Annotated in this window: 87 protein-coding genes (1 of these 87 only partly in view); 25 read left to right on the top strand and 62 right to left on the bottom strand. The window is 41.9% G+C overall.

The window, feature by feature from the left end:
* Nucleotides 1–393: 393 nt before the first annotated feature.
* The gene (locus tag QWZ08_RS01925) at nucleotides 394–1797 is read right to left on the bottom strand and encodes an MBL fold metallo-hydrolase RNA specificity domain-containing protein (RefSeq protein WP_290335493.1); all 1404 of its coding nucleotides are present in this window, start codon (nucleotides 1795–1797) and stop codon (nucleotides 394–396) included.
* Between the two features lie 223 nt (nucleotides 1798–2020).
* Between QWZ08_RS01925 and QWZ08_RS01920 the strand changes: the two genes are divergently transcribed.
* Nucleotides 2021–2653, top strand: a complete 633-nt coding sequence (locus tag QWZ08_RS01920; RefSeq protein ID WP_290335492.1) for a flavin reductase family protein — start codon at nucleotides 2021–2023, stop codon at nucleotides 2651–2653.
* A gap of 240 nt (nucleotides 2654–2893) precedes the next feature.
* Nucleotides 2894–3754 carry a hypothetical protein gene (locus QWZ08_RS01915; RefSeq protein WP_290335491.1) on the top strand — a complete coding sequence of 287 codons (861 nt, stop codon included), beginning with the start codon at nucleotides 2894–2896 and terminating at the stop codon, nucleotides 3752–3754.
* A 38-nt stretch (nucleotides 3755–3792) separates the two neighbouring features.
* On the opposite strand, the gene QWZ08_RS01910 is transcribed toward QWZ08_RS01915, so the two are convergent.
* The 13 genes from QWZ08_RS01910 to atpG form a co-directional block, all read right to left on the bottom strand.
* Nucleotides 3793–4278, bottom strand: a complete 486-nt coding sequence (locus tag QWZ08_RS01910; RefSeq protein WP_290335490.1) for a DUF4442 domain-containing protein — start codon at nucleotides 4276–4278, stop codon at nucleotides 3793–3795.
* Between the two features lie 93 nt (nucleotides 4279–4371).
* Nucleotides 4372–4860, bottom strand: coding sequence for a thioredoxin family protein (locus QWZ08_RS01905; protein WP_290335489.1), 489 nt, complete (start codon nucleotides 4858–4860; stop codon nucleotides 4372–4374).
* A gap of 66 nt (nucleotides 4861–4926) precedes the next feature.
* The gene (locus QWZ08_RS01900; protein WP_290335488.1) at nucleotides 4927–5850 is read right to left on the bottom strand and encodes an NAD-dependent epimerase/dehydratase family protein; all 924 of its coding nucleotides are present in this window, start codon (nucleotides 5848–5850) and stop codon (nucleotides 4927–4929) included.
* A 147-nt stretch (nucleotides 5851–5997) separates the two neighbouring features.
* Complete coding sequence (locus tag QWZ08_RS01895; RefSeq protein WP_290335487.1) at nucleotides 5998–7626, bottom strand: C1 family peptidase; 1629 nt, start codon at nucleotides 7624–7626, stop codon at nucleotides 5998–6000.
* Nucleotides 7627–7733: 107 nt separating this feature from the next.
* Nucleotides 7734–10148 carry a penicillin-binding protein 1C gene (pbpC, locus tag QWZ08_RS01890; RefSeq protein ID WP_290335486.1) on the bottom strand — a complete coding sequence of 805 codons (2415 nt, stop codon included), beginning with the start codon at nucleotides 10146–10148 and terminating at the stop codon, nucleotides 7734–7736.
* A gap of 212 nt (nucleotides 10149–10360) precedes the next feature.
* The gene (locus QWZ08_RS01885) at nucleotides 10361–11365 is read right to left on the bottom strand and encodes a PDDEXK nuclease domain-containing protein (protein WP_290335485.1); all 1005 of its coding nucleotides are present in this window, start codon (nucleotides 11363–11365) and stop codon (nucleotides 10361–10363) included.
* Between the two features lie 287 nt (nucleotides 11366–11652).
* The gene (locus QWZ08_RS01880) at nucleotides 11653–17265 is read right to left on the bottom strand and encodes an Ig-like domain-containing alpha-2-macroglobulin family protein (RefSeq protein ID WP_290335484.1); all 5613 of its coding nucleotides are present in this window, start codon (nucleotides 17263–17265) and stop codon (nucleotides 11653–11655) included.
* A gap of 544 nt (nucleotides 17266–17809) precedes the next feature.
* Nucleotides 17810–18262: a DoxX family protein gene (locus QWZ08_RS01875; protein WP_290335483.1), complete on the bottom strand. Its 453-nt coding sequence runs from the start codon at nucleotides 18260–18262 to the stop codon at nucleotides 17810–17812.
* A gap of 311 nt (nucleotides 18263–18573) precedes the next feature.
* The gene (locus tag QWZ08_RS01870) at nucleotides 18574–19773 is read right to left on the bottom strand and encodes an MFS transporter (protein ID WP_290335481.1); all 1200 of its coding nucleotides are present in this window, start codon (nucleotides 19771–19773) and stop codon (nucleotides 18574–18576) included.
* A gap of 191 nt (nucleotides 19774–19964) precedes the next feature.
* Nucleotides 19965–20372: a DoxX-related protein gene (locus tag QWZ08_RS01865; RefSeq protein ID WP_290335480.1), complete on the bottom strand. Its 408-nt coding sequence runs from the start codon at nucleotides 20370–20372 to the stop codon at nucleotides 19965–19967.
* A gap of 202 nt (nucleotides 20373–20574) precedes the next feature.
* Nucleotides 20575–21861 (bottom strand): diaminopimelate decarboxylase, encoded by a 1287-nt coding sequence (lysA, locus tag QWZ08_RS01860; RefSeq protein ID WP_290335479.1) that lies wholly within the window; start codon nucleotides 21859–21861, stop codon nucleotides 20575–20577.
* A gap of 27 nt (nucleotides 21862–21888) precedes the next feature.
* On the bottom strand, nucleotides 21889–22725 hold the full coding sequence (gene scpB / locus QWZ08_RS01855) for an SMC-Scp complex subunit ScpB (RefSeq protein ID WP_290335478.1): 837 nt from the start codon (nucleotides 22723–22725) through the stop codon (nucleotides 21889–21891).
* A gap of 114 nt (nucleotides 22726–22839) precedes the next feature.
* On the bottom strand, nucleotides 22840–23721 hold the full coding sequence (atpG, locus tag QWZ08_RS01850; RefSeq protein ID WP_290335477.1) for an ATP synthase F1 subunit gamma: 882 nt from the start codon (nucleotides 23719–23721) through the stop codon (nucleotides 22840–22842).
* A 365-nt stretch (nucleotides 23722–24086) separates the two neighbouring features.
* On the opposite strand from atpG, the gene QWZ08_RS01845 reads away from it, so the two are divergent.
* Both QWZ08_RS01845 and secA read left to right on the top strand, forming a co-directional pair.
* Nucleotides 24087–24434 carry a hypothetical protein gene (locus QWZ08_RS01845; RefSeq protein WP_290335476.1) on the top strand — a complete coding sequence of 116 codons (348 nt, stop codon included), beginning with the start codon at nucleotides 24087–24089 and terminating at the stop codon, nucleotides 24432–24434.
* A gap of 293 nt (nucleotides 24435–24727) precedes the next feature.
* Nucleotides 24728–28069: a preprotein translocase subunit SecA gene (secA, locus tag QWZ08_RS01840; protein ID WP_290335475.1), complete on the top strand. Its 3342-nt coding sequence runs from the start codon at nucleotides 24728–24730 to the stop codon at nucleotides 28067–28069.
* 474 nt (nucleotides 28070–28543) lie between these two features.
* Here the strand turns inward: secA and QWZ08_RS01835 are convergent, their stop codons facing one another.
* Complete coding sequence (locus tag QWZ08_RS01835; RefSeq protein ID WP_290335474.1) at nucleotides 28544–29410, bottom strand: hypothetical protein; 867 nt, start codon at nucleotides 29408–29410, stop codon at nucleotides 28544–28546.
* A gap of 305 nt (nucleotides 29411–29715) precedes the next feature.
* Between QWZ08_RS01835 and QWZ08_RS01830 the strand changes: the two genes are divergently transcribed.
* The 4 genes from QWZ08_RS01830 to QWZ08_RS01815 all read left to right on the top strand — a co-directional run bounded on the left by QWZ08_RS01830 (nucleotide 29716) and on the right by QWZ08_RS01815 (nucleotide 34108).
* Entirely contained in the window at nucleotides 29716–30636 is a 921-nt protein-coding gene (locus QWZ08_RS01830) for a hypothetical protein (protein ID WP_290335473.1), read from the top strand.
* The gene (locus QWZ08_RS01825; RefSeq protein WP_290335472.1) at nucleotides 30633–31313 is read left to right on the top strand and encodes an ABC transporter ATP-binding protein; all 681 of its coding nucleotides are present in this window, start codon (nucleotides 30633–30635) and stop codon (nucleotides 31311–31313) included. The genes QWZ08_RS01830 and QWZ08_RS01825 overlap by 4 nt, the downstream gene beginning before the upstream one ends.
* Before the next feature lie 335 nt (nucleotides 31314–31648).
* Complete coding sequence (locus tag QWZ08_RS01820) at nucleotides 31649–32542, top strand: T9SS type A sorting domain-containing protein (protein WP_290335471.1); 894 nt, start codon at nucleotides 31649–31651, stop codon at nucleotides 32540–32542.
* Nucleotides 32543–33079: 537 nt separating this feature from the next.
* Nucleotides 33080–34108: a PAS domain-containing sensor histidine kinase gene (locus tag QWZ08_RS01815; protein ID WP_290335470.1), complete on the top strand. Its 1029-nt coding sequence runs from the start codon at nucleotides 33080–33082 to the stop codon at nucleotides 34106–34108.
* Between the two features lie 23 nt (nucleotides 34109–34131).
* Here the strand turns inward: QWZ08_RS01815 and cysM are convergent, their stop codons facing one another.
* The 10 genes from cysM to QWZ08_RS01765 all read right to left on the bottom strand — a co-directional run bounded on the left by cysM (nucleotide 34132) and on the right by QWZ08_RS01765 (nucleotide 49008).
* Nucleotides 34132–35013 carry a cysteine synthase CysM gene (cysM, locus tag QWZ08_RS01810; protein ID WP_290335469.1) on the bottom strand — a complete coding sequence of 294 codons (882 nt, stop codon included), beginning with the start codon at nucleotides 35011–35013 and terminating at the stop codon, nucleotides 34132–34134.
* Between the two features lie 120 nt (nucleotides 35014–35133).
* Nucleotides 35134–35886, bottom strand: a complete 753-nt coding sequence (locus QWZ08_RS01805) for a DUF2490 domain-containing protein (protein WP_290335468.1) — start codon at nucleotides 35884–35886, stop codon at nucleotides 35134–35136.
* A gap of 71 nt (nucleotides 35887–35957) precedes the next feature.
* Nucleotides 35958–37025: an efflux RND transporter periplasmic adaptor subunit gene (locus QWZ08_RS01800; RefSeq protein WP_290335467.1), complete on the bottom strand. Its 1068-nt coding sequence runs from the start codon at nucleotides 37023–37025 to the stop codon at nucleotides 35958–35960.
* Nucleotides 37026–37035: 10 nt separating this feature from the next.
* The gene (locus tag QWZ08_RS01795; protein ID WP_290335466.1) at nucleotides 37036–40248 is read right to left on the bottom strand and encodes an efflux RND transporter permease subunit; all 3213 of its coding nucleotides are present in this window, start codon (nucleotides 40246–40248) and stop codon (nucleotides 37036–37038) included.
* Between the two features lie 6 nt (nucleotides 40249–40254).
* Entirely contained in the window at nucleotides 40255–41649 is a 1395-nt protein-coding gene (locus QWZ08_RS01790; RefSeq protein ID WP_290335465.1) for a TolC family protein, read from the bottom strand.
* Nucleotides 41650–42255: 606 nt separating this feature from the next.
* Nucleotides 42256–43005 carry a DUF2490 domain-containing protein gene (locus QWZ08_RS01785; RefSeq protein WP_290335464.1) on the bottom strand — a complete coding sequence of 250 codons (750 nt, stop codon included), beginning with the start codon at nucleotides 43003–43005 and terminating at the stop codon, nucleotides 42256–42258.
* A 103-nt stretch (nucleotides 43006–43108) separates the two neighbouring features.
* Nucleotides 43109–46054 (bottom strand): carboxypeptidase-like regulatory domain-containing protein, encoded by a 2946-nt coding sequence (locus QWZ08_RS01780; RefSeq protein ID WP_290335463.1) that lies wholly within the window; start codon nucleotides 46052–46054, stop codon nucleotides 43109–43111.
* Nucleotides 46055–46471: 417 nt separating this feature from the next.
* Nucleotides 46472–47437, bottom strand: a complete 966-nt coding sequence (locus QWZ08_RS01775) for a sulfite exporter TauE/SafE family protein (protein ID WP_290335462.1) — start codon at nucleotides 47435–47437, stop codon at nucleotides 46472–46474.
* 1 nt (nucleotide 47438) lies between these two features.
* Nucleotides 47439–48038 (bottom strand): precorrin-2 dehydrogenase/sirohydrochlorin ferrochelatase family protein, encoded by a 600-nt coding sequence (locus tag QWZ08_RS01770; RefSeq protein WP_290335461.1) that lies wholly within the window; start codon nucleotides 48036–48038, stop codon nucleotides 47439–47441.
* A gap of 130 nt (nucleotides 48039–48168) precedes the next feature.
* The gene (locus QWZ08_RS01765) at nucleotides 48169–49008 is read right to left on the bottom strand and encodes an MOSC domain-containing protein (RefSeq protein WP_290335460.1); all 840 of its coding nucleotides are present in this window, start codon (nucleotides 49006–49008) and stop codon (nucleotides 48169–48171) included.
* 366 nt (nucleotides 49009–49374) lie between these two features.
* Between QWZ08_RS01765 and QWZ08_RS01760 the strand changes: the two genes are divergently transcribed.
* The 3 genes from QWZ08_RS01760 (at nucleotide 49375) to QWZ08_RS01750 (ending at nucleotide 51901) form a co-directional block, all read left to right on the top strand.
* Nucleotides 49375–50805, top strand: a complete 1431-nt coding sequence (locus QWZ08_RS01760; protein WP_290335459.1) for an AAA family ATPase — start codon at nucleotides 49375–49377, stop codon at nucleotides 50803–50805.
* A 219-nt stretch (nucleotides 50806–51024) separates the two neighbouring features.
* Entirely contained in the window at nucleotides 51025–51303 is a 279-nt protein-coding gene (locus tag QWZ08_RS01755) for an Rdx family protein (protein WP_290335458.1), read from the top strand.
* Between the two features lie 10 nt (nucleotides 51304–51313).
* Nucleotides 51314–51901, top strand: coding sequence for a molybdenum cofactor guanylyltransferase (locus QWZ08_RS01750; protein WP_290335457.1), 588 nt, complete (start codon nucleotides 51314–51316; stop codon nucleotides 51899–51901).
* Here the strand turns inward: QWZ08_RS01750 and QWZ08_RS01745 are convergent, their stop codons facing one another.
* From QWZ08_RS01745 to nirB, 7 genes are all read right to left on the bottom strand, one after another.
* Nucleotides 51902–53395 carry a rubredoxin gene (locus QWZ08_RS01745; protein WP_290335456.1) on the bottom strand — a complete coding sequence of 498 codons (1494 nt, stop codon included), beginning with the start codon at nucleotides 53393–53395 and terminating at the stop codon, nucleotides 51902–51904.
* 105 nt (nucleotides 53396–53500) lie between these two features.
* Nucleotides 53501–54043, bottom strand: coding sequence for a nitrate reductase associated protein (locus QWZ08_RS01740; protein ID WP_290335455.1), 543 nt, complete (start codon nucleotides 54041–54043; stop codon nucleotides 53501–53503).
* A 117-nt stretch (nucleotides 54044–54160) separates the two neighbouring features.
* Nucleotides 54161–57769, bottom strand: a complete 3609-nt coding sequence (locus tag QWZ08_RS01735; protein WP_290335454.1) for a nitrate reductase — start codon at nucleotides 57767–57769, stop codon at nucleotides 54161–54163.
* Between the two features lie 222 nt (nucleotides 57770–57991).
* Nucleotides 57992–59296, bottom strand: a complete 1305-nt coding sequence (locus QWZ08_RS01730; protein ID WP_290335453.1) for an MFS transporter — start codon at nucleotides 59294–59296, stop codon at nucleotides 57992–57994.
* A 46-nt stretch (nucleotides 59297–59342) separates the two neighbouring features.
* Nucleotides 59343–60869, bottom strand: a complete 1527-nt coding sequence (locus QWZ08_RS01725) for an alginate export family protein (RefSeq protein ID WP_290335452.1) — start codon at nucleotides 60867–60869, stop codon at nucleotides 59343–59345.
* Nucleotides 60870–61074: 205 nt separating this feature from the next.
* Entirely contained in the window at nucleotides 61075–61431 is a 357-nt protein-coding gene (gene nirD, locus QWZ08_RS01720) for a nitrite reductase small subunit NirD (RefSeq protein WP_290335451.1), read from the bottom strand.
* A gap of 38 nt (nucleotides 61432–61469) precedes the next feature.
* Complete coding sequence (nirB, locus tag QWZ08_RS01715) at nucleotides 61470–63971, bottom strand: nitrite reductase large subunit NirB (RefSeq protein ID WP_290335450.1); 2502 nt, start codon at nucleotides 63969–63971, stop codon at nucleotides 61470–61472.
* Nucleotides 63972–64297: 326 nt separating this feature from the next.
* Here nirB and QWZ08_RS01710 point away from each other — a divergent pair, with 326 nt between their 5' ends.
* Nucleotides 64298–64984 carry a Crp/Fnr family transcriptional regulator gene (locus QWZ08_RS01710; protein WP_290335449.1) on the top strand — a complete coding sequence of 229 codons (687 nt, stop codon included), beginning with the start codon at nucleotides 64298–64300 and terminating at the stop codon, nucleotides 64982–64984.
* Between the two features lie 151 nt (nucleotides 64985–65135).
* On the opposite strand, the gene cysI is transcribed toward QWZ08_RS01710, so the two are convergent.
* The 10 genes from cysI to hemH form a co-directional block, all read right to left on the bottom strand.
* The gene (gene cysI, locus QWZ08_RS01705; protein ID WP_290335448.1) at nucleotides 65136–66809 is read right to left on the bottom strand and encodes an assimilatory sulfite reductase (NADPH) hemoprotein subunit; all 1674 of its coding nucleotides are present in this window, start codon (nucleotides 66807–66809) and stop codon (nucleotides 65136–65138) included.
* Between the two features lie 132 nt (nucleotides 66810–66941).
* The gene (locus tag QWZ08_RS01700) at nucleotides 66942–68642 is read right to left on the bottom strand and encodes a diflavin oxidoreductase (protein ID WP_290335447.1); all 1701 of its coding nucleotides are present in this window, start codon (nucleotides 68640–68642) and stop codon (nucleotides 66942–66944) included.
* Nucleotides 68626–69480 (bottom strand): uroporphyrinogen-III C-methyltransferase, encoded by an 855-nt coding sequence (gene cobA / locus QWZ08_RS01695; RefSeq protein ID WP_290335446.1) that lies wholly within the window; start codon nucleotides 69478–69480, stop codon nucleotides 68626–68628. The genes QWZ08_RS01700 and cobA overlap by 17 nt, the downstream gene beginning before the upstream one ends.
* Before the next feature lie 83 nt (nucleotides 69481–69563).
* Nucleotides 69564–70475, bottom strand: coding sequence for a cysteine synthase A (gene cysK, locus QWZ08_RS01690; protein WP_290335445.1), 912 nt, complete (start codon nucleotides 70473–70475; stop codon nucleotides 69564–69566).
* Between the two features lie 153 nt (nucleotides 70476–70628).
* Nucleotides 70629–71462 carry a serine O-acetyltransferase gene (locus QWZ08_RS01685; protein WP_290335444.1) on the bottom strand — a complete coding sequence of 278 codons (834 nt, stop codon included), beginning with the start codon at nucleotides 71460–71462 and terminating at the stop codon, nucleotides 70629–70631.
* 108 nt (nucleotides 71463–71570) lie between these two features.
* Nucleotides 71571–72812: a sulfate adenylyltransferase subunit 1 gene (locus QWZ08_RS01680; protein WP_290335443.1), complete on the bottom strand. Its 1242-nt coding sequence runs from the start codon at nucleotides 72810–72812 to the stop codon at nucleotides 71571–71573.
* A 155-nt stretch (nucleotides 72813–72967) separates the two neighbouring features.
* Nucleotides 72968–73876 carry a sulfate adenylyltransferase subunit CysD gene (gene cysD, locus QWZ08_RS01675; protein WP_290335442.1) on the bottom strand — a complete coding sequence of 303 codons (909 nt, stop codon included), beginning with the start codon at nucleotides 73874–73876 and terminating at the stop codon, nucleotides 72968–72970.
* Nucleotides 73877–73936: 60 nt separating this feature from the next.
* Complete coding sequence (locus QWZ08_RS01670; protein ID WP_290335441.1) at nucleotides 73937–74668, bottom strand: phosphoadenylyl-sulfate reductase; 732 nt, start codon at nucleotides 74666–74668, stop codon at nucleotides 73937–73939.
* A 213-nt stretch (nucleotides 74669–74881) separates the two neighbouring features.
* The gene (locus QWZ08_RS01665) at nucleotides 74882–75457 is read right to left on the bottom strand and encodes a CopD family protein (protein WP_290335440.1); all 576 of its coding nucleotides are present in this window, start codon (nucleotides 75455–75457) and stop codon (nucleotides 74882–74884) included.
* Between the two features lie 182 nt (nucleotides 75458–75639).
* The gene (gene hemH, locus QWZ08_RS01660; RefSeq protein ID WP_290335439.1) at nucleotides 75640–76665 is read right to left on the bottom strand and encodes a ferrochelatase; all 1026 of its coding nucleotides are present in this window, start codon (nucleotides 76663–76665) and stop codon (nucleotides 75640–75642) included.
* A 405-nt stretch (nucleotides 76666–77070) separates the two neighbouring features.
* Between hemH and hemA the strand changes: the two genes are divergently transcribed.
* The 9 genes from hemA to QWZ08_RS01615 all read left to right on the top strand — a co-directional run bounded on the left by hemA (nucleotide 77071) and on the right by QWZ08_RS01615 (nucleotide 87423).
* A complete protein-coding gene (gene hemA / locus QWZ08_RS01655) occupies nucleotides 77071–78303 on the top strand; it encodes a glutamyl-tRNA reductase (RefSeq protein WP_290335438.1) in 1233 nt (410 codons plus the stop codon).
* Nucleotides 78304–78319: 16 nt separating this feature from the next.
* Nucleotides 78320–79294, top strand: a complete 975-nt coding sequence (gene hemC, locus QWZ08_RS01650) for a hydroxymethylbilane synthase (RefSeq protein ID WP_290335437.1) — start codon at nucleotides 78320–78322, stop codon at nucleotides 79292–79294.
* Nucleotide 79295: 1 nt separating this feature from the next.
* Nucleotides 79296–79988 (top strand): uroporphyrinogen-III synthase, encoded by a 693-nt coding sequence (locus tag QWZ08_RS01645; protein ID WP_290335436.1) that lies wholly within the window; start codon nucleotides 79296–79298, stop codon nucleotides 79986–79988.
* Between the two features lie 153 nt (nucleotides 79989–80141).
* Nucleotides 80142–81176 carry a uroporphyrinogen decarboxylase gene (gene hemE / locus QWZ08_RS01640; protein WP_290335435.1) on the top strand — a complete coding sequence of 345 codons (1035 nt, stop codon included), beginning with the start codon at nucleotides 80142–80144 and terminating at the stop codon, nucleotides 81174–81176.
* 216 nt (nucleotides 81177–81392) lie between these two features.
* On the top strand, nucleotides 81393–82358 hold the full coding sequence (gene hemF, locus QWZ08_RS01635) for an oxygen-dependent coproporphyrinogen oxidase (RefSeq protein WP_290335434.1): 966 nt from the start codon (nucleotides 81393–81395) through the stop codon (nucleotides 82356–82358).
* 46 nt (nucleotides 82359–82404) lie between these two features.
* Nucleotides 82405–83379 (top strand): porphobilinogen synthase, encoded by a 975-nt coding sequence (hemB, locus tag QWZ08_RS01630; protein WP_290335433.1) that lies wholly within the window; start codon nucleotides 82405–82407, stop codon nucleotides 83377–83379.
* A 40-nt stretch (nucleotides 83380–83419) separates the two neighbouring features.
* Entirely contained in the window at nucleotides 83420–83701 is a 282-nt protein-coding gene (locus tag QWZ08_RS01625; RefSeq protein WP_290335432.1) for a type II toxin-antitoxin system RelE/ParE family toxin, read from the top strand.
* 13 nt (nucleotides 83702–83714) lie between these two features.
* Entirely contained in the window at nucleotides 83715–84014 is a 300-nt protein-coding gene (locus tag QWZ08_RS01620) for a HigA family addiction module antitoxin (RefSeq protein ID WP_290335431.1), read from the top strand.
* 244 nt (nucleotides 84015–84258) lie between these two features.
* Nucleotides 84259–87423: a VPS10 domain-containing protein gene (locus QWZ08_RS01615; RefSeq protein WP_290335430.1), complete on the top strand. Its 3165-nt coding sequence runs from the start codon at nucleotides 84259–84261 to the stop codon at nucleotides 87421–87423.
* Nucleotides 87424–87554: 131 nt separating this feature from the next.
* Here QWZ08_RS01615 and QWZ08_RS28170 read toward each other — a convergent pair whose 3' ends face one another.
* Together QWZ08_RS28170 and QWZ08_RS01610 are read right to left on the bottom strand one after the other, a co-directional pair.
* Nucleotides 87555–87722, bottom strand: a complete 168-nt coding sequence (locus QWZ08_RS28170; protein ID WP_353960470.1) for a Fic family protein — start codon at nucleotides 87720–87722, stop codon at nucleotides 87555–87557.
* A gap of 131 nt (nucleotides 87723–87853) precedes the next feature.
* Complete coding sequence (locus QWZ08_RS01610; protein WP_290335429.1) at nucleotides 87854–88042, bottom strand: hypothetical protein; 189 nt, start codon at nucleotides 88040–88042, stop codon at nucleotides 87854–87856.
* 218 nt (nucleotides 88043–88260) lie between these two features.
* On the opposite strand from QWZ08_RS01610, the gene QWZ08_RS01605 reads away from it, so the two are divergent.
* The gene (locus QWZ08_RS01605; protein ID WP_290335428.1) at nucleotides 88261–88974 is read left to right on the top strand and encodes an SDR family oxidoreductase; all 714 of its coding nucleotides are present in this window, start codon (nucleotides 88261–88263) and stop codon (nucleotides 88972–88974) included.
* Between the two features lie 89 nt (nucleotides 88975–89063).
* On the opposite strand, the gene phhA is transcribed toward QWZ08_RS01605, so the two are convergent.
* The 17 genes from phhA to QWZ08_RS01520 form a co-directional block, all read right to left on the bottom strand.
* On the bottom strand, nucleotides 89064–89795 hold the full coding sequence (gene phhA / locus QWZ08_RS01600) for a phenylalanine 4-monooxygenase (RefSeq protein ID WP_290335427.1): 732 nt from the start codon (nucleotides 89793–89795) through the stop codon (nucleotides 89064–89066).
* Nucleotides 89796–90137: 342 nt separating this feature from the next.
* Nucleotides 90138–91982 carry an alpha-1,3-galactosidase-related protein gene (locus QWZ08_RS01595; RefSeq protein ID WP_290335426.1) on the bottom strand — a complete coding sequence of 615 codons (1845 nt, stop codon included), beginning with the start codon at nucleotides 91980–91982 and terminating at the stop codon, nucleotides 90138–90140.
* A gap of 197 nt (nucleotides 91983–92179) precedes the next feature.
* Nucleotides 92180–93445 carry an RNA polymerase sigma factor gene (locus QWZ08_RS01590; RefSeq protein ID WP_290335425.1) on the bottom strand — a complete coding sequence of 422 codons (1266 nt, stop codon included), beginning with the start codon at nucleotides 93443–93445 and terminating at the stop codon, nucleotides 92180–92182.
* An 11-nt stretch (nucleotides 93446–93456) separates the two neighbouring features.
* Nucleotides 93457–93801 carry a YciI family protein gene (locus tag QWZ08_RS01585; protein WP_290335424.1) on the bottom strand — a complete coding sequence of 115 codons (345 nt, stop codon included), beginning with the start codon at nucleotides 93799–93801 and terminating at the stop codon, nucleotides 93457–93459.
* Nucleotides 93802–93970: 169 nt separating this feature from the next.
* On the bottom strand, nucleotides 93971–98047 hold the full coding sequence (locus tag QWZ08_RS01580; protein WP_290335423.1) for a T9SS type A sorting domain-containing protein: 4077 nt from the start codon (nucleotides 98045–98047) through the stop codon (nucleotides 93971–93973).
* A gap of 462 nt (nucleotides 98048–98509) precedes the next feature.
* Nucleotides 98510–99823 carry an HYR domain-containing protein gene (locus QWZ08_RS01575; RefSeq protein WP_290335422.1) on the bottom strand — a complete coding sequence of 438 codons (1314 nt, stop codon included), beginning with the start codon at nucleotides 99821–99823 and terminating at the stop codon, nucleotides 98510–98512.
* A 40-nt stretch (nucleotides 99824–99863) separates the two neighbouring features.
* Nucleotides 99864–100814 (bottom strand): phage tail-like protein, encoded by a 951-nt coding sequence (locus tag QWZ08_RS01570; protein ID WP_290335421.1) that lies wholly within the window; start codon nucleotides 100812–100814, stop codon nucleotides 99864–99866.
* A 32-nt stretch (nucleotides 100815–100846) separates the two neighbouring features.
* The gene (locus tag QWZ08_RS01565; protein ID WP_290335420.1) at nucleotides 100847–102385 is read right to left on the bottom strand and encodes a fibrobacter succinogenes major paralogous domain-containing protein; all 1539 of its coding nucleotides are present in this window, start codon (nucleotides 102383–102385) and stop codon (nucleotides 100847–100849) included.
* A gap of 67 nt (nucleotides 102386–102452) precedes the next feature.
* Nucleotides 102453–103397 (bottom strand): fibrobacter succinogenes major paralogous domain-containing protein, encoded by a 945-nt coding sequence (locus QWZ08_RS01560; protein ID WP_290335419.1) that lies wholly within the window; start codon nucleotides 103395–103397, stop codon nucleotides 102453–102455.
* A 54-nt stretch (nucleotides 103398–103451) separates the two neighbouring features.
* Nucleotides 103452–104105 carry a phage tail-like protein gene (locus QWZ08_RS01555; protein WP_290335418.1) on the bottom strand — a complete coding sequence of 218 codons (654 nt, stop codon included), beginning with the start codon at nucleotides 104103–104105 and terminating at the stop codon, nucleotides 103452–103454.
* A 364-nt stretch (nucleotides 104106–104469) separates the two neighbouring features.
* Complete coding sequence (locus QWZ08_RS01550; protein WP_290335417.1) at nucleotides 104470–105528, bottom strand: hypothetical protein; 1059 nt, start codon at nucleotides 105526–105528, stop codon at nucleotides 104470–104472.
* The gene (locus QWZ08_RS01545; protein WP_290335416.1) at nucleotides 105509–106018 is read right to left on the bottom strand and encodes a P-loop nucleotide/nucleoside kinase family protein; all 510 of its coding nucleotides are present in this window, start codon (nucleotides 106016–106018) and stop codon (nucleotides 105509–105511) included. Before QWZ08_RS01545 ends, QWZ08_RS01550 begins: the two co-directional genes overlap by 20 nt.
* 183 nt (nucleotides 106019–106201) lie before the next feature.
* On the bottom strand, nucleotides 106202–107851 hold the full coding sequence (gene glgP / locus QWZ08_RS01540) for an alpha-glucan family phosphorylase (protein WP_290335415.1): 1650 nt from the start codon (nucleotides 107849–107851) through the stop codon (nucleotides 106202–106204).
* Nucleotides 107852–107864: 13 nt separating this feature from the next.
* Nucleotides 107865–108305 (bottom strand): Hsp20/alpha crystallin family protein, encoded by a 441-nt coding sequence (locus QWZ08_RS01535; RefSeq protein WP_290335414.1) that lies wholly within the window; start codon nucleotides 108303–108305, stop codon nucleotides 107865–107867.
* Between the two features lie 30 nt (nucleotides 108306–108335).
* A complete protein-coding gene (ftsH, locus tag QWZ08_RS01530; RefSeq protein ID WP_290335413.1) occupies nucleotides 108336–110315 on the bottom strand; it encodes an ATP-dependent zinc metalloprotease FtsH in 1980 nt (659 codons plus the stop codon).
* A 426-nt stretch (nucleotides 110316–110741) separates the two neighbouring features.
* The gene (locus QWZ08_RS01525) at nucleotides 110742–111191 is read right to left on the bottom strand and encodes a pyridoxamine 5'-phosphate oxidase family protein (RefSeq protein ID WP_290335412.1); all 450 of its coding nucleotides are present in this window, start codon (nucleotides 111189–111191) and stop codon (nucleotides 110742–110744) included.
* Nucleotides 111192–111238: 47 nt separating this feature from the next.
* Entirely contained in the window at nucleotides 111239–111454 is a 216-nt protein-coding gene (locus tag QWZ08_RS01520) for a hypothetical protein (protein WP_290335411.1), read from the bottom strand.
* 485 nt (nucleotides 111455–111939) lie between these two features.
* Here QWZ08_RS01520 and QWZ08_RS01515 point away from each other — a divergent pair, with 485 nt between their 5' ends.
* The 3 genes from QWZ08_RS01515 to QWZ08_RS01505 are packed head-to-tail and all read left to right on the top strand — an operon-like array spanning nucleotide 111940 to nucleotide 113799.
* Nucleotides 111940–112680: a hypothetical protein gene (locus tag QWZ08_RS01515; RefSeq protein ID WP_290335410.1), complete on the top strand. Its 741-nt coding sequence runs from the start codon at nucleotides 111940–111942 to the stop codon at nucleotides 112678–112680.
* 10 nt (nucleotides 112681–112690) lie between these two features.
* Nucleotides 112691–113578 (top strand): hypothetical protein, encoded by an 888-nt coding sequence (locus QWZ08_RS01510; RefSeq protein WP_290335409.1) that lies wholly within the window; start codon nucleotides 112691–112693, stop codon nucleotides 113576–113578.
* A complete protein-coding gene (locus QWZ08_RS01505; RefSeq protein ID WP_290335408.1) occupies nucleotides 113578–113799 on the top strand; it encodes a hypothetical protein in 222 nt (73 codons plus the stop codon). Before QWZ08_RS01510 ends, QWZ08_RS01505 begins: the two co-directional genes overlap by 1 nt.
* 368 nt (nucleotides 113800–114167) lie before the next feature.
* Here the strand turns inward: QWZ08_RS01505 and QWZ08_RS01500 are convergent, their stop codons facing one another.
* Nucleotides 114168–115343, bottom strand: the 3' portion of a protein-coding gene (locus QWZ08_RS01500) for a Gfo/Idh/MocA family protein (RefSeq protein WP_290335407.1). The gene runs 192 nt beyond the window's last position; the window shows 1176 of its 1368 coding nt (coding positions 193–1368); the start codon falls outside the window, past its right edge; the stop codon is at nucleotides 114168–114170.

Genomic DNA, 115343 nt, shown 5'->3' with positions numbered 1-115343 from the left:
TACCATCGAATTTGATCTGATTTTTACAAAAAGCAGCAATTTTACCAACGCTAATAAAAATAGAATTATTGCCAGTATCAACTCTGCTGCCATTGAAGGGTTACTCAGTATATTTTTTATCATATTAGAGTATTGTATAAGTATGTAAATTAAGGCTCAAGCACGCCTGCGTAAAATAGAAACATGCCAGCCGTAAAGATAATATTTAGAAGGCAGTTACAATAAAAATTAAGTCCATAAAGGATGTAGAAAAATTACTACAAACTGTAAGTTGGCATCTTGTTTTGATAACATACAATGCTATTTGACTAAGGTTTCCGTAAAAGACTTAAATGGAACGCCATTAAGATAGCGGCTCTACTGAAACTGATAAAGGAACTATAAGAATATTGACTACAGCAATTTTACTGCTGAATGTAGTTCTGGTATAGTAACATTGGCAAAGCCTTTTCTTAACAGCCTTTGCCTGAAATCCGTCTGTACATCATATTCACCATGCACTAAAAATAGTTGTTTCACCTGTGCAGGATCCTGACATGCCAAAAACTGGCATAGGTCTTCATAATCACCATGGGCGCTCATGCTGCGCATTTCGCCAATTTCCGCATTTACTTCATGTGGCTGCCCGAAAATACTTACCTCCTTGGGATGTTTCATTAGTCTGCCGCCAAGTGAATTGGGCTCGCAATAACCGGTTAACAAAATGGTATTGCGACTATTCTCAATATTGTTGCTGATGTGGTGTTTTATTCTTCCCGCATCTGCCATACCACTTGCAGAAATAATAACGCAGGCCCCTTTATAATAATTAAGATTCTTTGACTCTTCAACGGAGTTAATAAATTTTAACCCTTTAAAGCCAAATGGATCATCATCATTCTCTATTACTTTCCGGATGCGGTCGTTAAAATATTGCGGATAACTTTTGATGATGGCGGTGGCTGTTTTGCTCAGCGGACTGTCTACAAAATATTCCAATGGGGGAAGACGGTTTTCAAGTTCAAGCTGGTTAAGCGCATATAAAATTTCCTGTGTGCGTCCCACACTGAAGGCTGGCATAATCAACTTACCTTTTTTTGAAATACAGGTATGGTTGATCCATTCCAGTAATGCATCCGGTGTGGGGTTGTGTTCATCATGCAGGCTGTTGCCATAAGTGCTTTCTATCAAAATATAATCTGCCTGTTCAAATCTTTCAGGCGCTTTTAAAATTACATCACGGTAACGGCCTACGTCACCGCTGAAAGTAAGGCGGGTTAGTTTTCCATTTTCGGTAATTCTTAAATGTACAGCGGCACTGCCGATAATATGACCGGCATCTGTATAACAAAATTCAATGCCGGCCTCAATAGTAAACCAGGTATCGTATTCAATTGTTTCAAAAAAGTCAACCGCTCGCAGCGCATCTGCGGTAGAGTATAACGGCTGCAGGTAAGGTTGTCCTTCTGCTGCCCGGCGTTTATTTATAAATTTTAAATCACTTTCCTGTATGCCGGCAGAATCTTCCATCAGCACAGCGGAAAGATCTTTGGTAGCTGGTGTAGCAAATATTTTACCATTGAACCCATCCTTCACCAGCTTTGGTATTAAGCCGCTGTGATCAATGTGGGCGTGTGATAGAATAAGGTAATCTATTTCAGCAGGTATAAAACCGAAACTTGCATTGAGTTCATCTGTCTCCTGGCCCATGCCCTGGAACATACCACAATCCAGTAATATTTTTTTGCCGTTGTTTAAAGTAAGTAAGTGTTTGGAACCTGTTACAGTTCTTGCAGCTCCGTGAAAAGCTATTTTCATCGTCAGAATATATTTAGTGTTTGAAGATAGCGAAAAGCGATTGTGTAAATAATAAATACTAAAAAATAAATTGGATTTTTGAGCAAGAAATATAAAGAAATTAAATTCAGTTTATCACCTCACTGTCAAAGAAATACAATGGGCTACCCGTTACTTTGGAACGGCCACTCAACAAATTTAAACAAGGAATGTTCTATTTGCTCAACTAGTTAAATAAACCAACATGCAGCATTATTCCATCGCTGAAATAAAAACATGGGACCGATTTTACAGGGCCAATTTTATCAATTGCTTAAGTGGTTTTAAAAGCGCCACTTTAATAGGGACCATCGGCACAAATAAAGTAGCCAACCTGGGTGTCTTCAGTAACCTGGTACATCTTGGTTCAGACCCGGCATTGATTGGCTTTATCAACCGGCCCAGGGAAGCTGCGCCTCACACCCTTGCTAATATCGAGGCCACGGGTGTATACACTATGAATCATATTCACCCATCATTTATACAACAGGCGCACCAGGCAAGTGCAAAATATGCCGCAGATGAAAGTGAGTTTGAAGCAACTGGGCTTGGTATAGAATGGAGGGAAAACTGTACCGCACCTTTTGTTGCCGAAAGTAAAATCAAATATGCAATGGAACTGGTAGAAATCATTCCTATCCGGCACAACGGAACTTTCTTTATAATTGGTAAAGTACTGGACGTATATATTGATAAAACTATTCTTGCCCGCGACGGCTACCTTCACCTTGAAAAAGCGGACAGCGTTTGCAGTCTTGGCATAGATGGATACTATGCTACAGACTTATTAGGAAGATTTGCACATGCCAGACCCGGCAAGCCGATCGAGCAAATATAACTTGGCTAAACGTAAAGAATTTTACTTCCCATCCAATATTTTGTATCCGCCGAAGTATTAAAATATTGTATGCGAAAACCGCATTTTAACTGCCATACCATTTTAAATAAATAAATACTTGTCCAGATCATTTTTTGTATTAATTAATTGTTATTTTTAAAAACAATTCGGTTAAGTATATTCAAGTACTCTTTGTCCCTTTTTCTAAGAAAGCATATTATTAATATTAAATTGATTAGTATGTTATCAACGGATAATAAAAAACTGCACAAACAATTTGCCCCTTCACCTGAACAGAATTATGTACATGGTAAGACGAATGCTTATTTAGGTGAAATCAGCTCACTAAGTAGTTACATTATTTCAGTACCCATTGTATTAATAACCTGCTATTTATTTTACGATATTGCTGATGGTGATACGATTATTGCCTGGGGTAAAGAAGACAGCTTTTTTGAATGGCTTACAGCCTTAGGTTATTTTGTTTCAGCGGTATTGCTGATGTGCACTTTTAAAAATAACAGAAATATATTTTTATTTCTGTTGGCCATCGTACTTTTTTTTGGCACCGGCGAAGAGATCAGCTGGGGCCAGCGGATATTTGGATTTGCAACGCCGGAAGAAATCAATAAAATAAACGTGCAGCATGAATTTAATATTCATAACATGATTGTGTTTGATGGCAAAACGATGGATGGAGGTGTGAAAAGAGGGCTTTCACGATTTTTTGAAATGGATTTGCTGTTTAAAATATTTACCATTTTTTTTGGAATTGTATTGCCATTGTGCGTATACCATTTTAAGGCGATTTTCAAGCTTTCACAAAAATTCAAAATACCAGTACCTCCTATTTCAATTGGCATATTTTTTCTTATATCATGGATTATGTTAAAATTGTCATTAGCAGCTTTTCCCCCTGCACCTGTCACCGCGTCTGCTGATGCCATTCGTCATTATTGGAGGATATATATGGCAGGTCCGGAGATTGCAGAATTTATAGGCTCATACACGTTGGCAATCATTTGTCTCTATTTTTACAATTACCGTAATAAAAATATTATGGGTAAAGATTTTAAGCAACTAGGTTCCATTAATGCTTAACAAAGCTAAAAAGTAGTATCTGTAAATGTAAACAAATACTACTTTTTAGCTTTGAAAGACCATGTTATAAAAAACTCCGCCACGAGTTCTCCGTTATTATTAATTCCGGTAGATTTTACTTTGATTGTTTTACCCTCGCCCGATGCTATGGCGGCTTCAATTGTTTGATTAATATCAAGGCCCTGTGCACATGTAAAAGTTGTGATGCCTGTCGCCTTTTTAAAATAGGCAGCTTCCAAACCAGTTACCAGCATGGATATGGCAGGATTGCTTTTGAAGGTATGCGTCATAGCCAGCACGCCGGTGCTGAGTTCTGCTGCCATGGCGAGGCAGGCGAAATAGGTTGATTTGAAAGGGTTTTGAGAAAACCATTTGTAAGGTACAGTTACAGTAGCACCTGCTTCATCAATTTGTTGAACCTTTACTCCTGAAAAAAAAGCAGCCGGTAATTTGGTTAGCAAAAAGAGCGGAAACTTAAACCGGTTTCGCACAAGCTGGATAAATTCATCTTTATTGGAATTCATTATACATGTTTTTCACACAATGATTACAAGAGATACAAAGTAGACAAAGAAGCATATCAACTGAAATTTTATTTGCGGAAAAATGACCAGTTATTATTTATAGTTTTCAGCTGCCAGTGATTTTGGTGTCCATTGCTGTAAAAATTCAAACACCTTCTTTTGATCGTAGCTTTTCTTTCCATCTTCCAGGTATTCGCTGTTTTGGGTGTGGATGCGGTGGCCTTTGGCATCTAAAATAATAAATACCGGAAAGCCGAAACGTTGCGGGTAACCATATTTTGAAAATACATCTTCATTCTTGTTTTCTTTACTGAAGTTCAACTCATACCAAACAAAGCTGCTGTTGATCAATGAATCAATCTGCGGATTTGCTTTGCTGATTTTTGCGAACTCCAGGCACCAGCTGCACCAGTTACCACCTGCCTGCAGCACTACAAATTTATTTTCAGCGGCGGCTTTTTTTACAGCCACTTCAATATCTGCTTTGGCATCTGCCGCCGCGTCGTATAACTTCTTTTCCTGCGCAAAAATGGAAAATGATATAAGCATCAGGCTGATAAAAAAGAACAAGTTTTTCTTCATAGGTTTAAAGATAAATGATAATTGTTTGCAGATGGATACCGCTAAAATAAAATGCCTGTTTTAACTTCACTTTGTTTGGGCGATGGTTTCTTTTACACCCTGCTGATAAGTAGTTGGTGTAAAGTTAAACCGGGTATTAAATTTAGAGGAATCAAATACATAGTCGCGGTCGTACTGGTACATCATTTCTGGCATTTCCCTCATAAGTGGCATGAACAGGCCCAACAATTTTAGTAACCACATGGGCAATGTAAAAATCTTGTCGGGTACATTCATTTCTTTTGTAAAGAGGCTGATCATTTCTTTTCCGGTCAGTGCGTTTTTATCAGTTGGTAAATGCCATACCTGTCCGTATGCATCAGGCGTATTTCCCAGTATGGCCGTGGCTTTTGCCGCATCAGGTGTATAGGTGAAAGAGTGTTTTTTATCCGCCTTTATAAACCAGTTGGGCTTTTTGCCCTTTTTAATATTTTTATAAACGACTTCTATCAAAAAACTTTTGTCATTATCCGGTCCGTAGAAATCGGCCGAGCGTGCGATTAAACCGGTTAGCTTGCCTTGCTTTACAGCCGCCATCAGCATGTCTGCTATTTGCCGGCGTACCATTCCTTTTTTGCTGGGCGGATTGATGGGCGAATCTTCCGTCATGTGCGGTATGGCATTGATATCATAAAGATATACGTTGTCGAAGAAAACCAGTTTGGCATTGTGTTTAATGCAGGCATCAATGGTGGCCTGCATCAGCTTTGGCCACTTCTCCTGCCACACTTTTAAGGTATATTCAAAACCAACAAGGAGATAAACAACATCTGAGCCGGCGATGGCTTGTTCTACCTGCGCAGGATCTGACAAGTCTGCCGGCAAGAGTTCATCCGTTGCATTTACTTTTTTGGGATTGCGGCTTACCAGGCGGATGCTGCTGGTATAGGTTGTTAACTCTTTGGCCAGTACCGAACCGATTGTTCCGTTTGCTCCTAAAATTGTCTGCATAATTTATTTGCTTTAGACCGTCCGTTTTAAAATAAACTTAAAATGCGTACACGCCCGCTCCGCTTCGATAAAAGTTCCTTTTTGCACAACCGTACAAGAGGGCGACGCAACGATGATCCACATTGCTTCTTAGCCCGGACCATTAATTTATTGCTTATCTATTTCAACCACGCAACCAACCACTTTATTTTTATCCGTGGCATCTGCTTTAAAATAAATGCCTCCATTATTGGTGCTATTGAAATTTACATTTTTTATGGCCACACTGCTGATGACTTCATTTAATTTACCTGCGTAGGTTGACTGGCTGCTTTTGTTAATGGATGTATTGATGGCGTTGTAATCCAACGGCTCTTTACTTACCACAATACCCATAAAATCTTTGGTGCCCAAACTATCCGCACGGATGGATTGCGCTTTTGGAAACAGCCTGTAACCCGTGATACCGCAATACGGCGAGTGGATAGGTTTGTAGGGAAACAACACAAAGCTATTACCCCCAGGGTTTGGCGTAAACAAATAAATGTAGCACTCAATGGCGTTTTTAATTTCTATTTTAAACTTAGTGCCTTTCCGTACAGGCGTAGTAGTTATGAAGGTGTTGGCGGTGCTCACTTTTAACGGAATGTATTGTTTGGTATCGTTGTTTACGAGGCCAATATTACATTCAAAATCTACGTTCAATGCAGCTCCTCTTTTTGGCATGGGATCAATGCCATAGGCTTCTCTTACAAACTCTTTAAAATCACCATAACGTACCCAGCCAATGCCGTTTTGTCCCCACTCAGGTCCCCAGCTGTTCATGATCTGGAAAGCGCCACCTTCAAGGCGGTCATCATACCCTATAACGCATAAGGCATGCCCGCCAAAGCCTGTCTGGCTGTAATCTTCCTGCGTTGGGTGCCATACTTTCTGCCCCATCATACCTTCCATAAAACTACCGCCTACCATCATGCCAATTACTACCGGTGCATCTTTGGCAAGATGTTCTTTTACAGCACGAAGGCTTAAATTGGTAACGCCATCGCCTTCGGTTAAACGGTTAAAACCATGCATGCGGTTTCGTGCCGCCTCACCCATCATTTGATTGGTGGGCTGACGGCTGCAATTATTTTCATCGTATGGAAATTCATTGTATGGAACAGCGCCTTTGTTGGTCATAAATTCCATGGCCTTCAGAATGAAAGAGCCCTGGCAGCCATCCATACCGATTTGGTTATATAAAAATGCCGGACTAAATGCTACATTGTTTGGATTTTGGGCAGTGCTGGCGCTTTCAATAATACTACGGGCGGCATAGCCACTACTCCAGGCTACGCAACTGCCTTGCTTGCCCTGGTTCTGCCGGTCGGGTGCAAAGCGCAGCAGGGAAACGCTTTCTGGCAAAGGGTTTTTTGTATTATCATCTTCCAGGCCTTCGTACACACTGGCTTTTTTAAATTCGTTGGGATCCAGTGTGCCGCCTTTTGTAAAATTAGACACAACATTGGCAACAGTGGAAAGCCCGGTACAGGATTGGTTCCGCAATAGAAAATAGCCGCCTGCCGCTAATACAAGTATCAAAATCATACCGCCGCCACAGCCACCTTTTCCGCCGCCGGTACCTCCACCGCCTCTTCCGCCAAACAGGCTGAATACAAGGGGCAAAAAATTCAGGAGTGTTCCCAAACCTCCGCCGCCACGTCCGCCACCTGAGCTAAATCCGCCGCCACCGCCACTTCCGCCATTGTAATCTTCATTGCTGTCCTGCGGATCGTCTACCATTTCCAATGCCATAAAATATTGTTTTGATTTAATTATTGATAAATAAAAGTAGGAGATTTTTTATAACAGGCGTAAGTAAATTTATCGGAAGCTTTTTCTTGATGCTGCAAAGCCTTGAATCAATTCTTTTCTTTTTCCAGTATTTCAAACTGTCTTGAAACACTGACGCCATTTTCATCTACCAGGGTTATGATGTGTTTTCCCGGTGAAGGATTCAAAGCGATCCGGTGAAAGTTTTGTGTAGTACCTGCAAAATTATCATCGAGGCTCCAGTAAATTTTTGCGCCGGCCCGCCGGTGGGCGGCGGTAAAAATGGTATTGCCTTTTTGGCCGCTTACTTCGAAGGGTACATATATTTTTGCGTCGGGTTGAGGATAGATAATTTCTATCAGTCGGCCTGTCTCTGCAAAATTACACCTGGGCTTAAAAGCAGGCAACACTTTATAATCGGCATTTTTTTGTTTGTAATAGTATTCCATCGCAGGGGATAAAACGAACCAGCTTTTATGTTGCATAGCAGATGGACTTTCACAATCTTCAGTAACCCTGTACTGGCCGGCTGGATCCAGGTTAATCATTTTATGGTATGGACAGAGTGGGGCTTTTTGCCCGTTGATTGGCATGAATAAAGTATCCACATCCGGACAATCTATGTTTGCCCGAAAGCCGCTTTGTTTGCACACAGCTACATTGCTATAATTAAAAATGGGTTTATTAAACCACGGTACATTCGGCAATAAACGAAAAATATCAAACAGTATGGGTGCCGCTGTTTTAATGCCAATCAGTCCTGGTCGCCCTACTCCATCTGTATTACCTACCCACACTGCCACCACATTTTTTGGCGTGATGCCAATCGCCCATCCATCCCTGAAACCAAAGCTGGTACCGGTTTTCCAGGCAATGGTTTGAGAAGAAACAAATTCCTGCCACAAGCCTTCTTCACCCGGACGCATTACTTCCTTCATGGCCTGGAAAGTGAACCATATGGAAGTCGCATCCAGCGGAATATTTTTTTTAGCTACGTTTATTTTTGGCGGCGGCAATTTATAATTGGGTGGATGAAAATCATTGGTATTGAGATTGCCTTCATTTTTTGCCTGGTGATTCAATGCCCTTGCCATGGAAGCATAAACGCCTGCAAGATCCCACATAGTAACTTCGCAACCGCCGAGAATCAAACTTAGCCCGTAAGTATCAGCTGAACGGTTCAGCGTTGTAATGCCGCACTGTTGCAGGGTTTCGTAAAATCGCTGGTATTTATATTGCTGTAATAATTTTACCGCTGGTATATTCAGACTTCTTGCCAGTGCATTGCTTGCAGGTACGGCGCCATCGTAACCCAGGTCGAAATTTTGTGGCGCATAATTGCCAATTTGCATAGGGATGTCTGCAATGATGCTGTTGGGCAAAATCAATCCATCGCTTAGCATGGACGCATAGAGAATTGGTTTTAATGCGCTGCCCGGGCTTCGGGGCGCTGCAATTACATCTACATCGCTTTCCATTTCTTTATCGTCCGGGGCATAAATATTGCCCACATATGCCAGCGTATTTCCTGTCTCTACATCCAGTACCAGTGCGCAGGCATTGTTGATACCATTGCCCTTTAAAACAGACTGGTGTTGCTGAACAATATTGGCGACTTGCTTTTGCAAGCTGCCATCTACCGTAGTATTTACTTTCGTTTGTTCGTTACCGTTATGATCGTTTTTAAAGCGTTGAAATAAATGCAGTGCGTTTTGTGGTAAGGCCAAAGGTTCTCCGGGCAACGGTTCCAGCTTAGCGAGGTTGCAACTGCTCTCGTCAATTTTATTATTGCTTTGCAGGTTATCCAACAACCGGTTCCGTTTCTTTAACAATACGTCCCTGTTTTTTCCTGGATGTACGAGGGCTGGTGCATTGGGCAATACGGCCAGTGCCGCCATTTCGCCCCAGCTTAATTTATCCGGACTGCGGCCAAAGTAGCGCCAGGCTGCTGCATCCAATCCTACTACATTGCTGCCGAATGGCGCATTGCTTGCGTACAGGGAAAGAATTTCTTTTTTTGAATACGATACCTCTACCCTTACAGCAAGGATACTTTCTTTTATTTTGTTCCAGATACTGCGGCGGTTGTCTTTTTTTGATAACCTGATTACCTGCATGGTGAGGGTGCTGCCGCCTTGTGCTGTCTCCCTGTTTTTGATATCTTTTATAAACGCCCTGCTGATAGCAATTGGATCTACCCCGGGATGATAAAAAAAGCGTTTGTCTTCAAATGTAGTAATGCAGTCAATAAATTTTTGCGGTACATTTTTGTTGGCTGGAAAACGCCATTGGCCATCTGCTGCAATGGTTGCATTGAGCAGGTTACCATCTTTATCTTCGATGACATAACTGGTTGGAACATTGAATAATTGTTTGGGTAATGCAAACCAGAACCAGGTTAGTAATATCAGAGCGAGTAGCCCCCATCCCCTAAATGGGAGTTTGAAGCGGAGTTGGCGCCAGGCATTTTTAAAGATTCTACTTTTATTTTTTTGGGTGAGCACTTTATGAATATTTCATTTTTCCTGGTTCGCTAATTAATCCCAATTAGGTTGACTTCAATTTGGCAGGCAGTGCCTGCCGAATCTTATAATCTTATTGCGGGTTATCAATACACTTCATAATTATCTATAAAGCCATTGTGCCGGGGCCCTCTAAACTTCGTTGAAGCTACTTCTTACAATTTCGTAAATGGGAAAGCTCATCCTGATCGTAATTATTTACCTTCTATTATTGCTTTAACTTTCTTTTGCAATTCCTTTTTATCGGGCAGGTAAAGCTGATATTTTGAAACAAATATTTTATTGGAAATCCCTCCCGTTGCATATTCAACCAATACTTCGTCTTTCTCTGTGGATAAAATAATTCCGATGGGCTCATTGTCGCCTACTACATTTTCTTCAGTTTTAAAATAATTAAGGTACAGATTCATTTGCCCGATGTCACCATGGTTTACCTTCCTGATTTTAAGATCGATGATTATAAAACACTTTAAAATGCGATGGCAGAAAACAAGATCAATTGAGTAGTGCTTATTACGAAGTGATATTTTATATTGCCTGGCAACAAAGGTGAAACCTTTGCCCAGCTCCAATAAAAATTGCTGTAAGTTATCTATTACCTTTTGCTCAAGTCCCCTTTCAGACACGCGGTAACTTATGGGAATTTTAAGAAAGTCCAGCACATAAGGATCTTTTACTACCGTTGTTGCGTCAGCTACAACGTGCCCTTTTTTTGAAAGTTGCAATACCCCTTTTTTATCCTTACTTAATGCAAGGCGTTCAAATAAAGAGGAATCAATTTGTCTTTCAAGTTCCCTGGAACTCCACTTCTCATGGATCGCTTGCCTTTCATAAAATCGTCTTGCGAAAGTGTCGGTAATACCTATCAGTGCTATAATATGAGTCCAGCTCAATTTGGCAGGCACTGCCTGCCATTTCTCATAACTTAGATAAAATCTACGCATATCCAGCACATTGCGTCTGCCAAATCCTTTCCCAAATTGCAAAGTTAAATCCTTTGAAAGCCTTGTCAGTAGCTCAGTTCCGTATTCTGCCCGCTCCATTCCCTGCTGCTCAAATTCAACGATGTGTCTGCCAATTTCCCAATTGGCTTTTACCAACTCAGTATTAATTGCCCTCACTGCATTTTGCCTGGCCACCTCAATTGTAAGACCAATAGCAGCTAATAGTTTTTCGTATTTAGGTTTTGCAGGCTTCATGTTTTATTTTGCTTTAATCATCAACAACAGTTACAATTTACTTATTGATTTTAAAAAAATTTTTTCCAATTCTATTTTACCCTTGTTTAAAAAAATCCGTTTATGCTTTTTGAATTAAGCACCTGCTTATATCAATACAGTAGCAAGTTTAATGCGTCGCCAAAAGCTATAAAACCATAAGAGGGCGATGCAACGATGATCCACATTGCTTCCTGGCCGGGACAAAAAATGTACTATACTTATTATTAAACCGCTGCCGGGGCTTGCAGCCGCCGGCAGGGTCTTGCTTACTGATGTTGCGGATCAACTACCTCAACCCATTTGCCATTTACACCAGCCGTAATACTGTTATCATACATGGCTTCGGTGAAGGTGCCCGGCAAAAAGTAACGGCCCAGATACGAGGCATTCAATTGCACATAATAAGTAAGCGTTTCAAACTGGTTGATGTTAAAATAAGTGTACAGGCGATCATCGCGGATATCCTGGTACGTTGAGTAGGAAGATTTAAAGGAGCCTTCGCCACCGAGCATGCGGGCATTCAATATCTCCCAGCCGCTGGGAAATATTTGCGTTAATGCCATCTGGCTGTAAGTACCACGCCGGCCTGTATTTTTAACGGTTACTTTGGCTACAAAATCTGTTCCCTGTGCTAGCTTGCTGATGTCAACCGTAGCACCATTTTGCGTAAGGTAACTGACGGACATTGTGAGCAGCGCAGGGTTGTTGTTTACTTTTAAACTATCGCCGCTTAAAGGCCGCCCTTTGGTGATGAGGCGCACATACAACGTGTTAGTGCCGTTGTTACTGACCAATACATTGGCGCTGCCGTTTTTAAACAATACAGGTAACTGGCGGATGTAGGAAGCCGAATTAATGTCGGTTGCCTTTGCGCCTGCCGAAGCCCTGGCAATGATCTTGGCACCCGATGGATTTTTACCGCAATACTTTGCGATAGCGATCAGTGAATACGCCGTAGTTTGTGTACTGTACCAATCATCCTGCGAAAGTTTGGCTGCAATGGTGGGCAACAATTGCGCGGCCTGGTTTCGTTTACCCATGATGGTTAGTGTTTCCAGCACCATGGCTTCGTCCCGCAGATCTGAGCCGAAACTAATGCCCGGATTGGGACGCGGAGCGAAGGTGGTGGACAAGCCCTGGATGAGCGCCTGAGCGGTTGCATCCTGGCCGGCAAGCTTGTAGGCTGCAGCCAGCCGCCATTTACCTTCGGGCGACAAATATTTAAATTCTTTCAGCCGGTTCATAGCACCGAGCTCGGGTGCTTTGGCAAGTGCGAGGGTATATAGGCGATAAGCCTGTGTAAGATCTGCACCATAAAAGTTGGTGCTGTTTATCACCCAACTGTTGGCCTTGCCGCGTTGATAATTTTTCCATAGCTGCAATAAATTATCGCTTACAAAAAAGCCGTTGGCTTGCGCCTCCACCAAAAAGTGCCCTGCATAGTTGCTGCCCCATTCATCGCTTTCTCCTCCGCCGGGCCAGTAACTAAAGCCTCCGTCGGGGCGCTGAAAATTTTGCATTCTTGCGATGCCCGCTTTTACATTTTTATCTACCAGCGATTTTTTATACTCATCCAAATCTGTCAGCTGATTTAATACCAGTTGTGGAAAAACGGCAGAGGTAGTTTGTTCAATACAGCCATGCGGATATTCAATTAAATAGTCTAGCCGCTTTTGTAAATTCATAGATGGCAGGCTTGAAATTTCGACAACGGCGGTACTTGTTGCAGCCACACCAATGGCGTTGGCCACTGTGTTCCATTGCTGGCCCGGTGCCAGTGTAATTTCACTCAAGCTTGTCACCGCAGGGTTCGGATTTCTTATATCAAGCTCCACTTCATAGTCTGCTTTTTCGCCACCGGAACTGGCAAGTAATTTTACTTTACCTACACCTGTGTTTGGCTTTACTTTTACATCAAAGTACAACATCTGTTCGCCCGTTTGTGTAAAGCTGGCTGATTGTGCTGATGTACCAACAACCTCTAAATATGGATTTGACTGCAGCATTACGTTTACATTTTTAATATTGTTCTCCATCGCAAAAACCGTTACGGGCAACTTGATGGTTTCGCCCGGACCAAGTACCCTTGGCATAGTTGCCAGCAGCATCAGCGGCTTTTTTACTGCGACTGTTTTTTCTGTTGATCCATAACTGCCTTCGTGTGCCGCTACCACCATGGCTTTTACAGAACCGATGTATGATGGTAGTCTGAATGTTTTGGTTTGCTGCTGTCCTTTTCCTAAATGAAATGGCCCAAGATATTGCACCACTGGCTTAAACCTGTTGGCTGTCTTTTGTTTTACCGGGCCTCCTTCTGCATCGCCGCCGATGGTTAAAATGCGTTCCAGGTCGCCACCCCATGCGCCAATTACATAATCAAACAAATCAAAGCTTTTTACTCCCAGCGCTTCTCTTGCATAAAAGGCTTCATGTGGATCAGGTGTTTTAAATCTTGTCAGATCAAGCAATCCCTCATCCACAATGGCTATGCTGTAGGTCATTTCTTTTCCCTGTTGTTCGCTTACGGTAAATGAAACATTTTGCTCCGGCCGGATGGCAGATGCCATGGTTAAAACCGGGTGCAACAAAGTGTTTTTATCTTCTACAAAAATGGGGATAGAGCCATACATCCTGATCGGCAAATCATTGATGGTTTGTGCATGCGGTTGTAACAGACTTACGGTTGCATAAATGTTCGGTGCCATCGCTGCATCTGCTTTAAACTTCACCTGCGTTTGGCCCTGCGTGGTTTCCTGCCAAAAGCTTTTTATTACTTTGCTGCCACTTTCCAAACTTACCAAAATGCGGCCGCCTTTACTGCTCGGTATGTTCAATTGTACTTCATCTCCAACATTGTATTTTTCTTTATTGCTCGCAAATGATAACATCGAAGCAGCGGATTGGTCTTCATCCCCACTCCTGCTTTGCCAGCCCGGCTCATCAATATAAAATGTTGATCCGGTGGTGTGACCGCTCTTAATATCTTTTACTAAAATCAGGTAACGGCCCCATTCATTTGCTGACGTTCCAAACTGCCACTGCCCCTTGCCATTGCTAAGCTGAACGGTTTCTTTTTTTAATAATTTATTGTATTCATTTTGCGTAAAGTTGCTGAGGTTGTCGCCGTTGTCATCCCACCACCAGCGCCATTGTATGCGATAAAATTGCACCTCCACTGCTGTGTTGCCACCAAGCAAATTTCCTTTGCTGTCAACGTTTACAATTTGCGTAGTGTGGGTTTTGCCGGCTAGTAAATAATCAAATGGCTTTTCGCCTTCGGGTAATTTTAAACCGGCATAACTCGTATACGGACTGTAAGGCACCGTCATATTATCAATGCTGAAACTACCGCCGGGTTCAAAAACTTTAATCACCATATTGGCGGTCAGCATGCCCGGTGCCGATTCATCCATTTCAAAATTTGGTTTGATGGTGGCATTGCCTTCAGCATCCAGCGTGCCATCTAAAATGGTTTTGCTTTGCGTGCTGTAATTGCTGGTAGGGTTATCAAAATCATAACCGGTAAATTTTGCAAAGCCTGTTTTTTTAGCATACAGGGATGCATCAATTTTTGCTTTCAAATTTTTACCCGGTGTACCGAATAACCATTTGGCATTGATGGTGCCTGTGGTTTCATTGCCTTTGCCCAGCACTGCATCTTTACCAAAATCAACATTAATTTTTAAGCGGTTGGGCATCACTGTTTCTACCTTGATCGTCTTTTCAAAATTAGCGCCACCACATTTTATTTTTGCCAGCCAGTTACCGGTTGACGAGCTGACATCCGTATTGGTTTTAAATAAATAGAAGCCGTCTGTAACATCGTTTTGTATAATGTGTTTGTACAATTGTCCCTGCGGTGTAAACAGGCTGAATTCTACCGGGTGATCCTGTGGTAATTTCTTTTCCTTGTCTTCAATAATGCAATTGATGTACATCGTATCTCCCGGCCGCCATACACCACGTTCGCCGAAGATAAAACCCTTAATGCCATTCTTCACTTCTTCCCCACCCACATCAAAACGGCTTAACGCCAGAGAACTTCCATCATCCAGTTTTAAATAGCCCCGCTCATTTCCTTTTTTTGCAATCAGTAAGTATGGCTTTCTTTTGGTATCAATGGTAGCAAATCCGTCACTGCCACTTTTGCCTTTGCTGATGATGGTTTGCTGGTAATCCATTATCTCCAGGTCAACATCATTCATTGGCTCTGTCGTGAGGATATTGCTGACTGCTACCAGCAAACTATTGCTGCTGCTGCGTTTGGCGGTAAGGCCGATATTACTTGCTAAAATGTTTCTTGTCGCCCAACGGTCTTTGTTGTAATACGATTTGCTGGCAGGATCATCTTTACGTTGCCAGTTATAACCGTAGGGATAGTAGGTGTCATAGCGTTTCCAGAATTCATCATCTTCATCCACGCCATTGTTGTTGCTGTAATTCTCTTCCTCATCACCATAATAATTCTCCTCTTCCCCTGCATCTTTTGCAGTGGTATCTGCAGCGCCCTGGTACAAAGAATATTGTGGTCTGAAGCCGATGGTAACATGATAAATGGCGCCGGGTTCTGTTTTTAAGAATTTATCAATGTCCAAACTAAAATGCTGGTGTTTATGCAGGTCCAGTGTTTTGTCATCATCCAGCCGCAAGGTTTTTTGTACGATTGGTTTGGCTACACGGCGCAGGTCTGAATTGCCGCCGAGATTATTATCCTGTAAAAACTGCGGCACATTATTTTCAAATATTTTGATGATGCTGATGTCGACCGCATTTAAATTAATGGCCTCAAAAGGCAGCACCAAACGGCCGGAGTTCGGCAGTATATTTCCCTTGCCCTGGATCTTTACTGAGGGCATTTTATTTTCAAAATTGATGTTGCTGGTAAACCCGTTACTCAATGTATCGCCCCAGGTATTTTTTATGCCTGCATTAATGTTGACAGTATAATTGCCATCCAGTTTTCCACTGGTAAAAACTTTTACTTCGCTACCATTGATGGTGTAGGAAATATCGGCCTGGTTGCTGATGGTTATCAAACCGGTAAGGTCCTGGCCAACCAATATTGGATCACTAAACTGCACCGATGCATATTGCTGTGCTTCGTTGGTGGCTGCTACATTCAGCACTTTAAAATCTCCCGCCGCAGGTACGGCTATTTCTTTACTGCCTTTCAATTCAATGCCCATCGGCTGTCCGTTCCAAAGTAAATTCACATTGCTGGCGTTGTTACCCCGGGCAATCGCTTCCACAATAAAGTTGTGCGATTTGGCAACATCGTTGTGCTGCCAGTTTATTTTTAAAGCATTCCCGTTTTGTGAAGCCGATAACAATTTTTCAATCTCTGTTCCCTTTTCAACATCGGCTGTTTCAAGGTTGCCTCCCAGTGACATTTTATTTTTAGTGCCGTTGCTGCGCAAACCTTCGTCTGAAATTTTAAACGATGGCTTCGCCGTTTGCATACTGAATTTAAAGTCGCTGTATTTATCGGGCACCTTGGTAACCTTGCCCAGACTGAATTGTACCTGGTACAGCTGGTTGGGTTTTAAATATTCATCGGGCTTAAATTCAATGGTGGTGGCGTCTACCCATCGTGCTTTACCTTTCACCGAAGGCGAAATATCAAACAGCGTTTCCTTCACCTCTTCACCCAATGTATGCGTGGTGTTGGCGGCGGCAGCCAGTTGAATACGCACGGCTGCAGTCTTGCTGATAATGCCGGTAGTATAAGCATCCATATACTTACTAAAAGCAGGAGCTACTTCAATCCATTTGTCTTTTTTACTGCAGGAGAACAAGAAGAAAATTAAAGAAAGGCACAGAAGGGTACGCAAAAAAGTTGCACTGAACTTTTCAGAACGGTTAACAGCATCGGGGTCCATAATGGTTTTGTATTTTTTTGTGCAGTACAACCAGGATGGTGGTACTGTTAGGTTTGCTGATGTAAATGTTATATAAAATATTGACATCCGCAAGATGCAGAAAAAATAAATGCTGTTAAACTATTTGTAAAACAATCTTCTGGAAAAGGAAAGATTTTTGTCCGGGCTTCAATTTTTCAATTTAGCTTCATTGGCGTCGCACTCTTGTACGGTTGTTTTTTATAGCGGCTTTTATTGAAGCGTAGATTTATCTTTTAAAAAAATGAGGATGAAAAATAATGGCATTTTGTGCCTGGGAAAATCTCCCGCATCAGGCTGCGGCCTGATGTCATTTAGTTTAGCATTGCTATTTTAATTGTCACGCCCTTCAGGGCGTGGAATCAAGAATAATTATTAGTTTTATTGGCTTTAGCCAAACTATTATTTGGGCTAAAGCCCAATTTCTTATTTCTATTTTTTATCCACGCCCTCAAGAGCGTGGCAATTAAAACCTTAACCAAATAACATTGCGCATTGGCCTGTTGCGGCAAGGCCAATTTCATTATTACATTCCTGTTCCCCGTTTCTTTTCTTCCGCAATTTTAAATGCCAGCGGACCGTTGCCGGCAATTAAAAAATAAACCAACAATAGCAGCACAACAATTGTAATAAACAATTCGGAATAAGGAAGTAATACATCTTTAGCCATATTTACGAAAATGATGGCGCCTATCAATACAGGTATTTGTATCAGGCAGGCAAAACGGGTAAATAAACCGAGTACCAGCATGATGCCGCCAACAATATGAATAAAGGGAATTACATGCGCCAGTAAAACCGTAAGGAAAGAACCAAAAGTATCTCTGCCCGACGACATAAGACTAATGAGTAAACTGGTGTTGCGGAGAAAGTCGATGCCTTTGTAACAGAGGAATACGCCCAGGGCGATGCGTATAATATCTACCCATTTAGGATGATGGTGATCGCCCCAATATTCAAACCGGTGGAGAATGTCCATAACATAAATTTTTAGGATGTAGAAAAAAAGAACTGCTATAAATGTAAGCCTTTTTTGCTTTTTTTCAAAGCACTTTATTCAGGTGTTCATAACCCGCACAGAGCAGTATCATCTGCAAAATTTGAGTATGTAAAAAAGGGAGCCAAGCTAATAATACAACAGTTTGCAAACTGCAGTTGCTACAGATAATCGAATGAACCTGCGAATTTAAGAGGTGTACCACAATGCTACAAACGTACAAGTGTGCGACGCAACGGCTGTTTCACAGAGCTGTTGTTTTGGCCCGGGCAAAAACTATTAAAATGGAATCATTAATAAAGCTGCTCATCATATTCCAGCTCCGGTGTAGCCGTTTTTTTGTCGGCGAAAAATTTATTTTTCCACGCTACGGTTGCAGCCAGTAAAGCCATTACAATCAGTAACGACAAGCCTTTTGACAGATCAGAAATTTTTGAGATAAAGCCAATGATTGAAGGTCCGGCGAGGAAGCCTATCAGTCCGCCCGTTGTAACCATAGCAAATCCTTCAACGGTGCTTGTACCCGGAATGTTGGCCGCCGCACTAAATAAAACGGGCACAATACAGGACGAGCCAAAACCAATTAAGATATATCCAAGTATGGCAACGGGAACCACAGGTGCCAATACAACAATGGTAAACCCTGTTGCCGATAACAGGCAGCCAGTGATCACGATTTTTTTACTGCCAATGGAGGCGATGAGGCCGTCGCCGTTTAATCTTCCAAGTGTCATGGCAATTGAAAAACCGGCGTAGCCAAAGCTGATGAGCGCCTTGTGCGCATGCAGCGTTTCTTTCAGGTAAATAGCGCTCCAGTCGGCCACACAACCCTCTGCCATAAAAGTGACCATGCAGATAAAGGAAATGCCCAAAATAGCTGGCGAGGGAAGTTTAATTCCGGAACGGCTGTGAATAATATCCTGGTGTATGAGTAAATGCTTTTGATTGAGCGTGATAATGATTAAAATGGTGCTGGCTACAATTACAATCTGCCATCCAGCCACGATATGCAATGAAATGAGTAATGCGGCCAAACCGGCGCTTACCGCACCGCCCAAACTATACATGCCATGGCAAGTGCTCATGAATAAGCGGCCTGCTTTTTTTTCCATGATGTTTACTGTTGCATTTGCAGATACACCGTTCAAAAAACTGCAAAATCCATAAAGGTATAGTATCAGCCAAAACATGGGCCTGTTAAGCGAATTGATTTGCAATATCATGAGGAGGCAGAGCAAGCGGTAACCATTCAGCATCCAGCGGCCAACAGGCACTTTGCTGAATATTCTTGTAGATAACAGCATGCCACTGATAGCACCAAGTGGCGACAACAGCAATGACAAACCGAGGCTGCCATCATCAAAATTTAGCCGCTGTTTTATGGTGGGTATTGCTGCCACCCAGGTGCCAAACAAAAGGCTGGAGGTTGCGAACAAAAAACCTACCGCCAGTGCAGGTTTGTTTTTAATGAAAGAAGAAATGTTTTTGATCATTTAAATAACGGAATTAACGCTGCCCGCTATTCAAAAATAGTATTATTTTGTATCACACAAAGGGCGATAAGAATACAACCGGACCAAAGAAATGAACCGGCGTATCCGCTCACTGTCAAAAAAAGACTATTTGCGGCTGAATCATCGGTTGGTTCTTGGTATCCTTTGTCTGCTTTGGGTGAAACAAAATTTTAGTCACTGTCTTCCATATGTAATTTCTGGTGATGTGCGCCGGCTCCGATGTACAAGGCAAAGCAGGCGATGGCGGTATCTTTTAGCAGACTAATCAATGCCATTTGTTTCGCTTCGGCATTGCCTGCATTCATGAAATTTGGGAAGTGAATGGTGAGTACAAATATAAAAAGCAGCACTGCCAGCAGGTAGCCTGCGGCTTTTACCCACTTGTTAAGAATAAATGCTGCAGCGACCAGGATAAAAGCAATGCCAACAAAATAGACCCATATCAATCCGCCGGGTAAAAATTGTGGTACATAATTTACAAGATCGCGGGGATGTAAAAAATGCTGGATTCCGAAAATGATCATTACAAGCGAAAGTAAATAAATGGCTAAGCGGGCTAAGACGTGTGGAACTTTCATATCAATCGTTTTTAGACAATTAAGTTACATTAATTAAAGCCGGAATGCAACTGTTTGGCCATATTCTTTTGCACGAAAGCACTGTGTGTCAATACATCCGGTAATACGGGACGGCTAGTTGCGCAAAACAAAACGCGGAAAACAAGTCCCCATTTTACCTGGGGTTTGTTTTCCGCGTTATAATTATTTTTAGCTGTGCCGGTTAAATTACCTGGTTTTTCAGCAGGTCTTCAAATTCATCTTTTTTGCGGATAAGTTTTGCCTTGCCATCAATCACCATTACTTCGGCAGGTTTTAAGCGACTGTTAAAATTGCTGCTCATTTCAAAACCATAAGCGCCAGCATTGTAAAAAACAAGGTAATCGCCTTCCCGCACTTCATTTAGCTTTCTGTCCCAGGCAAAAGTATCTGTTTCACAAATGTTACCAACGATTGTGTAAATCCTTTCGGCGCCTTTGGGATTGCTGATGTTTTCGATGTGGTGATAGGCATCATACATCATAGGACGTATCAGGTGATTAAACCCACTGTTGACGCCCACAAAAACCGCGGCCGGGGTTTGTTTGATAACATTCGCCTTTACTACAAAATAGCCGCACTGGCTCACTAAATATTTGCCCGGCTCAAACCATACCTGTAATTTCCTGCCCGTTTCTTTTTCAAATTCCTGGAAGGCAATCGCTACTTTTTCGCCCAACGCATTTACATCTGTTTCCGCATCACCGGGTTGATAAGGCACTTTAAAGCCGCTGCCCAGGTCAATAAATTCAAGATTGGGAAAATGGCTGGCCAGTTCAAACATCACCGCCAGGCCTTCTAAAAAAACATTGATGTCTTTTATCTCGCTGCCGGTATGCATATGTATACCTGTAACATTTAATTTGGTTGTCTTTACAATGCGTTCAATATGGCGCATCTGGTGAATGGAAATGCCAAATTTACTGTCAATATGCCCGGTAGAGATTTTGTAATTTCCGCCCGCCATAATATGCGGATTCAGGCGTATACAAACCGGGTAAGAGCTACCGAAATTATTGCCAAACTGTTCCAGTATAGAAATGTTATCGATGTTGATGTTGACACCCAATTCCTTTACGGCTACAATTTCTTCAAAGTCTACACAGTTGGGCGTATACAAAATATCTTTGGGTGCAAAACCTGCCATCAGTCCAAGTTTCACTTCATTAATGCTTACACAATCCAGCGAAGCGCCTATTGAATGGATGTACTTTAAAATATTTACATTGGTCAGCGATTTACAGGCATAGAAAAAACGGGCGTTGCAACCGGCAAAACCCTTCTGCAGCTTTTTATATTGCGCTGCAATGCGCTCGGCATGATAAACATAAACGGGAGTGCCAAATTCGTTGGCCACTTCAATAAGTTGCTCGTGTGTTAAATTCTTTGCCATGTTGGATGTAGTGTGTTTTATTTTATTTTTCATTTTTGAACCGCCATAAAAAAAGGTATGAGAAACAATCTTCGTCATACCTTATTTAAAAATTTATTTTTAAATCTATGATTCCGATTGTTGCTCTTCCGGTTTATCTTCCTTTGAAGCAACACCTGTTACTTCGCCCTGTTTATCTCCTGCAGCATCTTCTTCCTGTTGATCATTTTCAATCACACTGTTCTCTTCATCAAAGGCTGTATCATCAGTTGTAACAATCATTTCTTCTTCAATTAATAGCACGGCACTTTCATCCAGTTCCATTTCCTTTTCGTCTGCTGCTGTATCAGCATTTGCAAAATCATTGTGCTGGTTTAATTCAGCCATATTATCAGGCACATATGGCTCTGTTAAGGGCGTATGATTTACCAATGTTGCCTGTACCAGTTCTTCCATCAGTACCTCACTTATCTTGGGTAAATCTGCGGTGCTGTTAATGCCAAAATAATCCATAAAAGATTTGGAAGTAGCATAGATCAACGGCTTACCAACCGCATCCTCGTTTCGGCCGGAAATAATTACCAAATCCTTTTCCAGTAATTTTTGCACCGCATAATCGCAGTTAACACCTCGGATGGCTTCTATTTCACTCTTAGCAATTGGTTGCTTATATGCAATAATGGCAAGGGTTTCAAGTGCAGCATTCGAAAGCCTTTTTAAAAATTTGTCTCCATTTAACTGGGCAACTGTTTTGTGGTATGCCTTTTTTGTTAAAAATTGCCAGCCGCCGCCGCTTTGCCTTAACTCAAATGCATAAAACTCGGCACTGTATTTTTCGAATATTCCTTCAATGGCTGCATCTACCTGTTCAACGGTGGCCCTGTCTTCAATAAACCCCAGCGCATTGTTCAGCAGTTCAACCAGCTCCGTATTAATGAGCGGCTTGTCACTTGCAAAAATCAAGGCTTCAATATGTGGTATTATCTGTGAAAGTTCCATCGCCCCTGTCCCCTAAAGGGGTATAAAAATTTATTTTGTTAGATGTTATCTTTTCCGTTTCCGCCTCGGAGAGGGATGTTAGCCATTCAACGCTGCAGCACCGCTTACAATTTCTGTTAACTCAGTAGTAATGGCAGCCTGCCTTGCACGGTTGTAACTTATTTTGAGTGATTTAAGCAATTCGTTCGCATTATCGCTGGCTTTGTCCATCGCTGTCATCCGGGCACCATGTTCGCTTGCATTACCATCCAGCACTGCTTTAAACAATTGGGTGTTTAAAATCTTCGGCATCAGTTCGCCAATCAACACATCTTTGCCAGGTTCAAAAATAAAATCGGCATTTGCTTCGCCTGCTTTTTTCGCAACACGGCCTACAGGTAAAAATTGTTCGGCTATAAACTGCTGCGTGGCGGCATTTTTAAATTCACTGAAAACCAGTTCCACCACATCAGTTTCTTTATTGGCAAAAGCATCCATGGCATATTTAGCCGCAGTCTGTACTTTTTCAAAACTCAATCCGGTGAAAATTCCCCAATAATTATCCACCACTTTAAATCCGTTTTTCAAAAAGTGCTCGTACCCTTTTTTACCAATTGGCAAAATGGTAACATTGCCCTTGGCATATTGCGTCTTATATTTTTCAAAAATCAGGGAACGGGTTAACTTAATCAGGTTACTGTTGTAACCGCCGCACAATCCCCTGTCGCTGGTAACAACAATAATCATAATTTTTTCGGCTGGTCTTTCAGTCGCCAGCGCCATGTTTACATTGCCATCGCCATTGCTTACAATGTTGCTAAGCATTTCCTGCAGCTTCTGCGCATAGGGCCGCATTTGTGTAATCGCATCCTGTGCACGGCGTAACTTGGCTGCACTTACCATTTTCATGGCCTTTGTTATTTGCTGGGTACTTTGTACACTTTTAATCCGGTTACGTACTTCTTTTAAAGCTCCTGACATATAAAGTAAATTGATTAAGTTGTTGTTTTCGGACCGCAAAGGTATGGCAAAAAAGCATATCCAAAAACGCCGTTATTAACAAATAAACCACCAGTTGCACTATATATAAAACAATGATGGTCTCAAAACCAGACCGCTAACTTCCATTTACAAAGATTTTTATTCAATTGCATCCATGACTTTAATAACCATTCTATAGTATTATTTCCGGCTTCTGCCGAAAGCAACGCGTTATTTAAAAATAAGTGACTATACTTGCAAATTGAGCTTATAATAAACATCTTTAAATATATTTTTGTCGGTAAAGTCATTGCACGTAAGCTGAAAGACCCAAAAAATACTAAAAAAACAAACAATATTCTATAATGGGATTAGCATTGGATCTTTTCCTCACCCTGCTTCTTGAGTTACCCATCATTGCACTTTTTTTTAAGCGAAAGAAAAGACCGGATGCATTAATGAACGCCCTTATGGTCAACCTGATTTCCTGGCCCGTAGCCCATATTCTAAAAATCAGTACCGACATCAGCATATATTTAATTGAAGCCATAGTAATAATCGGGGAAGGCATCGCCCTCTGGTTGCTCACCGGCTGTGGCTGGAAAAAGGGATTTACTATGTCAGTGATCGCCAACCTGATCAGCTTTGCTGTTACCAGCCTGATTCATATTGAGCCGGACATTTTTCAAAAACCGCAAATGATTATCCACTAAGCGTATAAGTAAGTCAGCAGTAGTGAGTGGTGATTAGAGAGTAATGTTATACTACATGCATTCGCCCGGTCATTATTGCCTGTCCACCATTGCCTGTTGACATTGAATACTCACTACTTACTGTGGCCTATTTACTATTGCCTGTTCTCCAATTAACTGTCAACTAATTTGTACCTTTGCCTCCCCTCCAAAACAGGGGACTTGCTGTCAATTTGGCTTTTACCGTATTTAAGCACCATATTTGACATTGAAAATCAACCCGATAATATTAATATACCAATAACAGTAATTTTATGATAGGTTTTTTATCGAAAATATTTGGTGGCAACAAAAGTGAAAAAGATGTAAAAAAAATCACTCCCCAGGTTGAAGCCATCAATCGTTTTTTTGCACAATATCAATCCCTCTCCAACGATGGCTTGCGCAACAAAACCCAGGAATTTAAACAACGCATCCGCCAGCACCTGGCAGAAATTGATGCGCAGATCAGCACTAAAAAAAATGATGCGGAAAATTTACCAGTAGCAGAAATCAATCAAAAGGATATTATCTACCAGGAAATTGATGCCCTTAAAAAAGAAAGGGATAAGAAAATAGAAGAAGTGCTGCAGGAAATTTTGCCCGAAGCTTTTGCCGTGGTAAAAGAAACCGCCCGCCGCTTTAAAGAAAATGCAACGCTGGAAAGTACCGCAACAGAACTGGACAAAACATTGGCTGTTACAAAAAAACACATCCGCATTGAAGGCGATAAAGCCATCTTCAGCAACCGCTGGACGGCTGCTGGTGGTGATGTTACCTGGAACATGGTGCATTACGATGTACAGCTGATTGGTGGTATGGTATTGCACAGCGGAAAAATCGCTGAGATGGCAACCGGTGAAGGTAAAACGCTGGTAAGTACTTTACCTGCTTACCTCAATGCACTAAGCGGAGAAGGGGTTCATATAGTAACGGTGAACGATTACCTCGCAAGAAGGGATAGTGAATGGAACGGCCCGTTGTTTGAATTTTTAGGATTAACTGTTGATTGTATCGATAAGCATGAACCCAATAGTGACGCCAGGAGAGCGGCTTACAACTCTGATATCACCTATGGTACCAACAACGAATTTGGTTTTGATTACCTGAGGGATAACATGGTGCACAGCCCCGATGAAATGGTACAGCGCAAACATCATTTCGCCATGGTGGATGAGGTGGATAGTGTGTTGATTGATGATGCCCGTACGCCGCTGATCATTAGCGGACCAGTTGGTCACAGCGATAACACGCAACAGTTTTTTGACCTGAAACCCCGCATTGAAAAACTACTGGACGCCCAGCGCAAGGCTGTGAACCAATTTTTAATTGATGCCAAGAAAAAAATAGGTGAAGGCAATGATGATCCCAAAGATGGCGGTCTGTCATTGTTTCGTGCCCACCGTGGTTTACCTAAAAATGGTGCGCTGATTAAATTTCTGAGCGAACCAGGCATCAGGGTTAAACTGCAAAAGAGTGAAAACTATTACCTGGCAGATCAGCAGAAAGAAATGCCCAAGGTAGATGAAGAACTCTACTTCCAGATTGATGAAAAAAACAACCAGGTTGATTTAACTGATAAGGGCATTAACCTAATCACTAAATCAGGGGAAGATCCTGAATTTTTTATTTTGCCGGATATCGGCGTAAAACTAAGCGACATTGAAAAGAGCAGCCTGAATGCAGATGAAAAACTGCGCCAGAAAGAAGCCCTGCTGAATGAATACTCTTTAAAAGCTGACCGCATACACACGGTACAGCAATTATTAAAAGCCTACACTTTATTTGATAAAGACACCGAGTACGTAGTATTGGATGAAGCCGTAAAAATTGTGGATGAACAAACCGGTCGTATACTCGATGGAAGACGATACAGCGACGGTTTGCACCAAGCCATTGAAGCAAAAGAAAATGTGAAGATTGAAGCCAGCACACAGACGTATGCTACGGTTACTTTACAAAACTATTTCAGGATGTACCATAAGCTTTGTGGTATGACCGGTACTGCTGAAACGGAAGCCGCTGAGTTATGGGACATTTATAAATTAGATGTGGTAACCATCCCCACCAATTTGCCCGCCATAAGAAAAGACGAACAGGATTTGGTGTACAAAACCAAACGTGAAAAATACAAGGCGGTGATTGATGAAATAGAACGTTTACGCCTTGCCGGACGTCCTTCACTTGTAGGTACAACCTCTGTAGAAATAAGTGAATTGCTGAGCAGGATGCTGAAGCAAAAAAATATTCCGCACAATGTATTGAACGCAAAACAACATGCTAAGGAAGCGCAGGTAGTTGCCGAAGCTGGTTTGGCGGGTGCCGTAACCATCGCCACCAATATGGCCGGTCGTGGTACGGATATTAAACTAGGGCCAGGTGTGAAAGAAGCAGGCGGGTTGGCCATTGTAGGTACCGAACGGCATGAAAGCCGCCGTGTGGACAGGCAGTTGCGTGGACGTGCCGGACGCCAGGGAGATCCGGGTAGCACTCAGTTTTTTGCAAGCCTGGAAGATGACCTGATGCGCATGTTCGGCAGCGAACGTATCGCTTCTATGATGGACCGCATGGGTTATAAGGAAGGCGAAGTGATACAGCACAGCATGATCAGCAAGAGCATTGAAAGAGCGCAGAAAAAAGTAGAAGAAAATAACTTCGGCATCCGTAAACGTTTGCTTGAGTATGATGATGTAATGAACAAACAGCGTAACGTGGTGTACAGCAAACGCAACCACGCTTTGTTTGGCGAAAGGCTGGCGCTTGACCTGGACAATGCCTTCTATTCTGTTGCAGATGGTCTCATCAATTCCTTCCGCGAAAGCGCCGATTTTGAAGACTTTAAACTCGCCGTGATTGTAAACTTTGGTATTGATACTACCATCACCAAAGAGGAACTGGAAAAAGGAAATATACAACAGGTAGCAGAAAAATTGTACGATGAAGCCAAGAGCAATTATAACCGCAAGGTTGTTGCCGTAGCACAACAAACGCTGCCCATTATAAAAAACATTCGTAAAGAACAGGGCAGCCATATTGAAAATGTAGCCGTACCATTTACAGATGGCCGCAAACAAATACAGGCCCTTGCTAACCTGGATAAAACCATCGCCAGCGAAGGGGCCGAGCTGCCCAATGCGCTGGAACGCAGCATTACGCTGGCGTTGATTGATGATGCCTGGAAAGAACATTTACGTGCCATGGACGATCTGCGCCACAGTGTACAAACTGCAGGCTACGAGCAAAAAGATCCGCTGGTGATTTATAAAATTGAAGCCTTCAGCGCCTTTAAACAAATGGACGATGCGGTTAATAAAGACATCGTAAGTTTCCTTTGCCATTGCGCCATCCCCACTGAAGAAACCAATGCTGCCAAAATAAAAGAAGGCCGCGAACAAAAAACCGACATGAGCAAAATGCGCCAGCGCAAGGAAGAGTTTGCAGGCGCTGCATCCGGCACCGGTGGACCAGAATACATTAGCAACGAAAATGATTACAATGATCCCTCTCCCGCCATTAAGCAGGAACCAATCCGTGTAGAACCAAAGATCGGCAGGAACGACGCCTGCCCTTGTGGAAGCGGCAAAAAGTACAAAAATTGCCATGGCAAAGACGCGTAAATAAACTAAGCAATAATTTAAAAAGGCTAACCGCAACGTTAGCCTTTTTTTTGCGTGACAAATTTTGCTGTTCAGGCTAAGAAGCCTTGTGGTACTGCATTGGCGTCGCACATTTGTATATTTTCGCCTTGGGAAAATTTTATTTTAGCGGAGTGCGAATCGTAATATTAGTAAGTGTTGGTTTCCCCTTGTTAGTGTTACTGTACGAGAAGAAAAATCACCCTGTCAAAGTAGGCCGCTCTTGCGTCTCCTGACCAATAGCTGAAGCCAAGGCAACAAAAAACAACAAATAGGAAAAGCATCACGCCAATTATTTATTGAATACTTGCTTTTATCAAGAACTCATTTTAATGATGCTCCAGTGGCTGGTCAGAGTCACGATGACGATTGATGGGATGGGCATGTTTATCAAAATTTTTCGTTGTAGAAAGCCCGGCGTTACATCGCCGGGCTTTTAATTTCAAATTCAAAACACTACGGCTTCGGCGCGGCAGCAGAAGTTTTATTTACTATTGGCCACAACGAGCCAACGGGCAGTGTTGGCGGAATAGTGATACCTTTATTAAATCCTCTTGTTTGTGCATCGCCGCCAAAATAATACAAGGGCCAGCCATTGTAGGTCAATTGCTTTTTTCCATTAAAAGTAATTACCGCAAACAAGGTTTTATCCAGTATAGAAGGCACGGTAATATTATCTGTTTCATAAATCGGCCAGAAAGAATTATTGGTAAAATCGGCTTTTGTAAACTTATTTACCAGGAAGCTGTCTCTTCCAAAAGCATATAAGGTGTTGCCTTTATCATCACTGAAATAACTCGTGCGACCATCACCTGGTGCATAAGTGCTTAAATAATTTTTACCGTCCGCACCTGTCAACTGGAAATTGGCAATGGTGATTGAATAGTTGGGCTTCGCTACAAACCAGATATTGCCAACACCTTCACCGGTTGTTTGGCCGGCAGCTTCCAATACGCCACCCGGTGAATAATAATACAAAGGCCATCCTTTATAGGTAGTTTGTTTGGCGCCTGTACTGGTTAAAATTGTTTTGAAATCAGTGGCTTGCAAACCTGTCCCAAACGTAGTGGTAGTACTGTCTGCCGCAAATACCGGCCAGTTGGTTAAACATCCACCGGTACAGTTGGACTGACCATTTACATCGTTTGAAAAATAGTACAAAGTCTTACCGTCCTTGTCTACAATATGGCTGCCAAGCGCATTGGTAGAATCCAGGTGTATATCGGTACGTGGAGGTATTGCAGCAGGATCGCTTTTTTTACAGGCCGAAAATTGCAGTGCAAACAAGGCACAGGCTGTCAGTAGAAAAATATTTTTTTTCATGATATTTTTTTTGAGAATACTTTAAGTTGTTTGGTTGGAATTAGTGCTTTATTCAGGCCTGAAAAAGTAGTACTGGAATAAGGAACGCAGGTTTTGATAATTAGGTTGCTTGAGGCTGTTGCTATTTTTTTACAGGTAGTCGCATATATTTGAAAAGTATGGGGTCTGAAGATCTGCGTATAAGCGAGGTAGCCAAAATATCAATAAAAAAGTATGACCTTGCAGGCATTGCAAAATGAAAAAATAAAAATTGCCTGGAAGTACAATTTCTTAGCAACACGAACCGTGGCAACAATACAAAATTCATGATCAAAAATTATTTTGCCCTGCAATACAAAATGCTTAACAGGCAACTGGCAGACTTTGGCGTGCCAGCGGCTGCAGCATGGATTGTTTTGCCGGCCGTTTTTATTGGCCTTTCTTTTTACCTGTTTCATAAAACGGCATTTGCCCGGTACATCTACATATTGATGGCTGTAAGCCTTACTGTCAATTTTACAAGCAGCGATAGAAATAATTTTTTAAGATCCTGTTTTAAACAAGGTGATTATTACCGGGTAAGATTAGGTGAAAATATTTTGGTCGTGTTGCCGTTTCTTATTTTCCTGATTTGCAAAAACTGTGTTGCGTCAGCTGGTATTTTATTGGCGCTTGCAACCGCAACCGCATTCATCAGTTTTAAAAGCAAGTTACAGTTCATTATTCCAACGCCGTTTTATAAAAAGCCGTTTGAATTTATCGCGGGTTTCAGAAAAATGTGGCCGGCGTTGCTATGTTGCTACCTGTTTACAATTATGGCTATTGTAGTACATAACTTCAACCTTGGCGTGGTTGCGCTGACGGCCATTTTTTTATTGTGCATTTCATTTTATCAGGAAATGGAAACCGGCTTTTATGTTTGGGTATATTCATTAACACCGCATCAGTTTTTAAAACAAAAAATTGCAACGGCAGCATGGCAGGCCTCATTGTTAACACTTCCCGCTGCAATTGCCCTGGGCATTTGTTATCCCCCCCACCTAAACATAATTGGATTATTTTTTTGCCTGGGCCATATTTACCTGGCAACCGCTATCTGCGCAAAGTATTCTGCCTTTCCACAACCTGTCGAATTGCCGCAGGTTATATTGCTCGTTGCAGGTATACTGTTTGCACCCTTGCTGATTTTGATAATACCTTATTTTTACATCCGTTCCCTTAAAAAACTGAACAATTTATTGCGATGATATCCATTGAAAATGTATCAATTTCTTTTGGCAGTAACAATGTACTCAATAATGTGCATGCTCATTTTTCTAAAGGAAAGGTTTATGGGATTGTGGGCGAAAACGGTTCTGGTAAAACAACGTTTTTTAGGTGCATAGCAGGGATACAAGCGTATTCAGGCCATATAAACAGCGAGTTTAATCCGTTAAAAAACCATATCGGTTTGCTTCAGACAGAGCCTTACTTCTTTTCAAAAATAACCGGCAGGGAATACCTGCAACTGATGTGCAATGCAAGAAACATCAGGGTGACCGACATTGATAGTAAAAATATCTTTGGCTTGCCGTTGAATGAATATGCCGCCACTTACTCTACCGGTATGAAAAAGAAACTGGCTCTTATGGCCATCCTGATGCAGGAAAATGAAATACTGATTTTGGATGAACCCTTTAATGGTGTTGACATTCACAGCAACATCCTCATTACGGAAATTATTCACCAGCTAAAATCTCTCAATAAAATCATCCTGATTTCATCGCATATATTTTCAACGCTCAATGCTACATGCGACGAAATCTATCTACTTGGTAATGGAACATTTGTAAAAAAAGTTTTGAAGACAGAATTTTCGCTGTTGGAACAAGAATTAATAAACTTCACGGTCGGCAATAAAATTGAACAGCTGAAACTTAAATAATAAGCAGCCATGGAAATTTTTTCAGGAAGCTTACTGCGATCATTTTTCGACGAAAAAATTCTAAAAAATTTGGTCAGTAAAAAAATGATTCTATCTTTGCACTACACAAGAACACCTTACAAACGCATTACCTCAATCTCCTATTAATTATCATCCCTTTCGCTTTTTCTTCCAGGTCTCCCGTTACTGATTAACCCCGTTACAGATTCATTAATACATTGCTTTACGCAGTTGTACAGCCGATATTTAATTTCCAATTTTGTGAATAGCACTTTTTAAGATTCTTTATTTCCGTTACAAACGAAATAAATATTTAAACCTCTAAAATTTGCAAAATGAAATTTTTTACATCTACTCTTGCCCTGGTTTTAATAGCCACGGTTAGTTTCGCCCAATCTGTTTGTCCTGATTATTTCAGACGTAACAATGGTAATGGAGCCTGCTCTGACGGACAATTAAAACTGTATTATACAACCTGTCCGCCATCCATTCCAATCATCGATTCGGTTTACTCCAATGGAGTAAAAACCAACATTACTTTTGCTTCGCCAGATGCTTCTAAATGCAGCTCCCAGGGCTTTATAGGCTACTGTGTGGTGGGTGGAAATATGCCGCCAGCGTCAACCTGGGCGATCTATTTTCACAACCCCGGATCAACAGATCCGTTTGGTTGCAATGTACCCGAAGGTGGAATTTTACCAATTGGCATCAAGACATTTACAGCAACCAGGAACAATAACAGTGTGATCCTTAACTGGCAAACCGCCGTTGAGATAAATGCCCGGCTTTTTGAAATACAAAAAAAATCCGGTAACAGCTTTGTAACCGTCGGCAGCATTGCAGCGGCCAATAAAGAAACCGGCAGCAGCTATAGTTACACTGATATTTCAAAAGAACAAACCACAGCTGAATATCGTTTAAAAATGGTGAGCAGTGATGCCGCAATTGCTTATAGCGAAATTCGGGTAGTACGTAGCGCCGGTGCTTCATTTGACTTTACTATTTTCCCGAACCCTGCTACAAGGAATACCAAAATTGCTTTAGGTGATATTACACAACCTTCAACCATACAGGTAATTGATAACTCCGGAAGGCAGGTAAGATCGATCAGTGTGAGGTCAAGCAGTACGATAGAATTAAGCAACCTGCAACCGGGCCTGTACAGGGTACGGATTGTTACGAATAATTCAGGTGAAGCACTTACAAAAACTTTAACCATTGTTCAATAAAAACCAACCCGCTTTTAAAATCCCAAAGGCTGCCTATCAGGCAGCCTTTCGTTTCATCAGCAGTTAACCCATCCAAAAAAATGAGTTACCTGGCGTGGAAGTCTTTTACATTAACCCAAATTTTAGATATAGCTTTTCTTATCCTCAACCGGAACCAGGGCTTTAAAGTAAAGTGTTAACGAAGCGCTTAAACCGATCTTTTTGCACCGAACCTAAATTGCAGGAGGTGTGTTTTTCTCGGCATACCGGTTAAGAGGAGATGAGTTATGGGCACCCGCAACATGCAATTTAAAACCGGTATTTAAATGGTTTGCATTAGCCGGGAATAATGTTCTTAGATTTAAATTTTCGCTTTTATTAGTTAATAATTTGTTTTTTATTAAAATATAAATCAATTTCAATAAATATTTAAGCAATTTCAAATAGGGACAATAAATATTTAATCAGCGTCTGGTGAAACGCTTTCAGCTTAACATATTCTTTAATCAATTTATACTAACGGTTATTCCCTACTGATTTTCCGTACATTCATATACCATGACGAACTTAATGAACTCTGAAATAGAATTATCCGCATTTTTTGAGCAATCGCCTGACCTGGTTTGTATAGCAGGCAGGGATGGATTTTTCAAATCGGTAAACGAGGTGGTAATTAAAAAAATGGGATACACCATTGATGAACTGCTGTCGCAACCTATTTCTACATTCATACATGAAGATGACAAAAAAATCACCCATAAACACCGGTCAGCTTTATTGAGCGGCAAAGTGCTGCACAACTTTGTAAACAGGTATATTTCAAAAAAAGGAGACATCATATGGTTGGAATGGACTTCCCTGTATTTCTCCAAAAGCGGATTGGTGTTCGCCACCGCAAAAGACATTACGGAAAGGAAACTGGCAGAAACGGATATCGAGCAGCAGTACAACAAATTTAAAAATTTAACGGCCCATTTTAAAAGTGATATTGAAAAAGACAGAAAATACCTGACCTACGAATTGCATGAAGAACTGGCACAATTGACAGCCGCCATTAAAATGAATATTGAATCTGTTGCTATGAACACGCCTTTGCTACCGGAGCCTTCCAAAGTGGCGGTAGAAAAAGCTTTGGTTATTTCCCAAATGCTGATTAAAACACTGCAGCGGATTTCTTTTTCCATTAGTCCGAACGTATTGCATGAATTCGGCCTGAATGCTGCACTGGAATGGCTTTCTACAGAATTTTCCCTGTTACATAATATACCATGTACATTTAACAATAACTATTCGGAAGAACTGTTAACCAAGGAAATTCAAACAGATTTTTTTCGGATTTGCCAGGAGTCGTTAAAAAATGTGCAGGACCATGCCAACGCCAAAAGTGTACACATCAGGATTGAAGAAGTCAATGATAAAATCAGGCTTTCTATCAAAGATGATGGTGATGGATTTGATATTACCCAGCAGAAAGAAACACCGGGCTTTGTAAGTATGCGGGAACGCGTAAACTCTATCAATGGCGAGTTACTTATTGAAAGTGAACCTGAAACAGGCACTGGAATATTTGTTACAATTGCAAAATAAAAGGACCTGAGATTGGCTTTTCATCAGTCAAAAATATCCGAAGACAAATAACGATCTCCCCTATCGCAGATGATAGCTACAATTACCCCAGACGTTAACTCTTTTGACAATTCAATAGCAGCATGTACTGCGCCGCCACTGCTTAACCCGCTAAACACAGCCTCTTCCCTGGCCAGTTTTTTTGTCATTTTACGGGCATCTTTTTCATCAACTTCAATAATACGATCTACCCTGTTACGGTCGAATATTTTCGGCAAATAGGCTTCCGGCCATTTGCGAATGCCGGGAATCTGTGATCCGTCAGTTGGCTGGCAGCCGACAATCTGGATGCCGGTATTTTGTTCCTTTAAGTATCTTGATACGCCCATAATAGTACCAGTGGTACCCATGGCAGATACAAAATGAGTGATGGTGCCTGCCGTATCCCGCCAAATTTCGGGACCCGTAGTTTTATAGTGCATGCCGGCATTATCTGGATTACCAAACTGGTTCAGCATAAAATAACCACCTTTTGCTACCTGGGCATTGGCATAATCAATACTGCCCTCAATAGACCGTTCCTTCGGTGTAAGAATTACCCTGGCTCCAAAGGCCTGCATGGTGAGCACTCTTTCACGGGTAGAATTTTCAGGCATTACCAATTCTATCGGTACTTTAAATAAACTGGCTATCATCGCCAATGCAATACCGGTATTGCCGCTGGTGGCTTCTATCAGCGTAATACCTTGTGTTATTTCGCCGCGGTCCAATGCGCCTTTAATCATGCCGTAGGCGGCCCGGTCCTTAACACTTCCTCCTGGATTATTACCCTCCAGCTTGGCATAAATACTTACATTCTTATTTACACTTACCTGGTCTAGTTTAACCATAGGTGTATTGCCTACTAATTCTAAAATACCTGCCATATACTTCTTTTGCTAAATGAATTTCTAAGGTACAACACCAAATTAATTGATCGTTTACGTTATCAGGTAATCAATACAATTTAACAATAGTTAATACATATCAATAAGTTACAATCAATTCTATTTTCTATCCCTTAAGTCGAAACTTTGATAATACGACAGCCGGATGACATTTACACTTTTGTATTGATTGCCGGCAGCCAGCTGCTGCCAGATATTAAGGTATCCAAATTGAAAATTTGACACTGCACTTGTCTGCACCTTAAACCCGGTATAAAAACGGTTTTGGTCAAAGTAATTATACACAATCTGCCTGCCCGCATTTACATTGATTTCATCGTTTATTATCAGCGTAATGGCACCGGGTTTCGTCTCCTTTTTATCAAGGGGTAACTCGTAACGCCAGTTGTAACGCAGCCTGTAATTAAAATTATAGCCGTTGCCAAGTGTACTGTCGTTTAAAATTTTTTGACGATACCTTTCCTCCAACCTAATCCAATGCACCATTCTTTTTCTCCCATACCTTGCATCCCATTGCAATTGCTGCCAGGGGCGACGTTCTTTTTGCGAAATCAGTTTATGATTGTCTTGCGGAAAATAATTAGCCCAGGCAAATCCCGCCGTTGCTTTAACACTATTGGAAACATAATACGTAACACCGACACGAACAATATCAACAGAAAAATTATTTACAAAATCTTCTTTTGTGCGCAACTGAAAATCAGTCCATGTACCCCACTTATTACTGATTCTTGTTTGATTAAAATAGGCAAACCATGCTTCATTCAGGTGCTGTACTTTTTTAGTTGTTTGCGCCATCGATACAATTCCCGTAAAGAAAACCACCAGCCACGAAAAAATATATTTCAGCATTCAAAAAATTTATATAAAAAAGAGTGCAAATATAGCGCACTCTTTTTTATATAAAATGCCTCCCAACAAGGTCAGGTTGTTTCCTTTATTTCATCATTGGCTACCGCAATCACCTGGTCGCCGGCTTTCAGCGCACCAAATACTTCAATTTTGTTGGCCGTCTGATTGCCCGTGCTGACATCTACTTTGGTGATTTTATCACCATTCATCACCAGCACATATTTTCTTTCGGTTGAAGTAACAACAGCGGATTTTGGAACGAACAATGCTTCCACATTTCCTTTGGAATACAACAGCATGTCTGCAAACATACCGGGCGCCAGTGCGCCTTCCTTGTTGGGCACATCCACTTCCATTCGTTCGCTGCGGTATTGTGCGTTTACATTCATGGAAGAACGGTTGATATTGCCGGTAAGTTTCTTGCCTTGCAGGGCGCTAACGTAAAAAGATACCGTGTCTTTATTTTTCAGGTTGCCCGCCAATGCCTCGGGTATGTCTACCTGTAAACGAAGATGATCAATTTGTTTCAATTCCAGCATGGGTTTGTCTTTCACTGATGCACTTACCAGCGCCCCGGGATGCACGTTTCTTTCGGTAATAACACCGGCGAAAGGCGCCACTACTTTTAAGTAATCCAGCATGGTTTGCTGCATTTGCCAGTTGGCTTTTTCTGCATTGCTTACCGCACTGTCTGCCTCCATTTTTGCTTTTATGCTGCTCAGATCGAGAGGAGAAATGGCACCGGCTGTTTTAGCCGCTTCCAGCAGTCGCTGGTAGCGTTCTTTATCTATTGCAAAATCTGCTTTTGTGCGGGCATACTTTTCCCTTGCCTGTAAAGCAGCCTGCACCAATTCCGGCGCCTCAAGTACCATCAGCACCGTGCCTTTCGTAACCCTGGAACCAATATCTACCTGTACCGACTTTACATAACCGTTCACTTTAGGAAATATGCTCACTTCCTGGAAGGCTGCCAGTTGTGCGGGCAGTTTTATAGTAGATGCCACGCCACCCTTTTCAACTGTAGCGAGCGTATACTTAGTTGCAGCGGCTTTCGGCTCTATGGTTTTATTGGGCGCTGCATTGTTGGACGAGCAGGAATAAAGCCCGAAAAATAAAAAGGAAAAAATAAAATATTTCATGTTGATAAATTTAGTTGTTACTATTTTCTGGTAATAAAGACACGGATCCAAAAGACGCTTTCTGCCGAACCCAGCCATATACCAGTGGCACGATAAATAAGGCCGCAAATGTGGAAGCAATGAGACCACCGATTACTGCACGACCCAACGGTGCAGATTGATCGCCTGCTTCACCCAGCCCGCTGGCCATGGGTATCATACCGGCAATCATGGCAAGGCTTGTCATTAAAATCGGGCGTAAGCGAACGCTGGCTGCTACTGTTGCTGCTTTAAAAGGATTTTTGTATTGCAAACGCAAAGCCTCTGCGTTGGTTACAATCAGGATGGCGTTGGCTACCGATACACCCGTACTCATAATAATACCCATGTACGATTGCAGATTCAGCGTTGCTCCTGTTGCCAGCAGCAACAACAACGCACCCAGCAAAACAGCCGGTATGGTTGATAGTACCGCAACAGATACGCCAAAGGATTGATAATTAGCGGCGAGCAACAACAATATCACCACGATGGCTACCAGCAAACCTGTTTGTAACGAGTCCAGCGTTTCTGTTAATAAAGATGACATGCCTTTTACATCGGCTACCAATCCCTTTGGCGGTGTACCTAACGCCGTGATGGTTTTTTGCACTGCTGTGGTTGCCGTGCCGAGATCTTTTTTATAAATGTTGGCACTCACTGTTAAAAAACGGCGTGGTCCGGCACGGTCATATTCACCTGGCAATGTATCCACCGTCATTTGTGCAATGTCAGATAAAATGGGTCTTGATTTTCCTTTTACCAGCGAAATAGATTGTAATTGTTCAATGGAGTTCATCAGGTATTCCGGCACCTGTACCTGTACCTGGTAAGTGTAAGCAACTTTCTGGTCAAGCCATTGTACTTTTTCTGTAAAGCGGCTGGAAGAAGTAGCATCGGTAATACTCCTGGCCACTTCGTTCAGGTTGAGCCCCATCTGCGCCAAACGAAAACGATCAATATTGATTTTAATGGTAGGGAATTTTAATGGCTGCGCTATCTGTACATCCCGCAGGTAACTGATTTGTTTCAGGCTATCCACCAGCCTTTCCGCATACAACTTTAGTTCATCGAAATTTTTACCTGCCACCCTCACTTCAATAGGTGTGGAAGCACCCTGGGCCATGATCTTTTCTGTTAACTCAATGGGTTCAAAAGAGATGTTGAGTAAGGGGTAAGCCGCTTTTATATTCTGCCGGAGTTTATCTTTTAATTCATCCAGGTTGGCCTTGTAATTCTCTTCCAGGTTAATCTGCAGAATGGCTTCATGTGTACCGCTGTTAAAAATATAAAGATTACTGGATCCATAACTGCTGGGGATCAGGCCCACATAGGCGGAACTGATTTTTACATTGCCGTTGGTGGTTTTATCAATCACCGCCAGCACACCTTTGGTAGCTCTTTCGGTTTGCTCCAGCCTTGTTCCATCCGGTTCTTTAATCCTTATCTGTAACTGACCGTTATTGGTTTTCGGCAACAAATCTTTTCCGATAAAAACAAAACAGGCGCCTGCTGCTACCAATGATAAAACAAGGTATACCAACACGATGGGTTTCCTGTTGGGCATCCAGTTTTCAAGCCTGTTTGCAAGCGACATTTTTATGCGTTGAAAAAACCCGTTCTCCTCCGGATGCTTTTTATCCTCGGCATTGTGCAGGTTGATTTCGGTGATTTCTGTATCATCCAAAGCAAGTCCTGCGTGAGCGTGTGACTGCTCATGATGGTACTGGAACATGCCTTCTTTTAATAGCCAGTTGGCAATAACCGGCACCAATGTTTGGGCAGCGATAAACGACACGATCATGGCAAAACCGATGGATAAAGACAAGGGAAGAAACATGGCTTTCGGTACGCCATTCATAACAAAAGACGGCGCAAAAACGGCGAGGATACACAATAAGATCAGCAACAACGGAAAAGAAATTTCTTCACAGGCATCCAGGATGGCCTGCCGTTTATTCTTGCCCATCTCCAGGTGCTGGTGTATATTTTCAATGGTTACCGTGGCCTGGTCAACCAATACTCCAATGGCCAATGCAAGGCCACTCAGCGTCATGATATTGATAGATTGCCCTGCAAGATTGAGAAACAATACACTGCTCAATATGGCCACGGGGATAGTAATCACCACGACCAAACTGCTTCTCCAATCCTTTAAAAACAATAATACCATCAGGCCCGTAAGAATAGCGCCCAGTATACCTTCCGTCATCAAACTTTTTACAGCGTTGATTACAAATACCGACTGGTCAAATTCGTACCCGATATTGACATCATCCGGCAACAGGCTTTGCATTTCGGGGAGTTTGCTTTTTAAGGATTGCACCACAGCCCAGGTAGAAGCATCAGCCGTTTTTACCACTGGAATATATACCGAACGTTTGCCGTTGATGAGCGCATAATCTACGGTTACATCGGCTGCATCTGCAACGGTGCCGATATCGTGTATAAATACTGCGGAAGCACCATCTGTTGTTATGGGAATGTCTTCGAACTGCTGTACTTTTTCTTCCAGTGAATTTACCGTAGTTACATACATCATGCTATCCACCCGTAAATTACCTGATGGACTCATACTATTGCTCCTGGAAATCGCCTCCACTACCTGGTCGGGTGATAAATTATAGCGGCGTAATTTTTCGGGATCAACACTTACCACAACCGATCTTGAGTTGGCGCCAAATGGGGGTGGTGCCGACAAGCCGGAAACGGTAGAAAACATTGGCCGCACACGTGTTACGGCAAGATCATAAATTTCCTTTAAAGATTTTGTCGGGCTGCTGAAAACCAGCTGCCCCACGGGCAATGAAGAGGCATCAAAGCGGATCACCTGCGGCGGCAATGCACCGGGTGGGAAAAACTTGGAGGCCCTGTTCACCTGCAAGGCAACCTGCGCCGATGCTTCGGCCATATCGGTGCCTTCGTAAAAGGAAAGTTTTATCAGGGTAAGGCCCTGTATGTTTTTACTTTCCATATTTTTTATACCATTAACGTATAAAAACTGGTCCTGCAAACGGGTGGCGAAAAAGCCTTCCATTTGTTGCGGACTCATGCCACCATAAGATTCAATTACATAGATTGTTGGCAGGTTCAGTTTGGGAAAAATATCAATCGGTATTTTCCTGATCGCCATAAAAGAAAACAACAACAATCCTGTAAAAAGTACCATTATGGTAATGGGCCTTTTTAATGCTGCTCGTACCATAATGAATTATTTTATTGTTTGAATAAATTGTGTAAGATTACCGGTAGCAGCGGATTTATCTAATTGCGCCATGTACCAGTCATTTAATGTTTCGATGTAATCAGTTTGCGACCGGTACAATACAAATGATGCATTGGTCAGGTCAATCAAAGAGATGATACCTGCTTTATACTGTGCCAGTTTTTGCTCGTAAGTATCCTGTGCCGACTGATACTGTACCGGCAATTCTGTTAGGTTTGCCAACGTAGTTTGCAGCGCATTGTCGGCCTGGTTGGCAGACGATAACAGGGATAACTTTTGTTGCTGCAAATCATATTCACTTGCCTGCAACTGGTAGCGGTTAATGGCCAGCTTATCTCTTTTGGTAATGCCGTTGAATAGATTGTAGGTGAAAGCCACTCCGACTGCATAATTAAAACGCTGATAACCCAGCCCTGTTGCCAGCGACTTATACTGATCATTGTATTGAATGCTGGAACCCCTGCCCCAGGAGCTGCCCGCCAGCAATATTTTGGGCAGGTAACTTTTGCTGATGAGGCGTTGATTGGCTAAATAAATATCCCTCCTTTTGGAGTAATAATCTACCAACGGATTATTAACACTGTCCATCGCAAAATCAACAGCAATGGGCATTTTGTTCATTGGGTTGATCGGGACAGAGTCTACGGTTATACTATTGCCCGGTATTCCCGTGAGATAGGCTAATTGTTCCTTTAACTGGCTTACATTTCCCAGTGTTTGGTTGTAACTGATTTTAGTTTTAGAGAGTTCTGCCTTCGCCAGGGACGAATCTGCACCGGGCTTAATACCGGCTGCCGTAAGTGCCTGGATTACATTAAAGATGCTTTGATACCTGTCAATGTTTTGCCTGTCAGCACTCAACCGGTACTGATTTTTGAGAATATTAAAATACAATCTGGCTACATTCAGATCAAGAAAATACTGCTCTTTTTTCAGGTCTGTTTCTGCGAGGTTCAGGTACGCCCTGGCTGTATTTAGTTTTGCCTGGTTGAGTCCGAAATTGGCAAGTTCATACTCACTGTATAATACCGCTAAATTGCCTGCAGCTGGCTGTCCGATATTTTCGCTGCGGATACTCCCGGAGGTGGAAGGCGTCATACCAAAAGTAAAAAAACTGCCGGCGAGTGAATTGGCTGAGCCAAGGTTTAACTGCTCGCCAAATTTGACCTGTGGTAAAAAGGAATGTTTTGTATCGGTGATGGCAGCTTTGCCTGATTCAATCAATGCTTTCTTTTGCATCAATACCGGCAGGTAATTGTGGGCGCTGTCTATCAGGCTGGATAAGGAATATTTTTTTGTTTGTGCAAATACAAAAGGTGCCTGTATCAATAACAATATACTGAATACAGAATAGCACCTTCGTCTTAAAAAAGGAACCATAATTATTTATTAAGGTGAAAAATGTTGAAACAAATAAATGTTATACAACAGCGGGCGGTCCCCTTAATGAATAGGTAAATAAGTGAGAAGAGACAAGCGCAGGATTAAGATAATTGCCAAAGGATGTTTCAGGGGTAATGTATGCTTGTATTTCAAAAGAAACCGGCACGCAAAAAGGCGTACTGGCTGGTTGAAATCTTTTGTTTAGGCGGAGAGAACTAACTTTTCCAGTCGTTTTGTTGTTATCAGGGCCAACTACAACTAGGGCAGATGTGGTTGCTTTTGTATAAACAGCCGGGGCATATTTGCCAGTACTAATACTATCGTGATTAATAAAAATCTGTACTAAAAAAAAGGGCAGATAAAAAAGCAGTGCAACTATTTTAGTGAGGCTAAAAAATATGTTTTGCTTTTTTTGACGCATGACGTAATGGAAGTATTTTGAGCACAATGTCGAAGCTGCAAATGTCAGTCTAACTTAGTTAAGTTATTTATATCTTTTGCAAACAAATTGTTAACCGCAAACATAATTACTTTTTGCCTGAATAAAAAAACCGGCTAACACTACGAACAGTTTACCCGGTTTTTATAAAAATTTTTAATTGACTATTTGCTTCGCAGATCAAAATTTTGAAAATAAAACAAACGGGCACCATTGATATTTTTATATTGATTGCCTGCAGCCAATTGCTGAAAAACATTCAGGTAGCCAAATTGAAGGTTGGTGCTTTTACCTGTTTGTAATTTCAATCCGGCGAAGAAACGGTTCTGATCAAAATAGTTATTTACGATTTGTTTGCCAAAGTTCACGTGCACTTCGTCATTTAAAATAAAAGAAAGGGCTCCCGGCACAATGCCTTTTTTGCTTAATGGTACTTCATACCACAAGTTGTAACGCAGTTTAAAATTAAAACTGTATCCGTCTGCCAATGCATCGTCATTCAAAATTTTACGGCGGTATCTTTCCTCCAGCCGCATCCATTGCATCATCCTGGATTTAGCATATTTGGTATGCCATTGAAGTTGCTGCCAGGGCCGATGCTCGGGCTGTGAAATATTTTTATGATTGTCGCCAGGAAAAAAGTTTATCCATGCATAACCCGCCGTGAGCTTGGTGTCTGTGGTAACATAATAAGTTAGGCCTACCCTTACAATACTTACAGAAAGATCATTTACAAAGTCTTCTTTGGTACGTAAATTCAAATCCGTCCACAATCCCAGTTTGTTACTAAACCTCGTTTGGTTAAAATAACCAAGCCATACCTGGTTAAGGTTCTCAGTATGTTTTGCGTTTTGAGCAATCGACGTAATAGTAAAACAAAGCAGTAACACGCAACCGGCAATATTTTTTTTCATCTTTTCTTATTTATTTAAAAGGGAGTGAAAGATAAATTATCAGACACTCCCCCTTAACCTTAGCTAATATTTTGTTTGGCTTTTCTTAAAACAAGCCTGCTATCTATTTGTTCAATAAACCGTCCAGCGTAATGGCGGCATAATATAATGCACCAATTGTTGGGCCTCCTGCATATTCCAGGTGGCGGTTATTCAGTACGTTGGTACCTCCTAGCTTAACGGTAGCTTTCACTTTCGGAATTCTATAGGTAACCTGTGCATCCAGGTTATTGATGGCAGCAATTTTACCTGTTACCAGCGGACTTTCCCAAAGGAAAGCATTCTGCCATTTCCATACAATATTAAACCCAACATTTCTGCTGATGGCCCGGTTACCAAAGGATACGTTGGTCGTCCAGTCCGGGGTATTAAAGCCGGTAATAAATAAATCAGGCGTAGCATTGCCTTTAATTTTATTGTAGTTGATATTGCCCGAGATGGTAAAAGTTTTATAGAAGTTGTACGTTACTCCCAGCGAAGAACCATAGGTAGTGTATTTATTTTTTGCGTTCGTATAAACGCGATACCGATCCTGGCCTTTACTGGCCGCTGTTGCTGGTGATGTAGCTGTGGCATCCTTTGCCGGTTGTGCATCGCGGTTCCTGTCAATCATAGCTAACACAGCGGCATCTGCGCCGATGGTTTCCGCAATGGGAACAAACACCTGCACCTGGCCCAAAAAACCATCGTAGATATTGGTGTAGGCATCAAAATCTACAAAGACTTTGTTATTAAACAAGGCACTTTTATATCCAACTTCAAAAGAGTTAATTCCTTCAGGTCTTCCGTTTGGCAAAGAAGCTGCCTTTAACAAACCACGGTTAGCCAATGCAGCGGAATCCGTGTTACCCGCCAATTTTACAGCTGCATTAAAAGCAGCTACGGAAGTTTGTGTATAACTGTTCTCACGATAACCAAGCCCTTCATTGATCACAGGCAGTATACCCACCCGTTTTACACGGCCATTATTTACGTAAGACAAGGCTTCAAACAGGGCAGGAAAACGGTAACCCTTTTGAAAAGTAAAACGAAAATTGTGTCGTTGTTTTACCGTGTAAACCGCAGCTACTCTTGGTGTAAGTTTGGCGGAAAATTCAGGGTTGTAATCCGCACGCAGTGAACCCCATAATTTTAATTTTTCTTCAAACAGTGTTTTCGTGATTTGTGCAAAACCGCCGAATTTTTTGTAGTAGATATTGCTGCCGAAACTGCCATCGGGCAAAGGTGTATTCCTGTCTGCAATTGGTCTTGTAAAGTCAACGAAGTTATTACCATCAGGTATTAATTGATATACCCTCGCATCACCCCCAATCAGCAGGTTAAAATACTTCACCTGTTTGGTCAGATCCAGTTGCCCTTCTAAATGATACAGGTGACTTTTTTGAATAAGCGCAGCACCACCTGTTGCCGGCGCATTCGGTATTTGCGCAGATTTAATATCCCAGTTGTTGATTTTAATAATAGAATCTTTCACCCTGTTAAAGTAATCAGTGCCAGGTTCCGCACGGCCTGCATCAGCCAGCTGGCGGGCATATTGCGTTGCTGCCGCAAGATTATCTGAGGTGAGCGCACCTCCATGAGTTGTTGCAAAAGAAGTGAGTGCATTTTTAAATTTTGCCCCCCACGCACTGTTGCTGCCACCGGTATATAAATCGAGGTTATCAGCCAACGGCTTAACATTGTAACTGTCGCCTGAATTTTCTATTGAGGTATAGGCTTTGATGGTAAAATTGCTTCCCTTTAATTCAACCTGGTGATTTTGCACCACTACATTATCCAGTTTTATTTTGTTACCGCGTTGAAAAACACCATCCATTTTACCCACCCGGTATGTATAAATCAAAGTTGTATTGGGTGTTATTTTATAATGTAGCGCCGCGTCAAATTTCAGGTTGTTTACCTTCGGATCTACCAGGTCTTTCTCCCAGTAACCTGTACGGGCAACAGTCAACGTTTTATTGGTTGCCCCATCAATTTTCAGGCCTGTTACAGATACCGTATTGCTTCCTGCAAGGGCATCGTCACCATATTTATTCCAGCCGTCAAATACAATATTGTTGTCACCATTTAATGCAGGATAAGATGGGTTGGCCGTGTTTTTATTGTTGGGGTTCTGATCCAATCTTGTGTCAGAAATCCAGTCTACACCCTGCAGATAGCTACCATTTATTTTAAAGGCGAATTTGTTATTAAAAGCTTTTGCATAGCGGATGGCTGTTTCTGTCAGCAAGCCGGGAGCGTGATCAATACCATCCACATGATTAATGCCCGTGCGTTGAAATACGCTTAATCCCTCGGAAGTAAAGGGGTTCTTTGTAATGAGGTTGCTCATACCATTGATCGCGTTCATACCATACAAGGCAGAGGCAGCGCCTGGTGTAACTTCAATACTTTGTATATCCAGTTCTGTTGGCCCGATGGCATTACCGAGCGGAACACCCAATGTCGCCGCCTGCATATCGATACCATCTACCAGCTGCATAAAACGAAAATTATTGGGAATATTAAAGCCCCTTGTGTTGGGCACTTTAAATGTAATGGAAGAAGTAGTTAACTGAACGCCTTTTACATTACCCAGCGCATCATAGAAGGAAGCTGCGGGTGTTTCTTTTAATGCCCTGATGTCCAGTTTCTCAATACTCACAGGCGACTTTAAAATTTTCTCAGAAGTACGGCTTGCTGTAACTACCACTTCGTTTGCAAGGAAAGTTTGGCTGGTTAATTGTATGGCCAACTTTGAGTTAGCATTCCTGATTTCGATTTCCTGCGGAGAAAATCCAACGGAAGTTACCACTACTGTAAAAGGAAATTTTTGATTGATCACCAATGAAAATCTCCCGGTTGAATCGGTGATGGTTCCGCTGGAGGCGCCCTTTACAGCTATACTGGCAGATGCCAGGCCTTCGTGATTTTCGCCGACTATACGCCCGCTTAAAATTACTGTTCCATTCAGCTGCCCGAATACTATAACCGGAAGTAAAAAATATACTAATGCTGCTAACTTTCTCATTGTAGAATTTTGGTGGTTTTGTTTTACAATTATGATTTCATTCGTGTGCTTACCCACCCCCCTCCGGGAATGAGAATGTGATTAATACCTGTTAACTTTTAAAAAAGAGAATGTTTAAAATAGTCGCGGGTAAGATCATTTTGTCTACTAATTTAGTAGACTAATAACTTAAAAAAACTTGAGGATCTATTTTACAGTTAATCCTGTACAACATCGGCGCTTACTTATGACGGAGAATCTTGTGCCTGCTAACTTATTCATGAAAGAGTATCTTTTAATTTGTACACAAAGATAACGTGATTATTATTAGTCCACCAAATTTATAGACTTAAAGATTTGAATTATTTTTTTCATCAGTAATTTAAGCTACAAGGAAGAAAAATTAAATTTCCCGCTGATTTCCTGCGAATAAGTGAACTACAAAAACACAGCTCTGCCGATGGTAATTAATCCGCAAATGATTACCACTACGCCCACAACAACAAACATTTTTTTGGTGGGTAGTTTAGCAGTAAGCATGGCAGAAAAAGGAGCTGTAACAATACCCCCGATCAATAATCCGGCCACTACATTCCAGTGCTGAATGCCGATAGTGAAAATAAAAGTAGTGGCACTGGCCACAGTGAGGATACATTTAGCAAAGGTGGAGCTGCCAATTACAAACCTCGGTGTATGGCCGTTTTTTATAAAAGTGCCTGTAACCAATGGCCCCCAGCCACCGCCACCAAATGAATCTATAAAGCCGCCTATTAAACCCAGTACAGTGATATTGCTTTTTTTCTTTTGCTGATTAACCGTTTTCTTTTTAAATGCATTTTGTAAAATTTTTATACCTAAATAGATGGTATAAGCTGCAATAAATGGCTTGGTAATCTTCGCATATCTTTCTCCTACATAGGTTAGCAGTAATGCTCCTGCTACCGCTCCAATAATAGCTGGTAAAGCCAAAGCCTTCGCCAGTTTTTTATTAATGTTTCCGAGTTGCCAGTGACTTATGGTTCCTGCAGCACTCGTAAAAGCTTCTGCCGAGTGAATGCTCGCACTTACTACCGGCGGAGGCACATTCATTATTAATAATAAGGATGTGCAGATAACACCATATCCCATCCCCATAGAGCCGGCAACGATTTCAGCGCCAAAACCAATGAGCAGCATCCAGTAAAATAAATGGTTGTCCTTGTTCAGGGTAGCCTGTAATAAAGTAAGCTCTTCAGCAGATAGAAAAAAATAGGAGAATAAAATAACCAGTAAAACAAAAGCGATTGCAACAATGTATTTACTAACGACTTTTCTCCTGGAAGAATTGAGTTCCTGTTGGGTGATCACCACGTCATGCGAATGCGTAATTTCTTCTATTATTTCTTCGGGTGTATTATTCGACATGTTATTTATTTTGGGAAAGATTTTTGGTGATTTCATTCAGCTGTCTCACTTTGTCGGTAAAATCACCTGTCATTTTATTGCGTATGGCCTGCATATTATCCAATAAACTATCAAGCTCATCCGGCAGTGTTTCATTCAACATTTCTTTAACACGTTTAGCGATAGTGGGAGACTTGCCGTTGGTACTGATAGCAACCTTAAGGTTTCCCTTTTGCACCACCGATCCCAGGTAAAAATCGCACAGATCCGGCTTATCAGCCACGTTTATCAGGATGCCTTTCAACTTCGCATCCGCTGCTACCTGCCCGCTTACTACAGGGTCATTAATCGCCGCTATCGCAATGTCAATATTGTCGAAATCACTTAGTTGGTAAGGCTTTTCCGCCAGCGTTACACCCGGGTATTCTTTGACCAATTCTTTTATTTCCCCACTTATTTCGCTGGCCACCAACGTAATAACCGCGGCAGGTGAATTGGCCAACACGGCCTGCAATTTTTCCATTCCAACATAGCCGCCGCCCACTATCAGCAGACGCAATTGCTTTAATTTTAAAAAAACCGGAAAAAGCTCATTTTGAGCAGGTGAGATATTATTTACCATCGGCTGCAAATATATGGATATCTCCACTAAATTAGTAGACTATTGCATATCTTTTTTTCTTTCACCGTGTTATCGGTCAATTATTGATATTGTATTATTTAAAATTTGAAGCCTTAATTACCAGAGAGATTTATTGCGCTGACGGTATAAAAGCAAAAGGCACTTTTTTACTGATTATCTCAATTGCATCTCCCACTTTCAGAGCGCCTGTTTGTTTATGCAGTATATTTTGGCCAAAGTATATCTTGCTATTTTTCATTCTGTAAGCGGCAAGTGCCTTCAATGGCTCTTTTGCCCTTTCGGCAGTTGCCTGGTTAATTGTTGTAATGGTGCAGCGGGCGCATAATTTCACACCATATAAATTAATGCTGTTTATTCGTACATGTTCCATTGTATCTTCATCAAAGGCATTTCCTCCGGAAAAAACAATATTTGGCCTGAAACGATTGATGGACAAAGGTTCTGCCAGGCGGCTGTTGAGATCATCCATGGATGCCTGTCCGATAATCAGCAAGGGATAACCGTCAGAAAAACTGGTAATATCATTTTCACTGGCATATTCAGGGTCGACTTTTCTTTTTTCACTATCGGGCATGTATACTAACCTGCAGGGTATTGATAATTTGGCAGAAAACCAGGCATCTGCTGCTTCGCTTACCAATTGAGCACTGCATTCGTCATCCCACACCTGCACTTTAATTGTTGCCACGCCAGGTAATGGTTGTAGCGGTATCTGAATATTATCTGCGGGATTATTTTTATGATAAACAATTAATTCATTGTCCTGAATAGCTGTTTGCAACAAACACATTTCCGGATGTTCCCGCTGCGTTAAAAATTGGTTGTTGACATCCACCAGCATCCACCTGCGGTCGAATTGAAATCCCCTGTCAGTTAATTGAGCTCCGGTGATTTCAATACCGCCGAGCGACTTAACCGGGTAAATAAAAAGTTGGCTGATGGTGTACATATTTCAAAGTTGGGGATTATCTCTTTAATTACAAATAAAAAAAGCAATCGGGAATATGTATTCAATAGTCGTAAGCAGGCCAACTTGAATTATTACACCATAGCAAGTGTTTTTACAGCCCATAGTAAGACCCGTTTCTCTAATAGTACTGTATTGCAGTATAAAGATTTAAGAATTTACTGATAGCAAGATCTTGATTATACTATTTTTATAGTTCGCCAAAACTGGTGTTTAAATAGCACATTTGGCAAAGTATAATAATTTTATAGTTCGCCAAAACTGTACTTTTATTTGTACATTTGGCAAGATATAATTTTAAAGGTTAACAGTTTATGCCGTGGTAATACAGCTTAAATAAAAATAACAATGGCAAACATCATAGGGCGAAAAGAAGAACTGACATTTTTAAACAAGGTATTGAATTCATCAGAACCTGAGCTGGTGGCTGTTTTTGGAAGACGCAGAGTTGGTAAAACATTTCTTATAAGAAATACATTTGCAGCGCAACTGGCCTTTGAATTTTCCGGCATACACAATGCTTCCTTTGATCAGCAACTTGAAAATTTTACCCTGGCCTTATCAAAAGCAAGAAAACTTAAAACAACCAGGCCAACCAGCTGGATAAGCGCATTAAGTATGCTGGAAGATTACCTGAAGCCCCTTATAAAAAAACAAAGAACCGTAATTTTCTTTGATGAGTTTCCATGGATAGGTACGCCCCGCTCCGGTTTTTTACAGGCGTTTGAAAATTTCTGGAATACCTGGGCTTCCCGTCAAAAGAATTTGGTGGTAATACTTTGTGGCTCAGCAGCAGCCTGGATGATACAAAAAGTAATTAACAACAGGGGCGGGTTACATAACAGGGTTACCCGAAAATTAAGATTGCTGCCCTTTACTTTACACGAAACCGCCTTGTACTTAAATGAAAGAAAAATAAACCTGGATCAATACCAGGTATTGCAAATTTATATGGTGATGGGCGGCATACCACATTACCTGAAAGAAATCGAAAAAGGAGAAAGCGCCATCCAGGCAATTGACAGAACCTGTTTTAGCAAAGACGGTTTACTGCATGAAGAATTTAAAAATCTTTTTGCTTCGCTTTTTGATGGCGCTCAATACCATATCCTGGTAATAAGGGCTCTTGCAAAAAAAGGAACGGGTCTTACCCGGAATGAACTTATTAAAGCCTGTAAATTAACTTCAGGCGGCGGTACTACTCAATTGCTGGAAGAGCTTACCCAGTCAGGTTTTATTACGCCGTATATTCCTTTTGACAAAACAGCCAAAGAAAGTATTTACAGGCTGACTGATGAGTATGCACACTTCTATTTAAAATTTATAGAGCACAGCAAGTTCAAAGGCACTGGTACATGGACCCGATTTTCAACAGGTACATCCTGGCAAAGCTGGAGTGGCAATGCGTTTGAAAGCATTTGTATAAAGCATACGCCGCAGATTAAAAAAGCACTGGGTATTGAAGGCGTGCATACGGAAATATCCGCCTGGCGCTACAAAGGGGACAAAGATGAACAAGGTGCCCAAATAGATTTACTGATTGACCGGCACGACAACTGCATCAATATTTGTGAAATTAAATTTTCCATCAACACCTATATCATTACAAAAGCATACAGCCGGGAACTGGATAATAAAGTAAAAATATTCCGCGAACGAACCAACACCCGGAAGGCTTTATTTTTAACGATGGTGACCACCAACGGCGTAAAAAACAGCGATAGTTATACCGGGCAGATACAAAAAGAAATTACTATGGAGGCGCTGTTTAAAAACTGATGCTATTACGCCTGCTGTGATTGGTTGTTTTGCCAAAAGCCTTTTAGCACCATTGTCCGATGAATTTTCATTACTTCAATACGTTTCAAAATGGAGGCCATGGTTCCACATGGCTGAAATTGTTGAACGGAGCGTCGCCACTGAAGTCAAATCAGGGTGATTAGCCTGTTACAAAATTGTATTATTCCTGTACATTTGAGTATTAAAATCCAGACAAGCATGAAACCCGCCATCACCATAGAATATTGTCCCAAATGCCATTGGCTGTTAAGAGCCGCGTACATGGCGCAGGAACTGTTAACCACATTTGAAGGCGACATACAATCAGTAACCCTGCAACCCAGCGAAGTGGGAGGACGTTACATTGTGTGCATTAATGGCAATACTATTTTTGACCGTAAAGTTTTTGGCGGCTTCCCGGAAATTAAAGAATTAAAACAATTAGTAAGAGACGTTGTAAACCCTGATAAGAACCTGGGCCATTCTGATAAACATTAAAATTTATTGTATGGTTGGAATTATTTTATGCGGTGGCCAAAGCTCCCGTATGGGCAGCGATAAAGGCCTGCTTGTTAACAGCGAGGGACAGCTATGGGCACAGAACGCTATCAATAAAATGGCAGCTTTGCAAATACCAGTTTCGCTTGTTGTAAACAGGTTGCAATATGCCAGCTACGCTTCGGCGTTTGTGGGTACACCCATTATGACAGACAACGAAAAATTGGAAATACACGGCCCTTTACTGGGCGTATTGAGTGCACATTTACAATACCCGGTGCAAAATTTTTTTGTGCTGGCCTGCGACATGCCATTGATGGAAACCAGCGTGCTGACTGAGTTGTACAACAAATACCTGGAAACTGATGCCTATGACGCTTTTGTTTTTACCAACGAGGATGAGCCTGAACCGCTCTGCGCAATTTACTGCGCCAAAGGTCTATCGGCCATTGCAGACATGCATAAAAAAGGCCTTTTAAAAAGGCACAGTATGAAAAGTATGATTGACAATTTAAACGTGTGTTTTGTATCAATTACAACAGAACAAAAAAAATATTTTACCAATGTGAATGCACATGCCGGTTTAAACGGCGCCTGATTATGCTTCCTTAAACACAAGCGACAATTTGTTGATTGGGGTAAACATTTCCTTCGGCGCTTCGCACAAAGGACAGCAATATTGCTCCGGTAAATTTTCAAATAACGTGCCTGCTGCAATATCATTTTCCGGTTCACCAACTAAAGCATCATACACTGTAAAACATTGGGTACACTGGTGTATCCAAACAGGTATTTCCTCTTTCAGCGGCGCCTCTTTTTTCGGCTTTTTTATACTCACTGTTTGTTGTCCATTTTCCTTATGCGCATAAAAACCAATGATGGCACGACGCAATTGTTCGGGCAACATCCACTTATAATTATTGCTGCTGAATATTTTTCCGGTTCTTTCATTGGGGTTAAAATCCTTGGCGCATAAAATATCATAGCGACTGAAAAAATCAACCCCGCCGACGGTAAACAAGGGTTTCTTTTTTACCAGTATGCTACTGAACACTTCACTTTTGCGGCGGGTTTTAATACCGATGCAAATACCAAACGTGCGGGTATCATCCTGCTGCAAATGTTTTATCAAAAAGTTCTTTAACGCCAGGCCTTCTTTGCAATCATCTTCTACCTGGAAATTTAATTCGTTGGCCGCATGACGGACATTGATCTGGTGTTTACCCAGCACGGCATCCCACAAATTGCGATCCTTTTCTTCAATGCCTTTTATGATAATGGTCTTCCAGGGTGTAGAACATAACTGGCCAATTTTAGTAACCAGGCAAAGCGAGCAGACCTGCTGTAAAAACGCTACAGAAAACTTTTCATCCCTGCGGTAAATACCCAGCCAGTAGCGGTTATTCACCCGGTTAAACCCTTCATAATAAGGCAGCATAAACGGCGGAAAAACAACTTTGGTTTCTGCTGCTTTTACGTTGTATTGTTGCTGTTGCATAACGATGCTGTACAACAAAGTGCCATCGGGTTCAGGCGCATCATAAAATTGTTTATCGCTGTTTTTAATAACCGTTTCAATATGTTTGGTAAGCACCGCAATGTCGTTGGTATATACAATATCCGGCCATTCGTAAATGGCATTAGTTTTAGGAAAGCGGATAAACAAATGCCAGAAATGCAGGCTGTCACTTGCCACCCAATTGATGTTGCCGGTAAGCATCGGGGTGAAACTTTGCTTACTGTCGCTTATATTTACTTTTAATGCTGGTACATAATCAAAGGCGTCAAAAATATCCTTGTACACTCCTTCGCTCAACCATGTTTTGGTAATAAATATTTCTTCAGCCGGATACGAACTTACAATGTTGGGATGCTGATCGGTATCTACCTCAAAGGCAATATCTTTCCCCTTCAGGGTTTCAGCCAGTTTATTATATTTTTCATTCGCTACTTCAATAAATAATTGTTGCCGCAATCCGAAGCTAACTTGCTTAATGCCCGATAAAGCAGCAGCATCAAGGATATGCATCAAATCACCCGGAGAAATAATGCCCCCGGTAAAATTTATTTTTATGGTAAATGAATTTTTCATTTTTCTCTTTTTGTTACCAGCTATAGCTTTTCATAGCGTCATTCTTGTGTCACTCACTTATACTTTTTAAGCTTTGGGCAACATCCCTTCAAATTGCTACCATATTCATTTATCACCCCTGCTCTCCAAATCAGTAAACCCGATTGCTAAACCAAACTCTTTCATCGCCTTTGGAAAATTTCTATTCTCATGCCCCGGACTAAATAATTTCAGCAAGGCAAAACGTTGCAGGTTGCTTAAGCCGCCCCATTTTTTCACAGAAATAAACCAGTTAAATTCGGCGGCTTTTTGTTGTAATCCTTCCGGTACATTTTCAAGGTTAGCCCATAACGGAGCCGGATTGATTGCCAATGGCTTTGCATCCGTACCACTGTATATATTCACCAGGCCGTTTAAATAACAATGATACCGTTCCTTTTCAACAGGCGTTTTACAATGCAGCACTGCCAATGTTTTTCTTTCTTTAACAGAAAACTTACACCACAATTCCAATGGCAGTTTAATGCCTACGGCATCCAATTTAAACCGAACGACCATAGGTATGCAACGCACATTGGCTTCAACAAAATCTTCTTCAAATAAAAAATATTCTACCCCGAATAAGCCCTGCATTTCCCGCCAACGTTGAATTGTATTTGTTGCTGACATGGTTTTGTTTTTATGAGTATACTAATTACGCATTTAGTTTGTCATCCGCCCTATAAGGTAACTCGTTATTTTAACTATCTCCCCAACCCCGACGTGGTTCTGTGACTACCCTTTGACTTACACCGCCGCCGCAATCAAAACCGCAGGAACAATTTTAATTTCTTTATCCACTACAGGCAGCATCGCCTTATCCAGTATCGCCTGCACTTCGGGCCGGCAACTGCCACAACCCATACCTGCACCGCTTGCTTCGCATAATGTTTTTAACTGGGTGCAACCTTCCCTTATTTTATTAACAATATTGCCTTCACCCACATTGCCGCAACTGCACACCAGTTTACCAATTACCGGCTCCGCTTTATTGCCAGATCGTAACAACTGCAGCCGCTTTTCACTCAGCTCCATTTTGTTTTGTATCAGGTCGCGATATTCTAAAAATTCTGTTTTATCGCCAATTAGAATAGCGCCAACCAGGCGGTCATTGTGAATGATGCATTTTTTATAATAACGCTTGGCCTTGTCGATAAAAACGACTTCTTCATAAGCCGGATCATCCGGGCACTCCGCCAGTCCCATCGAAACCAAATCAGTACCATGCATTTTCAAAATATTCATCAGCAACGAACCTTCATAATATTTTGAAATATCACCGCTTAAATAACGGGCTACAATCTCTGCCTGTTGTTCAGCCGCTGCCGTAATGCCGTACAAAAAACCCTTGAACTCCGCAATCTCACCCACAGCAAATATAGACGGGTCGCTGGTTTGCAGGTATTCATTTACTTCCACGCCGCGTTTGCTTTGCAGGCCGCAGGCTTTGGCGAGTTCAATATTGGGCACTGTTCCCACAGCAATAACAATGGCCTGGCAATTGATCGTTAAACCACTTTTCAGTTGAACGCCGGTCACTTTTCCATTACCGTAAAAACGTTCTATCTCATCATTGTAATAAATGTCTACATTCTTGCTTAATAATTCTTCGTGCAATAACTGGCTGCCCAATGGATCCAATTGCCGGTCCATTAACCTGCTGATACGTTGTACGATGGTAACTTCCACGCCTACCTCCCTTAATGAAGCAGCTAACTCAATGCCCAGCAAACCACCGCCGACAATCAGTACTTTTCCTTTGGCTGCATCCACATGATGTCTGAAATTATCCGCATCTACCCTGCTGCGCATGGTGAATATGCCTTTCATATCCGGCACATCTCTTAACATCGCAGCACGACTTCCTGTTGCCATCAACAACACATCATACTCATGAACAACACCTGTACTATCGATTACTGTTTTATGTTCCCGGTCAACCTGCTCAATGCTTACGCCGCGGTATAATTGGATATTAAAAGTGCGTTCTTCCCTGTCTGTCATCTTTACCAGCTGCGCCCATTTCTGTGCACCACTGATATAATCCGGCAACATCACCCTGTTATAAAAAGGAAAATTTTCTTTACTGAATACCTTTATCTCATCCTCAATATTTAAAGTCCGGTAACTTTTTACAAAACCACAGGCACCTGCACCAGCGCCAATTACAACAATTTTTTGTATCGGTTTTTTATGTAAAGCCACTTGCACCGCAGCAAATTTGAAATCAGGTTCTTTTGATTGCAGATCAACCAGGTTGTTGGTTAAATTATTGGCCCGGTTTAAATCACTGTTTAAAATCTTTCCCCAATGCATGGGTAAAAAACAAACACCTGCTTTGATATCATCTGTCAGTTTTGCTTTTACCCTTACATTACCCCGGTGATTAATCACCTCTACCAAATCACCCTCCTTGATTTTTCTCACCGCTGCATCAGCCGGATTGATTTCCAAAAAACTTTCTTTGATGTGCTGGTTTAATTTATTCACTTTCCCGGTCTTGCTCCTCGTATGCCATTGGTCGCGGATGCGGCCGGTGGTAAGGATTAATGGATGTTCTGCAGTTAACGGTTCCGATTTATTAGCGTCTCCAAAAGAATGAATGGTGGCTTTTTTTGAAGGTGTATAAAACTGGTGATCTGTAAATAACCTGGCGGTTCCAAACGCACCCGTCTGTTTTGTAAAGGGCCATTGAACGGAACGCTGCGTTTTTAAAATAGCGTAATTCAAACCACTGATGTCAATATTAGTTCCTTCGGTTAAGGCTGCATGCTCGGTAAAAATTTCCGCCGCACTTTTATAATCAAATCCACTAAAGCCCATCTTTTGTGCAAAGCGGCAAATGATCTCTGCATCCGGCAATGCTTCACCCGGCGCTTCCGTAATCTTACCCAAGTGCGAAATATACCTGCCGGCATTGGTCATGGTACCTTCTTTCTCCGACCATGCTGCCGCAGGCAATACAACATCTGCGTAAGGCAATGTTTCTACTTTGTTGCTTACATCCTGTACCACCACAAATTTTGCTTTCTTTAATCCCTCCTCCGCTATGCGCACATCCGGCAGACTGATTAAAGGATTGGTACACAAAATCCAGATGGCTTTTAATTTACCGTCATTCAATGCAGCAAACATTTCAGTAGCTGTTAAACCAGGTTTGGATTGAATGGTACCCAACGGTATCTGCCAGAATTTTTCTACTTCATTTCTATCCGTTTCGCTGGCCAAATTTCTATGTGCCGGTAACAAATTAGATAACCCACCAACCTCACGGCCACCCATTGCGTTGGGCTGACCGGTCAATGAAAACGGCCCTGAGCCTGGCTTTCCAATATGGCCTGTTATTAAATTTAAATTGATTAGTGATAAATTTTTATTCACGCCCACCACGCTTTGGTTCAACCCCATCGTCCACATGGTAATAAAACCTTTTGCGTTGCCGATGTAGCCGGCAGCCTCCCGGATAGCCGATGCTTCCACGCCACAAATTGCTGCTGCTTCTTCAATGCTTCTTTCAAAAACAGTTTTAGTGTACACATCAAAACCATCGGTATGGTCGCTGATGAAATCAAAATCAACCATGTCGTTTTCTATCAGGCAGCGACCAATGGCATGGTGCAACGTTATATCTGTTCCGGGATTTAATTGTAAATGCACGTTGGCAATAGCACAGGTCTGTGTTTTGCGTGGGTCACTCACAATTATTTTCAGATTCGGATTTCTTTCTCTTGCAGCTTCCACCCTTCTCCATAAAATCGGGTGACACCAGGCCGGGTTTGCACCCGCAACAAAAATTACATCACACAATTCTATGTCATCATAACTCACGGGCACACTGTCTTCACCCAAACTCATTTTATAACCCACCACTGCACTGCTCATACACAGGCGACTGTTGGTATCAATATTATTGCTGCCAATAAAACCTTTTATCAGTTTATTAACCACATAATATTCCTCTGTTAAACATTGGCCCGAAGCATAAAATGCCACCGCATCCGGACCGTATTTATCGATGATAGTTTTAAACACCGCAGCCGTTCTTTCCAAGGCTGTATCCCACGAAACCCTTTGCCTTGGCTGGTTACGGCCATAGCGCATTTCAGGGTACAGCAAGCGGTCACTTTTATCCATGACGGTATAATGCAGGTTCATACCCTTGCTGCACAACATGCCTTTATTCACTGGATGATCCTTATCGCCTTCAACCTGTATACGTCCCTGTACGTCTTTGCTAACAACAATACCGCATCCCACACCGCAATAGCAGCAGGTGGTTTTGCCAACCGCCGGAAGTGATGCCCCCATCCCCTGAAGGGAGGTAATTTGGAGCGTATTATTTTCTTTGTTAGTCAACTTTTTGAAGGTTATTTTTTTACCGAACGTTTGAATTACTATTTAGCTTCATTGGCGTCGCACTCTTGTGCAGTATCGCTTTGCTGAGCTTGCTTATGTTACAGCAGCTTCGGAATGTCTACACCTAAGCGATTTTCTCTTGCTGGTAACACCAGCAAAATACTTTGACCTCTCTTCTTCTCATTACAGTAGTAATCATAAAAAATCAGACATCAGACATTTTTAAACTGTTTGCAATTCCGCAGCACTCACCTCAACTACTTTTTCTGTAACCGCAAATTTTGTAACCAGTACAATCAATGAAACACCGATTACGGCAAAGCCGATGTATTGAAATGCTTCGAGGTAAGTAATGGTAGATGATTTAAACAAAAAGCCAAACAACATACCGCCCACGTTACCGCCGGCACCTACAATACCGCTTACCATACCAACATTTTTTTCGTTCACAAAGGGTGTGATCGCATAGGTGGCTCCGTTGGCCATTTTAAGAAACAAAGCAAATGAAATCATGCTCACAATTGCCATCGGCAAAGAACCTGCTTTGGCAAAAAGAATGATGCCGCAACCTTCCAGCAATAACATGATCGCCAGTAAAATTCCCTTACCCTTCATACCATATTTCTTACCCACTTTATCGGCAGAAATACCACCCAGCGCCCTGGCGAAAATATTCATGAAACCAAAAGCCCCTGCCCAAAAACCTGCTGAACCCTGGCTCAATTTAAAGGTATCAGTAAAGTGCAATGCAGCCACGCCATCAAATGTAATTTCCATACCAAAACAAACGGAGTAAGCCAATGCCAAACTCCACACACGCCAGTCGCTTAAAATGCTCCAGTCTGTTTTGCCAGATGCTTTTTTTACACGATTGATGTCTTCATAATTTCCTTCAGGCGTGTCTTTTGTAAACTTAAAATATACAAACGCCATGATCAGTAACATCACACCCGGAATGATCATTGCGTAGCGCCATGCCTCTGCCTTTGTGTAGCCAAAACCCACGATAGTAGCGAATATTACGGGCATCAGCATATTGGTAATACCACCACCCAAATTACCCCAGCCGCCTGCAACTGCATTGGCCGTGCCTTTAATGTTTGGTGCAAACATTACTGAAGTATGAAACTGTGTAATAACAAAAGAAGCACCGATAACACCAATGGCTAAACGAAATAAAAGAAATGAAGTATAGCTATGCGCCAGTCCCACCAACATCACCGGGAAAGCGCCGATCAATAACAAAGCTGTGTACGTTTTTCTTGGTCCCCAGCTATCGCATAATTTACCAATCAGCAAGCGGGCAAATATGGTGGCAGATACTGCCGCAATAATGGTGTTACCTACCTGCCCTTTGCTTAGGCCCAGGTCAGCACGGATGGAAGGCATTAAAGGCGCCAGTCCAAACCAGCCAAAAAAGCAGGCGAAAAAGGTTAGCCAGGTAATATGAAACGTGCGCATTTGAATGCCTTTAAAACTGAGCACATTTAATTTGGTAAGTGGGTGGTTATTTATGATAGATGACATGTGTTAATTTTTTATGGATGAAATATTTCTATTAAACAGTAACCGGTTATTTAAATAAGAACTCAGGTTTAATGGTAATCATTAAATAAGTCCACGTACCTGTAAGCTTTGCTGAGTTAGGCGTAATATTTTTTGCATACTCCATGCTTTTTGTTGCCGCCATTACACTAAATCCGTATTCTAATGTCGTTACCTTATTCAGCGCATAGGTTGTTACCAAATCGAACTCACTACCCAGGTATTTATTGATGGCGGTACCAGCGGTATTTTTTTGATCCTTAGCCAGACTGAAATAATGATAATCCAGTGCGGCAGTAAAGCGTTTGGCTGCGCTGTTGTATTTAACCTTTGCAAAAGGATTACTTAAACCACCTGTAGGTGAGCCGGTAGCCACATAGAAATAATCCATCAATCCCCAGAATTTATGTGGTGTGCCATACAAGGGATCAAAGCGATGATTGGTAGTGGAAGAAGAGAAAGCATCATTACCTGAAACATAGTCCCATCCTGCAGTGTAGGTAAATTTATTTTTTGTGTAGGCAAGTGAGACTGTGGAAGTATAGGCGCTTATTTTTTGTGCATCCCTGTCCTTACCTGCCTGGTAATAAAAACCCGCTGTTAAAGCAAAAGCTTTGTTCTTATCTAAAATACTGTTTAATAAAATACCGGTTGTAACCCTGCTGTTAACGCCTTTCTGGTTGAAGCGTCTTCCGTAAATATAGCCGGTATCAGAGCCTGCAATATTTTTAACAGAGTCATTGATGTATTTTCCGAAATGATCCGCCAGTACCAGCCCGGTAAGTTTTGTTTTATTGAAAGTTTTGGCGACATATAAAAATTGCATCGCTTTATAATCCTGGTACAAACCATTGGTTGAAGGATTGGCCTGTAAAGAGGGAGAACCCGTCTTTGAACTCAATCCGGCTGCATTGCTCAATGGAATAAAAGCGGCGGGTGTGGCTGCCAAATTACCACGACTGTCTTTTACATAGGGCGATACATTTGCCGGCGTATAAAAAGTGCCGTTGTAGTTAAAGGCATCAGTATTTTGGTTAAAGGCAAAACCCATATCTGCCTGCCAGCCTTTGTTTAATAATTTAAATACAATGGCATCATGGCGGCGTGCCTGCTGCAGCCAGTCCAGGTTTCCAAGTAGACGGCTGTCATCATACAATAATTCCTGGCGGCCGATTTTTACGCCAAAATAATCCACGGCAGAATGTGTGAAGGAAGTATCCTTTTTATTCGCCAATGCAATTTCTGCCCAGGCTTCGTGCACACCTAATTTACTTCCGTCCGCATTGCTGATGGTAGACGCATCCTGCCCCCAAACCCTGATGTCCTGCAATGATGTCTGGAATATAATATGGTTCATTTTGTAATTGAAGGTGAGCCTGCTTCTTTGCGATGTAAAAAAGGCGGCGTTGTTGGTTGCTGGTTTTAGCGTCCCAACGCCATCTCTAAACTCTGTTCTTGTTCTGATTTGACCCGTGACAGTTAGCTGAGCCTTTACCGGTTGCAGCAGACAGAAAAAAAGTACTGCCCCCGATAATTGCCTGATAATTTTTTTCATGTTAAATTTGGTTTGATTTTGAAGGTGATTACTTGCCTTTCTGAATTAGGGCCCGGACAGACTCGACTCTTCCGGGTCCACTTTTTTTAAAATGCTTATTTAAAAAGAAGCATCGTGGTTAATTTTTTTCGCTTTTATTTTTTCATAAGTGTGAAAGAATTTTGAAGGTTGAAAAAAATTGTTTTATCAATAGTCATACAGCAGATCATGATTGAGCAACGCCTATAAATACGTTGTTGCCTTCCACCTTAACTTCATAGGTTTTAATACTGCATTCATCGCCGGTTAAACATTCGCCTGTTTTTAAGGAGAATGTTTTTTTATGAAACGGGCAAGCTACTTTTGGCTCCTCGCTTTGAGAGCCAATCAGGCCGCGGCTTAAAGCCATTTGCTGACGGTGCGGACACTCGTTCTGCGTAGCATACCACTCTCCTCTTCTTGCAAAATGAAACAGTGCAATCTGGTCATCGTTGTACTTAACACATACGCCACCGTTGGTTGGCACGTCATTGGTTTTGCAGGCTAAAAACCAGGTAATATTTTTTTCAATTGTAGCTAACATGGATTTATTTTTTATGAGTTAATAAAAAGAGCTTGAGATTATTTCCAGTCACGAACCTTTTTCTGGTCCCGCATCTCTTCAAAAACAACAGTGGGATCTTTTACTTCAGGCGCATTTACAAAATGATTGAAACGCTTTCTGATCTCCGGATTTTCAATCGCTTCTTTCCATTCGCATTTGTAACAATCTACCAGCACCTGCATTTCAGCTTCCCATTGCTGTGACATGCCCAGGCTGTCGTTGACTACCACATTGCGCAGGTAATCTATGCCGCCTTCCATTTTGTTTAGCCAGGTTGCGGTTCTTGTCAACGTATCGGCAGTTTTAATATAGAACATTAAAAAGCGGTCGATATACTGGATGCAGGTTTCATCATCCAGGTCAGTTGCAAGTAACAATGCATGTTGTGGTTTGCTGCCGCCATTGCCGCATACATATAAATTCCAGCCTTTTTCGGTAGCGATAATGCCAAAATCTTTACTCTTTGCCTCAGCACATTCACGAATGCAGCCACTAACACCGCCCTTGATTTTATGCGGCGAACGCAGTCCGCGGTAACGCTCTTCAATGCGAATGGCATAACTCACACTGTCGTGCAAGCCAAACCTGCACCAGGTACTGCCCACGCAACTTTTTACTGTACGCAACGATTTTCCATAAGCATGGCCGCTTTCGAAACCAGCGTTAATTAGCTTCTCCCAGATAGCAGGTAAATCGTTCAGATGTGCACCAAACATATCGATGCGCTGGCCGCCGGTAATTTTTGTGTAGAGATTATATTGCTTGGCTACCTGCCCAAGCACAATCAGTTTATCGGGTGTAATTTCTCCCCCCGGAATTCTTGGAACAACGGAGTAGGTCCCCCCCTTTTGAATGTTGGCTAAAAAACGATCATTGCTATCCTGCGCCGTGTCGTTGCCTTTCTTCAAAATCATTTCACCCCATAAGCTTGCCAAAATAGAAGCTACCGGGGGTTTGCATAATTCACAACCATCACCCTTGCCTAAATGATCCAACACTTCATCATAGGTTTTTAATTCATGAATTTTTACCAGGTCGAATAGTTCCTGGCGGCTGTAATTAAAATGCTCACACAATACATTGCGCACGTACTTTCCCTGCGCTTTCATGGTATGCAGCATAATATCCTTCACCATCGGAACACAGCCACCACAGCCAGTTCCGGCCTTATTGCATTTTTTTATGGCGTCAATTGTTTCGCAGCCAGCTTCTGTTACCGCACTGCATATCATACCCTTAGTAAGACTTTCGCAGCTGCAAACAATGGCCTCATCCGGCAGGCTTAATACGCCGGCGCCGCCATCGCTTTCACCACCTCTTGACCCCAGGATAACATCTTCGGGATTCGGCGGCAGCACTACTTTATTTTTTACCGTTTGCAACAACATATTGTATTGTTCCGCATCGCCAATTAAAATACCACCCAGCAATTGTTTACCATCACCGGTGATATTGATGCGTTTGTAGATACCCTTCATGGTATCTTCAAAAACTACGCTGCGTACATTATCGCCCGCAACAAAAGGATCGCCAAAACTTGCAACGTCCACACCAATTAGTTTTAGTTTGGTGCTCATGTCATAAGCTCCAAACACTTTACCACCATTGGTTAAATTACTTGCTACCACATCCGCCATTTCATAACCCGGTGCTACCAGGCCGTACACCATGCCTTCAAACAAGGCGCACTCGCCAATGGCGTAAATTGATGGATCTGTTGTTTGTAATTTATTGTTGACTACAATTCCGCCGCGGGTGCCTACTTCCAAGCCGCTAAGTTTTGCCAGTTCGTCTCTTGGCTTGATTCCCGCAGATATCACCAGCATATCCACATCAATTTTTGTATCATCTGAAAACAGCATTCCATCAATACAACCATTGCCGGTAATTTCAGCGGTGTTTTTACTGGTATGAATTTTTAAACCAAGCGTTTGTAATTTGGCCTTTAAAATATTTGAGCCGGCTTCATCAATCTGGCGGGGCATTAAACGGGGAGCAAATTCTATTACGTGTGTGTCGGTGATTCCTAGATCAATCATTGCTTTGGCAGCTTCAAGGCCTAATAAACCACCTCCGATCACCGCACCGGTTGTCGCCTTTTTAGCATAAGCCGTCATCATTTCCAGGTCTTCAATGGTGCGGTATATAAACACGCCATCTTTTTCAACGCCCGGGATCGGTGGAACAAATGCGGAAGAACCCGTAGCCAGGATGAGCACATCGTATGATTGGGTAATACCTTTAAAAGAATGAACGGTTTTATTGGACCGGTCAATCTGCTGGATAGGATCGCCGGTATGAAGGATAATGTTATTTTCGGCATACCAGGAAGCCGGTGCCATCAAAAGATCATCGGCTGACTTTCCGCTAAAAAATTCACTCAGGTGAACGCGATCGTAAGCGGGCCGGATCTCTTCTCCAAATATCGTAATGTCAAAAGATGCTGTATTTCCTTTTGCGATAAGTTTTTCACAAAACTTGTAACTTACCATTCCGTTTCCAACAACTATAATTTTCATAAATCCCTGTTTAGCAGATTGAAAAATTATAGCAAGCAATCGTATTAAAAATAAATCTATTTAATAATTATTTTCAGTATGGCGACTAAAAAATTCTATTATTATGATTTGTATCACAATTTTACGCCGTTTTAAGCAATTAAACAAATATATCTTATTTTAATATAAATATATAATAAATCATAATATAAAAATATGATGTCTAATTTATCTGGCTATTGCAACATTATGCCCAAAAATGTTCCATTTACCGCACAAAAAATTATTTTCGGGCTAATCAGCTAATTTTGGGGCTACACTAAATAACATAGATTATTTATAACTATATGAAAAAACAAAAGCAGGATTGCGATTTAAAAAGCTGCATGTATTGTCAGTTGTGTATTCCGGAGTGGCTGCCTGCTATCGGCGCAAACAGAAAAATTGTATCCATAAAGAAAGGTGAATTGCTTTTTAACGAAGGAGATGTGATGACCGGGATTTATTTTGTAAACAACGGCACGGTAAAAGTGCACAAGCAATGGGGGCAAAAGGAATTGATTGTGCGGTTTGCTAAAAACGGAGATATCGTTGGGCACAGGGGCCTGGGTGCAGATAATATTTATCCTGTATCTGGTACAGCACTTGAAAACGTTACGGCCTGTTTTATTCCGCTGGATTTTTTTATGTCATCGTTAAAAATCAATTATGATTTTATGCAAAGGCTGATGCTGTTTTTTGCGGAAGAGTTAAAACAATCTGAACGCAAAATGCGTAACCTGGCGCACATGAGCGTAAAAGGGCGTGTGGCCAATGCACTGTTGCTATTACAAAACAAATTTGGGGTAAAGCCTGATGGCCACATCAACATTCTGCTGAGCAGGCAGGACCTGGCATCATATGCTGGCACCACTTATGAAACCGTCTTTAGAATTATGAGCGACCTGGCTGAACAACAACTGTTGAAAGTAGATGGGAAGAAGATTACGATTTTGAACCAGGAAGCTTTGGAAGGGTTTACGAAAGATGAATGAATCAAAAGTGTATTATAGAAACAGGTGAGGTATTGCAAGGCTTCTATATTCCTCAGTGGTTTTCCAATTGGGATGCTGCTGAAACAAAAAATCTGCACCCAATAAGGCACAGATTTTTTTGATTGGACAAGTATCCATCTGTTATAATAATTTAATTTTTCTGCACATATTTCCGGTAAGAGAAGTCCCCAAAATTTTCTTTTCCTTTTCTCTCTTTTTTAAAGGCCGCAAACAAAATATCCAGTTCTTCCAACAACCCCGCTTCATCCAGGCTTTCCTTGTACAACGTGTTCAGGCGCTCACCTTCATTGTCTCCACCAATGTGGAGGTTATACCTGCCAACGGCAGTACCTACAAAACCAATTTCCGCAGCGTACGGTCTGCCGCAACCGTTGGGGCAACCTGTCATGCGCATAATGATACCTTCATCCTGTAACGCATGTTTTACCACAAGCGGCTCAATTTTAGAAATCAGCGTGGGCAGGTAACGTTGTCCCTCCGCCAATGCCAGCGGACAAGTTGGCAATGCTACGCAAGCAATTGCATTTTTACGCAGGTGACTGGCGGCTTCTGTATGTTCAATAATTTTAAACCGTTCGAGTATTTCGTTAATGGTAGCCTTATCCTTATCCGCTACATCACTGATGATCATATTTTGATTGGAGGTAAACAGGAAATTGCATTTGCCGGTTCTGGCCACTTCCAGCAGGGCTGTTTTCAGCGCCAGCTTTTCATCATCCAGCACCCGGCCGTTTTCCACAAATAAGGTGTAGTACCAAACGCCTTGTGCGTTCTGTAACCAGCCATAACGATCAGCCCTTTGCGTAAATTCATAAGGTCTTGCCGGCTCCAGTTTAAAACCGGTGCGCTTTTCCACTTCTGCTCTGTAAGCATCTACGCCCATTTTGTCAAGGGTATATTTTAACCGGGCCAGTTTCCTGTCGCTGCGGTTACCAAAATCACGCTGCACCGTAATGATTTCATAAATAGCTCTCATTACTTTTTCTTCGGTATCAACAAAGCCGATGGTGGTACCCAATCTTGCGTAAGTAGAAGCATTGCCATGCGTGGTTGACAGTCCGCCACCAATGGCGATATTAAAGCCCTTTAATTCATTATTTTCTATAATGGCTACCAGGCCGAGATCATTGGTAAAAACATCCACATCATTGTTAGGTGGGATGGCAATACCAATCTTAAATTTCCTGGGTAAGTACCTGTCCTGGTATAATGGATCTTCTTCTTCATTCTTCTCCGCTATCTTTTCTTCATCCAGCCATATTTCATAATAAGCTTTTGTTTTAGGCATCAGGTAATTGCTGATTTTATCTGCATAGGCAAATACCTGTGCATGTATCGGCGATTCGCCCGGGTGAGAGGTACAACTTACATTGCGGTTGATGTCACCACAGGTAGCAATAGAATCAAGACCAGCCTGGCTAAAAGACTGAATGGTGGGCCTTATTTTTGATTTGATCAATCCATGCAACTGTATGGTTTGCCGCGTGGTGATTTTAATTACGCCTGTGCTGTTGTCAAGCGCAATTTCATTGGCCGCAATCCATTTTTTTGCACTGATAAAACCACCCGGCAAGCGAAGGCGAATCATAAAAGTATACAAGCGATCCAGTCTTTTTTCCGCACGTTCTTCTCTCCTGTCGCGGTCATCCTGCTGGTACATGCCGTGAAATTTGATCACTGCGGTATCGTCTTCACGGATAGCGCCGGTAATTTCATCGTGCAGGCTTTGCGGAATAGAACCCCGCAAACCATCACTGGCGGTTTTTATTTTTTCTATTGCGGATAAATTATTTTTCTCTGACATAGTAATTTTTTAATCTGATTCTTTAAAACATGTTGCCCGAACAGTTGTTTTTCATGGCGGCATCGTTGCGTCGCCCTCTTGTACGGCATACCATTTTGCAATGTGGGAACAGCCCCAGTCGATTTCTACACATCAATAAACATCTTTTTCATAGCGGCCTTCTTCTTCCATCAATTCCAAATATTTCTTTGCCTCTTCCAATGATTTGTTGCCCTGCTGCTGGATAATTTCTACCAGGGTATTCTCTACATCAATGCTCATCGGGTCTTTGGTACCACAGATAAAAAATGACGCACCACTATTGATCCATTCGTATACTTCAGCGGCGTGCTGCAGCATTTTATGCTGCACGTACAATTTAAAATGCTGGTCTCTTGAGAAAGCTACATTCACTTTTGTCAGTACGCCTGTTTCAACCCAGTTCTGTATTTCGGTCTGGTATAAAAAATCCGTGGCAAAATGCTGATCGCCAAAGAACAACCAGTTTTTACCGGTAGCGCCGGTTGCATCCCGTTCTGATAAAAATGACCTGAAAGCTGCGATGCCAGTACCCGGACCAACCATGATCATATCTTTATCATCGGCCGGCATCCGGAATCTTTTATTAGTCTGGATAAAAAATTTCTGTTCGGTGTTCACCTGCAATTCACTTAAATAAGTGGAGCAAAGGCCAAATCTTTTTTCATCATTGATGGTGTAAGTGTCCTTTACTGCAAGGATATGCACTTCGCCTTCATGGGCAGACGGTGAAGAAGCGATGGTGTACAGCCTGGGAGAAATGGCATTCATCTTACTCACAATAGTTTCAAATTGTGCCGCGTCTTTTACAGGATAAATTTTTAATAAATCCAGCAAATCCATTTTGGTTGCAGGTATGTCTTCACCGGTTATTTCCGCATATTGTTTTACCAACCGTTCAGTTAAATAAATAATGTTGATCTTATATTTCAACAGATCATAAATGCTTACTTCTTCATTTTTAAAGACAATCTTTTTCGTACCATCCACTTTAGCAACCGCAAGAATTTCTTCCACCACCTTCGTTGGATTTTCAGGTACAATGCCTACGGAGTCGCCGCACTGGTACTGCAATCCATCCGCTGCTATTTCAATATGAAAGGTTTCCTTATTAGAACCCCGGTCGTTTAAATTTACTTTTGTGAGTACGGTACCAGAATAGATTTGCTTACCTGTTTTTTTAGCTGCAATGGTTGCCGGTGTTGAAGCGGGCACAAGGGCTGTTGCAGTAGAAAGGCTTTTTAATACACCGTTGAACCAGCTGTTGGCATCTTCTTCGTACTCCACATCACATTTTTGCAAGGGCGCTATCCTGCTGCCGCCCAGTTTGTTAAATTGTTCATCTACTTCCTCGCCCGTTTTACAAAACAGAGGGTAAGAGGTATCGCCCAACGCCAGTACGCTGTATTTTAGTTTTTCCAGTTTAAACCCATTCTGGTGAATATGATCATAGAATTTTTTTGCTGCAATGGGTGGTTCGCCTTCGCCATGGGTACTGACAATGGCCAGCAAATATTCTTCCTTTGTAAGGTCAGTCAGGCGATATTGATCCATGCCCACCACTTTTGCATGAATGCGTTGTTGTTTTGCTTTCGCTGCAAAATCGGCGGCCAGTCTTTTTGAGTTGCCGGTTTCAGTGCCATACACGATGGTAATCTTACTCACCGCCGGGTCTGTAGTTGCAGTTACAGCAGCAGTTACAGGTACCTGTGATTGCACCACCCCGTTCAGGTAGCCATTCATCCATAGCAGCTCCTCTTTGCCGGAAGACTTGATAAGGTCTAAAAAAATTTTAAGTTTATTCTCCGCCAACATGTGTTGCTGCTTTTAAAAGGTTATTATCCGGAAGAACCGGTTTAAAATAATGATCAGTACTTGCTGCATCGGGCAGCCATGCATATTGTTCATGCAGGGCCACTACTTTGCCGATAATGACCAGCGAGGGTGAAATAAAAGAACGTCCTTTTAGATTCACTTCGTAGTCGTATAAAGAACTGATGTGTACATGTTGTAAAGGCGTTGTAGCCTGTTCTATCACTGCCATCAATTTCAGTGGATCAATATTGTATTTCACCAGGTTGGCAACTACATTATCAAGCGTTTCCGACGACATGTAAAAAACCAGTGTGTCGGTTGTTTGCGCTAATTCCTGCCAATAAGTATCTGTTACAATATCTGATTTATAAGATGTAAGTAAGCGCACCGCAGTAGATAACCCCCTGCCCGTTAAAGGTATTCCGGCATAAGAAGCTGCACCTAAAGCCGCCGTTACACCTGGAATAATTTCGTAGGGAATATTGTGTTCTACCACCGTCTGCAGTTCATCCAGGATATTAGAAAAGATGGAAACATCGCCACCTTTTAAACGCACTACCAGCTTCCCTTGCAGCGCATATTCCACGATGTAGGCGTTGATGCTTTGCTGCGGTGTGCTGTACCCTCTTCTGCATTGTTTTCCCACATAAATAATCTCGGCATCCTTGCGTACATACTGGTCTAATATTGCTTTGCTAACCAGCCTGTCTGTCAACACCACATCCGCCTGTTGCAGGTAACGTGCCGCCTTTACGGTGATCAGTTCCGGATCGCCGCAGCCTGCACCTGCTAATATTACTTTACCGGTATGGTTGATTTCGTTCATGCCCGCTCCCACCCCCTGAAGGGAAGTTTAATTTTTCGACTATAAAAAGACTCTGTTGATATGAAGTTTTTTATTTTTTACTTTTTAATTTTTACTTAAAACAACCCTTCAATAGACAAATACCTTTCGCCTGTGTCGTAATTAAAGGTAAGTACTTTAGCACCTGCCGGAATTTCTGCGAGTTTTTTCGCTACTGCCGCCAGTGATGCGCCGGTTGAAATACCTGCTAAAATACCTTCTTCTTTGGCCAGTCTTTGTGTATATGAAAATGCATCATCCTTGCTTACCTGTATTACGCCGTCTAAAATGTCTTTATTTAAAATCGAAGGTGCAAAACCTGCTCCAATACCTTGTATCGGGTGTGGACCAGGAGCGCCACCACTTAACACGGGCGACAATTCAGGCTCAACTGCAAACACTTTCAGGTTGGGAAATTGCTTCTTCAATATTTCCGCAACGCCGGTGATATGCCCGCCTGTACCAACACCGGTAATAATATAATCCAGCCCTTCGGGAAAATCTGTCGCAATTTCCAGGGCTGTTGTTTTGCGGTGTACTTCTGTATTGGCAGGGTTATCAAACTGCTGTGGCATCCAGGCGTTGGGTGTTGAGGCGGTTAACTCGCCTGCTTTTTCAATGGCGCCTTTCATACCTTTTTCCCTTGGTGTCAGCACAAATTCTGCGCCGTATAAAGCCATCAGCCTTCTGCGTTCAATGCTCATACTTTCGGGCATAACCAAAATAATTTTATAGCCTTTAACAGCCGCAACCAAAGCCAGTCCTATACCCGTGTTACCACTGGTAGGTTCAATAATCACACTATCCTTATTTAATAAACCTTTCAGCTCTGCGTCTTCAATCATAGCGAGTGCAATACGATCTTTAATGCTTGCACCCGGATTTGTTTTTTCCAGTTTGATCCATACTTCGTGCTGGTTGCCGTACAATTTATTGATGCGTACATGTGGCGTGTTGCCAATGGTTGCTAAAATGCTGTTTGCTTTCATTGTATGATGGTTTAATTAGTGTCTGTTGACGTTTAATTATTTGATTATAACTGTTGTTCTATCTCCGCCAGGGTAAAAGTTCATCAAAGCTATTTTTGTACAAGAGGGCGATGCAAGAATGATGACCATTGCCTCACCGGCCCGGACCAATTTCTATATTACAAAATTGAGCGCCTCTGGTAAAGGATTATTATCCCTTATTGATACCTCACTTTTATGATATACGATTGAATAAGGCAACACCGAATTGGTAAGCCATACGTTTCCACCAATCACGCTGTCGTGGCCAATGACTGTATCGCCGCCCAATATGGTAGCGCCTGAATAAATGATTACATTGTCTTCGATACTCGGGTGCCTTTTTGGCTTTACCTGGATTTTACTCACACTCAATGCACCGAGCGTTACGCCCTGGTAAATTTTTACATTATTACCAATGTGCGTGGTTTCACCAATTACAATTCCGGTTCCATGATCAATAAAAAATGATGACCCGATTTCGGCACCCGGATGAATATCAATACCGGTTTTGCTATGCGCATATTCAGAAAAAATACGCGGCAATATTTTTACTCCCAGCAACACCAATTGATGTGAAAACCTGTAAACAGCCGTGGCATAAAAACCAGGGTATGCCATCAACACTTCTTCAATTGTTTTGGCGGCAGGATCTGATTGCAATATTGCTTCAGCGTCTTTCAGTAGCAGGTCGTATATAGCCGGTATGTTTTCAAAAAATAAATCGGTAACGGATTGTGTTTGCTCACCATCGGCATTTACGTCATAAATGAGTGCCGATAAATGACTTTTATACGATTCAAATTCTTTTGTAAGCTCATACTGCGACATCCTTTTTTGCTTCTGCGGTATGAATAAAAATTCAAAAAATCCGTCAATAAATTCTTCCGCCAGCTCCTTATCCGGAAAGGCTGTAGTAGCCTGCTGGTGCTGGTTAAAGAGGCATTGTATGAAGTTGGATGTATCCACTTGTTTAGTTATGAGTTATAATTATATGTTGTAAGTCGTAAGTTATGAGTTGTAAGTTTAGAAATTCCGACCTTAAAGAATTATTAATTATTAATTTTTAGTTAATCCCTATTGTATCATACAAGCTCCTACTGTTACATTGCTTGTTTCATCAATTAAGATAGCGCCGCCGTTCACCCTTAATTTTTTGTATGAATCGAATGGTACCGGTGAGGCTGTTTTAATTTTCACTTTGACGATATCGTTTAAACCCGCCTGTTCCGGTGCCGGTTCTTTTAAGAGTGAATTTACATCGAGCTTATATTCTATTTCTTTTACCACGGCTCTTGTAACACGGCTGTTGATTTGCAGCAAATATTTATTGCCGGGTATCAATGGCTTGTTGCCCATCCAGCAAAGTAAAACATCTAGTTCATTTTCTACAGATGGCTGATTGTCTTTCAGAACAATTACATCACCACGACTGATATCGATATCATCATTTAAATGCAGTACCACGCTTTGTGGCGCAAAGGCTTCTTCCACCTCCTTGCCACCAATTTCAATCGCTCTGATGGTACTTTCCAGTCCGGAAGGTTGCACAGTTATTTTGTCGCCTTTTTTATAAATACCGCTGATTACCTTACCGGCATAACCGCGGTAATCGTGCAGGGCTTCTGTTTGGGGGCGAATAACATATTGTACGGGGAACCTTGCATCGGTATAATTGATGTCGTTGGCCACTTCCACATTCTCTAAAATATGTAATAAAGATTCACCTTCGTACCATGGAAAAGCCGTCGATTTTTCCACAATATTATCGCCATTGATGGCACTGATGGGAATGTATTTAATATCCTTTAACCCCAGCGAGGTAGCCACTTCCGCATAATCGATCACAATGTTGTTGTACACATCTTCTGAATTATTTACGAGGTCCATTTTATTGATGGCAACTACCACATGTGGCAGGTTCAGCAACGATGCGATGATTGAGTGCCGGCGTGTTTGTTCCACCACACCATTGCGGGCATCAACCAAAATAATAGCCAGGTCGCTGTTGGAAGCGCCGGTTACCATGTTGCGGGTGTACTGGGTGTGACCCGGTGCATCTGCAATAATAAATTTGCGCTTTGGTGTGCTGAAATATTTATACGCCACATCAATGGTAATGCCCTGCTCTCTTTCGGCACGCAAGCCATCGGTTAATAAAGCCAGATCAATTTCACCATCTTCTTTATTTTTACTTTGCTTTTCAATTGCTTCCAGCTGGTCAATCATAATTGATTTGCTGTCGTACAGCAGGCGGCCAATCAAGGTGCTTTTTCCATCATCTACACTGCCTGCGGTTATAAATCTGAGTATGTCCATTGTTATATGTAGTTGTAAACTTTAGTTGTAAATAATAAGTTTTAAGTTATGGATTATTAGTTATGAATTATTTGATCCTTCAAGAGCTGAACACTATTTTAAAAATTATACCCTGTATTTCAACTTATAACCTATAACTCATAACTTATAACTTTCTAAAAGTATCCGTTCTTTTTTCTGTCTTCCATTGCTGCTTCGCTCACCCTGTCGTCAATTCTTGTTTCACCTCTTTCGCTGGTTTTGGTAGCGATGATTTCTGTGATGATGTCATCGATATTGCTGGCAGTAGATTCAACAGCCGCTGTACAGGTCATATCACCTACCGTTCTGTACCGCACTTTTTTTACAGATACTTTATCGGTTTCATCCAGCTGGATAAATTCAGATGTGGCTACCAGTTGCCCCTGCCATTCGAGTACTTCCCTTTCGTGTGCAAAATAAATGGAGGGCAATTCGATTTCATTTCTTTTGATGTAATTCCAGATATCCAGCTCCGTCCAGTTACTGATTGGGAATACCCTGACGTTCTCGCCCTTGTGAATACGTCCGTTGTATGTGTTCCATAATTCCGGCCTTTGCAGTTTGGGATCCCATTGACCAAACTCATCTCTTACAGAAAATATCCTTTCTTTAGCCCTTGCTTTTTCCTCATCTCTCCGGGCACCGCCGATGCAGGCATCAAACTTAAATTCTTCAATGGTATCCAGCAAAGTATAGGTCTGTAACGCATTACGGCTGGCAAACTTTCCTTTTTGTTCGGTTAAGTTTTTTTCTTTGATGGTATCAGCTACACTTCTTACTATCAGTTTTTCACCAATGCTGTTAGCCAGGTGATCCCTGAAGTCCAATGCTTCCTGGAAATTATGGCCGGTATCAATGTGCACCAGCGGAAAAGGGAATTTACCGGGACGAAATGCTTTTAAAGCAAGATGCACCAGTACAATAGAATCTTTACCACCAGAAAAAAGCAAAGCTGGTCTTTCAAACTGGCCTGCTACTTCCCTGAAAATGTGGATGGATTCCGATTCCAATAAGTCTAAATAATCTAACCTGTGTTGACTCATACTTATTTTTTGGGCGAACAAAGCAACGGTTTTCAAAGCTTTGATTCACGGTGATATTTTTTAATTTTTTGCTGCTGGTTCTTCATGCACATGAAGACCGCATTCTTTTTTATCTGCATCCTCCCACCACCAGCGGCCGGCCCTGAAATCTTCACCCGGTCTGATGGCTCTTGTACAAGGCGCACAACCGATGCTTACAAAACCTTTATCGTGCAGTGGGTTGTAAGGAACATGATTTTTGTTGATGTATTCTTTTACCTGTTCTGTTGTCCAGTGTAAAATGGGGTGATACTTAATAATTTTATTGGATTCGTCCCACTCTATAATCGGCAAGTCATGCCTGTCGGGTGAATGCTCCGCCCTTAATCCAGTTATCCAGATCGCATTACCAGCCAGTGCCCTTCTTAATGGTTCTACTTTACGAATGAAGCAACAATCTTTCCTGTTTTGAACAGATTCATAAAATGAATTGGGACCTCTTTCTTCAACGAGTTGTTGTAGTGTATCCTGGTTAGGATAGTAGGCTTTTATTTTAGTATTGTATTGCTCGTTGGTGCTGTTCCATACAGAATACGTTTCTGCAAACATACGTCCTGTATCCAGCGTAAAAATTTTTACAGGTAATTGCTTACTCAAAATTTCGTGCGTAATAACCTGGTCTTCAAAGCTAAAACTGGATGAGAATGTAACCCGTTCCGGAAACTGTGTAGTGAGTAATTGTAAAAACTCAGCGATGCTTAGTCCATCTAATTGATGGAGTAATTGGGAAACGTTGTCTGGTGTTGAAATCATGCGTTAAAAATAAATTGTGGTAAAATAGTCTGCAAAAAATTTAGCCAAAACTTAATGTATCAACAGCAACAACACTTATTACTGCAACATTTTTGATACTGCATTATGGAAGGAAATAGAAGCATAGTTTATTATAAGTCTACCTAAATGATGGACAAATATACTTTACAAAACCGAAATAGAAAATTTTTTATTGACGCCAGCCCGGCAAAGTTATTTACGGAGCGTTTTATAAATTCGGATGGCTGCAAGCAGGATGGCGATAAAAGCCACCAAACCAATCATGCCCCACAGCAGGCTCATGCTTTGCTTTACGGTTACCAGCATTACAATAGCGAAGAGAAAAACAGTGGCGCCCTCGTTCCATATCCGCAACTGCTGAGAGGTATATTTAAAAATGCCTTTGCTTTCGTCTTTATAAATTTTATGCAGCGTAAAATGATAGGCGTATAAACCGGCCACCAGCGCCAGTTTTATCCACAGCCAGGTGGGGATGCTGCCAAATAGGTAAGCCACCCAACCACCAAAGATCAGCGTAAGGATGGCAGAAGGCCACGTGATGCCCAGCCACAGCCTTTTGATCATAATGGAAAACTGGTTGGAGAGAATTTGCTTTTCAAGTTCATCTTTTTCCTGGGCTTCTGTATTATATATAAATAACCGCACAATATAAAACATACCGGCGAACCAAGTTACAATAAAGATGATGTGTAGTGCTTTGATGTAGAAATACATAATATGGCTGATGTCTGATTTTTCGATGTCTGATTTCTTTGGTTTGCTGCCCATGTCCTTTATTGACAGAGCCTGTTAACCGAAGCATTTATTTTTGATACAATGAGTTCTATAAAAAATAATCAGCTATTTGCTCTGCTATACTTATTTTACTTGCTTTGAAAAAAATTTGGAGGCCGTCACACACATAATATTTTTTCTCCCGGCATACCCATATAAAATCAGACATCAAAAAATCAGACATTTAAGGAGAAATTTTTCACCCAGCCCGCCAAAACATCCACCCATAAAGGGTTCGTATTCAAACAGGGTATCATAGTAAATGCTTCGCCGCCGGCACCCATGAATTCTTCTTTTCCCCTTACATCAATTTCTTCCAACGTTTCCAGGCAGTCACTCACAAAAGCAGGACAAAGAATCAGTAATTTTTTAATGCCTTCTTTTGGCAATTCAATCAAGCGGATATCTGTAAAGGGTTCCAGCCAGCCCTTACCTAACCGTGATTGAAAGGAAATACTGTATTTATTTGTTGGAATATTCAATTGTTCCATTACCAGCCTGGTGGTGGTAAACACCTGGTGGCGGTAACAATGGGCATGTGCCGGAGAAGCTACCTCACAGCAGTTCTCAATTTTTAAACAATGGCTTCCGGTAGTATCGCTTTTGCGGATATGTCTTCCTGGTATGCCGTGGTAGCTAAATAAAATATGATCATGCTCTTTCTGCAGGTAAGGGCGGATATTTTCCGCCAGCGCATGGATATAATCCGGCTCATTGTAAAATGGCGGCAAAAATTGCAGCTTAAACCTGTAGTTATTTTGTTGGTATACTTCTTTGGCTGATTCAACCGCGGTTTCAAAACTAGACATGGCATAATGCGGATAAAGTGGAATGGCCAGTACTTCCTCCAGGTCCGGGTTTTTATTTTGCAACTCATCAAAAGCGGCTTTGGGCGATGGATTGCCATAGCGCATGGCAATGGTTACCGGTTCATCCACTTTAGCCTGCAGCGCCTGTTGTAACTGCTTTGTTAGCACCACCAGTGGGGAACCTTCTTTTGTCCAGATGGTTTTATAAGCTTCGGCACTTTTAGGAGCCCGGAAAGGAACAATAATACCATTTATTAAAAAGAAACGAGCCAGGAAAGGAATGTCTATCACCCGCTCATCCATTAAAAATTCTTTCAGGTAACGTCGCACGTCTTTTACTTCGGTTGAATCCGGTGAACCCAGGTTCATTAAAACAATTCCTTTTTTTGCCATGACTTGAAAATGATTTGCAAATGTAACCACTGGTTTTGCTAAAAGTTCATCCGGCTAAAATATTGTTGCCATCAATATTTTGAACAGTATTGTGAAAGCTTATGACAAAATCAGCTGGTATAATGCTTTTATTAAATAGAATAAAAAACGTTGGAAATATAAGCGGGACGAAGGTTTGAAAGCCAGCCAATATTTAAATAATAAGCACTTTAAAAAACCTGACAATAAAGTGACAAATCCAACTGCACCACATCATAAAAGATTTCGTTTATGTACCCGTGGATAGATCATATTTTAAAATGATACTTATCATTCCGCAAAATGACAAAGCAATGACACAGAAATTAGTTTACAACAACCCACGCAAGTAATTTTGTGCAATCAACAAGTAATTAAGAAATAAGGATGCCCGGACAGCAACATACAGATATTTCCACTTTTTTTATAGCAGGCATTAACTATAAAAAGTCAGATGCTGCCATTCGTGGACAATATGCTATCAACAGCGATCAATACGCCTCCCTGCTCTCGCTGGCTCCCCAGTATGGTATTAAAGAATTATTTATTCTTTCAACCTGCAATCGCACTGAAATTTATGGTTTTGCTCAAAGTGCCCAGGACCTTTGCAAACTGTTGTGCAGCCAAACGCAGGGATCACTCGACAATTTTACTGAACGGGCATATATAAAAGGCGGCAAAGTGGCTATTGAACATCTTTTTGATGTGGCTGCCGGATTGGATTCTCAAATACTGGGCGATTATGAAATTATTGGCCAGATAAAAAACGCGTTTAAATTTTCAAAACAGCATGCTTTCATCGGTGCTTACCTGGAAAGAATGGTGAACGGGGTATTACAGTCGTCTAAAATGATTAAGAATACAACGGAACTAAGTGGAGGAACCGTATCAGTTTCTTTCGCTGCCATTCAATATATTAAAGAACACGTTCCTCATCTGGCAGATAAAAAAATATTGTTACTTGGTACCGGCAAAATCGGTCGTAATACCTGCAAAAATTTAGTAGATTACCTGGGAACAACAAATATTACCCTCATCAACCGCACTGAAAGCAAAGCGGCGGAACTGGCTGCGGAGCTAGGTCTGCAATATGCCCCACTCGAAGACCTGGCTAACCAGATTGATGAAGCTGCTATCATTCTTGTGGCTACCAATTCTGCAGAACCTGTTATTTTGGAATCACATGTAATCAATGGCACTGATAAACTGATCATCGATTTATCTATTCCTTATAATGTAGAAACAGCCGCTCACCTGCTACCCAATGTTACATTGGTAAATGTAGATGAGCTATCAAAAATAAAAGATTTAACACTGCAAAAAAGAATTGCAGAAGTTCCCAAAGCAAAAGCTATCATTGCAGAACATATCAATGAATTTTTAAACTGGCACCAGATGCGCAAAAACGTGCCTGTTTTAAAAGCAGTGAAAATAAAGCTTGAACAAATGCAATCCTGCAACTTGTATATAAACACCTGCTTTTCCAATATTGCCTCCCCCGGTTGCCCGGCAGCTGACGAAAAAATTCAAAAAGTAATCAACGGAATGGCTGTAAAAATGCGCCATCATAACCAGCGTGGCTGCCATTACATTGAAGCCATAAATGAGTATATTGCCTGAGCGCAAATAAATTTACATGACGAAAATTATCAGGATAGGTACCAGGGAAAGCCAGCTTGCGGTATGGCAAGCCACATTGGTACAACAACTGCTTGCAAAAAATAATCAGCAGGCTGAATTGGTATTTATAAAAAGCGAAGGCGACATTGACCTCCAGACACCGCTGTATGAAATCGGCGTGCAAGGAATATTTACCCGTAGTCTTGACATTGCCCTGATAAATAATAAAATTGACATCGCTGTACATTCCATGAAGGATGTGCCTACACAATTACCAAAAGGTATTGTTCAATCAGCGGTTTTACCAAGGGCTTCTTACAAAGATATTTTTGTGTATAAAGGAGAACTGTCTTCTATTGAAGATGAAGTGGGATACACCGCTGGCAAATGGGCAACTCACGATTCACGATTCACCACTCACCATTCACCATTCACAATAGCCACCAGCAGCATCCGCCGGATGGCGCAATGGCTTAACCGTTATCCACATCATAGCATAGAAAATTTAAGGGGTAATGTAAATACACGGTTGCGTAAAGTGCAGGAGAACAACTGGCAGGGGGCCATCTTTGCGGCAGCCGGATTGGAAAGAATCAACCTTCGTCCCGAAAAGTCTATTGAGCTGGACTGGATGTTACCGGCACCGGCACAAGGCGCTATCATGATCGTGTGCAGGGACGGAGATGAGGATTGCCTGCAGGCATGCGACCTGCTGAATGACGCTGCCACAGCCACCTGCGCCAAAATTGAAAGGGATTTCTTAAGAACATTGCTGGGCGGTTGCTCTACTCCCATCAGCGCACTCGCCGAAATAAAAGACGATCAAATTTATTTCAGGGGAAACATTTTATCTGCCGATGGAAACGAAAAAGTATCCATCGACAAATGGATTACACATGCAGAAGCAAACGAAGCAGGCAGTGTATTGGCAAACGAAATATTATTAAACGGCGGAGAAAAAATTGCACTCGCTATTCGCAATGCAAAGTAACGTGAACATATTATGTACCCGGCCCCTCACCGACGGGTTGATAGAGGAAGCTTTACTGCAGGGCATTGTAATTGATGAAATTTCTTTCATCGAAACAACCCCTGTGCAAACTATAGAAGTGCAGCAGGAGATAGAGCAGGAAGCGTTAAGGATTACTGCGGTGGTATTTACAAGCATGAATGCAGTCGAAGCAGTCGCTGATTACCTGGACGGTCAGCCGGTTGAATGGCGCATCTATTGCATGGGCAATACGACCAATCAACTGGTAAAAAAATATTTTGGTGCACAGCATATTGCAGGCATCGCCAACAGCGCTGCAGAATTGGCGGAGTTGATTATAGAAGAAGGCGCTATTGATGAAGTAATATTTTTTTGCGGTGATCAGCGCCGCGACGAATTGCCTGAGATATTGCGCAGCCATGAAATTGAGGTCACTGAAATTACCGTGTACCAAACCATCGCCATCACACATAAAATTGACAAAATATACCACGGCATCTTATTTTTCAGTCCGAGTGCGGTAGCAAGTTTTTTTAGTAAAAACAAAATACCTGCTTCAACTGTTCTGTTTGCCATTGGCAGTACAACGGCCAACGAAATAAAAAAGCATACAACCAATAAAATCATCATCAGCAATCAGCCGGGTAAAGAAAACCTGGTGAGGAAGATGATGGAATATTTCAGCCCGCTGTAGCGCCACCCTAACTCCTCCAAGGGGGAGAATATGGAGGATATTGCTGCGGAGATTTAATCCAATTTAAAAACGAACCACTACCAATTCTTTCTCCTGAAGGAGAAGGGTTGGGATGAAGTAAAATCAGCATTAAAAATTCATACAAAAAATAACATGAGCACATTAAAAAACGACCTGCTGTTAAGAGCCCTTCGCGGAGAAATTGTTGAACGGCCACCGGTATGGATGATGCGGCAGGCCGGCAGGTATTTGCCCGACTATTTGAAACTAAAAGCCAAGTATGATTTTTTTGCCCGCGTACAAACGCCGGAACTGGCCACCGCCATTACATTGCAGCCTGTTGACCAGGTAGGCGTCGATGCCGCCATCATCTTCAGTGATATTTTGGTGATCCCTCAGGCAATGGGTGTTGAAGTGTTGATGGAAGAAGGCAAGGGACCATCCTTACCAAAAATTATTCAGACACAACAGGATATTGACGCTTTAATAACGGAAGGCGCAGAGGAGAGTTTGAAATATGTTTATGATGCGCTATCTCTTACAAAAAAAGAACTCAACGGTCGTGTGCCCCTGATAGGTTTCGCCGGCGCACCCTGGACTATTTTATGCTATATGGTGGAAGGCAAGGGAAGTAAGACATGGGATAAAGCCAAGCAGTTTGCCTACACGCAACCAGCGTTGGCACATCAGTTGTTACAAAAAATAACCAACATCACTATTCAGTATTTAAAGCTGCAGGCAAAGGCCGGTGCTGATACGGTGCAGGTTTTCGATAGCTGGGCGGGATCATTAAGTCCGGCCGATTTTAAGACCTATGCGCAACCATATCTGATACAAATTGCGGATGCATTAAAAGATGATGTGCCGGTAATTTTGTTTCCAAAAGGCAGCTGGTATGCATTGAAAGATTTAAGCGAAAGCAGCGCTGCCGGCCTGGGTATTGATTGGTGTGTATCGCCACAAATGGCAAGGGAATTAACCGGCAATAAGATAACGTTGCAGGGAAATTTTGATCCTTCGATGTTGCTGGCACCCATCCCCGATATTAAAAAAGCGGTTACAGAAATGATTGATGCGTTTGGCACACAACGCTACATTGCCAACCTGGGGCATGGCATTACGCCTAATGTTCCGGTTGATCATGCAAGGGCTTTTGTGGATGCGGTGAAGGAATATCGCCCCCGTTAAAATGCTGGATACTGGATGCTAGATACCTGATAATGGATATTGGATGCTGGATTAAATTTTGGAGTGATAGAAATTAAAATTCAAAGTAGTTTTCAATTTATTTACATCTTCAAATAACTCGTTCCAGGAGTAAGGGTAGATGGATTGGAGTCGTTCAATAACTCCCCTTTAGGGGATGGGGGTAGATACTACTTTATAATAAATACTTTTCTAAAAATGGAATTTAAAAATCAATGGATCGCTTTTATTCACCAGTTGCAGAACGACATTTGTGCAGCACTGGAAGCCTGTGATGGCAAAGCAACCTTTATTGAAGATGCGTGGGAAAGAGCAGAAGGTGGTGGAGGAAAAACAAGGGTGATCAGCAATGGCAATGTGTTTGAAAAAGGAGGTGTCAATACATCGATCGTGTTTGGTGACGTGACTGATATGATGCGGACACAATTAAAAATCAATGGCGACAAGTGGTTTGCCTGTGGCCTGAGTTTGGTGATTCATCCTTCCAATCCTTTTGTGCCAACCGTTCATTGCAATTACCGCATGTTTGAATTGTACAATGCAGCAGGTGAAACAATCGACCGCTGGTTTGGCGGAGGTACGGATTTAACGCCGTACTATTTATTTGAAGAAGATGCCAAACATTTTCATCAAACCTATAAAAATGCCTGTGACCAGTTTGATCCATCATTCTATCCTGACTTTAAAAAAGTATGCGATGACTATTTTGTAAATACGCACCGCAACAATGAACGCCGTGGTATTGGTGGTATTTTTTACGATTATAAAAAACCATCTGCGGAAAAAGATATTGAGTTTTGGTTTGGCTTTGCCAAAGCCTGTGGCTACGCTTTTATGGACGCCTATATTCCCATCGCAGAAAAAAGAAAAAATATTCCTTATACGCCCGAAAATAAATTCTGGCAGGAAATAAGAAGAGGCCGTTACACAGAGTTCAACCTGGTACACGACCGGGGCACTATTTTTGGTTTAAAAACAAATGGCAGAACGGAGAGTATTTTAATGAGCTTACCGCCAACAGTTCGCTTTGAATATAATTACAACCCCACACCCGGCAGTGAAGAAGATAAATTGCTGCAAGCTTGTTTACATCCGGTAGACTGGCTCAATACTACCATCGACATCAATGAAGATGACTGGTCAAAAAAAGTAAATAGTTGCTAGCGATTTAACACTGCCTGGCATTTCAGCATATTAAAATCATACAATCATGTTTTTACAAAGAAGGAACAGAATATTAAGAACTAATGCTTCTATAAGAAGTTTAGTTTCGGAAACAACTTTAAAGCCCGCCGATTTTATTGCCCCGTTATTTATAGATGAAGGTGAAAATGTAGCATTTGAAATTCCTTCTATGCCGGGCTATTACCGCTACTCCATTGACGGCACTATCAAAGAAGTAAAGTTGTTGTGGAGCATGGGTATTAGAAGCGTGTTGCTGTTTGTAAAAGCTGCGGATGAAATGAAAGATAATACCGGCAAGGAAGCATGGAACCCTGACGGACTGATGCAGCGCACCATCAAAGCCATTAAAAATGCTTTGCCCGAAATGATTGTAATGACAGACGTTGCGCTTGACCCCTACTCTGTTTATGGCCATGATGGTATTGTAGAAGATGGTGAAATTGTAAATGATCCCACCGTTGAAGCATTGGTAAAAATGAGCCTGAGCCATGCCAAAGCAGGTGCAGACATTGTTGCGCCGAGCGACATGATGGATGGCCGTATCGGCGCCATCCGTGAAGCATTGGAACAAAACAATTATATCAAAACGGGCATTATGGCCTACAGCGCCAAATATGCTTCCTGCTTTTATGGGCCCTTCCGGGATGCGCTGGATTCAGCGCCTGGTTTTGGTGATAAAAAGACCTACCAGATGGATTACGGCAACCGCATTGAAGCCATCAAGGAAACATTGATGGACATTGAAGAAGGCGCCGATATCGTCATGGTGAAACCCGCCATGGCTTACCTCGATATCATCCGTGAAGTAAAAAATGCAGTAGATGTTCCCGTAAGTGCCTACCATGTAAGCGGCGAATACGCCATGATAAAAGCCTCCGCGAAGATGGGGTGGATCAATGAAGACAAAGCCATCCTCGAATGTTTAACTTCCATTAAAAGAGCCGGCGCAGATTTGATCGCCACTTATTTTGCGAAGGACGCGGTGAAGTTATTATCATAAAATTTACTAACTTTATACGTTAGTAACCTAAAACAGGAGTATGATTGTATCTTTTGGCAGTTCTGAAACGGAAAAAGTTTGGAATGGTGAAAGGGTTAAACAACTACCTCTTGAAATTCAGCATATGGGCCGAAGGAAACTCAGAATGCTTAATAACTCAGCAGACCTTACAGATTTGAGAGTGCCTCTCAGTAACAAGCTTGAAAAGCTGGCCAGTAAACTAAAAGCATTTTATAGCATTCGCATTAATGATCCATGGCGCATTATTTTTCAGTGGAACAGCGGCAATGCTACTGAAGTTGAAATTGTAGATTATCATTAAAATATTTTCAAAAATGGCCAGACTAAAAAATATTCACCCGGGCGAAATTCTCATGGAAGAATTTCTTATCCCATTCAGTATCTCAGCATATAAATTGTCAAAAGATATTGAAATTCCGCAAACAAGAATATCTGAAATTGTCAAGGGAAATCGCAGAATTACAGCTGATACCGCTTTAAGGTTAAGTAAATATTTTGGCAACTCAGCTAAATTCTGGCTTGGTTTACAAGACGATTTCGACATCGAAGCTGAAACAGTCGCAAAAGGAGCCCTTCTAAAATCTATCAAGGCTTTAAAAGTAACTGTTACATAATACCGCGATTATTTTTATTTGCAGAAAGGTTCTTACCCTTTTTGTTACGCTTCGGAAAAAGATGCCAAAAGGTATGCGGTAAAAGGGAGTGACACAACGCAGCAGCCATGAAAAACTACCGCTTGTTCCGACATACAAAACACCTACTTTTATAGCGTCGCGTTGCAAAAAACGCAAAGAAATGTTTGATTGCCACATGGATATTTGCAAATAAGATTTATATTTCACGTTCAATTTTATTCTCATGACCAGGCAACTGCTTATCTCTTTTCTATTCCTCAGTTTTTGTATTGGTGCTGTCGCACAATCAAAAACTGACACCTCCCTCAACAACATCAACAGTTATTTTAAACCGGTAAAATGGCGTTCTATCGGGCCCTTTCGTGGTGGCCGTTCGGTAGCAGCTACCGGCGTAGTGGGCAATCCTTCCGTGTATTACCAGGGTACTACCGGCGGTGGTGTATGGAAAACAGAAGACATGGGTATTACCTGGAATAATATCTCCGATAGCTTTTTCAGAACCGGTTCTGTGGGCGCCGTAAGTGTGGCAGAAAGTGACCCCAACGTAGTGTATGTGGGCATGGGCGAACATGCCGTAAGAGGCGTAATGTCCCACGGTGGTGACGGTGTGTACAAATCAACCGATGCGGGAAAAACCTGGAAGAAAATTGGCCTTGATCTGACACAACACATTGCCCGTATTGTAATACATCCCAAAGATCCCAACATTGTTTACGTTGGGGCACAGGGTGCTCTATACAGCAAAACAAAGGAACGGGGAATTTATAAATCCATTGATGGTGGCGTTACCTGGAAAAATGTTTTGTATGTAGATGATAAAACAGGTTGCACGGATTTATCGATGGACATGAATAATCCCAGGATATTATACGCATCCATGTGGGAGCATGGCCGCCTGCCCTGGAAAGTGATCAGCGGTGGCCCTGGCAGCGGTTTGTATAAATCTGTTGATGAAGGTGAGCACTGGGAAAAAATGAAAGAAGGCCTGCCAAAAGAAATGGGTAAAATGTCCATTGGTGTTTGCCGCTCCAATTCAGAAAAAGTATATGCATTGATTGAAAGCGATTTTGAAAAAGAAGCGGGTGGTATGTATGTGAGTGAGAATGCAGGTAAAACATGGAGCCAGGTATCCAGCGATCACCGCCTTATACAAAGAGCCTGGTACTACATCAAACTGTTTACAGATCCGCTGAATGAAAATACGGTGTATGTAATGAGTGCGCCGGCCATGCGTTCAACAGACGGTGGTAAAACATGGGAAGATGTTTCTGCCACACATGGTGATCATCATAACCTGTGGATCAATCCGACCAACTCCAGGAACATGATCATTTCTGATGATGGCGGATCAGCCATCACTTTTAACGGGGGTAAATCCTGGAGCAGCCAGAACAATCAACCCACAGCACAATTTTACCGTATCAATGTAGACAACCAGTTTCCTTATCATATTTACGCGGGGCAGCAGGACAATAGTTCGGTAAACATTGCCAGCAGGGAATTCGATGCCGGCGGCATTGGCACCAGCAGCTGGACTTCTTCTGCCGGAGGCGAGAGTGCATTCATCGCTTTTAACCCTGATGATCCAAGGTTTGCAATGGGTAGCAGTTACGAAGGCGGCATTCAGTTGCTGGATAGCAAGGCTAAGGCCGGTACCAATATAATGGCTGCGCCCATTCAGTATTTATCGCGTGATGCCAAAGACATGAAATACCGTTTTAACTGGAATGCACCCATCATTTGCAGCAAGCATGATCCAACTGTTTTTTATCATGGCGCCCAGTGTTTATTGCGCACGTCAGATATGGGTAAAACATGGTCGGAAGCTTCGCCAGACCTGACAAGAAATGAAAAAGACAAACAAGGCAGGGCCGGTGTACCTTATACCAACGAAGGGGTTGGCGCAGAAAATTACGGTACGCTCAGCTACATTATGGAGTCGCCACTGGAAAAAGGCGTGATATACACCGGCAGTGATGATGGGTATGTGTACATAACCAAAGACAACGGAGCGCATTGGCTAAACATTACGCCGGCGGGGTTGCAGGAATGTTTAATCAACGCCATTGAAGTGTCGCCGTTTGATAAAGCTACTGCTTACATCGCCACCACCCGTTACAAATTCAACGATCATACACCCGGTTTATACAAAACCACTGACTATGGTAAAACATGGACAAAAATAAATAATGGTATTCCCTATGGCGCCTTTACCAGGGTGGTAAGAGAAGATGATAAAAGAAAAGACATGCTGTTTGCCGGTACCGAAACGGGGTTGTATATGTCACTGAATGGTGGTAAAGACTGGGCTCCTTTTCAATTAAATCTCCCTGTTACTCCAATCACAGATTTGCGCATACACCAGGATAATCTAATTGCCGCCACTTCAGGAAGATCTTTCTGGATTCTGGATGATCTGTCATTGATTCGCCAATACAAAAAAGAAGCAGCTTCTTTTACCCTGTTTCAACCAACTCCGGCTTATCTTGTAAACGGCAGCAGCGAACTGGACGAAACCAAAGCCAGCTTTAAGGGTGCTTCTGCGTACAGGGGTGTAAATCCTTCGACCGGCGTGGTGTTATATTACCAGTTGCCGGAACTAAAAGATTCAACAACAGAACTGACGCTTGTAATAAAAGATGCAGCCGGCAATATAGTCCGCAGCTTTACTTCAAAGGCAGATAGCAATTATAAAAAATACGATGGCGCTCCTGCAGAAGAACCTGTGCTGTCAAAAAACAAAGGTGTGAACCGGTTTGTCTGGGATATGCGCTACACCACTATCCCCGGTGTACAGGATGTGTATGTGGAAGGAAGTTACCGCGGTCATAAGGCTGCACCGGGAAACTACACTGTCACGCTCAAAACGGGCGCCCAGTCGGCTACTACAACTGCCACCATACTTGCCAATCCTTTTTACACCACTACTGCAGCAGAGTACAAACAATACAACGAGGTGATGACGGCCATGGAACAGGAATTAACCACCATGTACAACAATACCAACACCATGCATAGCCAGCGGCAGCAATTGGAGGGCGTGTTAGCCAGCCTGCCGGCAGATGAAAAATATGTTGCCGCAAAAACGGCTGCGAAAGACCTGGTAAAAAAAATGAAAGCCTGGGATGAAGACATGGTACAACGTAAATCAAAAGCGTATGATGATGCCGAAAACTTTCCTGCTAAATTTTTGACCGATTACCAGTTTTTAGTAAACCAGACGGAAAGCGAAATACCGCATGTAAACCAACCATCGCTCAATTTGCAAAAAGAATTAAACGCACAATGGGCCAAATTAAAAACCCGTCGCGATGAAATAGTCAACACTATCCCTGTGGTAAATAAAATGTTCTGGGATGCAGGCTTGGGCGTTATCTGGAAGAAATAGAAAGATTTTTTAAAAGGCTGCCGGTCGTTGAAGTGAAATTACTTTAAAAGACTGGCAGCCTTTTTATTTGACATGTGTTGTAAGCCAATCGGTAATCTCTTCTGTTTTTGTGAGGCCGGATGCGATGTTGACTACGAAAATATATTTCTCAACTTGCGATGCATCAATGTCCAATCCGTTTTAATAAGCAACATCCGCATCATTACATAACCTGTTCGCTTATTTCTATCGATAAAGGGATGGTTAATCTGTAAACTTTCAATTAACGCTGCGGCTTTGTGTATGGGCGTTGGATACAGATCAGTGCCTGCAAAAGTTCAAAACGGCCTGGCTAATACTGACTCTAATCCTGATAAATCGCGGATTCCATTTCAACCTCCAAACTGTTCAATGAGTATGGTATGAATTGCTTCAGTTTCTTGCACGGAAATCATTGGGCAAGCCTTGTTAGCAGTTCTTTATCTTCTTCTAAAATTTTATCTAGCGAAGATGTAAATGGCGTAATTGATTCCCGTTTTGCATCTATTTCCTTTAGCCAGGTCAATAGTTCTTCAAGGGCTTTATCGGGAAAGCGGTCTAAAACTTTGCTGACTTCAGATTTAATTTCTTCTTTCGACATATTTATCTATTGGCAAATAAAGTTACCTTATTTTTCAAATTGAACGTGCCTTAAATGCCCGTTTCATATTTGCTATTCGCCTTCCGGCTTTATGGCTGAATTTGCACACCGCAACATGGCAGGCGATTTCCACTACCAACAAACAATTTCCTTGTTAGCTATCCCGATTATTTTACCTTGCAGGCACAAAAATTGAGTACAATAAAATAAACAACAACATGAATGATTTAAAAGATAAGGTAGCCTACATTACCGGCGGCAGCAAGGGTATTGGCTATGGCATAGCAAAAATTTTAATTGATAACGGCATGCGGGTTGCCATTACCAGCCGCAGCCTGGAAGCAGCAAAAAAGGCAGCAGCGTCGCTCAGCAGTGATCCTTCAAGAGTACTCGCATTGCAATCAGAAGTCAGCACACTGGCTTCTGAAACTAAGGCTGTAAAAGAGGTGACTGATCATTTCGGTAAGCTGGATGTGCTGGTAGCCAATGCCGGCGTGGGGCATTTTGCATCCATCGAAAGCCTTTCGGAAGCACAATGGCACGAAATGATAGACACCAATTTAACCGGCGTATTCAACAGCGTTAAAGCTTGCATTGAGCCGCTGAAACAATCCAAAGGGTACATCATTACCATTGCGAGCCTGGCGGGTACCAATTTCTTCGCAACTGCTTCCGGCTACAACGCCAGCAAATTTGGACTGGTAGGTTTTACCCAAGCCATTATGCTCGACCTGAGGCAATACGGTATTAAAGTATCCACCATTATGCCCGGCTCAGTTGCTACGCATTTTAATGATCATACACCCAGCGAAGCAGACGCCTGGAAAATACAGCCGGAAGATATTGGCCAGATGGTAGCAGATCTGTTACACATGAATCCAAGAACGCTGCCCAGCAAGATTGAAGTAAGACCATCTTCTCCCGGAAAATAATAACACTTTTATACATTGTTATCTTCCCGCAATGCGAGGAGATAACGATTTTTTTGTAGTGGATAATTTAACATGGTTATCTACATTTTTTAAACAGCACCATTGCCATAAGCTTGCTGAAAGTGCATTGACAGTTGCGGCAAACATTCCTTTAGTTGCTGCATATCATCCAGCACAAAATATTGTTTTTGAAAACTGTCTTTGATGTAAGGCGTGTCAATTATTTGCATTACATCGAAAGGAACTCTTGCAGGCGTGTCAGACAATGCATAACTGGTTTCACCGATGGAGCTTAAAATGCCGGCGCCATAAATTTTCAATTGATCATTTTCCTTTACCAAACCAAACTCGATGGTATACCAGTACAACCTGGCAATAGCTTCAATTACTTCTTCATTTGTCATGTACTTTTTCGCAATGGCAGATAAGCCAAACAAATAATCGCAGATGTATTGGTCGGTCAGCATAGGCACATGCCCGAATACATCATGAAACATATCCGGCTCTTCCAGGTAATCCAGGTTTTCGGGTTTGCGTATCCAGGTGGTTGCGGCGAATTGTCGCTGGTGGATTTTTTCAAAAAAATAATCATTGTCAATCAATCCCGGTACGGCAAATATGCTCCATCCGGTAATGTTACGAAGCCGTTCATTTACGTCATCAAAATCAGGAATGGCCAACGCGGTAAAATTGAGTTGCTGAATACCGGTTAAAAAGTTACGGTAGGCAAATTGTTCAACCGCTTTCAATTGTCTTTCGAATAACAACATCCAGGTATGTTGCTCAACAGGAGTATATAATTCATAGCGTTGCGAAATCATACAAAACGATTTAAGCATTCAATAATAATAATGTAAAAGGCAGGAACGGCCGCAATAGATTTAGTTATACGAATAATAAAGGAAGGGGGGTGTAACAACGGCCGGAGAAAGTTTTCACGTTATTATATTGGCCTTCGTTTCCAGGTTTTTAACGGTGCAGCAAAAATTATTTTGGGTAGCATAAACCAATCGTTTTATGTTATGCAACTATCAAATGGCGATGAATAACCAGTGATCAAATTCAATGTGAAAGTAAAATTTTTTGCCGGAATTAAATGTGTTGAAGCAGCCAAAATATTTGTAAAAAATAATAGCCAGATGAATGCCGGGCTGTAAATAACCTCACTGTTTACCAGCAATAACAATACCCTGCTTTTCCCCCAGTTTAACTGATGAAACCGGCGTGCCCACCAACCGTATATTTTTCCCCAACACATCTCCTTCCAGTTTGTTGCCGGCAATTTCTATTTTTTTACAGGCTTCCAGCGTAATCATAAACTGCCGTTTGTGAAATGGCGTAAACCTGTTGGAGCGACGGATAATGTTGTTATTGAAATACAAACCTTCGGTTGATTTGGCATACAGTACAGGATAATCAAACGGGTTAAAAGTATTCCCTTCTATCCGTATGTTGCGGTGAAATGGCTTGGCAATATCCATCTTCGGTATTTCAGGATCAATACTGATGATGCCTTCGAAAAACTGGTACATCGAAGTCAGACAGGGATCATTAAAAGTATTATTACGGATAGTCACATCTTTTACAGCACCACTTTCAAACCAGCCATTGGCGTCTCCGGGAATTAAGATGGCCGAACCACTGGATTCAAACACATTATTTTCAATCACCACTTTACCCGGAGTAGACATTAAAATACCGCGGGCACGGTTACTGCCGAAGAAACTATTTTTTATCAGCACGTCGGGCACCCAGGTCAAATTCTCCAACGCATCTCCCGCTGCAAGCGCCGCTGGTAAAGCCTCTTTAAAACTAATTTCAAAAAGCACGGAGTCTCTTGCTTTCCATGATTCTACGATGCCCGTCGCAAAAGTATTCATGGCTTCGTTTTCAATAAAGCCAACCTTCTCCCCTGCGTTTGCCCAGGTAAAACCGATGCTTTGTTCATGCATCAGTTTGCACAACAATTTTTTATCCCCCAGTTTTTCAATGATCTGTACGCTTGTACCATGTACATTAACCGGGTCATCCATCAGGGCTGCGAACCGGCAACTGTCTACCGTAATTTGTCCCTTGCAGTTGGAAAAATGCAACCCGTCATCATGACCGCTCAGTATGCGGTCTTTAGCAGGATTGGGTACAACGCTTACTTTTCTAAAAGTCAGGTTTTCTGAATACTGGCTTAAAATTCCGAGCCCGGCATTGTGATACATGTTCATGTTTTCAATGGTCACATTTTTACTACCGGTAATAAATGTACCGGCATGATCGCGGGCGCTGTGTCTTAACACCAAGTAGTTTCCAACTGCAGGCTTACGTTTAAAATTATAGTTAAGCCTTACCAATCCATCATGTAGAATAGCGGCTGTGTAACCATCATAGCCTCCGCCAAGACAGCCTTCGTCGCCTGTGCCGGGCGCTACCAGTTTTGTTACTTTATCAAATTCCATTACGCCCCACCATTCGCTTTTCCAGCCTTCTCCAACAAATACCAGTTTACCCTTTTCAATTATAAAAGGAGATTCAGTTGCATTGATGGCAATATCTATGTATTCATTTGTTACCACCATAATTTGTGCCTGGGCAGTCAATGGAATATCCCAGTCAATGCTAACATTGCGGATGGTGATGTTGTTGCAGTTGTCAATGGTAAAAGGCTGCATCCTGTCGTGAAATATAAATTCGCTGCCACTGCAGTCCACCATTAAATTGTTCACCCCTTCAAATAAATTAGGGCAACGGCGAAACGGTATAACATCTGTGTTGGATTCGTAATACAATTTTTCCGCAACGTACTGGGGCCAAAAATCGTAGCGGCCTTTGGGGAATACCAATACCTTAGTGCCATTTTTTTTACAGGCAGCAATTGCCTTTTGTACAAAAGGAACTGCATTTATTCTTGAGTCGGGTTTATAGCCAAATCCGGCAACACTAACAGTATCCTGTGCAATGAGTGTATTAAAAAAAATGAGTGATGTTAGTAAACAGAGTGCAATCTTTTGTTTCATTTTAAAGGTTTGAGCAGTTACGCAACCGGTCTGGTGTAAATTTATTATGCTGTTTTATTTTACAGTTCTTGCAAACAAATCTATTAATAGTTTATCAATTTAAAACCTCAACATTTTTTAAGAATGTATTTAAAAATAACCGGGCGATAGTTGTAATTAATAAAATGAATTAACCGGGTGAAAAGTAGCCAATGATTTCAATACATAAGCCGGTTCATAGTTTGTGTGAGAGCGGCCTTTACTGTTCTTGATTTGGTTAGGCCGATGGCTGTTTGATAATGTTGTACTGCTCTTTTATTATCCAGGCCGGTATACAAGTTTCCGAGTAGTGAATGATAGAGATGGTTGCTGCTCAGTTGCAGTTTTTCTGCTTCAGCAATGGCCTGTTCTTTTCCATTGGCTTTGGCAAGGGCATAGGTTCTGTTTAATGCGGCAATGGGAGAATAAGCTGTTTGCAATAATTTGTTATAGAGTTGCAAGATGCCCTCCCATTTTTCATGCGTATCTTCTTTATTGGTATGCCACCAGGCAATGGCTGCTTCCAGGTGATATTTGGTAACATCTGTCCCTCTTGACGCCAGGTTTAAATAATACCGGCCCCTGTCAATCAGCTCCCGGTTCCAGAGGGTTTCATCCTGGTCTTCGTACAAAATAATTTCTGCCTCTTGATTGAGCCTTGCTTCAAACCTCGACGCATGAAAACACATCAAAGCCAGTAACGCATGTACTTCAGGTTTTGCAGTTGTATCATTTTCTGCAAGCAATAAAGTAAGCCGCATGGCTTCCACACAAAAATCTTTTCGCAACGCACTATTTTGGGAAGCTGAATAATAGCCTTCATTAAACAATAGATACAACGTAACGAGCACCAGCGGCAGCCGGCTATTAATGTCGTCTGCACCAGGCCCGGCTATTTGAATACATTGTGTTTTCAGCTTCTGTTTAGCCCGGGTAAGCCGTTTATAAATCACTTCTTTATTGGTTAAAAATGCATCTGCAATTTCTTCTGCTCCAAACCCGCAGAGCAGGCTTAATGCAAGCCCTATCTGTGCTTCAGCGTTAATACAGGGATCGCAAATGGCAAACATCATAGCCAGCTCACTATCATTTATATTTTTACCTGAAAGATCAATTTCTATTTCATCTGCCGTGATTGTATTGTATTGAATGTCCTTTGCTATTTTTTGAGAGAAGAGGGAATGATGCTTCAGGTAATCCTTCGTTTTATTTTTCGCAACAGAATATAACCAGGCCGTCGGATTTTCAGGGATGCCTTTTATACCCCATAATTCCGATGCCCGCAAAAACGTATCACTGGTAATATCCTCGGCAATTTCGATGTGTTCAATGCCAAATAATTTACAGAGCACAGCGATTATCTTCCTGTACTCGGTTCTGAATAAGTGTGGTATCAGCTCATTTTCTTCCATAAATAAAATGCCTCCGCAATGCTGCAGAGGCATTTTTAATTTTGTTACATCGTCATAATTTGTCTCACTTCTACATTACCGTTTACCGACAGTATAGGACAGCCTTTAGCCAGTCCGGCAGCTTCTTCCATTGTATCAGCTTTTATGATGCTGTAACCACCTATGACTTCTGTTATTTCAACATAAGGGCCATTCGTTACCACACCAGCGGGCTTTACTACGCTGCCTTCCATTCCTAAACGGTTACCCGCTGCTGACAATTTATTTTGTGCGGCAAGTCCGCCCAACCAGTCCTGCCATTGTTTCATTGATGCCTGCATTTGTTCGGGCGATGGCGGCACTGCATTCGCATCCACCTGCATTCTGAAAATCAATAAGAATTCTTTCATTGCTGAAAATTTTAATTGTTAAAAGCGAATGACGACTGAGCATTTAAAATCTGGACATATCATGCAGACTATTTTAAAATTAACTATTATTTTCAGCATTAAGCGTTGTGGCAATAGCACTTCCTTTATAGTATGGGGTATGTAGAATATAAATACCCGTTTAACTATTTTACTCCTTTAAAAATTTTTCTTCAAAGGTTTGCCCACGCTGTATTAAACGTACTGTATATAAACCATGGACCAATGTTTCAACCGGGATAGTGGTAATAGCATTCGTCACAATTTGTTTCTTTACAAGCCTTCCTGTAAAGTCGGTAATTTCAATCGTTCCTTTTGCAAAAGGCGTTTTGACAAACAATGTCCTGGAAACTGGATTGGGCCAGATCAACAATGGTGTAGTTTGTTTTACGTTCACTGCTCTTACGTCGCTGTAACTGTAACTGCCATTGGCATCGGTTTGTTTGATTCGGTAGTAATACAACCCCGGTAAAACTGAATTATCTGCAGCAACATATTTATGCGACTGCTGTGGTGACAGTACCTGTATTTTTATCCAGTCGCCGGTAACGGTGCTTCCCTGTACTTCAAAATAATTATTGTTAATCTCCTCCCCTGTTTCCCATTGCAATAAAACAATGTTGCCACGCAGACTGGCATTGAATGAAATAAATTTTACCGGCAACGGATTATCGGTAGTTCCTGAAGCTATTGTAAACGGGCTAAAATTTGTTATCCCACTCAGCGATTGCACAGTACCTTCTGTAACCGTACCGGTGGTAAAGCCATTCCCCTCATCTTTCCAGGCGGCGCCATTCCAACGGGCTACTTTTAAATTACTGATGGCATCTACCGTTCCGCTTCTCGGTGCTTTCCAGTACAATGTAACTTTAGGTGTGGCAGTGCCGGCGGTCCGGTTGAGTAACCAGTATTCCATGCGGCTCAGGTGATTGATAGTGGCATCGTGTTGTATTGTATCTAAGCCCGCGCTTTGTACAGTCTGATGAAAATATTCGGCGCTGAATGCATCGGTTGCCAATGCCGGTGCCGTTACTGCAATGGGTGCAAACAGATTAAGTTTTCCTACAGGAAATACAAATGCCTCGTTGCCGTTTTTTATTACCGGCCCGTCGACAAAACTGGCATCGCTTGCACTGGTGTAATTGCTGTTGTCTGAAAAAATCATTTCCTTACCTGTGCTGCTGGTTATGATACCGCTGGCAAAAATTACATTGTTACTGATATTGACGGCATCGTTCAGCGTTATTTTTCCGGTACCGGCTTTTTGCATGGTAAGTTCAGCAATACTGATAGGTTGTGTTCCGGATTGTTCAACCGTTCCATTGGCAGTGCCCGTAAATGTAATTTTACCCAATGTTATCCCTGCTGCTGAACTCAAACTGAAGTTTGCACCGATCTCGTCAAAATCACCGGCTCCAACATTGATTGTTCCACCATTCGTGGCGTAAGAAATACTTCCCAAATATTTGTTTCCCAAACCACTCCCATCTGCATCCAGCAAGAAGTTGCTGCCGTTGTTACTGATACTCGTATTACCTGTTATGGAATTGCTGCGAAAATAAGAACCGTAGCCACCCGCATAACTGGCATCATCAGCGGTTGTAACGTTACCGGTAATTTTATTTTTTAAGAAATAGCCATACGCGTTTCCCCGGTATCCGGTAACGTTTATATTGACCGCCAGCGTATCATTTTGCAAGCTAAAGCCTGCAGAATTTTGCACAGCAATACTACCTCCGCCCGTTTGATTGATCATACGATGGAGTATAAACAGGTTAGGTGTGGTATAACTTGCAGCAATATTTACAATGCCGCCAACACTGGTTTTAGCAGCCACATTTCCAAAATAGGTATCGCCTGCGGTATGATTGGTATAGGTAAAATTTCCATTAATCGTACCCCCCGCATTGAAAGCAACGGTTTGTCCGGCGACCGTACGATTAATGGCAAGATTGCCGCCACATTGCAATGCATCCAGATGAGAAATATATATAGCCCCAATGCCGCCGCTGTTAAAAGTTACATTCCCTGCATAAACATTTCCTGCTGCAGTAACATCACCTTCGTAAAAAGGATTATGCCCGTTATTGGAAAAATTACTGTTACCTGTTATTACATTATTTCGGATGTAAGTTGCATATCCACCTCCATAACTGGTGTCATCAGCGATGGTTACATCGCCGGAAATAGTATTGTTAAACAAACGACCGTATTGGCTGCCACGGTAGCCGGTAATGTTTACAGCGCTTACTGACAAAGTATCACTCAGCAAATTAAAACCCTTGGAGTTGCTGACAACAATGCCGCCACCACTGGTTTTATTAATAAAACGTTGCAACTCAAAAGCATCTGGTGTTGCATAATTTGAGGTAATATTCAGGAGTCCCCCGACAGTTGTATTAGCGGCAACATTCCCTAAAAAAGTATTACCCGCAGCATTATTTATATACGTGAAGTTTCCACCGATAGTTCCTCCAGCGTTGAATGCCATGGTTTGTCCCGCTACGGTTCGGTTAATGGTCAAATTGCCTGAGCATTGCAATGCAGCCCCGTGGGAAATAAATACATTGGCAATACCTCCGCTATTAAAAACAACATTGCCTGTATATACATTTTCGGAAGCTGCGATATCACTTTCATAAAGTGGATTGTGTCCGTTATTGACGAAACTGCTGTTACCCGTTATTTTATTATTGCGAAGGTACGTAGCATACCCACTGCCGTAAGTAGTATCGTCAGCAATAGTTACATTACCAGAGATCGCATTATTCAACAACCGGCCATATTCGCTGCCCCGATAGCCTGTAATGCTCAAAGCGCTTACTGACAAAGTATCGTTACCAAGATTAAATCCCCTGGGGCTGCTGACGGTGATACTGCCTCCCGCGGTTTGATTGATGACATGCTGCAGCACAAAAACATCCGGCGTTGAATAAGCTGCCGTAATATTAATAGTTCCGCCAATAGTGGTTTTGGCAGCAATGTTACCGAAATAGGTATTGCCTGCGGTGTTATTGGTATACGTAAAATTTCCGCCGATATCTGCGCCTGCATTAAACGCCACTGTTTGCCCTGCGACCGTGCGAATGATGCTAAGACTACCTGTACAATGCAATGCATCGAGGTGAGAAATGTATACATCGGCACTCCCTCCACTGTTAAAGGCAACATTACCATTGTAAACATTTGCTGTTGCAGCACCATCACCTTCATAAAAAATATTATGTCCATTGTTCGAAAAATTGCTGTTACCCGTTATTTTATTGTTTCGGATATAAGTGGCATAGCCACCGGCATAACTGGCATCATCAGCAATTGTTACATTGCCGGCAATAGCATTATTAAATAGCCTTGCATATTCATTGTCCTTGTATCCGGTAATGCTTAATGACGCCAAAGACAAAGTATCCAGCTGCACTGTAAATCCCTTCGGATTTTGAACATCAATCATGCCACCACCGGTTTCGTTCACGATATGGTGCATTTCAAACAAGCCAGGAGAAGGATAAGTTGCAGTAATATTTATTGTGCCCGCAATACTGGTTCTAACCGCATTGTTTCCCATACCGGTAGCTGATCCTGCGTTATTGATAAACACAAAATTGCCGGTAATGTCAGCCCCTGCATTAAACAGGCTTGTGCCACCACCAACGGTACGGGCTACCGCAAGATTGCCATTATATCGAGAAGCAGACGCATAGCTGATGTAAACAGGCATTATACCGTTGATATTGAAACTGACGTTGCCGTTGTACTCATTGGCCGGGGCAGCTGTGCCTTCGTTGAATTGGTTGGCGCCGGTGAGATTAAAAGTAATATTATCGTTAACAGTATTGCTGTTAAAATTAGTAATATACCCTCCTGAGCCAGTGTTAATATCAATTACAATATCTGTCGCCTCATTGCTGTTATTTAATATTGCGCCGGTAAAATAATTGTAACTGTTAATACTGTTTAATGCAAGTGCAAAACCATTAACATCCAGCTGGCTGCCGTTCTGCATATTGATACTGTTAACTGTAGTATTTGATACCAGCACTGGCCACCTGTTACCGGCTATTGACCCGGGAATAATTACATTTCCTGTTGCATCAGGTACTATAGCAGGCGTCCAGTTGGCGGCAGTATTCCAGTTAGTATTTACAGAACCATTCCATATTTGTGAAAAGACAAATTGTGTACCTGAAATTATTATACTGGTCATCAGGAGCAAAAGTATTCGTTTCATTTTTTCTTATTTTATGGGAGAAGATATAGTTCATAAACCGGTATAAAATTATCCGGCCAAAACACAACTGTAAATGACTACCGGCAGCAAAAAGATTGATTGTAATTAGGTGCTGGCAGTGACACCCTACCGGCGGCCCTGTCTTTTCTGGAAATACAGCAACCAATCTTTAGGTCATTAAACGACGATAAAAATGCATGACTAAAAGACCAGGTTTCCTGAGATTGATCGCGGGCATGGAAGGCCATTGAGTCGTGGCTTACAACTCCAGGATGCAGTGCTATGAGTCATTGCGCTATATAATTATGAAATATTGTACCCGAATGGCTTACGAGCTATTATTCCGTTAGGAAGCAAACAGATAATTACTGTGTTTTTTAAATTAAAACCTAAGTCAGCTATGGCTTTGATGTTTTCAAAAAAATGCCTCCTGAAATATCAGGAGGCATTAAATGATAGCAACTACTGCTTAATCACTTTCATTATTTTTTGCTGATCTCCCTGGGTTATCTGAACCATATATACGCCTGGCCTTAAATCTTCGCCAAACCGGAGCGTGCTATTTTTTACGGTATTTAATTTTGAAATCCGTCTTCCATTCAGATCAAGCAAAACAGCTTCCACTTTTTCGGCAGAGTTTGAGCTTACCTCAATAGTAAAGTAATGGCTGCTTGGATTAGGCAGTATTTTACAATCGAAATGATGGTGATGATCTTCATCTCCGTCATGGCCATTTTTGTCATGCGGCACCAGCACCTTCGTTTTTTCTATAGTTGTATTGCCCGAAGCATCTGTACTGGAGATGGAAATGGTATAGGTTCTTCCATTGCCATTGCCACTTCTTTCAGCCCGTAGTTGCAGGTGATGATTATCCAGCACTATCCAGTCTGGCGCTGTATCTCCGTTACCGGTTCCGCTTACTGGCTCATTGCTGGTCACAGACAGTGAACTGCTAACGCTGCCACAATTATCCCAACTGTTGTAGTTAACTGTTACAGCAGTCATTTGATGGTTGGCGGGCCAAAGTACATCCGGAGTGGGCTTTATCCCTGTAATGTTTGGTGGCGTGATATCTTTTACCGTTACACTAAAACTGCAGGTATCTGTTTTTCCGGTGGGGCCGGTAGCAACAAACCTGTTGATAGTACAACCAACCGGAAAAGCAGCACCGCTGCCCAGTCCTGCAATTTGTGCCAGCGAAGCGTTTCCGCAAGCATCTGTTACCACCGGCAAATCAAACTGCACCGTTGCATCGCAACGGTTAGGGTTGGCGTTAACCACAATATTTGCCGGGCATTGTATTTTGGGAGGAGCGCATTCCGCTGCCAGCGTTAATTCATTTAACGGTATACAATTAAGGGATGCAGTAAGTACGAAATTATTTACTGCATCCCGGTTAGCAGGCGCAAAAGCTTTCCATGCTGTTCCGTTGTGTACGTTAAGTTCCAGCAGATTTTCCGCAATGCCTTTTAGTTCAGCATCCAGGTAATTAATTTGTATTGATCCGCTGAAAGGCTTGCTGGTATTATCGAATTGATACACCCTCGCGATATGCGGATTGGGTAATGCATGTGTTACTATAGCACTTTTATTCAATGTTGTATTACTAATGGTAAAGTCGGCCGACGGAATGAGCACAAGACTATCGGCAGAGAAAACGGTACCGGGTTTAATTGTCATATCAGTGCCGGGAGATACAGTTAGGATTTGTGCGTGCAAAATTTTTGGTAAAAAAACTGCCGTACAAGTCAGTATAGAGAATATTATTTTTTTCATGATTGATAAGTTATTAGTGTGTGAAAGTTTTAGAAGAATTCTATGGCACTATTTCAAATTTAGCATAGTCAATAACATGTGGAATATTGCTACCAATTAATCCTGTACTTGCATCAAAATACATATTCAAAAGTACGCTTGGAATATTAGTGGTATGAGTAGCTATTAAAACGCCGTCCAAATAAAATTCAACTTTTAATTTGGATGCAATGATTGTATAACTATAGAAATTTGAGACTGAAGCTCCAATGGAAAAATTGGTTACTGTAGCGGATCCTCCTGAAACAGTTCTAGCCTGTATGGTAGTTCCATCAATATTAATAAATTCAATGGCATTATTCCGATCTGTGCCACTAGCCAAGCCTCTCGATAGAACTCCATCTGTGGCTGGATCCCGATAAGTCCAAACTACGGCTGTAAAAACAAGTGTACCTTCATTAACCGATTTTTGATTAGTTGAATAAAGTTCCGCAATATTCGGACTAGCAAATTTTGTTCCTCCCGTGGCCAAAGCTATAGTTCCATTTGTGTTTCTTTCAATAGCGCCATTCCCTGCTAAAAATACCTTCCAAAAATTTTTTAAATCTCCTGATGAAAAATCATCCTGGGTAATTAGTACAGGAATACTTTTTTTTCCATTTATATTTTCGGATAATAATTTCCAACTTCCCACCGAATAACAGTACATACCGGCAATACTATCTAGTTGATATATCAAAAGTCCTTCCGCGGGAGAATCAATGGAGTCTCGCTGAACTCGTGTCATTCGAGGTGGAAGAAATCCTTTTTTTGTAGAACTCAGATCCAGCTGTGCAGATGCTGCTGGCGTTGCTGTTCCAATGCCAACTTGTGCGTTTGTTATACCTGCCGCAAACAGGAGAAAACATGCTAATACTATTTCAACAGCTTTCTTTTTGTTTAATCTTTTAGGTGTTAGAAATTCTTGAAGTCGAAAGATTGTAATCGCCTTCATTTCGTTGAAATTTTTCATGATTGATAAAGTTTTGTTGACGAGACAATGATTTAATCCCTTACACAACGAACGGAAAAACCAGCTGTCTTTGTCCAGTCCCATTTATAAATGCTGCCATTTTCGAAGTGGGCTTCCCGGTACCATGCATTGGTAGCATTTACTTCAGAAGATGTCCACCATGTTCCTACGTTTTTAATAGATTTAAATGTTCCATCAGGCTCAATTTTACCTCCTGGTAAAGCCCCAAAGCCACTACTATTGGTGGCATCCGTATTGGGGCTGGTCCAATGCGCAGTACCGGCTTCTTTCAATTTTCCTCCTGCAATTTTTATTTCATAGCCCCCAGCCGGAAACGGCACAGTTGCGCCGCCTAAATTATTTGTTAGGGTGGTCCATTCATCATCGCTTGCCACATGCCAGCCATCCGGAGCCAATCCCCTGGGGTCGTGTACAGCATACCAATTGTATAACTTGCCATAGATAGCCCCATTGAGAGACGAACCCTGGTAATAGCACCATGCGCCAGTAGTCAAAGTATCCCATACAGCTGGATTTTCAACCTCCGGTATAGGATATCCATTCTTATATTCTGATACATTTAAATTGGTTTGCATCCATTCAGCGTTCCCTATTTTAACGCTTTTGGCCCTTACACAACGAACAGAAAATCCATAATTCTTCACTGGATAAAGAGTTGTAAAAGGCAGGCCGTTATTGCCAACATTAACGACTGAATAAGAAAGCCCGAAGCGGATAAAATCCACTCCAAGAGTACTGGCATATATACCGTCAAAACCCACTCCCATATGACCATGATAACCAAAGGTCGCTGCACTCCACCACGTTGCTGTGTTACCAATGCCACTAAAAGAGCCATCTGTATTTCGTTGACCTCCAGGGAGGCCTGTAAAGCCGCTTACGTTGGCAATATCCTTAGCCGCAATATTCCATAAAGTAGTAGCCCGCGTTTTAGCAGCTGCGTCTGTGGCGCTCCCCAAATAGCTTATCAGATCCTGCCAATCACTTCCCTGAAATCCCTCTGGTATGTTCCAGCCCTGGGGAGCTAAGCCCCTGGTATCAGTTACTGCATACCAATTATATAATTTACCATACAACTCACCCATTGCAGGATCATTATTATAATAGCACCAGGCACCGGTTTTTAAATTATTCCATGTTGCGGTATCCGTAACCATTGGTATGGTATCGCCATTCCGATATGTTGTTACATCTAGGTTCCTGGTCGTCCATTCCTGTTCACCTATAACTACACTGGCTGGTATTGGCAAAGCCGGGTAGCTCCCAGCCATGTTCATCCAGGCACCTCCGTTACATACTTGTATTTCACCAAGTACGCCGCAGTCTTTGCACCAAATCATTAATCCGGCTGCAGGATTTGAAATGGCATTTCGCTGCGCCTGTGTCATACGCGGAGGCAGCAATCCTTTGGTGGTAGAACTTACATCTAACTGCGCAGACGTTACAGGCGTTGCTGTTCCAATGCCAACCTGCGCGTCTACTGTTGCAGCCTCAACCAAAAAAGCAGCTAAAAAAAATACAATCGTTTTCATTTTGCCTAAATTTTTCATGATTGTCTGTTTTATATTTTATTTCAATCTTTGTATTTGTATCTACAAAGTACCGTGATGTAATAATTTATTCCCTGATGCAACGGACGGAATAACCATATTGTACGGGATCCGGAAAGAACTCAGAGGTTTGAGGAAATGCCGATCTGTTAATTATACCATACCCGGCATTAATAAGACCAATTATAAAATCCTGAGAAAGTGTATAGGCGTAGTTCCAGAGAACCCATTGGCCTAATGCATATTGTTCATAACTTGTCTGACTCCACCATGTACAGCCTTTACCAATATTGCTGAAGGTTCCATCTTCTTCACGTCTGCCACCTGGCAAGCCGGTAAATCCACTTTCATTTGTTGATCCTGTATACAAACTATTCCATAAGATGGTGGCTCTCATTTTACCGGCCGCTACCGCTTGTCCTCCTAAGCTGCCGGATAAAGTTTCCCAGTCGCTGTTATAAGGTACCCGCCAGCCTGACGGCGCTAATCCTCTTGGGTCAACCACTGCATACCTGTTGTATAATTTTCCAAAAACAACTCCATTTGCCGGATCATTGTTATAGTAACACCACGCACCTGTAGTCAGGCTGGCCCAAATTGCACCATCTGTAACTTCTGGTATGGTATCTCCATTTCTATAAGTTACCACGTCCAGGTTTTTTGTCATCCACTCCTGTGTACCAATTGTTACGGTAGGTGGAAGCGGAGCTGCAGGATAGCCACCCATCATATTGGTCCAAATACCTCCATTGTAAACTTGTATTTCGCCCAATACTCCGCAGTCTTTACACCAGATCATTAAGCCCGGCACCGGGGATGTAATGGCATTTCTTTCTGTTTGAGTCATTCTGGGTGGTAAAAAGCCTTTGGATGTAGAACTTACATCCAGTTGTGCAGAGGCTGCCGGGTTGGCAATTCCAATACCTACCTGAGCTTTTGTTGTTATTGCCAAAAACAAGAGTAAGGTAATTGAGATGATTGAATAGCTGTTAATTTGAAAGAATTGTTTCATAATTGACATCTTTTTGTTGAAATAAATTGAAGCCCTGATCCTATTAAAGTCTTTTTAAAATTTCCTTACTGGCCGAACTGGTTGCTTGCCATAAGAAAATCCCCCGTAAACGTATCCCGGTGGACCATACTTCATCGCCCAAAGCAATACAAGATTGGGTTCATCTGTTCCGCCCCAGATAACGTCAAGACCTAAGCTCCCCGGCGAAAAAATTTTATCAAAATAAAACATGGCCCTTACCTGCTCTGTCGTAGAAAAAAACCAGTCGGTGTAACCTCCTCCTCTGTAATCAGCGCATGCTTGTGCCGCATCTTCCCAGAGTACAGAACTCAGATTTTGCGGGGCGGCTATATATCCATGCTGTCCGTTATCCGAGGTAGAATACACGATTCCGCCACCATACCTATCGCCCATTTGAATCGGAGCTACAAGGTTACCGGCAGTATTTGTCCACCTTGTTCCGTTAAAAATTTGCAGCTCGCCAAAACTGCCACAGTTTTTACACCATACCATTAAACCTGTGTCCGGAGCGGCAATGGCCAACCGTTGCTCATAAGTCATCCGTGGTGGTAAAAATCCTTTTGTGGTAGAACTTACATCGAGTTGTGCAGATGAAGCCGGCGTTGCGGTTCCAATGCCTACCTGCGCATTAGAAACAAATGCTACAAATAGTAGCAATGCTGTTACAATCATTTTAGTTGCTTTCATATTGATAGTTTTTTCTTTGACAGTTATTTTTAAAACAATATTTATTACCTCTCTCCGAAGCATAAAAATGCCTTGTCCTGTGAGGTTTGGTATTACACAATTGATATAGTAGATAATGAGCCCAGCGGGGATTTGAAGAAAAGTCAGTACGAGCTGGGAAATTGAAAATGTGTTACAAAAAAATAAAAAGATTGTGCCAATAGGAATGAGCATCGTCAGTCTTTTTCTTGACTGTTATCACCGGCGCAAAGTGGTTACATTGGGTAACGGTTGTTATCAAAAAAATGGCTGCAGATATTTACGATTAACATGAAAACTAACGGGGCAGATTAAGAAAGAAGCGTTATTTATTTTATGCAGAAAATTAATAGACGTTTTTTTGTGTTGCAGATCTGTCAGCATGCCGGCTTAAATATGACCGCAGCTGCTCAACATAACCATTCATCAAATCAAGGTATTTCGCGGCTTCGTTTAAGGCGTTATTTTTATCCGCTTCAGCCGTAGCACTCCTGGCACGCAGGCTGTTGATTTTTGCACGGATGTTGGCACGGTAACATTTGTAATACACAAAAAGCGCTTTATCCGCAGGCTTGAGTATGGCAGGAAAGAGATTGGTATAATGATAAAAAAATAAATCCGACAAATCTTTCCTGTTAAAAGCATCCAGGTCCATACATAAAAAAGCGATTTCATTCAGTACATCAATTTGTCTTAAATCATCATTGAATTCGATGCAGTCAAAAGGCGCAGGTGCAGGCAATAAAAAAATATTCCGCGAATGCAGGTCACCATGACAATCCCTGAATAAACCTGCTTTTAACCTTGCTTCAAAATTGTTTCTATTTTGCTCAACAAATGTATCAGACAAGTGAATGGCATTATTTATGATTGTACTGCTACCTGCAATATTGTCTTCTAAAAAATCTTTTTCCGCAACGAGGTCATTGAATTTTCCCTGTACATCCAGGGCATCTTTTTGATAAATGATAGCAGCCGTTTTGTGAAAGGCAGCGATTTTTTTTGCAAGATTTATTATATCCTGCGGACTTACCTTATCCGAATACAATAACCTGTCCATTTGGAGTTCATCAGGCAACTTTTTCATCTCAACAGCATAGTCAGCTATATTACCTACTTCACCGCCGATAATAAAATGGCCGTTCAATTCTCTTATTGCTTTAACACCCAGATAAATATCTTCTGTAAGCCTGCTATTGAGTTCAATTTCCCTTTCGCAATAAAATTTTCTTTTTTCAATGGTAGCGAAATCGAGAAAGGAATATTGTATAGGCTTTTTAATTTTATACACCAGCTGGTTGCATAAAATTACCCACGATATATGCGTCTCTTTTAAAGCCGGCCGGCAACCAGCCTCCGGAAATTTCCCCCCGGCAACCAGTACATCAATTTGTTCTTTTGTCATCTTGTAATTGTATATAAGCCGCGGCTTTGTTTAACATTCTCCAAAGGTTATCATTGGTTGATTGCAGCACCAGGTGTTCTTCTTCCAGTGGTTCCCACTCCTTCTTTATTTTTTTATACACATCAAAATCAGCATCACTGTCTGGTCGCTTTTTTTGTACTCTTTCCCGGATAAGATATTCAGTTGCTTTTACTTCAATAAAAACAACACGGCCTTTATTTTTTGCTGCTGCCTTAAACTGTTCCCGTATATTTTTCTTATAGAACGTACCATCTAATACTACATTCTTGCCCTGTGCAATGTAAAGGTTCATTTGTTGCAGCATTGAGTCGTACACCGACAATTTTTCTTTTTCAGCATATGTTTTATCATTAACAACCAATTGTCTTACAGCATCGCTGTTTACATATCCGCAGTTAAGCATTGCGGCCAGTTTAGCTGCAAAAAAACTTTTGCCCGAACCCGGTAAACCACAAACAATAATTATCATTGCACAAATTTTTACCGGCCAACACCGGCAGTTTTTGTTGTTAAGTAGTCTGCTTTATTCATCGCCGTCAACTTCTGCGCATCACCTGAACCTTGCAAAAAAATTCTTTTATTCAATGGATTGCTATGACTGTTATCAAAGTATATATTGATTCCAATCATACTTCACAACCGTTTAAAAGCATTATTGCTGGTATAATTTGTTATAATATTCAGTAACCATTCTTTTGCTGTCAAATTGCGGACTAATATCCTTCATGCCATTTTTAATGAGCGATATCCATTTGCCGGGATTGTTATAGTACATCGGTATTATCCTCTTTTCCAGCATATCATACAGGCTTGCTGCGTCAGCATCGTCCTGCTCATGTACCGGCAGATTTTCATTTGCTGCGGGTATAACAAAACTGTTAACACCATCTTTTGCAAACTCAGGAAACCAGCCATCCGGTATAGACAGGTTTACAGCGCCATTCATAGCAGCTGACATTCCGCTGGTACCGGAAGCTTCGTGTGTTATCCGCGGCACGTTGAGCCAGACATCCGCTCCTTTCTTCAGCATCGCAGATAACTTCAATTCGTAGCCTGCCAGCACCGAACAATTAGCATATGATTTACAAATGTTCACTATTCTGTCAAACATAGCGATCGCTGCATAATCCATCGGGTAAGGCTTTCCGGCCCAAATTATTTGTACCGGCATATTAATATTTGCAGCCAGCTGCTGAAAACGTTCCATATCTATGAACAGCAGGTCGGCACGTTTAAAACCCGTAAATCTCTTTGCAAAAACAATTGTCAAAATATCAACGTCATAAATCTCTCCTGTTTGATCAGCCACTTCTTCAAACAACAATTGCTTACATTCTTTTTTTCTTTTTATAAGTGCATTATCATCATCACCTTTCAGCGCCTCATACATTTTTTTATCCTGCCAGTAAGCACAATTTTGTGCATTGGTTATGGCAGTCAGTTTGCCGGTTTCGGGCACTTCCGGCCACAAGCCAAGTAAAGTTTGCAGGTGCAAATAAGATACTGCATTCGCACGCCCACACAGTTTTAATGCAGTCAATGTATAGTCCATTACATCATCTTCTATCGCTGCTATTTCCCTTACTTCTTCCAGGGATACGTCACAGTAGAATCCATATTTTTCCAACAACGAAATGTGCTTCTTTTCATTGCCGCCCGCTTCGGGCGTATGATTGGTAAATACCAGCTGTTGCTGTACCTGTTGAAGGCTACCCCATTTTTTATATAAATGAAAAGCCAGCGGCAGTCCATGCGATTCATTCAGGTGATACACTTCCGGCAGCCAATTCAATTTTTCCAGCAATCTCGCCCCGCCATCGCCCAACAATATAGAAGCTGCAATTCTTGTTTCTGGATTGGCATCGTATAACTTATGGCAAATGGTTTTAGCGAGATAATCGTTTTCAGGAAGATCCGTACTAAGAAAAAAAACAGGTGCAGTTCCAAAAACTTCATGAGGTAAATACCAGGCTGTTACAAACACATCATGCCCGGAAACCTTAATGGTAAATTTGATATTTGTTTCCTGCAGAAAGCCGTAGATTTTTTCCTGGAACAAAACATCCATGGTTTGATCTTGCTTACGGATCTGATCGTAATAGCCATACTTCCATAAAATACCGATGCCCACTACGTTTTGTTTTAATTCGTAAGCGCTGCGCATGTGACTGCCTGCCAAAAAACCCAGCCCGCCTGCATAGGTTTTTAATGGTTGATGAATAGCAAATTCCATACAGAAATAAGCCACTCTTTTTTTAAAGCCGGGGTCAGGTGTATAGGGATAGCTGAATGAAAAACTCATTTGTACTGATTGATTAATACACTACAATTTGAATATGCTGATTCACTACAGGATTGATTGCCTTGGGAACATTCATATAAAGTATGCCATTCCTGTATTCTGCATTGGCAAATTCCGCATCAATATTTTTTGGCAATGGAATAAGGCGTTTAAAGCATTCGAAATTAAATTCATGCAGCCTGAAATTTTCGTCTTTATCAGGCGGGTAATTCATTACTGCAACAGACAGCGTATTGTCATCAGCAAATACTAAAAAATTACCCTTTTCAACTCCGGGGATAGCCACTTCAATTTTATACAAATCGGCGAGTTCTGTAACATTGGCTGGCGGCGAAATCATTTTGCCTTTGTGAGGCAGGTTGAGCGCCACCTGCAAATCTGTTTCATTCTGTGCAGGCACATAAGTACCAGGATACACTGTGCAGTCTGTATTTCGTATGGCAACGTTTTTCATTTTTTTTATTTTAAAAATGAATAAAAATGCTCAGGCATGAATCATTGCAGCAACATTTTCACCACCCGATTCAGCTGTGATTTTTCCTGTCGAACGCTTTCCTAAAATCATTTCCAGGTCTTCTTTAAAAATTACTTCTTTTTGCAGCAACAACTTCGCAACCTTTTCCAATGACTGCATATGCTGCTTCAAAATTTCCTTTGTTTGCTGGTAGGCATCATTCACCAATTTCCTTACTTCTTCATCAATGATCTTACCGGTTTCTTCGCTATAAGGTTTTTGAAGGCCGGTGTCCCGCTGACCTGTTGAATCGAAGAAACTGGTACTGCCTATCTTTTCGTTAAAACCATAGTAAGCCACCATCATATACGCTGCCTTGGTTACTTTTTCAAGGTCATCCAAACCTCCGGAAGAAACTTCGCCAAATACCACTTCTTCACTTGCCCGTCCGCCCAGGGCGGCGCATAAATTTTCCCTGAAAGCAGATTTTGCGAGCAGTTGTCTTTCTTCCGGAAGATACCATGCTGCGCCCAGCGATTTGCCCCGGGGGATAATAGAGACTTTTGCAATCGGATCCACTGTTTTCATCAGCCAGCTGATCACCGCATGGCCGGCTTCATGGTAGGCAATGATCTTTTTTTCTTCGGGCGAAATAATCTTACTCTTTTTTTCGATGCCCGCGACCACCCGTTCTACTGCATTCATAAAATCTTCCCTGCCGATTTTGTCTTTTTTATTCCTGGCCGCAATCAGTGCCGCTTCATTGCAAATGTTGGCAATATCAGCGCCTGAAAAGCCCGGCGTTTGAGAAGCCAAAAAATGCGAATTCACGGAATTATCAATCACCAGCGGCCGCAGGTGCACATTAAAAATTTCTTCCCGTTCCAGCATGTTGGGCAGCTCCAGGTAAATATGCCTGTCAAATCTTCCCGGCCTTATCAATGCAGGATCCAGTATGTCTGCACGGTTGGTGGCAGCCAATACAATTACACCGCTGTTGGTATCAAAACCATCCATCTCTGTTAACAACTGGTTCAATGTACTCTCTCTTTCATCATTGGCACCACCTAAAAACGCACCCTTGCCTCTTGATCTTCCAATGGCATCTATCTCATCAATAAAAATAATACAGGGTGCTTTTTGCTTCGCCTGCTTAAATAAATCCCGAACCCTGGAGGCGCCCACGCCAACAAACATTTCAACAAATGCCGCCCCTGAAATGGAGAAGAAAGGCACCTGAGCCTCACCGGCAACAGCTTTTGCCAGCAGCGTTTTTCCTGTACCCGGCGGGCCCACTAAAATAACGCCTTTCGGAATTTTTGCTCCCAGCTTTGTGAACGCACCCGGATTTTTTAAAAAGTCAACTACTTCCTTCACTTCCATTTCAGCTTCTTTTAAACCGGCCACGTCTTTAAATGTTACATTGCTTTGCTGATTCTCCAATAAGGTAGCGGTTGACTTTCCAAAATTAAATATGGAGGAAATTCCTGTTCCGCCTTCTGCACCGCTGTACCGCCTGAACATATAATTCCATACACCCAGCAACAGAACAAATGGTAAAATCCATCCGGCGGCGGTCCAAAACCAGTTTGATTTTTTTATATACTGAACATTAATTTTTTCATTTGCTGCAAAATTTTTCTCGGCCTCATCCAGTTTCCTGTCGAAAGTTTCTATCGAACCAATATGAATAACGTAATGCGGGCCGGTGTAAACGCCCTTGCCAAAAGCGGGCTTAAAAACTTCCCTGAACATACTGTCACCGGCAAATGCCTTCCTGATGTATATTTCGGCACGCTCATTATTGATGACATTGATTTTGTCAACAGCCTTCCTGCTGAGTATGTCATTTTCAAATTGCTGCCATGCGATTTCTTTTGTTGTGCTGTAGCTGTTAATCAGTGATGGTAGCAGAAGAAGGGCAAAGAACAGCAGGTACATAAACCATTGTGTACGCCTTTCAGAAGGTGTGTTTTGTGGTTGTTCAATATTGTTGCTATCATTTGTCATCGCCTGCTATTCCATTTCATGTTGAAAGAAGATTGGTAAGTTTATCGCAAAGTGAAGTTGTATTTAAACGTATGATAAATCAAGAAGGCAGATTCATTAAAATCCGCCTCAAATGCAAACTGAAACAGTTTACCCCGCTTGTAATGAAAGATTGTTACAGTTCCGTAAAACCTGCCCTGGTATTGGTTAATTCAGCAGCATCTTTCTGCTTCGGATAAGTAGTATTGGTTACAAATCTTACTGTCATTTCCATGTAACCGGTCAAAAGCAAATTTTACCAGCCTAAAGGTAGTGACAGCAGGGGATGGTTATCAATGACAGAAGTCAACTTTTTAGTTGTTTGTGATCATCACATTTTATAGGGATTTGCAATTGTAAGGAGATTCATTTGCGCCGAATTATGGCGCTATTTACCAGGCCGGCTTTTTATCCTTTTTCAAACCTGCCGGTTACTTTTTTTATCGCTATCCTGTACATCACATCTTTAATTTTTGCGTTATCCTCTACTTTACCATTTTGCAGATAACCATATGTGTGTATAGTACTGCTGGTTGATAGTGGAAAGATGCGGCTGTAGAGAATTTCCCTGGTTTGCTCAGCTTCTTTGCTTTTTAACTCTTCAAATATGCCTTGTATAATAACGCTTTGCCAGTTCTTCATATCTGTCATGGTATCTACTTCAAAACATACTTTAGGATTTTTGCGTAATATCTCCAACTTGGTACCTTCAGTAGTTTGTCCGTAAATATAAACGCCATCATAGGCAAATGTCACCGGTACAACATAGGGCTGCTTTCCTTTTGAACAGCCCAGTCTGCCAACCACCTGGCTGCTTAGTAAATTATTAATTTGCGTTTCATTTAATTCTCCGGTCATGGTGTTAAGTTGATTGGTGAATACAGTATTCGTTGCAGCATAGTTGCTCACATATTTTCAAAAATGCTTTTCATTTTGTTAAACTGGTGCTCCATTGCCACTAAGTGAATGTGCAGCTTACCCAGCCTTCCATACACCTCTTTCTTAATGCTGCTGTGCATACAATTCTCCAGCATAAACATACGGTCGAGTTCTTCGATTTCGTTGCTTAACAGCATAATCAGTTCGTCTTCCTGCACCAGGAAATGTTGAAAGTTTTCCATTTTTTTTAAAACTTATATTATTACAAACCTCTCTTGCGATTATGAACATTACAACGGATAAACGCAGGCAAAAAGCATTTTTCTGACTACCCAATACTATGCCGCCAAACAAAATTATTTTTAAGCTTATGGAGTTGCAAAGACGACCGTCAGGATAAATACTGAGAATGGTCAGTGCGATATTGCTAAGATCAATTCTTTTTGAACAGTTGCCGTTATCAGGTCGGCAGCCTCTTTGCATAAAACTACCAACGTGCAGCCATGGTAATATCTGTGTAAATGGCATTTCCCGGTTGGTAAATGGTTAACGGCTGCGAGTTAAAAACGCAACCGGGTATAGATTTTCTGCTTTTCTTATTCGTTACAATTCCCCTTTTGCGGTATTGCGGTTTTTATCTTTAATGAGTATTTTTATATCATCCGTTCTACGTCTGTAACTACGCGTCTATCTCCAGATCCATGATAAAAAAAACACGTTTTCAATCATGGCAGATACACTAAAGTTAATCAGGGACCTCACCATCGTCACAGGCATTTATCTCTACTTTATTGCCTGGGTGTATGTAAATTTTTATTACCAGCAATTCGGTATTTCTACCGCTTCAATAAAGATTGATTACAGCAGCTACCTCATGTATTCTTACAATGTAATTACATCTGCTTCCTTTTTGTACTGGGTCAAAGTTTTTGTAGTACTCGTATTGATCCGGCTGCTCGTATTGTTCATTATCGATCTGTTCCGTCAACGGTATACCTTCTTTGAAAAAATAAATACCCTTCTTTTAAATAACCTGGTCATGGTTACTTTAAAAAAAATGATTAAGCAGTATTCTTTACTGGCACTCATTATTTTTTTAGTACTCATTTTTCCCCTGTTGTTTAAAGTGGCCCGCAGGGTGGCGGCTGACAATTACCGGCAAGACCGTATTCATACAGAAAACCTGAAGTCTGTGCAGTTTATTTTCAGAAAAGAGGCCGACCTGGTGAGCCCCGCCATTGTGCTTGACTCCTCACTTTCCCGAAACCATATTTTTTACAATGACATCGCTATTTTAAAAAATGATCAGCAGCAGCTACTCAGGCTGTTGGCTGAATCTGATGACTATTATATTGTTTTGCAACAGCGGCCTTTTAACAAAGCCTTGGGCGCATTGCCCCTCGGTTACATCTACTACGTTAATAAAAAAGATATCCTGCTGTCAAAAATTATTCTGCGTTCACTTTAAAAATTATTTCATGAAAAAGACAATCTTATTTGTGTTGATTGTATTGCTTGCTGCCTGTAACAATACGGGTAAGCAGACTAATGCAGCCGGTGAACAGAAAGCCGAAGCAGCAGGTTCAACTGATGGTACTGAAAAAAAATTACCGGGTGAATCAACCGATGGCGGAGATACCAGGGTTGTGGCAAAATCAGGCAGCACGGGTCTGCACGATAATCTATTGAATCCTGATGATTCAAAAACCGGCGCTACAGCTGTTGTTACAGGCAATGATGCCCGTGAGGGAAATAGTGGTGGAACTGTTACACCCACTACCGGTACAGGTTTTGCCAGCAACAACAATCCCATTACACCCGGTGATGGAAAAACCATTGTGTTTGTAGGCATTTTCGCCCAATGGAAAACCAATGCAGGAGAAGTGTTTGACGGCAGTTATGATACCACACACCATTTATTTGTTTTTTGTGCAACGGATAGTTGCAAACCAGTTCCGGAATCGGAAGTACAATTTCCACAGTTTGGCAGTTGCGATCTGGCACTGGAGAACCGGGTCAAATTATTCATGATATTAAAAGATGGCAATATTGATCCTGTGGGCAGTAAAATACAATTGGTGGGCACAAAGGGCTTTGTAAAAGTGAATGGTGTTTTAAAACCGGTACAATTTGATGCACGCACAATAAACAGAATCAATAAAGCAAAAATGATTGTAAAGCCACAGGGCACCCGCCAGCTTGTGCCACCGGTTAAAATCCAAAAAGGACTTATAAAAGATAAAACGACACTGCAAAAAAACAATTTTAGCATGCCTGCCGAACAAATAATCCTGGTAAAACCTGGTGTTGATGAAGTAAAGGAGAATCCAACATTTAAACCTGCAGAAAAAAAGATGTACCTGTAGTGGTTAACCCAGCTGTTTCGCCTGCTGTTACGCTGCAAAAAGCAATTGAACAACCTGTAATAAAAAACGAAATATTACAACCTGTGCCGGTAAAAGAAATGAGACAGCCCATCTCTGCAAAACCGGCGTTAAAACAGCAATTATTGCAGCCAACAAAAAAAGCCGACACAGCAAAAGCAATAAAAAAAATGACACTGATAAAAAGAACAGACACAAATTAACAGGATATAAAAAAGAAAAGCAATACCGGCTGCGTTTTTTAAAATGACAGGTTACCACCGGCAGTCCGTTGTGCTGATAACCGCTCCCATGCAGCAGGATAAAACTTCAGGAAGTAAAAAATAAATACAAATCAATATGCGCCGGCTAATGAATACTGCGTACAGCACATCAGTTACCATTGAACTCATTTTCTTCTTTTGTATCAACAACTGATACTATACATAGCCAATCAACAGAAGCGGTACTGCCGGGAAACCGACATTAAAATAAATCATAAGGCAGCCTTAGCTTTATTACAGGATTAATACGATACTTACACACCCATTTAATTTTTTTATTCCAGGTCGAAATCGGGTGCTGCCTGCATTTACAACATCCCCGCCGGATGAACCCACGGCGAACGGTAAGGCCTTTGCAGTAACCCATTCGCTTCTATATCATTGATAATTTTACGTTGCGCCGGATCATATACCAGCGGCCGGCCAACCTTCATAGACATATTGGCGAGTATGCAACTGGCGGTAGAGATATGCCCCTGTTCAATATCGGCGACAGGCCTTCCTCCCTGCCGTATAGCTTTTAAAAAGTCAAGCATGTGCAGCCTGGTAGCGGGTGCAGCATTTAATTCAATATCCGGTTCGGCAAGGTCTTCAGGATATTTTTCTTTTTCGTACACAACGTCTTTATGAATGGGCTTTTGATTTTTATCCATTGGTATAAAATCATATTGCATGGTGCTTGCCTTCAGTGTTCCCTTATCGCCATAGATAATAAACGACCAGGGATAATCAGGGTCTGCCGGGGTTCCCCAGCTGCGATGCTGCCACATACAGTTTAATTCGTCATATTCAAACAGCGCTGATTGGGTGTCTGAAATATTCGACTTACCTTCTTTTTGAACATATATTCCTCCTGTTGAACTGATGCGTTTTGGCCAGCCCAACTGCAGCATCCACCTTACAGTATCAAACATGTGTACGCACATATCCCCCACGATGCCATTGCCGTATTCCATAAAAGTACGCCACCAGCGTTTGTGCGGTAGATCATCGTAAGGACGCATCGGCGCAGGGCCTGTCCACATTTCATAATCAAAAAACCCGGGCACTGGTTTTACAGCAGGATTACCATTCGCACGCATGTGGTAGTAACAACACATATCTACATGCGATACCTTTCCAAGTAAGCCTGTTTCAATAATATTCTTTTTCGCATCTATTAGATGCGGTGTGCTTTTGCGTTGTGTGCCTACCTGTACCACCCGGTTGTATTTACGTGCCGCGGCCACCATGGCCTCTCCTTCCAGCACATCTGTACTGATGGGCTTTTGTACATACACATGCGCACCTGATTGCATCGCCGCAATGGCCAGCAGCGCATGCCAATGATCTGGTGTACCGATCAGTACAATATCAAGTTTATTTTCCGCAAGCATTTTTCGAAAGTCGGTGTACAGGCGGGGCGTTTTACGCGACAGTTGTCGCTGGCTCACCATTTTTGCCGCATCGCTGAGCATGTTTTTATCCGCATCACACAGGGCGAT

The sequence above is a fragment of the Ferruginibacter paludis genome, assembly GCF_030409685.1.
Classification (GTDB): domain Bacteria; phylum Bacteroidota; class Bacteroidia; order Chitinophagales; family Chitinophagaceae; genus Ferruginibacter; species Ferruginibacter paludis.
This window is presented reverse-complemented; position numbering and strand designations above follow the sequence as displayed.

What these genes read in the sequence shown, in the direction of transcription:
- QWZ08_RS01925 (WP_290335493.1), bottom strand. Translation starts at nt 1,797, where the DNA reads ATGAAAATAGCTTTTCACGGAGCTGCAAGAACTGTAACAGGTTCCAAA.
- QWZ08_RS01920 (WP_290335492.1), top strand. Translation starts at nt 2,021, where the DNA reads ATGCAGCATTATTCCATCGCTGAAATAAAAACATGGGACCGATTTTAC.
- QWZ08_RS01915 (WP_290335491.1), top strand. Translation starts at nt 2,894, where the DNA reads ATGTTATCAACGGATAATAAAAAACTGCACAAACAATTTGCCCCTTCA.
- QWZ08_RS01910 (WP_290335490.1), bottom strand. Translation starts at nt 4,278, where the DNA reads ATGAATTCCAATAAAGATGAATTTATCCAGCTTGTGCGAAACCGGTTT.
- QWZ08_RS01905 (WP_290335489.1), bottom strand. Translation starts at nt 4,860, where the DNA reads ATGAAGAAAAACTTGTTCTTTTTTATCAGCCTGATGCTTATATCATTT.
- QWZ08_RS01900 (WP_290335488.1), bottom strand. Translation starts at nt 5,850, where the DNA reads ATGCAGACAATTTTAGGAGCAAACGGAACAATCGGTTCGGTACTGGCC.
- QWZ08_RS01895 (WP_290335487.1), bottom strand. Translation starts at nt 7,626, where the DNA reads ATGGCATTGGAAATGGTAGACGATCCGCAGGACAGCAATGAAGATTAC.
- QWZ08_RS01885 (WP_290335485.1), bottom strand. Translation starts at nt 11,365, where the DNA reads ATGAAGCCTGCAAAACCTAAATACGAAAAACTATTAGCTGCTATTGGT.
- QWZ08_RS01880 (WP_290335484.1), bottom strand. Translation starts at nt 17,265, where the DNA reads ATGGACCCCGATGCTGTTAACCGTTCTGAAAAGTTCAGTGCAACTTTT.
- QWZ08_RS01875 (WP_290335483.1), bottom strand. Translation starts at nt 18,262, where the DNA reads ATGGACATTCTCCACCGGTTTGAATATTGGGGCGATCACCATCATCCT.
- QWZ08_RS01870 (WP_290335481.1), bottom strand. Translation starts at nt 19,773, where the DNA reads ATGATCAAAAACATTTCTTCTTTCATTAAAAACAAACCTGCACTGGCG.
- QWZ08_RS01865 (WP_290335480.1), bottom strand. Translation starts at nt 20,372, where the DNA reads ATGAAAGTTCCACACGTCTTAGCCCGCTTAGCCATTTATTTACTTTCG.
- lysA (WP_290335479.1), bottom strand. Translation starts at nt 21,861, where the DNA reads ATGACGAAGATTGTTTCTCATACCTTTTTTTATGGCGGTTCAAAAATG.
- atpG (WP_290335477.1), bottom strand. Translation starts at nt 23,721, where the DNA reads ATGTCAGGAGCTTTAAAAGAAGTACGTAACCGGATTAAAAGTGTACAA.
- QWZ08_RS01845 (WP_290335476.1), top strand. Translation starts at nt 24,087, where the DNA reads ATGGGATTAGCATTGGATCTTTTCCTCACCCTGCTTCTTGAGTTACCC.
- secA (WP_290335475.1), top strand. Translation starts at nt 24,728, where the DNA reads ATGATAGGTTTTTTATCGAAAATATTTGGTGGCAACAAAAGTGAAAAA.
- QWZ08_RS01835 (WP_290335474.1), bottom strand. Translation starts at nt 29,410, where the DNA reads ATGAAAAAAAATATTTTTCTACTGACAGCCTGTGCCTTGTTTGCACTG.
- QWZ08_RS01830 (WP_290335473.1), top strand. Translation starts at nt 29,716, where the DNA reads ATGATCAAAAATTATTTTGCCCTGCAATACAAAATGCTTAACAGGCAA.
- QWZ08_RS01825 (WP_290335472.1), top strand. Translation starts at nt 30,633, where the DNA reads ATGATATCCATTGAAAATGTATCAATTTCTTTTGGCAGTAACAATGTA.
- QWZ08_RS01820 (WP_290335471.1), top strand. Translation starts at nt 31,649, where the DNA reads ATGAAATTTTTTACATCTACTCTTGCCCTGGTTTTAATAGCCACGGTT.
- QWZ08_RS01815 (WP_290335470.1), top strand. Translation starts at nt 33,080, where the DNA reads ATGACGAACTTAATGAACTCTGAAATAGAATTATCCGCATTTTTTGAG.
- cysM (WP_290335469.1), bottom strand. Translation starts at nt 35,013, where the DNA reads ATGGCAGGTATTTTAGAATTAGTAGGCAATACACCTATGGTTAAACTA.
- QWZ08_RS01805 (WP_290335468.1), bottom strand. Translation starts at nt 35,886, where the DNA reads ATGCTGAAATATATTTTTTCGTGGCTGGTGGTTTTCTTTACGGGAATT.
- QWZ08_RS01800 (WP_290335467.1), bottom strand. Translation starts at nt 37,025, where the DNA reads ATGAAATATTTTATTTTTTCCTTTTTATTTTTCGGGCTTTATTCCTGC.
- QWZ08_RS01795 (WP_290335466.1), bottom strand. Translation starts at nt 40,248, where the DNA reads ATGGTACGAGCAGCATTAAAAAGGCCCATTACCATAATGGTACTTTTT.
- QWZ08_RS01790 (WP_290335465.1), bottom strand. Translation starts at nt 41,649, where the DNA reads ATGGTTCCTTTTTTAAGACGAAGGTGCTATTCTGTATTCAGTATATTG.
- QWZ08_RS01785 (WP_290335464.1), bottom strand. Translation starts at nt 43,005, where the DNA reads ATGAAAAAAAATATTGCCGGTTGCGTGTTACTGCTTTGTTTTACTATT.
- QWZ08_RS01780 (WP_290335463.1), bottom strand. Translation starts at nt 46,054, where the DNA reads ATGAGAAAGTTAGCAGCATTAGTATATTTTTTACTTCCGGTTATAGTA.
- QWZ08_RS01775 (WP_290335462.1), bottom strand. Translation starts at nt 47,437, where the DNA reads ATGTCGAATAATACACCCGAAGAAATAATAGAAGAAATTACGCATTCG.
- QWZ08_RS01770 (WP_290335461.1), bottom strand. Translation starts at nt 48,038, where the DNA reads ATGGTAAATAATATCTCACCTGCTCAAAATGAGCTTTTTCCGGTTTTT.
- QWZ08_RS01765 (WP_290335460.1), bottom strand. Translation starts at nt 49,008, where the DNA reads ATGTACACCATCAGCCAACTTTTTATTTACCCGGTTAAGTCGCTCGGC.
- QWZ08_RS01760 (WP_290335459.1), top strand. Translation starts at nt 49,375, where the DNA reads ATGGCAAACATCATAGGGCGAAAAGAAGAACTGACATTTTTAAACAAG.
- QWZ08_RS01755 (WP_290335458.1), top strand. Translation starts at nt 51,025, where the DNA reads ATGAAACCCGCCATCACCATAGAATATTGTCCCAAATGCCATTGGCTG.
- QWZ08_RS01750 (WP_290335457.1), top strand. Translation starts at nt 51,314, where the DNA reads ATGGTTGGAATTATTTTATGCGGTGGCCAAAGCTCCCGTATGGGCAGC.
- QWZ08_RS01745 (WP_290335456.1), bottom strand. Translation starts at nt 53,395, where the DNA reads ATGAAAAATTCATTTACCATAAAAATAAATTTTACCGGGGGCATTATT.
- QWZ08_RS01740 (WP_290335455.1), bottom strand. Translation starts at nt 54,043, where the DNA reads ATGTCAGCAACAAATACAATTCAACGTTGGCGGGAAATGCAGGGCTTA.
- QWZ08_RS01730 (WP_290335453.1), bottom strand. Translation starts at nt 59,296, where the DNA reads ATGTCATCTATCATAAATAACCACCCACTTACCAAATTAAATGTGCTC.
- QWZ08_RS01725 (WP_290335452.1), bottom strand. Translation starts at nt 60,869, where the DNA reads ATGAAAAAAATTATCAGGCAATTATCGGGGGCAGTACTTTTTTTCTGT.
- nirD (WP_290335451.1), bottom strand. Translation starts at nt 61,431, where the DNA reads ATGTTAGCTACAATTGAAAAAAATATTACCTGGTTTTTAGCCTGCAAA.
- nirB (WP_290335450.1), bottom strand. Translation starts at nt 63,971, where the DNA reads ATGAAAATTATAGTTGTTGGAAACGGAATGGTAAGTTACAAGTTTTGT.
- QWZ08_RS01710 (WP_290335449.1), top strand. Translation starts at nt 64,298, where the DNA reads ATGAAAAAACAAAAGCAGGATTGCGATTTAAAAAGCTGCATGTATTGT.
- cysI (WP_290335448.1), bottom strand. Translation starts at nt 66,809, where the DNA reads ATGTCAGAGAAAAATAATTTATCCGCAATAGAAAAAATAAAAACCGCC.
- QWZ08_RS01700 (WP_290335447.1), bottom strand. Translation starts at nt 68,642, where the DNA reads ATGTTGGCGGAGAATAAACTTAAAATTTTTTTAGACCTTATCAAGTCT.
- cysK (WP_290335445.1), bottom strand. Translation starts at nt 70,475, where the DNA reads ATGAAAGCAAACAGCATTTTAGCAACCATTGGCAACACGCCACATGTA.
- QWZ08_RS01680 (WP_290335443.1), bottom strand. Translation starts at nt 72,812, where the DNA reads ATGGACATACTCAGATTTATAACCGCAGGCAGTGTAGATGATGGAAAA.
- cysD (WP_290335442.1), bottom strand. Translation starts at nt 73,876, where the DNA reads ATGAGTCAACACAGGTTAGATTATTTAGACTTATTGGAATCGGAATCC.
- QWZ08_RS01670 (WP_290335441.1), bottom strand. Translation starts at nt 74,668, where the DNA reads ATGATTTCAACACCAGACAACGTTTCCCAATTACTCCATCAATTAGAT.
- QWZ08_RS01665 (WP_290335440.1), bottom strand. Translation starts at nt 75,457, where the DNA reads ATGGGCAGCAAACCAAAGAAATCAGACATCGAAAAATCAGACATCAGC.
- hemH (WP_290335439.1), bottom strand. Translation starts at nt 76,665, where the DNA reads ATGGCAAAAAAAGGAATTGTTTTAATGAACCTGGGTTCACCGGATTCA.
- hemA (WP_290335438.1), top strand. Translation starts at nt 77,071, where the DNA reads ATGCCCGGACAGCAACATACAGATATTTCCACTTTTTTTATAGCAGGC.
- hemC (WP_290335437.1), top strand. Translation starts at nt 78,320, where the DNA reads ATGACGAAAATTATCAGGATAGGTACCAGGGAAAGCCAGCTTGCGGTA.
- hemE (WP_290335435.1), top strand. Translation starts at nt 80,142, where the DNA reads ATGAGCACATTAAAAAACGACCTGCTGTTAAGAGCCCTTCGCGGAGAA.
- hemF (WP_290335434.1), top strand. Translation starts at nt 81,393, where the DNA reads ATGGAATTTAAAAATCAATGGATCGCTTTTATTCACCAGTTGCAGAAC.
- hemB (WP_290335433.1), top strand. Translation starts at nt 82,405, where the DNA reads ATGTTTTTACAAAGAAGGAACAGAATATTAAGAACTAATGCTTCTATA.
- QWZ08_RS01625 (WP_290335432.1), top strand. Translation starts at nt 83,420, where the DNA reads ATGATTGTATCTTTTGGCAGTTCTGAAACGGAAAAAGTTTGGAATGGT.
- QWZ08_RS01620 (WP_290335431.1), top strand. Translation starts at nt 83,715, where the DNA reads ATGGCCAGACTAAAAAATATTCACCCGGGCGAAATTCTCATGGAAGAA.
- QWZ08_RS01615 (WP_290335430.1), top strand. Translation starts at nt 84,259, where the DNA reads ATGACCAGGCAACTGCTTATCTCTTTTCTATTCCTCAGTTTTTGTATT.
- QWZ08_RS01610 (WP_290335429.1), bottom strand. Translation starts at nt 88,042, where the DNA reads ATGTCGAAAGAAGAAATTAAATCTGAAGTCAGCAAAGTTTTAGACCGC.
- QWZ08_RS01605 (WP_290335428.1), top strand. Translation starts at nt 88,261, where the DNA reads ATGAATGATTTAAAAGATAAGGTAGCCTACATTACCGGCGGCAGCAAG.
- phhA (WP_290335427.1), bottom strand. Translation starts at nt 89,795, where the DNA reads ATGATTTCGCAACGCTATGAATTATATACTCCTGTTGAGCAACATACC.
- QWZ08_RS01595 (WP_290335426.1), bottom strand. Translation starts at nt 91,982, where the DNA reads ATGAAACAAAAGATTGCACTCTGTTTACTAACATCACTCATTTTTTTT.
- QWZ08_RS01590 (WP_290335425.1), bottom strand. Translation starts at nt 93,445, where the DNA reads ATGCCTCTGCAGCATTGCGGAGGCATTTTATTTATGGAAGAAAATGAG.
- QWZ08_RS01585 (WP_290335424.1), bottom strand. Translation starts at nt 93,801, where the DNA reads ATGAAAGAATTCTTATTGATTTTCAGAATGCAGGTGGATGCGAATGCA.
- QWZ08_RS01580 (WP_290335423.1), bottom strand. Translation starts at nt 98,047, where the DNA reads ATGAAACGAATACTTTTGCTCCTGATGACCAGTATAATAATTTCAGGT.
- QWZ08_RS01575 (WP_290335422.1), bottom strand. Translation starts at nt 99,823, where the DNA reads ATGAAAAAAATAATATTCTCTATACTGACTTGTACGGCAGTTTTTTTA.
- QWZ08_RS01570 (WP_290335421.1), bottom strand. Translation starts at nt 100,814, where the DNA reads ATGAAAAATTTCAACGAAATGAAGGCGATTACAATCTTTCGACTTCAA.
- QWZ08_RS01565 (WP_290335420.1), bottom strand. Translation starts at nt 102,385, where the DNA reads ATGAAAAATTTAGGCAAAATGAAAACGATTGTATTTTTTTTAGCTGCT.
- QWZ08_RS01560 (WP_290335419.1), bottom strand. Translation starts at nt 103,397, where the DNA reads ATGAAACAATTCTTTCAAATTAACAGCTATTCAATCATCTCAATTACC.
- QWZ08_RS01555 (WP_290335418.1), bottom strand. Translation starts at nt 104,105, where the DNA reads ATGAAAGCAACTAAAATGATTGTAACAGCATTGCTACTATTTGTAGCA.
- QWZ08_RS01550 (WP_290335417.1), bottom strand. Translation starts at nt 105,528, where the DNA reads ATGACAAAAGAACAAATTGATGTACTGGTTGCCGGGGGGAAATTTCCG.
- QWZ08_RS01545 (WP_290335416.1), bottom strand. Translation starts at nt 106,018, where the DNA reads ATGATAATTATTGTTTGTGGTTTACCGGGTTCGGGCAAAAGTTTTTTT.
- glgP (WP_290335415.1), bottom strand. Translation starts at nt 107,851, where the DNA reads ATGAGTTTTTCATTCAGCTATCCCTATACACCTGACCCCGGCTTTAAA.
- QWZ08_RS01535 (WP_290335414.1), bottom strand. Translation starts at nt 108,305, where the DNA reads ATGAAAAACGTTGCCATACGAAATACAGACTGCACAGTGTATCCTGGT.
- ftsH (WP_290335413.1), bottom strand. Translation starts at nt 110,315, where the DNA reads ATGACAAATGATAGCAACAATATTGAACAACCACAAAACACACCTTCT.
- QWZ08_RS01525 (WP_290335412.1), bottom strand. Translation starts at nt 111,191, where the DNA reads ATGACCGGAGAATTAAATGAAACGCAAATTAATAATTTACTAAGCAGC.
- QWZ08_RS01520 (WP_290335411.1), bottom strand. Translation starts at nt 111,454, where the DNA reads ATGGAAAACTTTCAACATTTCCTGGTGCAGGAAGACGAACTGATTATG.
- QWZ08_RS01515 (WP_290335410.1), top strand. Translation starts at nt 111,940, where the DNA reads ATGGCAGATACACTAAAGTTAATCAGGGACCTCACCATCGTCACAGGC.
- QWZ08_RS01510 (WP_290335409.1), top strand. Translation starts at nt 112,691, where the DNA reads ATGAAAAAGACAATCTTATTTGTGTTGATTGTATTGCTTGCTGCCTGT.